This is a genomic window from Tengunoibacter tsumagoiensis (assembly GCF_003967535.1).
GTDB lineage: Bacteria > Chloroflexota > Ktedonobacteria > Ktedonobacterales > Ktedonobacteraceae > Tengunoibacter > Tengunoibacter tsumagoiensis.
Map to the genome: position 1 here is coordinate 1,845,487 of NZ_BIFR01000002.1, position 115,343 is coordinate 1,960,829.

General features: G+C 49.3%; 83 protein-coding genes and 1 pseudogene (2 of these 84 only partly in view). 33 read left to right on the forward strand and 51 right to left on the reverse strand.

The features are described 5' to 3' along the window. The 3 genes in view from EL628_RS27550 to EL628_RS27560 are tightly spaced (at most 41 nt apart) and all read right to left on the reverse strand, a layout consistent with a single transcriptional unit that may run on beyond the window. Positions 1-2,956 carry the start of a type I polyketide synthase gene (locus tag EL628_RS27550; RefSeq protein ID WP_126583187.1) on the reverse strand. The gene continues 6,440 nt to the left of window position 1, outside the view, so the window shows 2,956 of its 9,396 coding nt (coding positions 1-2,956); it begins with the start codon at positions 2,954-2,956; its stop codon lies off the left edge, out of view. Between the two features lie 41 nt (positions 2,957-2,997). Further along, positions 2,998-8,115, reverse strand: a complete 5,118-nt coding sequence (locus tag EL628_RS27555) for a type I polyketide synthase (RefSeq protein WP_126583188.1) — start codon at positions 8,113-8,115, stop codon at positions 2,998-3,000. Then, positions 8,108-9,880 (reverse strand): fatty acyl-AMP ligase, encoded by a 1,773-nt coding sequence (locus EL628_RS27560; RefSeq protein WP_218029011.1) that lies wholly within the window; start codon positions 9,878-9,880, stop codon positions 8,108-8,110. The genes EL628_RS27555 and EL628_RS27560 overlap by 8 nt, the downstream gene beginning before the upstream one ends. A gap of 284 nt (positions 9,881-10,164) precedes the next feature. Between EL628_RS27560 and EL628_RS27565 the strand changes: the two genes are divergently transcribed. Then, a complete protein-coding gene (locus EL628_RS27565) occupies positions 10,165-10,494 on the forward strand; it encodes a cyclic nucleotide-binding domain-containing protein (RefSeq protein WP_126583189.1) in 330 nt (109 codons plus the stop codon). Here the strand turns inward: EL628_RS27565 and EL628_RS27570 are convergent. Continuing rightward, complete coding sequence (locus tag EL628_RS27570) at positions 10,414-12,285, reverse strand: glycoside hydrolase family 15 protein (protein WP_126583190.1); 1,872 nt, start codon at positions 12,283-12,285, stop codon at positions 10,414-10,416. The two genes, EL628_RS27565 and EL628_RS27570, sit on opposite strands and share 81 nt — an antisense overlap. Positions 12,286-12,595: 310 nt before the next feature. Between EL628_RS27570 and EL628_RS27575 the strand changes: the two genes are divergently transcribed. Then, positions 12,596-13,180, forward strand: coding sequence for an HdeD family acid-resistance protein (locus EL628_RS27575; protein ID WP_161975823.1), 585 nt, complete (start codon positions 12,596-12,598; stop codon positions 13,178-13,180). Positions 13,181-13,276: 96 nt separating this feature from the next. Here EL628_RS27575 and EL628_RS27580 read toward each other — a convergent pair whose 3' ends face one another. The 7 genes from EL628_RS27580 to EL628_RS27610 form a co-directional block, all read right to left on the reverse strand. Next, positions 13,277-14,173 (reverse strand): helix-turn-helix domain-containing protein, encoded by an 897-nt coding sequence (locus EL628_RS27580; RefSeq protein WP_126583192.1) that lies wholly within the window; start codon positions 14,171-14,173, stop codon positions 13,277-13,279. 57 nt (positions 14,174-14,230) lie between these two features. After that, positions 14,231-15,106 (reverse strand): RnfABCDGE type electron transport complex subunit D, encoded by an 876-nt coding sequence (locus tag EL628_RS27585; protein WP_126583193.1) that lies wholly within the window; start codon positions 15,104-15,106, stop codon positions 14,231-14,233. Between the two features lie 28 nt (positions 15,107-15,134). Next, the gene (locus tag EL628_RS27590; RefSeq protein ID WP_126583194.1) at positions 15,135-16,148 is read right to left on the reverse strand and encodes a tetratricopeptide repeat protein; all 1,014 of its coding nucleotides are present in this window, start codon (positions 16,146-16,148) and stop codon (positions 15,135-15,137) included. Further along, on the reverse strand, positions 16,148-17,947 hold the full coding sequence (locus tag EL628_RS27595; protein WP_126583195.1) for a CRTAC1 family protein: 1,800 nt from the start codon (positions 17,945-17,947) through the stop codon (positions 16,148-16,150). The genes EL628_RS27590 and EL628_RS27595 overlap by 1 nt, the downstream gene beginning before the upstream one ends. 134 nt (positions 17,948-18,081) lie before the next feature. Next, on the reverse strand, positions 18,082-18,507 hold the full coding sequence (locus tag EL628_RS27600) for an acyl-CoA thioesterase (RefSeq protein WP_126583196.1): 426 nt from the start codon (positions 18,505-18,507) through the stop codon (positions 18,082-18,084). Positions 18,508-18,580: 73 nt separating this feature from the next. Further along, positions 18,581-24,361, reverse strand: coding sequence for a type I polyketide synthase (locus tag EL628_RS27605; protein WP_126583197.1), 5,781 nt, complete (start codon positions 24,359-24,361; stop codon positions 18,581-18,583). A 92-nt stretch (positions 24,362-24,453) separates the two neighbouring features. Beyond that, complete coding sequence (locus EL628_RS27610; protein ID WP_126583198.1) at positions 24,454-25,431, reverse strand: DUF1702 family protein; 978 nt, start codon at positions 25,429-25,431, stop codon at positions 24,454-24,456. 908 nt (positions 25,432-26,339) lie between these two features. Here EL628_RS27610 and EL628_RS27615 point away from each other — a divergent pair. After that, positions 26,340-27,305: a hypothetical protein gene (locus EL628_RS27615; RefSeq protein WP_126583199.1), complete on the forward strand. Its 966-nt coding sequence runs from the start codon at positions 26,340-26,342 to the stop codon at positions 27,303-27,305. 88 nt (positions 27,306-27,393) lie between these two features. Further along, positions 27,394-28,089 carry a hypothetical protein gene (locus EL628_RS27620; protein ID WP_126583200.1) on the forward strand — a complete coding sequence of 232 codons (696 nt, stop codon included), beginning with the start codon at positions 27,394-27,396 and terminating at the stop codon, positions 28,087-28,089. A gap of 220 nt (positions 28,090-28,309) precedes the next feature. Here EL628_RS27620 and EL628_RS27625 read toward each other — a convergent pair whose 3' ends face one another. From EL628_RS27625 to EL628_RS27640, 4 genes are all read right to left on the reverse strand, one after another. Further along, positions 28,310-29,167, reverse strand: a complete 858-nt coding sequence (locus EL628_RS27625) for a DinB family protein (protein ID WP_126583201.1) — start codon at positions 29,165-29,167, stop codon at positions 28,310-28,312. A 41-nt stretch (positions 29,168-29,208) separates the two neighbouring features. Beyond that, on the reverse strand, positions 29,209-30,378 hold the full coding sequence (locus EL628_RS27630; protein ID WP_126583202.1) for a cytochrome P450: 1,170 nt from the start codon (positions 30,376-30,378) through the stop codon (positions 29,209-29,211). 72 nt (positions 30,379-30,450) lie between these two features. Then, positions 30,451-30,963: a hypothetical protein gene (locus EL628_RS27635; protein ID WP_126583203.1), complete on the reverse strand. Its 513-nt coding sequence runs from the start codon at positions 30,961-30,963 to the stop codon at positions 30,451-30,453. Between the two features lie 117 nt (positions 30,964-31,080). Then, the gene (locus tag EL628_RS27640) at positions 31,081-31,788 is read right to left on the reverse strand and encodes a DUF6073 family protein (RefSeq protein WP_126583204.1); all 708 of its coding nucleotides are present in this window, start codon (positions 31,786-31,788) and stop codon (positions 31,081-31,083) included. A 233-nt stretch (positions 31,789-32,021) separates the two neighbouring features. Here EL628_RS27640 and EL628_RS27645 point away from each other — a divergent pair, with 233 nt between their 5' ends. The 4 genes from EL628_RS27645 to EL628_RS27660 all read left to right on the forward strand — a co-directional run bounded on the left by EL628_RS27645 (position 32,022) and on the right by EL628_RS27660 (position 36,407). Continuing rightward, positions 32,022-33,143: an aminopeptidase gene (locus EL628_RS27645; RefSeq protein ID WP_245994496.1), complete on the forward strand. Its 1,122-nt coding sequence runs from the start codon at positions 32,022-32,024 to the stop codon at positions 33,141-33,143. A 2-nt stretch (positions 33,144-33,145) separates the two neighbouring features. Next, a complete protein-coding gene (locus tag EL628_RS27650) occupies positions 33,146-34,357 on the forward strand; it encodes a cytochrome P450 family protein (protein ID WP_245994498.1) in 1,212 nt (403 codons plus the stop codon). A gap of 80 nt (positions 34,358-34,437) precedes the next feature. Then, the gene (locus EL628_RS30930; RefSeq protein WP_126583205.1) at positions 34,438-34,977 is read left to right on the forward strand and encodes a carboxymuconolactone decarboxylase family protein; all 540 of its coding nucleotides are present in this window, start codon (positions 34,438-34,440) and stop codon (positions 34,975-34,977) included. Between the two features lie 53 nt (positions 34,978-35,030). After that, the gene (locus EL628_RS27660) at positions 35,031-36,407 is read left to right on the forward strand and encodes an ABC1 kinase family protein (RefSeq protein ID WP_126583206.1); all 1,377 of its coding nucleotides are present in this window, start codon (positions 35,031-35,033) and stop codon (positions 36,405-36,407) included. Between the two features lie 130 nt (positions 36,408-36,537). Here EL628_RS27660 and EL628_RS27665 read toward each other — a convergent pair whose 3' ends face one another. Continuing rightward, on the reverse strand, positions 36,538-36,975 hold the full coding sequence (locus EL628_RS27665) for a hypothetical protein (protein WP_126583207.1): 438 nt from the start codon (positions 36,973-36,975) through the stop codon (positions 36,538-36,540). Between the two features lie 393 nt (positions 36,976-37,368). Between EL628_RS27665 and EL628_RS27670 the strand changes: the two genes are divergently transcribed. The 4 genes from EL628_RS27670 to EL628_RS27685 all read left to right on the forward strand — a co-directional run bounded on the left by EL628_RS27670 (position 37,369) and on the right by EL628_RS27685 (position 40,504). After that, positions 37,369-38,157: a thioesterase II family protein gene (locus EL628_RS27670; protein ID WP_126583208.1), complete on the forward strand. Its 789-nt coding sequence runs from the start codon at positions 37,369-37,371 to the stop codon at positions 38,155-38,157. A 116-nt stretch (positions 38,158-38,273) separates the two neighbouring features. Beyond that, positions 38,274-38,510, forward strand: a complete 237-nt coding sequence (locus EL628_RS27675; protein WP_126583209.1) for an acyl carrier protein — start codon at positions 38,274-38,276, stop codon at positions 38,508-38,510. A gap of 36 nt (positions 38,511-38,546) precedes the next feature. Continuing rightward, on the forward strand, positions 38,547-39,479 hold the full coding sequence (locus tag EL628_RS27680) for a thiamine pyrophosphate-dependent dehydrogenase E1 component subunit alpha (RefSeq protein ID WP_126583210.1): 933 nt from the start codon (positions 38,547-38,549) through the stop codon (positions 39,477-39,479). Further along, complete coding sequence (locus EL628_RS27685) at positions 39,476-40,504, forward strand: alpha-ketoacid dehydrogenase subunit beta (protein ID WP_126583211.1); 1,029 nt, start codon at positions 39,476-39,478, stop codon at positions 40,502-40,504. The genes EL628_RS27680 and EL628_RS27685 overlap by 4 nt, the downstream gene beginning before the upstream one ends. Before the next feature lie 499 nt (positions 40,505-41,003). On the opposite strand, the gene EL628_RS27690 is transcribed toward EL628_RS27685, so the two are convergent. Next, positions 41,004-42,845 (reverse strand): S9 family peptidase, encoded by a 1,842-nt coding sequence (locus tag EL628_RS27690; protein WP_161975824.1) that lies wholly within the window; start codon positions 42,843-42,845, stop codon positions 41,004-41,006. A gap of 14 nt (positions 42,846-42,859) precedes the next feature. After that, positions 42,860-43,089 (reverse strand): annotated as a pseudogene (locus EL628_RS31190) (MbtH family protein). Positions 43,090-43,524: 435 nt separating this feature from the next. On the opposite strand from EL628_RS31190, the gene EL628_RS27700 reads away from it, so the two are divergent. The 3 genes from EL628_RS27700 (at position 43,525) to EL628_RS27710 (ending at position 45,664) form a co-directional block, all read left to right on the forward strand. After that, entirely contained in the window at positions 43,525-43,911 is a 387-nt protein-coding gene (locus EL628_RS27700; RefSeq protein ID WP_126583213.1) for an ATP-binding protein, read from the forward strand. 38 nt (positions 43,912-43,949) lie between these two features. Next, complete coding sequence (locus EL628_RS27705) at positions 43,950-44,288, forward strand: hypothetical protein (RefSeq protein WP_126583214.1); 339 nt, start codon at positions 43,950-43,952, stop codon at positions 44,286-44,288. A gap of 299 nt (positions 44,289-44,587) precedes the next feature. After that, the gene (locus EL628_RS27710; RefSeq protein WP_126583215.1) at positions 44,588-45,664 is read left to right on the forward strand and encodes a PQQ-binding-like beta-propeller repeat protein; all 1,077 of its coding nucleotides are present in this window, start codon (positions 44,588-44,590) and stop codon (positions 45,662-45,664) included. Positions 45,665-45,917: 253 nt separating this feature from the next. On the opposite strand, the gene EL628_RS27715 is transcribed toward EL628_RS27710, so the two are convergent. Both EL628_RS27715 and EL628_RS27720 read right to left on the reverse strand, forming a co-directional pair. After that, on the reverse strand, positions 45,918-47,846 hold the full coding sequence (locus EL628_RS27715; RefSeq protein WP_126583216.1) for a WD40 domain-containing protein: 1,929 nt from the start codon (positions 47,844-47,846) through the stop codon (positions 45,918-45,920). Positions 47,847-48,272: 426 nt separating this feature from the next. Then, positions 48,273-48,977, reverse strand: coding sequence for a hypothetical protein (locus tag EL628_RS27720; RefSeq protein ID WP_126583217.1), 705 nt, complete (start codon positions 48,975-48,977; stop codon positions 48,273-48,275). A gap of 722 nt (positions 48,978-49,699) precedes the next feature. Here EL628_RS27720 and EL628_RS27725 point away from each other — a divergent pair. Next, positions 49,700-50,587, forward strand: a complete 888-nt coding sequence (locus tag EL628_RS27725) for a hypothetical protein (RefSeq protein WP_126583218.1) — start codon at positions 49,700-49,702, stop codon at positions 50,585-50,587. Between the two features lie 518 nt (positions 50,588-51,105). Here EL628_RS27725 and EL628_RS27730 read toward each other — a convergent pair. The 3 genes from EL628_RS27730 to EL628_RS27740 form a co-directional block, all read right to left on the reverse strand. Then, complete coding sequence (locus tag EL628_RS27730; RefSeq protein ID WP_126583219.1) at positions 51,106-51,930, reverse strand: class I SAM-dependent methyltransferase; 825 nt, start codon at positions 51,928-51,930, stop codon at positions 51,106-51,108. A gap of 20 nt (positions 51,931-51,950) precedes the next feature. Next, positions 51,951-53,123 (reverse strand): aminotransferase class V-fold PLP-dependent enzyme, encoded by a 1,173-nt coding sequence (locus EL628_RS27735; RefSeq protein WP_161975825.1) that lies wholly within the window; start codon positions 53,121-53,123, stop codon positions 51,951-51,953. A 125-nt stretch (positions 53,124-53,248) separates the two neighbouring features. Beyond that, a complete protein-coding gene (locus tag EL628_RS27740) occupies positions 53,249-54,367 on the reverse strand; it encodes an LLM class flavin-dependent oxidoreductase (protein ID WP_126583221.1) in 1,119 nt (372 codons plus the stop codon). 359 nt (positions 54,368-54,726) lie between these two features. Between EL628_RS27740 and EL628_RS27745 the strand changes: the two genes are divergently transcribed. The 4 genes from EL628_RS27745 (at position 54,727) to EL628_RS27760 (ending at position 59,173) form a co-directional block, all read left to right on the forward strand. Beyond that, entirely contained in the window at positions 54,727-55,938 is a 1,212-nt protein-coding gene (locus EL628_RS27745) for a cytochrome P450 family protein (protein WP_126583222.1), read from the forward strand. A gap of 84 nt (positions 55,939-56,022) precedes the next feature. Beyond that, positions 56,023-56,505 carry a winged helix DNA-binding protein gene (locus EL628_RS27750; RefSeq protein WP_126583223.1) on the forward strand — a complete coding sequence of 161 codons (483 nt, stop codon included), beginning with the start codon at positions 56,023-56,025 and terminating at the stop codon, positions 56,503-56,505. Between the two features lie 115 nt (positions 56,506-56,620). Further along, the gene (locus EL628_RS27755) at positions 56,621-57,661 is read left to right on the forward strand and encodes a methyltransferase (protein WP_126583224.1); all 1,041 of its coding nucleotides are present in this window, start codon (positions 56,621-56,623) and stop codon (positions 57,659-57,661) included. Positions 57,662-57,916: 255 nt separating this feature from the next. Next, positions 57,917-59,173 carry an RNA polymerase sigma factor gene (locus EL628_RS27760; protein WP_126583225.1) on the forward strand — a complete coding sequence of 419 codons (1,257 nt, stop codon included), beginning with the start codon at positions 57,917-57,919 and terminating at the stop codon, positions 59,171-59,173. A 79-nt stretch (positions 59,174-59,252) separates the two neighbouring features. Here the strand turns inward: EL628_RS27760 and EL628_RS27765 are convergent, their stop codons facing one another. Further along, complete coding sequence (locus EL628_RS27765; RefSeq protein ID WP_245994562.1) at positions 59,253-59,603, reverse strand: YciI family protein; 351 nt, start codon at positions 59,601-59,603, stop codon at positions 59,253-59,255. 290 nt (positions 59,604-59,893) lie between these two features. On the opposite strand from EL628_RS27765, the gene EL628_RS27770 reads away from it, so the two are divergent. From EL628_RS27770 to EL628_RS27785, 4 genes are all read left to right on the forward strand, one after another. Next, a complete protein-coding gene (locus EL628_RS27770) occupies positions 59,894-60,334 on the forward strand; it encodes an SRPBCC domain-containing protein (RefSeq protein ID WP_126583227.1) in 441 nt (146 codons plus the stop codon). A 194-nt stretch (positions 60,335-60,528) separates the two neighbouring features. After that, positions 60,529-61,650, forward strand: a complete 1,122-nt coding sequence (locus EL628_RS27775) for a 2-oxo acid dehydrogenase subunit E2 (RefSeq protein ID WP_126583228.1) — start codon at positions 60,529-60,531, stop codon at positions 61,648-61,650. After that, a complete protein-coding gene (locus EL628_RS27780; RefSeq protein ID WP_126583229.1) occupies positions 61,647-64,778 on the forward strand; it encodes a non-ribosomal peptide synthetase in 3,132 nt (1,043 codons plus the stop codon). Before EL628_RS27775 ends, EL628_RS27780 begins: the two co-directional genes overlap by 4 nt. Then, positions 64,775-67,498, forward strand: a complete 2,724-nt coding sequence (locus EL628_RS27785; protein ID WP_126583230.1) for a non-ribosomal peptide synthetase — start codon at positions 64,775-64,777, stop codon at positions 67,496-67,498. The genes EL628_RS27780 and EL628_RS27785 overlap by 4 nt, the downstream gene beginning before the upstream one ends. Before the next feature lie 47 nt (positions 67,499-67,545). On the opposite strand, the gene EL628_RS27790 is transcribed toward EL628_RS27785, so the two are convergent. Both EL628_RS27790 and EL628_RS27795 read right to left on the reverse strand, forming a co-directional pair. Then, a complete protein-coding gene (locus EL628_RS27790; protein WP_126583231.1) occupies positions 67,546-67,956 on the reverse strand; it encodes a hypothetical protein in 411 nt (136 codons plus the stop codon). Between the two features lie 234 nt (positions 67,957-68,190). Next, positions 68,191-68,799 (reverse strand): hypothetical protein, encoded by a 609-nt coding sequence (locus EL628_RS27795; protein WP_218029013.1) that lies wholly within the window; start codon positions 68,797-68,799, stop codon positions 68,191-68,193. 327 nt (positions 68,800-69,126) lie between these two features. Between EL628_RS27795 and EL628_RS27800 the strand changes: the two genes are divergently transcribed. Next, positions 69,127-71,334, forward strand: coding sequence for an ATP-binding protein (locus EL628_RS27800; protein ID WP_126583233.1), 2,208 nt, complete (start codon positions 69,127-69,129; stop codon positions 71,332-71,334). 424 nt (positions 71,335-71,758) lie between these two features. Next, complete coding sequence (gene rox, locus EL628_RS27805; RefSeq protein ID WP_126583234.1) at positions 71,759-73,183, forward strand: rifampin monooxygenase; 1,425 nt, start codon at positions 71,759-71,761, stop codon at positions 73,181-73,183. A gap of 133 nt (positions 73,184-73,316) precedes the next feature. On the opposite strand, the gene EL628_RS27810 is transcribed toward rox, so the two are convergent. Beyond that, positions 73,317-74,126: an alpha/beta fold hydrolase gene (locus EL628_RS27810; RefSeq protein ID WP_126583235.1), complete on the reverse strand. Its 810-nt coding sequence runs from the start codon at positions 74,124-74,126 to the stop codon at positions 73,317-73,319. 1,506 nt (positions 74,127-75,632) lie between these two features. Between EL628_RS27810 and EL628_RS27815 the strand changes: the two genes are divergently transcribed. Beyond that, positions 75,633-75,998, forward strand: coding sequence for a carboxymuconolactone decarboxylase family protein (locus EL628_RS27815; protein ID WP_126583236.1), 366 nt, complete (start codon positions 75,633-75,635; stop codon positions 75,996-75,998). Next, complete coding sequence (locus EL628_RS27820; RefSeq protein ID WP_126583237.1) at positions 75,979-76,518, forward strand: carboxymuconolactone decarboxylase family protein; 540 nt, start codon at positions 75,979-75,981, stop codon at positions 76,516-76,518. The genes EL628_RS27815 and EL628_RS27820 overlap by 20 nt, the downstream gene beginning before the upstream one ends. Before the next feature lie 22 nt (positions 76,519-76,540). Here EL628_RS27820 and EL628_RS27825 read toward each other — a convergent pair whose 3' ends face one another. Then, on the reverse strand, positions 76,541-77,356 hold the full coding sequence (locus tag EL628_RS27825) for a hypothetical protein (RefSeq protein WP_126583238.1): 816 nt from the start codon (positions 77,354-77,356) through the stop codon (positions 76,541-76,543). 445 nt (positions 77,357-77,801) lie between these two features. Here EL628_RS27825 and EL628_RS27830 point away from each other — a divergent pair, with 445 nt between their 5' ends. Both EL628_RS27830 and EL628_RS27835 read left to right on the forward strand, forming a co-directional pair. Beyond that, positions 77,802-80,984 (forward strand): WD40 domain-containing protein, encoded by a 3,183-nt coding sequence (locus EL628_RS27830; protein ID WP_126583239.1) that lies wholly within the window; start codon positions 77,802-77,804, stop codon positions 80,982-80,984. Continuing rightward, a complete protein-coding gene (locus EL628_RS27835; protein WP_161975826.1) occupies positions 80,960-81,286 on the forward strand; it encodes a WD40 repeat domain-containing protein in 327 nt (108 codons plus the stop codon). The genes EL628_RS27830 and EL628_RS27835 overlap by 25 nt, the downstream gene beginning before the upstream one ends. 10 nt (positions 81,287-81,296) lie before the next feature. Here the strand turns inward: EL628_RS27835 and EL628_RS27840 are convergent, their stop codons facing one another. From EL628_RS27840 to EL628_RS27865, 6 genes are all read right to left on the reverse strand, one after another. Beyond that, the gene (locus tag EL628_RS27840) at positions 81,297-82,226 is read right to left on the reverse strand and encodes a carbon-nitrogen hydrolase family protein (RefSeq protein ID WP_218029014.1); all 930 of its coding nucleotides are present in this window, start codon (positions 82,224-82,226) and stop codon (positions 81,297-81,299) included. Between the two features lie 21 nt (positions 82,227-82,247). After that, a complete protein-coding gene (locus EL628_RS27845) occupies positions 82,248-83,543 on the reverse strand; it encodes an ATP-grasp domain-containing protein (protein ID WP_126583241.1) in 1,296 nt (431 codons plus the stop codon). A 32-nt stretch (positions 83,544-83,575) separates the two neighbouring features. Further along, a complete protein-coding gene (locus tag EL628_RS27850; protein WP_126583242.1) occupies positions 83,576-85,096 on the reverse strand; it encodes a PqqD family protein in 1,521 nt (506 codons plus the stop codon). Positions 85,097-85,748: 652 nt separating this feature from the next. Then, positions 85,749-86,207: a GNAT family N-acetyltransferase gene (locus EL628_RS27855; protein ID WP_126583243.1), complete on the reverse strand. Its 459-nt coding sequence runs from the start codon at positions 86,205-86,207 to the stop codon at positions 85,749-85,751. Between the two features lie 198 nt (positions 86,208-86,405). Beyond that, positions 86,406-86,972 carry a hypothetical protein gene (locus EL628_RS27860; protein WP_126583244.1) on the reverse strand — a complete coding sequence of 189 codons (567 nt, stop codon included), beginning with the start codon at positions 86,970-86,972 and terminating at the stop codon, positions 86,406-86,408. A 231-nt stretch (positions 86,973-87,203) separates the two neighbouring features. Next, the gene (locus tag EL628_RS27865; protein WP_126583245.1) at positions 87,204-88,376 is read right to left on the reverse strand and encodes a CRISPR-associated protein Csx3; all 1,173 of its coding nucleotides are present in this window, start codon (positions 88,374-88,376) and stop codon (positions 87,204-87,206) included. Positions 88,377-88,432: 56 nt separating this feature from the next. Between EL628_RS27865 and EL628_RS27870 the strand changes: the two genes are divergently transcribed. Continuing rightward, on the forward strand, positions 88,433-89,305 hold the full coding sequence (locus EL628_RS27870) for a CRISPR-associated ring nuclease (protein WP_126583246.1): 873 nt from the start codon (positions 88,433-88,435) through the stop codon (positions 89,303-89,305). 165 nt (positions 89,306-89,470) lie between these two features. Here EL628_RS27870 and csx15 read toward each other — a convergent pair whose 3' ends face one another. The 10 genes from csx15 to EL628_RS27920 form a co-directional block, all read right to left on the reverse strand. Further along, positions 89,471-89,854: a CRISPR-associated protein Csx15 gene (gene csx15 / locus EL628_RS27875; RefSeq protein ID WP_245994504.1), complete on the reverse strand. Its 384-nt coding sequence runs from the start codon at positions 89,852-89,854 to the stop codon at positions 89,471-89,473. A 109-nt stretch (positions 89,855-89,963) separates the two neighbouring features. Next, on the reverse strand, positions 89,964-90,881 hold the full coding sequence (locus tag EL628_RS27880; protein ID WP_126583247.1) for a PDDEXK family nuclease: 918 nt from the start codon (positions 90,879-90,881) through the stop codon (positions 89,964-89,966). A 148-nt stretch (positions 90,882-91,029) separates the two neighbouring features. Next, a complete protein-coding gene (gene cmr6 / locus EL628_RS27885; RefSeq protein ID WP_126583248.1) occupies positions 91,030-92,190 on the reverse strand; it encodes a type III-B CRISPR module RAMP protein Cmr6 in 1,161 nt (386 codons plus the stop codon). Further along, positions 92,190-92,699: a type III-B CRISPR module-associated protein Cmr5 gene (gene cmr5 / locus EL628_RS27890; protein WP_161975827.1), complete on the reverse strand. Its 510-nt coding sequence runs from the start codon at positions 92,697-92,699 to the stop codon at positions 92,190-92,192. Before cmr5 ends, cmr6 begins: the two co-directional genes overlap by 1 nt. 16 nt (positions 92,700-92,715) lie before the next feature. Continuing rightward, positions 92,716-93,639 (reverse strand): type III-B CRISPR module RAMP protein Cmr4, encoded by a 924-nt coding sequence (cmr4, locus tag EL628_RS27895; protein ID WP_161975828.1) that lies wholly within the window; start codon positions 93,637-93,639, stop codon positions 92,716-92,718. After that, positions 93,639-94,826, reverse strand: coding sequence for a type III-B CRISPR module-associated protein Cmr3 (gene cmr3, locus EL628_RS27900; protein WP_126583251.1), 1,188 nt, complete (start codon positions 94,824-94,826; stop codon positions 93,639-93,641). The genes cmr4 and cmr3 overlap by 1 nt, the downstream gene beginning before the upstream one ends. Next, entirely contained in the window at positions 94,826-96,886 is a 2,061-nt protein-coding gene (gene cas10, locus EL628_RS27905) for a type III-B CRISPR-associated protein Cas10/Cmr2 (RefSeq protein WP_161975830.1), read from the reverse strand. Before cas10 ends, cmr3 begins: the two co-directional genes overlap by 1 nt. Continuing rightward, positions 96,886-97,977 (reverse strand): type III-B CRISPR module RAMP protein Cmr1, encoded by a 1,092-nt coding sequence (gene cmr1, locus EL628_RS27910; protein WP_161975832.1) that lies wholly within the window; start codon positions 97,975-97,977, stop codon positions 96,886-96,888. Before cmr1 ends, cas10 begins: the two co-directional genes overlap by 1 nt. Positions 97,978-98,505: 528 nt before the next feature. Next, on the reverse strand, positions 98,506-99,204 hold the full coding sequence (locus tag EL628_RS27915; protein ID WP_161975833.1) for a cysteine peptidase family C39 domain-containing protein: 699 nt from the start codon (positions 99,202-99,204) through the stop codon (positions 98,506-98,508). Positions 99,205-99,849: 645 nt separating this feature from the next. After that, entirely contained in the window at positions 99,850-100,425 is a 576-nt protein-coding gene (locus EL628_RS27920; RefSeq protein ID WP_126583255.1) for a hypothetical protein, read from the reverse strand. Between the two features lie 528 nt (positions 100,426-100,953). Here EL628_RS27920 and EL628_RS27925 point away from each other — a divergent pair. Beyond that, on the forward strand, positions 100,954-101,943 hold the full coding sequence (locus EL628_RS27925) for an LLM class flavin-dependent oxidoreductase (protein ID WP_126583256.1): 990 nt from the start codon (positions 100,954-100,956) through the stop codon (positions 101,941-101,943). Positions 101,944-102,132: 189 nt separating this feature from the next. Here EL628_RS27925 and EL628_RS27930 read toward each other — a convergent pair whose 3' ends face one another. From EL628_RS27930 to EL628_RS27960, 7 genes are all read right to left on the reverse strand, one after another. After that, positions 102,133-103,629 (reverse strand): gamma-aminobutyraldehyde dehydrogenase, encoded by a 1,497-nt coding sequence (locus EL628_RS27930; RefSeq protein ID WP_126583257.1) that lies wholly within the window; start codon positions 103,627-103,629, stop codon positions 102,133-102,135. A 95-nt stretch (positions 103,630-103,724) separates the two neighbouring features. Further along, positions 103,725-105,227: an amino acid permease gene (locus EL628_RS27935; protein ID WP_126583258.1), complete on the reverse strand. Its 1,503-nt coding sequence runs from the start codon at positions 105,225-105,227 to the stop codon at positions 103,725-103,727. Positions 105,228-105,383: 156 nt separating this feature from the next. Beyond that, complete coding sequence (locus tag EL628_RS27940) at positions 105,384-106,841, reverse strand: NAD-dependent succinate-semialdehyde dehydrogenase (protein WP_126583259.1); 1,458 nt, start codon at positions 106,839-106,841, stop codon at positions 105,384-105,386. A gap of 3 nt (positions 106,842-106,844) precedes the next feature. Continuing rightward, positions 106,845-108,140 (reverse strand): 4-aminobutyrate--2-oxoglutarate transaminase, encoded by a 1,296-nt coding sequence (gabT, locus tag EL628_RS27945; protein WP_126583260.1) that lies wholly within the window; start codon positions 108,138-108,140, stop codon positions 106,845-106,847. 124 nt (positions 108,141-108,264) lie between these two features. Then, positions 108,265-109,836, reverse strand: coding sequence for a PucR family transcriptional regulator (locus tag EL628_RS27950; RefSeq protein ID WP_126583261.1), 1,572 nt, complete (start codon positions 109,834-109,836; stop codon positions 108,265-108,267). A gap of 64 nt (positions 109,837-109,900) precedes the next feature. Then, positions 109,901-111,550, reverse strand: coding sequence for a flavin monoamine oxidase family protein (locus EL628_RS27955; protein ID WP_161975834.1), 1,650 nt, complete (start codon positions 111,548-111,550; stop codon positions 109,901-109,903). A gap of 174 nt (positions 111,551-111,724) precedes the next feature. After that, on the reverse strand, positions 111,725-113,689 hold the full coding sequence (locus EL628_RS27960; RefSeq protein WP_126583263.1) for a primary-amine oxidase: 1,965 nt from the start codon (positions 113,687-113,689) through the stop codon (positions 111,725-111,727). 809 nt (positions 113,690-114,498) lie between these two features. Between EL628_RS27960 and EL628_RS27965 the strand changes: the two genes are divergently transcribed. Beyond that, positions 114,499-115,343: the 5' portion of an APC family permease gene (locus tag EL628_RS27965; RefSeq protein WP_126583264.1), read on the forward strand. It continues 748 nt past the right edge of the window; only the first 845 of its 1,593 coding nucleotides appear in the window; it begins with the start codon at positions 114,499-114,501; its stop codon lies off the right edge, out of view.

Genomic DNA, 115,343 nt, shown 5'->3' on the forward strand with positions numbered 1-115,343 from the left:
GCTCGAGGCGTTGCGCTATCTGTTCCATCCGCCCGCCTGCATCCTGCAAGAGCAGCCAGGGATGATCTGTGGAGAGCGATGCTGGGGGGAGCACAGACTCCTTCCAGCCTGGCAGATAGAACCAGTCCGCTGGATCTGGAGACTTACCATTCTTCTGAGCAACGTTTGCTACCTGGACACTTGCCGAACGGACTGAGCGTGGAGCCTCAATCCAATGGCGTTGACGCTGGAAGGGATAGGTTGGCAGAGGGATGCGCCGTCGTCGCTCACCGCCCCAGAAATGGCCCCAATCGACCGCGACATCCGCCAGCCATAAACGCCCGATACTCTCAAGCAATACCGTCAGGTCAGAGCGCCGTTCCAGGCGGGCCCGTAAGGTTGGAATAATGGTTAGAGGAAGATCCTGCGTTGAGCTCGCTCTCAATTGCTGATGCGCAAAGGAGGCCAGGCTCTGTCCAGGTCCAATCTCTAAGAGAACTGGCTGACCTTGCTCCCAGAGTTGCTCTACCCCCTGGGCAAATTGAACGGTCTCACAGAGATGACGTCCCCAATAGTGTGGATCAAGTGCCTGCTGCTCGGTGATCCAGGTACCAGTAACATTTGAGAGATACGGGATCTGCGGAACCTGAAGAGAGAAGCTGGCAACCAGTTGTGTCAGCTCATGACGAATCGGCTCCATCTGAGCTGAATGGAAGGCATGGCTGGTCTGCAGGCGTCGGCTACTAATCTGAAGGTTCTGGAGATGCTCCTCCAGACGCGCAATGGCCTCTGTGGAACCTGCCAGGACGCATTGTTGAGCACTATTAATAATGGCGAGATCAATCTGATCGCTGAGATAGGGCTGAATCTGTTCGACGCTTAAGGCCACGGCCAGCATACTACTGGAGGGCAGGGATGCAATGAGTTGACCACGACGGCAGACTAATTGGAGCGCGGCTGGAAGGGTAAAGACGCCTGCAACGGCAGCAGCTACATACTCTCCCAGGCTATACCCCAACAAGGATTGAGGGCGAATCCCCTTTGAGATCAGGACCTGAGCCAGTGCGTACTCGAGGATAAAGATGGCTGGCTGCGCATATTGTGTCTGCTGCAACAACTGCTCCTGCTCATTCTGAGGAGCAACTGCGTCAGAGCGTCCCAACAGGGCGCGGAGATCGAGAGCCGCTGCTTTCTTTGAAGCAGCAGTTTCGGCTGGAAAGAGGAGAGTGCGCAGATCCAGACCAAGCCAGGGTCGGGCCAGATCACAGCATTGATCAACGATCTGTTGGAACTCGCTAACTTGCTCGTAGAGCTCACGTGCCAGACCAACATACTGCTCACCAACCCCTGCAAACAGAAACGAGACCGGACGATTTAGCTGCTGAGGCACACTATCGTACAGGCGTGAAGAAGTCTCAGCCGTTAGAGCTTGGATGGCATCAGCGCGATCTCGGCAGACCAGAAGGCGTCGATGCGAAAAAACACGACGTCCAACCTGCAATGTATAGGCGACATCGGCCATCTCAATCTCGGGCGTCTGGTCGAGATGATACAAAAGATTTGTAGTTGCTTGCTCGAGAGCATCCTGGCTTTTGGCCGAGAGGAGCAGGAGATGCTGCTTCTGCTTGCCAGGATTGGCTGGCTGAACGGGTGCTTCTTCGACAATGACATGGGCGTTGGTGCCACCCAGGCCAAAGGCGCTGACCCCTGCGCGGCGCGGCTTCCTGGCATCGCTTTTCCATTCACGGAGCTGTGTATTGACAAAGAATGGGCTCTCTACCAGATCCACCTGGGGATTGGGGGCAGTGTAGTTCAGGCTGGGTGGAATCTGCTTGTGCTTAAGCGCCTGCACCGTTTTAATCAATCCTGTGACGCCGGCGGCGCGATCGAGGTGCCCAACATTCGTTTTGGCCGAACCAAGGGCGCAAAACTGCGTTTTATCGGTATGCTCACGAAAAGCCTTGAGAATGGCCGTGAGCTCAACAGCATCGCCCAGAGGGGTCCCGGTGCCATGGGCCTCAAGATAGTCGATGGTCTCTGCGCTGACATCCGCGTTTGCCAGAGCCTCAAGGATCACACCGGCCTGACCACGCACACCTGGAGCGGTAAAACCAACCTTCAAAGCGCCGTCATTGTTGATGGCTGAACCTTTAATCACTGCATGGATCGTATCGCCATCCGCTCGTGCATCCTCCAATCGTTTCAACAGGACGGCTCCCACGCCACTTCCCAGAGGAGCTCCATTAGCATGTGCATCAAAGGCACGGCAGCGTGCATCCGGTGAGGAGATTCCACCCTCTTGATAGCTGTAACCAGCTTTCTGCGGAACTGAGACCGCCACGCCTCCAGCCAGAGCCATATCGCAGTCTCCACTCAAGAGACTGGAGCATGCGATGCTGACGGCAACCAGGGATGTTGAACAGTAGGTCTGTACAGCATAACTGGGTCCTGTCAGGTTGAGCAGATAGGCAACTCGTGTTGTGAGTGAGTCTTTGTCGTTTCCCAGGACGACCTGCACCTGACCGGCATCCTCTAAGACCTCTTGATTAGGATAGATGTTATTGAGCAGATAGGTACTCAGTCCCGAACCAGCATAGATCCCAATCGGACCACTGTAGCGCTCCGGATCATAGCCAGCGCTCTCGAGGACCTCCCACGCGGTCTCTAGAAAGAGCCGCTGCTGAGGGTCCATGATCTCTGCCTCTTTTGGAGTCAGTCCAAAAAAGCTGGCATCGAACTGATCAACTCCGTCCAGGACGGCTCCCGCTTTGACATACGAAGGGTCTTGCAGCAGTTCTGGATCAACGCCCGCTTCCAATAATTCATCGTCAGAAAAGTGCGTAATGCTCTCAACACCATCACGCAGATTCTGCCAGAAGGCATCGACGCTATTGGCACCGGGGAAACGTCCGGCCATGCCAATAATGGCGATATCTGCACTGTCATCCTGTGCATCAAATAGCTCTGAATTACTCATAGTGCTAACTTTCTTCTCTTTCTATATGATTGCTCTCTGCTTTAGCGCTGCCGTTTCATACGCTCGCGACGCAGCTTGCCACGGCTACTGTTCTGCACTAATGCTGGTTGCTCTTGCTGCTGAGGGAAGAGGATCTCCAATAACGCATGGATCGTTGGGCCTTCAAACAGGCTGGCAGCCGATACTTCGAGTGAAAACTCTTTTTTAATCTGCGAGATAATCACCATTCCTATCAGCGAGTTCCCGCCAAGTTCAAAGAAATGGTCGTCAAGCCCTACTTTTTCAATTCCCAATGCCGCTTGCCAGATCTCGGCCATTTTCTGCTCTTGCTCGGTACGAGGGGCAACGTAGGCTGTACGCAGATCTGGACGCTCATGGGTTGGTTGCTTCCCTTTCTCATCCTGGATGTCGTTCAGAAAGGCTAATGAAGAGAGGGCCTGCGCATGCTGAAAGGCTACATCCAGGCCTTGAGGCAAGACCAGAAGCTGCGGCTGACCGCTGCCCAGGAGCCGGGGGAGAATGGACTCCCCATCGCGGAAGGTGATGCCAAACTGTGTGCGAAGTTGCTTGATCTGGGCATAGACTTCAGGCATGCTCGCAAAGACGCGACTCTGCCAGGCATCCCATTCCCAGGGGCCCCAGTTGACGGCCAGAATTGGATAGGAAGAGGTTGTGGCTTTCGCTTGCGCAAAGGCATCGAGAAAGGCATTTGCTGCACAATAATCAATCTCGCCCAATCCGCCTGTAATGCTGTTACTGGAAGAATAGAGCAAGAGAAAATCCAGGGGGTCATGTTTAAAGAGCGTATCAAGCACAAGTGTTCCGGTGATTTTGGGGGCAAAAACCTTTTCAACCATCTCCGACGTTTTCAATTGGATGAGCCCTTCACCTGGTGCACCAGCCGTATGAATAATGCCATGCAGGACCCCAAATCGCTCCTGAATCTGCTGCTTGACTGATTTCATCTGCGTCAGATCCGCAACATCTGCCGAGAGCAGCAAGACGTCTGCTCCCAAAGCTTCGAGACGCTGAATAGCGGCCAGCTTGCGGCTTACGCTATCCTCTCGCTCGGAGTGTTCGGCCAACCAGGTGGACCATTGCTCACGTTCGGGCAAGGTGGAGCGTCCAACCAGAACGAGACGCGCCTGGACTGTTTTGGCCAGATACTCCGCCACAGCTAATCCCAGGCCTCCAAGTCCACCGGTGATCAGATAGACTCCCTGCTCTCGCAGAGCCGCACCTGACGATGCTCGTTCTGACAATGTAAGTGGCTCAAATGTCTGCACCCATCGATAGGCTGCACGATAGGCAATCACACGATCCGTTCCAATTGCTTCAAGTGGAGTGAGAAGATCATGCAGCAGGTATTTCTGCACCTGTTGATCAGGCTGACTCGCAAGATTGGTCTGAGGATCAAGCTCAATACTACGATAGCTTATCTGCGGATACTCTTGCATGATCACCCGACCCATGCCAAGTAGAGAAGCTTTCTCTACCTGGAGAGACTCATGGCCCAGTACGACATGGAGTGCATTGGAGACGACACTCAATTGAAGGGACTGCAACGCTGGCAGATTGCCAAGCGCCTGTACCAGAGAGAGCAGGCTATCAAAGCCTGTCTGCTGCAACGCTTTGAGTCTGGACGCGCTGAAAGCATCCGACCCCGCTATTGGCGCTGATGAGAGGCTCCAGAGATGGACGATCTGTTGAGGCGCTTTCTGGGTGACATGCAGATGCTTCAGAAGTGCCACATAGTCCTGAGGAACCTGTATCTGAATGGTGTACTCATCATCCTGAACGCGCCGGAAGGCCTCGCCTGCTCGTACGGTTGTGATACGATGTCCTTGCGCACGCCAGGCGTTGATCAGTCCGGCATCAAATGCGTTGTCGTTAGCCAGGACAAGCCATTCCTGTGGCTCGCTAACCTGCATCGGCGGGAGTGCTGAACGTTTCCAGGTTGGAAGATAAAACCAGTCTTCATAAGGAAGTTTCTTTGCCTCGGAAGGCTGTTGTCGGGTGCTTGCCTTGCGCTGGCCAATCCAGAATGTCTGATGCTCAAAGGGATACGACGGAAGAGAAATGCAGCGAACGGCTTCCTCCGAATGAAGCTGTTGCCAATCCGGGGACACGCCCGCTAACCAGAGCTGAGAGATCGTCTGGAGCTGAAACGCTCGGTCGCTCCGTTTCTCCTGACGCATGGGTAAGGATGTGAGCACGACCTTTGTCTCATGAGTTCGACCTGCTGGATGCTGTAAGAACAGGCTGCTCAACATCTGGCCTGGACCAACTTCCAGAAAGATCGGGTGAGGTTGCTGCCAGAGCTGTTCGATCCCCGCTGAAAAACGGACTGTCTCGCAGAGGTGCCGGGCCCAGTATCTGGGATCGGTCGCCTCTTCCGCTCGAATCCAGTTCCCGGTGACGTTGGAAAGGTACGGTATCTGCGGCGGCTGGAGATGACAGGTCTGCACAAGCTTTATCAGAGCCCCTTCAATTGGCTGCATCATCTGTGAATGAAAGGCATGCGTCGTTTGTAGGCGCTGACAGGCAATATCGTTCCCCTGAAGCTGTGCCTCCAACTGTGTAATTGCTTCTACGGGACCAGAGACGACACACATAGCGGGCCCATTGACCGCAGCCAGCGAGATCGTTTCGCTTAAGAAGGGAAGAACGCCCTCCTCAGGCAATGCTATTGCTAACATAGCGCCAGGGGCTAATTGTTGAATCAGCTCTGCTCGCGTTGCCACAAGCTTTAAAGCATCTTCAAGGCAGAATACACCTGCCAGGCAGGCGGCCACATATTCGCCCAGGCTATAGCCGATCAGGGCCTGAGGCACTATTCCCCAATGCTTCCAGAGCTGCGCCAGCGCATACTCAAACACAAAGAGGATTGGCTGAGCATAGCGCGTCTGATACAGCAGGTCCAGTTCGCCCTTTTCCACTGGCTCGCGATGCAGCAGCTTGCGGAGATCAAGGCGAGCTCCACTATTCGTCTGGTCTTCCACTGGTGCGGTTGATTGTTCTTCAATTGGATAGAGCAGATGGCGAATATCGAGACCAATGAACGAGCGAAGCAGCTCTGCACACTCGTCTACGGCTGCTTGAAAGACGGTCTCATGGTCATAAAGCTGACGCCCCATGCCCACATAGTGATCACCCAGGCCAGGCAACAGAAATGTGAGACGGTGAGTGTCATTAGTGGACGCCACCCCATCCAGCATCCGACGAGGATCGCGAGTTGTTAACAGTCCCAGGAGATCTTCGCGATCTTTCCCGACCAGAGCACGACGGTAGGGCAAAGCGCTTCTGGCTTGCTGATATGAATAGGCAATATCTGCAAGATAGTGTGAGGGCTGCTGCTCGAGGAATGCCCTCAATTGCTCGGTCATCGACTCCAACGCGGTCGCAGACCGGGCCGATAGCGTTATCGCTTGCCAGGGCTGCGCTGGCACACCCACAGGTGAAACAGCTGGAGCCTCTTCTATAATCACATGGGCGTTGGTTCCAGACCAGCCAAACGAGCTTACGCCAGCTCTACGAGGCTCGTCCTGACTATACCAGGGCAGCTTCGCGGTCGGCACTGTAATGCGGCCATCATAAGGAGCCAGGTGCGGATTTCTGGTCTGCAAATTCAAATGTACCGGAATGGCCTGCTGTTGCAGCGACAGAACGGTCTTGATCAGGCCAGCCATCCCAGCCGCTCCAGCCAGATGTCCAATATTGGTCTTAACGGCACCAACGATTAAGGGCTGAGCGGGATCGCGCTCTCCATTATAGACGGTATCCAGAGCCCCCATTTCGATTGGATCACCCAGGGCAGTGCCAGAGCCATGCGCCTCAACATAACTGATCTGCTGTGGCAGAAGCTGAGCCGCACGCAAAGCTTGTCGCAACACCTCTTCTTGAGAGAGCCGATTCGGGGCCGTTAAGCCATTGCTTCGTCCATCCTGATTGACTGCTGAGCCACGAATCACTGCCTGGATCGGATTGTTATCGGCCACCGCATCCGACAGCCGTTTTAAGATCACGACGCCACATCCCTCACCCAGAGCAAAGCCATCGGCTTTCTCATCGAAGGTTTTACAGCGTCCATCCAGGGCCAACATCCGCATCTTACAGGCATTGATCATACTCTCTGGCATCAGGATAGCATTCGTCCCACCAACAATGGCAAGCTCACATTCTCGATTCCGCAGACTTTGACTGGCAAGATGGACTCCCACGAGCGATGAAGAGCAGGCCGTATCAATGGTCATGGTCGGCCCTTGCAGATCAAAGAGATAGGAGAGACGGCCTGCCGCCACGCTTCCCGCACTCCCCATCCCAAAATAGGGATCGTTCACCGCTGCATCTTCATCGTGCAGCAATTGGAGCAAGGTATATTCGCTATTGCTCATCATCCCCACAAAGACGCCTGTCTTGCTGCCCGCCAGAGAGCCGACAGATATGCCCGCATTCTCAAGTGCCTCCCATGCCACTTCCGTCAGCAGGCGCTGCTGGGGGTCCATACGCGTCGCCTCGCGTGGCGAGATGCCAAAAAACTGAGCATCGAAATGGGTGAGGTTGGGGAGAAAGCCCCCATGACGTGTGTACATCTTACCGGGCGCATCTGGATCAGGATCATAAAAACGCTCGCTATTCCAGCGCTCGGGTGGAATCTCAATAATGCCGTCTCTACCTTCGGCCAGCAACTGCCAGAACTGCTCGGGAGAATTGGCATCGCCTGGAAAGCGACATCCAATGCCAATAATTGCAATTGGCTCGTTGCTTACCGCATCCGGGTTCGTTGGCAGGCGATCAACCGTGATGGCTTCATCGCCCGGCACATGCTCTTCACCAGCGAGAAAGCGAGCAAGAGCATCAATGGTTGGATAATCATAGAGCAGGGTTGGAGAGAGCTCATACCCAAGAAAATCTTCGAGATCGCCCGACAGACCAATGGCCTCGGCAGAGCCCACGCCATAGTGAGCAAAGGGGGCGTGAAAATCAATCGTGGTTGCCTCTAATGCAAGCGCCTCGGCCAGCTTTTCGCTGAGCCAGAGACTCAAGGTCTCCTTATCGTAAGACTGCTCAGATGGTGAAGAGGGCTGTAAGCCGCCTATCAACAATGGATCAACAACGGCTGGAGCAAGGTGCCCCATCTGTTTATGAAAATTATTCATCCCATTTACCAAGGCTTTCCGTTAAAAACAGCTCACGACAGGCACGCCGCTGCAACTTTCCGCTTGAGGTCTTGGGAACACCACCTGGCTTCACGAGCTGAATCTGATAGGCCTGTAGATCATGATTCTCCGAGATCGCCTGACGAATCGCATTGGTAACCTCTTCTGCGCTGAGTGGCTTGCGCGAAGAAGTATTCTGTTCCTCGCCCTGGCGAGCAGGTCGGAAATGCGGATCAACCTCAGCTACAATCACCAGTTGCTCTTTTCCCTGCACATCAACTGAAAAGGCCGCACTTCCACTTGCACGTAACGCAGAATGGCTCTCCTCAACGGTAAACTCGATATCTTGTGGATAATGATTATGCCCACGAATAATAATCACATCTTTAATGCGACCAGTCACAAAAAGCTCTCCATGCCAGAGAAAGCCAAGGTCTCCTGTACGGAGGAATGGCCCATCGCCATTGGAGAGATAGCCCCCAAAGGTCTGGGCAGTCTCTTCTGGCTTGGCCCAATAGCCCTGGGAAACGCTTTCGCCCTGAAGCCAGATCTCACCCACACGATCGCCTGGACATTGCTCGCGCGTAATTGGGTCAGCAATCACAATCCGAAGATCCAATAACGTGCGGCCACAGGAGACATGAGAAGCTGTATTGTAAAATTCGATCGGGCCCGGCACCACACGATTCTGTTCGAGATCCGTACTACGGAAGGTCCGGATGATTGGACGCTCATTCATGTGTCCACCTGACGCCATCAGACTCGTCTCAGCCAGGCCATAGGTAGGATAAAACGCTTCGGGCTTGAAACCACAGGAGGCAAAGGTCTCTGTAAACAGCTCAATAGTCTCGGCGCGAATAGGTTCAGCACCACAGAAAGCTACACGCCAGCTACTCAGGTCAAGCTGTGCACGCTGCTCTGGGGTGACCTTACGCACACAGAGATCATAGGCAAAATTCGGTGCTCCACTCACTGTCACTTGTTTGCGCGAAATGATCTGTAGCCAGCGCAATGGACGCTGAAGGAAGGCCACAGGAGACATCAGAGCCGCCGGAAAACCTGCATAGAAAGGCTGCAGGATTCCACCGATCAGACCCATATCATGATATGGTGGCAACCAGAAAAACCCCTGTGTATGATGCACTCCATCCATCCCATATTCAATTAATTTGAGATTATGCAGAAGATTCTTATGGGTCAGCATCACACCCTTTGGCAAAGAGGTCGAGCCAGAGGTATATTGCAGAAAAGCCAGCGTATCAGGGCCAATCGCAGGCTCTCTCCAGGTAGAGGCAAGGCTGGGAGACAGAGTATCAGTCGTTAACCAGTGGAGGCGCTTTAACGACGGCACGTTGGTAAACCAGCGCTGAATAGCCGTTAATTGCGAGCTACTCGCTAAAATAATCTCAGCCTCTGCATTTTCCACAATGGCAACGATACGCGGCAATAAGCGCTCAGAGTTGGGGGGATAGGATGGGATGGCGGTAACGCCAGCATAAAGGCAGCCAAAAAACGCTGCAATATATTCCAGTCCTGGAGGGTAGAGGAGTAAGGCGCGCTTCCCTTCCGCCTTGAGTTGCTGTAAACAACCAGCAATAATTCTGGCCCGCTGATCCAGTTCGGCATACGTAATCTCCTCTTCATCTTGATCACCACGCAAGAAAAAGGAGTAAGCAATCTGTGTGGGTTGAGAATATGCTCGGCCACGCAGAAGTTCAACCAGCGTAGAGGTCTTTACCATCTGTACAGGAAGGTCTGTCGTCATGTATCTTGCTCCTGGAACAAACTAGTGTGCACCGGACTGCGATCCTCTCGCTCTCCGTTTCCGGCCTCTTGACCCAATTTCGCACGCAAACATCTTTCAACACAAGCATACGTAATCCCCTGAGGTGTTGTCATGGCGCTCTTCCTGTATTTCTTCTACCCCTGCAACCGCACATAAAATAAAAATACGAGCGTACCCTTCGCGTGATACTATGAACACTAAGAGGGTCCGGAGAACGATTTAACCTGGAGAATCTACTCATTCTATAAAAGCAGAGGTTACAGATGATTACATTGGACACAGTGGCGCAGATCCCTTTGTGCTCTCACATGGCTGAAGAACTACAGATACAGATTGCCAATCGAGCAGCAGATGTGCGATTGCAGGCAGGTGAATGGCTTATTCAAGAGGGCGAGCTTCCATTGTTTTTTGTTTTAGTCGCCGGGTCTCTGGATGTTATCAAACATCTTGGTAATGTAGAACAGGTCAATTGCCTTCATCCATCAATATCTTGCCAGCTAACTGCTGATCCGCTATCGCTTCTGCTGAACGTTGCTTCGTTCGAGGATATAGAAGTGGACAAAGCCATTGTCTATCGCTTCATCCACACTTAAGCAGGCATGGATCAAGGCAAGGTGAGTAAAAGCCTGAGGAAAATTCCCCAGAGCTTCGCCGGTGATAGCCGTCTCTTCAGCATAGAGAGAGACATGATTGGCATAGGTCAGCATATGTTCGAGGGCGAGCCGCGCCTCCTCGACACGGTTTGCTCTCGCCAGTGCTTCTACGAGCCAGAAGCTACAGATATTAAAGGTCCCTTCATGGCCCTCCAGACCATCATCTGCCGCTGTTTCGATATCATAGCGATACACATGGGGGAACATGGTCAGTTCCTGTAGAATACATTCAATTGTAGCCAGCATACGTGGATCACGCGCATTGACGAACCCTGTAAGAGAGAGCAGAAGGGTGCTGGCATCAACCGCCTCTCCCCCATAATACTGGACAAAGCACCCTTTCTGGTTATTCCAACCTTTGTCCATAATCTCCTGATAAATCTGTGCGCTCGTCTGTCGCCACTGCTCAACTGGTGCGGGCAGGCCATATTCATGTGCAATGCGCAATGCCCTATCAAAAGCCACCCAGCTCATGAGACGTGAGTGGAGAAAATCCCTGGCTCCTCCGCGAACTTCCCAGATCCCTTCATCTGCCTCTTGCCAGTGATCAGTCAGCCATTCAAGCTGCTGACAGAGCTTCATCCACCCTTCATAGGAGATGCCATGAAAATGAGTATAGAGATAGATCACATCCATCAATTCGCCATAGATATCCAGTTGAAGTTGTTTGGCTGCCGCATTGCCAATGCGTACTGGCTGGCTGCGTTGATAGCCCTCCAGATGATCCAGATGCATCTCTGGCATCTCGGAACCGCCGTGAATGGTGTACATTGGCTGAAGTGATCCCCCCTCCTCCAATTCTTTCACTCGCTCATTCAGCCAGCCCATAAAGGCGTCTGCCTCTTCAACAAAGCCTAGAGTCATCAAGCTATCCAACGTAAAGGCCGCATCGCGAAACCAGGTAAAACGATAATCCCAGTTGCGCTCTCCACCAATTCCCTCGGGCAGGCTGGTCGTCGGTGCGGCCACAATCGCACCCGTTGGCGCATAGGTGAGGAGCTTTAACGCTAAAGCCGAACGATAGACATACTCGCGCCAACGCCCTTGATAACGACATTGGCTCAGCCAGTTACGCCAGTACCTCTGGGTCTCCGTATACTGCTCATCATACTGGGCTGATTGTGCTGGATGGGGAAGGATACGCTTATTCTGTGAGCTATCCAGGAAAAAATAGACCGTTTCACCTTCCGAAAGGGTGAAGGTCGCAGAGACCCCCCCTTCATGGTCATCGGTTAAGGGCACCGATGATGATAAGACCAGGGCTAATGCCTTACTACTAAAGACGGCACCATGATCAGACACCTTGAGCGTGTGGGGATCGCGTGCATAATTAAACGCGGGACGACACTCCAGCCGAAAGGTAAGTGATCCATAGACCATACGCACTGCTCGCACAAGATGATGCTCTTGATGATCGGTCCCCACATGCTTAACAGGCATAAAGTCTGTAATCTCACCAATACCCTTGCTGGTCATAAAACGTGTAATGAGAATGTTTGTATCTGGCGCATATAACTGTCGTGTGGAAAATGAAGGCGGAGAAATGGGAGCAAGGCGAAATGACCCACCTTTTTGCGCGTCAAGCAGAGCACCAAACACACTGGGTGAATCAAAATCAGGCAGACAACACCAATCTATCGATCCTTGCTTACTCACCAGTGCAACTGTATAAAGATCGCCAATCATGCCATAATCTTCAATTGGCAGATAGGGATATGTTGTATTCGCCATAGCCATCTCCTGACCACCCTCTCTCTAGTAGATTCTTCGTGAGCAGCTAGAAAGCTGTCCTGGCGCAGTGTAACATGAACCTATGCTGAAAACATCACCCAAAAAAATGAGCGCAGGGATCATCCTTTTGGGTGAAAGAGAAAATCATTCTTTCGAGGGTTGAGAAAAATTTGAGAAATAGACTATGGTTGTAGCGGCATGCTGCATCTCTGAGATGTCGTGGCCGATTAGCGAAATTTCAACGCAGAACAACCTATTGTGACCTTTCAAACTTCAGCAATAGTCAAAAACATCCAGACAGGAGATGAACATGCGTCTACATTACTCATCTATGCCCAGAAGAGGCATGGTGTCGACCAATCAATGGTGGCTTGCGATGATTGCAGGGATTGCGCTGTTTATCGTAGGTCTGTTGTTTCTTATCTCACCGAAAATGTCTCTAATCGTGCTCGTCCAATTGCTGGGAACCTACTGGCTTATTGTAGGGATACTGACCTTTGTCAGTCTGAGTATTGATCGAACGTTGTGGGGCTGGAAGATCGTTGAAGGGACATTAGGTGTGCTTGCAGGTCTGCTTGTGATACGCGATCCCTTATGGAGCGCACTGTTTGTGCCTGCCATCTTAGTGCTTTTTCTGGCGATAGAGGCATTGCTGATGGGTGGGGCGCAGATTGTGCATGGTGCCAGTGGAGGAGGGTTGGGGCTCATCATCCTGGGCGTTCTTAACGTCATATTTGGCGTTATCTTATTCTTCAATCCGCTTCTAGGAGCTGTAGCATTGCCCATTATGCTGGGCATCTTTGCCATCATTGGAGGCTCGACACTGGCGATTCGCGCCTTTCTCTCACGGCCTCAGGCCTCTTCAGTCAATCCGTTGGGCACACAACCTGCGTAATCCCCCTTTATAGAAAAATAGAAAAGATGAAAAAGAAGCTCCAGAGTGTATCGATCAATCGACACGTTCTGGAGCTTCTTTTTTTATCGAGACATTTTATGACAGCAGATAGCTTCTTGGTCTGAGAAAGCGCGATAAGACAAGCCAGGGCAGAGCAATAAGCATGGGAGGATCAGCCCAGCTGGCCAGATCCAACTCTATCTCCGTGAGCCCTGTCACCTGACCATTTTCTACTTTAAGTGGATATCTTCCCTGCCGACCATATAACTGCGTCCCATGAGTCAGAAAATCCAGAAAGGTCTGGTTCTCATCTAGCGCCGCAGCAAAGAGATAATAGTTGCCATCGGGAATATTCGTCATTGAATACATCCCACCATCAGTAAGAATGGCACAGCTCTCTGGCTGCCCCTGGGGCAGAGGATCTGAAAAGATGCCCACAAAAACAAAGCCTTTAAACGGTGGCAGGGACTTCACCTGGCCTGTGATGGTCATACCAGAGCCTCGAGAGATCTTATTCTCAATCAGATCATAATAGTGAAAAGCCTCACGCAGATCTTTTGGCCGCAGATGCATCTTTGGCTCTTGCTGCAATGCCCTGAAATGACTCGGAGGCAGACCTACCAGCAAAGAGAAACGCGACGTAAAGGTGCCAAGGCTTCGATACCCCACATCAAAACAGATCTCAGTGATGCTACTATTCGTAGAGAGGAGCAAATTCTTTGCATACTCCAGACGAATCGCCGCCAGAAAAACCATGGGCGAGATACTCGTCATAGCCCGAAACAGGCGGTTAAAATGGAACGGGCTCAGATGAGCCGAATCCGCAATATCCTGAAGCGTCAACTCATCATAAAAATTCTCGCGCATGGTTCGAATGGCACGCTCGATTGCAAGATAGTGCATGGCAACGGTATTATCTCTTCGGCAACCGCTATCGAATAAAACTGCTCGTCTCTGCGTATAATCGGTATCAAGCTGAGATTGAACCAGCATGCTCCTCTAACTCCTCTCGGCCGTTTATTCAACTGGCCCTGCTTCTTAACACAGATGTTATTGTGCTATTGAAGCTTTCTCCTCAATAGCGGTCGTAACCTCAGGCTCTTCTGCGCTCTTGAGTGAACGAGCCGTAACCCAGTCCGAGATCAAGCGAATCACGGGAACACAGGCTGAAACAATCAAGAGAGCAATAAAAGGAGAGTATTGATTATCCATCAGACGTAGAATCCCATCTATCACGGCCAATGAAAAGCCAAAGAGGATGCGCATTCTTCGTGTATCAGGGGTCGTTTTAGGATCGGTAATCATACTGAGAATAAAGAGTTGAAAGGCTGCACCCAGCAGTGGTCCAAAGGCAAAGACATAGCCTGAGTGACGGATCAGGTTTTCAAGCACAGCCATGAGACAGAAGCTGAGCACAAAGGAGATGACCAGATCCCACCGTGAGACGCGAAATGACGTGAAACCGCCGATGACAAGGATGACCATGACAATCAATAACGAGCCACTCCACTGAGCGGCCAGGGTCGTAACTGTCTGAGGAAAGAGCAGCAGCAGCATCGTCAGACCAAAGTTGGATGGGTTAAATATATGCCGCCCTCGTACGCGCAGGAGTGACTTGGAGCTGATCGCCAGAATGGGAGCGACAATAAAAGGCCAGAGCGGAATAGATTCGATCAGTAAGCCCAGTCCCAGACCACTGATCACCCCACTGATGGGGATGATGATCTGCTTCGTTCGCACATAGTTCAAGATGACATCAAGGGTACATGCAACCAGCAGAGAGGTTGCAATCTGTGTCCACTGATGATCAAAGGCCAGGATAGTCTCACCGATGGAGGTATAGAGAATAAGAACCCCAGTCATAAAGAGCCGTGGATCGGTTATTTTGGGAGCGACAATCGTCACGCCACGAATATTCCAGGTCATGAGCTGTTTCCTTTCTTACCTCGTAGGATTAACTCCAGAACAGAGCAATACCAGTATCAACATAAACACCCAGGCCTCGAATCGTTGTGTCTTCTTGATCCACCAGCTTATCCTGCGGAATCGCCAGCCGTTGATCAAGTATGGTTGCCTGAGGGTCTACATTCTTCCCATTCAGCCAGACATTACGCGCATCGGCGGTCTTGTTGCTTTTGGCAAAGACATCCCCCAATGCCGCATAGGCTGTAGGTGTAAACGTGTGTTTAATGCTGTTCAAGGTTTTCAGTAGGGAGACGGAGTACTGCAGATCGGTCTGGGCCTGGGGGAGATGCCCCATGAGCGTGGGCCAGTAGAGATTATTTAAGCCTCGTGCAAACCGCGCGACAATGTTGTAGGGATGCTGCTCCAATATAGGGTTCAATGTGCTAATGGAGCGCGAGGAGTCCTGGGCCTGACAGACCAATCCATCGGGTGGTTTGGGACAGGAGCGCATCTCGTCTACATAGACCAGCGCCATATTGAGAACGGTATTGGTGCTATTGTGCTGCGCTACAAGCTGCTCAAAAAAGGTGTGCTCCTCATCATAGCGCTTGAGATCGCGCAATGCGATGCGATAATCGTTGGTATAGCGCAGATTATCAGGTTCTGATTGCGCGGCAGCTTTTAAATAGTCCAGCGCGCGGGTTGCACTGCCTTGCTTGATCAAGGCCTCACCAAAGGCAGCTTCGAGAAAGATCTGATCCTTATCTTGTTGCACGACAGGCTGTATGCTCTGGTCCTCCAGGATATGCGCTGGGATCGGTTTTTGATACACCTGCCAATTGTTCAGCCCCAGATCATCCAGCGTCAGATTGGCCGGAACTTTGGGAAGCGATAACGGTTGCACCTGCGGGAGAAATAAGAAATAGGCGCCGACTGCAAGCAGAGCAATAATCAATACGCTCGAGCTAATGATCAGTGCAATTCGTGTTCTGCTCCTCTTACGAGCTCTGGGTGGCTGACCGGTGACCAATGGAGTTGGCGGATTGGTAACATTCTGAGCCATTAGATCTGTCCTCCTTGCTGGATCTGGTGATAACGATTGAGAGCTAGCGCGGCAGGTTGTTCAATCTGTCCATCGGGCCAACGAATCTCAACACTATCAATTCTGGTCTGGGAACCAAGGCCAAAGATGAGGCGGCGATCAGATTGGGAGGCATAACCACTACCTGGATCGACCCATTTGACCCAGGTCTTTTTGCCAGCTTTCACGGTGACACGAGCACCAATGGCATCACGATTGGATTTTCCGCTTCCAGTGAGATGAAAACCGATCCATTGATTTTTTTGTTGAGGATAATTTTTGTAGAGCTGGAAAGGGGCTCCCTGGTTCGCAATGAACATTTCGGGCAGGCCATCGTTATCAAAATCAGCGATACAGAGCCCTCGTCCATCGTAGAGATCATTCAATCCAGCCACCTCAGCGATCTCTACATAGCTTCCACCTTCTTTGACAAAGAGTCGCGAGCGTTCATAGCCAGAGATACTACGAGTCCCAATCGCAGGCCAATTTTTTGCATCTTCGACAATAATGCCTGGCGTGGTCGCCATTGTGCCAAGAAAATACCAGTAATCGCCCTGACCCGCCGAAACAAAGCCATTGAGTGCGACTATCTCCATCTCACCATCGTTATCGAGATCAATAAATTTTGCAGCCCAGCCCCAGCCGCCATTGTCCACTCCTAAGGCAGGGGCGTGATCCGTGAAGGTTCCATCGCGATTGTTCTTCCAGAGGAAGTTTCCTTCGACCAGATATCCTTGCTTCGTGATATTCACGACATAGATATCGGGATACCCATCACCATCCAGATCTGCAAAATCTACATTCATGCCTTTGCGCGTATCAATCGGGATAGCAGTATGGGTAATATTAGTAAAGGTTCCATCCCCATTGTTTTTATAGAGCACATCCTGGCCAAAATCATTTGCCAGATAGAGATCCATCCGTCCCGTATTAAAGAGATCACAGGCCCCTACATCTAGCGTCCAACCACGATCATCGACACCTAATTGTGGAGCAACATTGGTAAAGGTGCCATCCCCATTGTTATGATAGAGGACATTGGGACCCCCATTCCGCGCCTGCTCAAAGTCGTTATGCATGATCTTTGTGGTTGGAATATTCCATAGATCAACCTGGGGGAAATAGTTTCCAATGTAGAGATCCAGTCGCCCATCGCCATCATAATCAAACCAGATAGCAGAGTTGCCGTTCCCGGTATCACCTGTGCCCGAAGCTTCGGTAATATCGGTAAAGGTCCCGTTCCGATTATTGCGGAACAGGCGGTTGGCGGTGCTCCATTTCACGATATAGAGGTCGATCCAACCATCGTTGTCAAAATCACCCCATACCGCATCCATCACGGCTCCATCTAGATTCAGATCGACGAGCCCTGCCTCTTGCGCCACGTCGGTGAAGGTTCCATCCCCATTATTACGAAATAAATGGCAGGGGGCATTTCTTCCCGAAGAAGAGGCAAAAATATCAACATGCCCATCGTTATTGTAATCTGCTGCCGCTACACAGGCTCCCACCGAGCTCATCCAGGGCATAATATTATCAAGTTTATGATCGAGAACCGCCTTTTGATGCACAAAAGAGACGCCAACTTTCTTAGAGATCTCCTGGAGCTGAAATGCAGGGCGCTGTGGGCCTTTTCCCCCCTGAAGCAGGTTCTGCACCCAACCAGTACGACTGCTGATCCCCAACGCGCCTACAGTGACTAGCCCAACACTTGCAGTTGCAAGCGAACCAATCATTTGTCGTCTACTCATTGGTTCAGTAAGCTTTTTCTGAGTCTCCATTGCAATAGCTTTCCTTCTTTTCAATCAAGCAAACTTCTTTTTCACAAAATGACACAAAGATGGCTCTGTGTTCTATCTTCAAGGGCATATTCTGCCCTGTGAGCCCTCTACAGCAGGTAGAAAGATAGGAAAAATCAGGGTTCACTGAATTGTTTGAGTGCCTCATAAAGGACACCAGGGATCGGTGTGGGGCGCATGCTCTCTCCATCACGAAGCATACAACCGACCTGCTGCTCGCCACGTGCGATCAGTTCTTCGCCTGTGGGTGTTGTGCGCAGATAATCAAAGAGGAGGGTAATACGATTCTGCGCGATTGCGCCCAGACGCATGGAGATGGTGATATGATCAAAAGCGACAAGCTCAAGAAAGTAGTCACAGGCGCAACGAATAGTCACCAGCGCCAGACCCTGCTCCAATTGTGCCAGGATCGCTGGAGCATGATCGTGCAAAAACATCTCTCGACAACGGCCCTGCCACTTCAGATGGTTGACATAATAGACATTCCCTACAAGGTTGGTCTCTTCAAAACCGACAATATGATGATACGTATACGTACGCATAGATTCCCTCCCTGGTACGTGTTATGTATACCAATCTCCCTCTAGGAATCCTGGTGATCCCTGGATGCTACCCTCATTCAGCGGGCTCGCGTACACAGATCGCTACGATAATGGGAGCCGTCAGACCGCTGATCATGGTACGATAGGTGGCAATCTGAAAGGTTCCCGCAGTGAAGAGGTACCAGCCGCTATCATAGGTTGTTTGAAATAACACTGGTGTCTTAACCATCGCTCCTGCCTTTTTGAGGCTTTCATGAACGGTCCAGACCCGAGTGGCAAGGCTATCAAGCTCCTCATCCCCCTGGGTAGAGAGATGAGAGGCCAGTTGATAGCCTTCCTCACCCAGAAGATCATGCCAGATCGACGCTGATCGGGCACTGATACTTTCGATATCACAGCCCACTTCCGCGGCACACGTGACGGCTAAGGTGATGGCCTGACAATGGGCTGTAGAGATCGTAGGCGCCTCTCTGTCAATGAGTAGGGGCTTTCCATCCGCTCGATGATAGATGGGGGTCCGTAATAACGCCCCCAATGCCAGCTCGCTCTGTCTACGACGCTCTTCACTGTGTGCAGACTGTACTAAAATCCTGAGGGTCGTGTCTTTATGCAGCATCTCTTCCATTTTGCGCTCAAGATAAGGACCTAATAACGCTGGAGGCCAGGCCTCTGGATCAGGCAAGATATCAACCTGTCGCAATTGCAGGTCGCTCCATTGCTCGATGATCTCTCCGGCTATACTTCTGACTTCAACGTCATAATGGAAGATGTCGCCTTCTCGGAAACGTTCCTGCGCCAGTACAAAGTGTCGCTCCGACACAACATTGTTGACACGGATCGACTCAATTCCCACCGGAAGCAGGGTGGCATACGGAATACAGGCTTGAATACAATGAATGAGCGCATCACGGGCCGCAGCATCCCCCAGAATATGCTCGCCTGGAAGATATTGAACGTACCAGGGTTTTCCGGTCAATGGCGTGATCTCTGCCACGCACGCTCTCGCTTGCAGGAGATGATAGCGGCTGACCCTCTGAAAACGGCCCTGATGAAATAAGATTCGTCCGTACAGATCTTTCTCGGGACTGAGCTCTACTTCTTGCTCAGTAGACAGGGATAGGTGTCCAATCAGCGCTGTGTGCGGCGCGAAATGGCAGGAGGCTGAAAAATGATTGACCTGAAACGCCGTATCCTCGCTGCGGAGGGTAACATCAACACGACCTGATGCATGGACCAGCGCAGAGATGCGTATCACGACGGTTGCTCTCTCCTGCACCACAATCGGTCGCAACAGGAGGACGTTGGTAAAAGTGGGTAGCTCTTGTTTCCCTGTGACGGCTCTTGCCACCTGGGCCATGGCCTCCAGGCCCACGACGGCTGGCAACAAGCGTTCCCCACGATAGCGATGATCCTCAACATAGGGATCAGTGCTGGTTGAGAGGGTTGCATCAACAATAAGTTCAATGCCTGGATAAAAGACGCGGGGCTCTTCCAGAAAACGCAGCAGTGGCAGCTCTGTCTCAACCATCCGCAAGGTTGGCGTTTCGCCAAAGCGTCCTGAGACCACGACGCGGACTGGCGTCTGAGAGACAAGCAGGTTCTGAAATGCCGCGAGACCTTCATCGGTCGAGATCGGTTGAATCCCTTCTCGCAGAAGCGCCTCCACTTTGCCCAGACGTTCACCCATTCCAATTCCAGACCAGACGGACCATTCGATACAGAGACTGCGACAGTCTGGATACTGCCTCTGAAACTCTTCTGTTGCGAAGGCCAGCCAATCGTTGGCGAGAGCATAATCCGCCTCGCCTCGCATTCCTGTTCGCGCAATGACCGATCCAAATGTGACCAGCAGTTTCAATCTCTGTTTATCAAGCGCGTCCAGAACGTGTTGTAATCCCTGAATCTTTGGCTGGAGAGTTGCCTGTATGTTTGCTTCTTGTTGAGCGCTGATAAGCTGAGGGATATTTGCTCCTGCTCCATGTAAGACGGCTGTGATGGGCCCAAGCGTTTGTTCCGCACGCTGAATAGCTTCTTTCACCACTCTGGCGTCGGTAACATCGACACGCTGGTAGAGAAACTGAATCTCTAAGGCGACCAGCCGCCGCAAATTTTCGGCCAGAGCACTATCTTGTTCCGGATCTGAGCGGCCCAGTAAGAGCAAGCGGACTCCTGTCTGTTGAGCCAGGGCAAACGCTGCCTCAGCGGCGATTCCTTTGCCGCCACCTGTGACCAGGAGAACATCTGTATCGCAGAGTAGCTCCTCTGGCCGTTTCTCCGCCAGCAGCGAGAGCAATTGCAGGCGAGGAACGAAACGCGTGCCATCATCCTGGTAGATGGCTTCGCTATACCCACGGGCAGCCTGTAGCTCTCGGCGCAACCACTCGCTCGCTTGCGGATGCTGAATGGGAAGGTCAAGCACACAGGCTGTTTTCTTGGGAGCCTCGAGGTGGAGAGTGCGAACAAAACCAGCACAGCCTCGTCCTTGCTGCACAAGAACAAAAAACTGTATCTGCTCCTGTTGAAAAAACTCCTGCGCGGCCTGCAATACAAGCCCGATCTGTGCACTCTGTCTCTCAGGATTCAGACACAGCAAGAGGCCAGAGCCTGGGAGAGAAGAGACGAGCTGGCGCAGGGCTGCATCATGAGGAAAGCCAGCTTCCGTAACAACCTTCCAACTCCCAGCCTCCATCGAAAGCGTCGTTTCGGGCAGAGCTTCCTGCTGATAAATAACCTCAAACGGTCGCACCCAGGTATCCACGCCAGAGGGAAGCGACATCTTCTCAGCGAGAGCAACCGTTCCGCCTGTTTTCTGCGTCTCTTCCAGGGCCTGCGCCACTTCAGCAATGGTCGCGTTCGCATACTCGGTGGGAGCCACTGGTGGTAACAGATCAAAGGCTCGCCATGCTTCAGAGACGACCTGACCCACCGTGATGGAGTTGAGGTGCAGATCACTGAGGAGGCGGCTGTGATCCTGAATAGCCGAGAGCGGCAATTCGATGCGTTGTGCGATTAATTGCTTAATAAAATCGCTGGATGATACGTCCGACCGCTGGGCCTGAAGAGCAACTGGCGCGGCCTGTGGTTCACTTTCAGGCTGGTCCAGTCGAACTGTCAGGCTCTCGGTCTGAAACTGCGGTGCCAATTCGCAGGGGTTGACTAAAAATGCTGGCTCCCAGTTCAGATTAAAAGGGCGATGGAAGCGTTGAGTAAACAGCAGATCGTAGCTAAGAGGCTGGCCCAGAACAAATGTTGCGCCTATGACCTTCAGCAGTTCTTCCAGAGAAGGACTTCCTGCATTGATCGGAAGGACGGGCACCGTTGTTGATTGAGCAGCCAGCCCACTCAGGATCTTTCCCGGCCCAACCTCGATAAAAAGATCCACGTGAGAGGCGGCCTGAGTCACAGCAGAGACAAACTGGACAGGTTCAGTAATCTGACGATACAGAATTGCAGAAAGGTCATCGTTTTCGTTCAATAAAGCGCCGGTAACGGTCGAGAAGACTGACCGCTCAAGAGGATGAAGAGGATGCTTACGCAGATACGCTGCCAGAGGCTCAGCGGCGGCGGCGACATGTGGAGAATGAAAAGCATGTGAGACGGCCAGCGGAACACACGCAATCTTCTGCTGCTTCGCTCGCTCAACCACCCTGTTCACCTCAGACTCTTCGCCAGAGATCACAATCTGTCGAGGCGCATTAATACTTGCAATGACAACAGCCGCATCACCAATCAGAGCTGAGACCTGGTGTTGCGTTGCCTTCAGACTTACCATAACGCCTGTTGGCTTCCCAAGCGTGCCCATAGCCTCACCGCGTACACGCGCAAGCTCCACAAGCTGCTGCTCATCCATTGCACCAGCCCAATGGAAAGCCGTTAACTCACCAAGGCTATGGCCAGCGGCCACTGTCGCTGTAATCCCTACCTGTTGCAATATCTTGAGCGCCGCCAGAGAGGAGGTGACAATCGCAGGTTGGGCGATACGGGTATCAGTCTCATTATCACCAGATGGTAGGTTGACCTGTTGATAGAGGCGATCAACTTCAGCAAAGCGACGCCGAAGCAGTCCGCCACTCAGATAAGCAGGAGCCCCCTGACCCGGAAACAGCAGCCCAATCCGCGGCTTCTGGGAGCCTTCGCCCAGAAAGAGACCATCCTGCGGAGCAAAATATGCAGTGTCCCCCTCTTGCAGGATGACCCGCAGCTTCTCCAGGCGCTCAGTAAGCTCCGCTGGTCGTGAGGCCACAATAGCGGCGCGTACAGAACCTTGCGGAGACTGCTTTGCAAGTGTGATAGCTAAATCGGTCAATTCGGCGAGAGAGAGCCGGGCAGAAAATGTTAAGAGCTGCTCAACTTGTGTATGCAGATCCCCATGGTTGGCTCCAGCCAGAAGAAACAGCTCAGCATCTTGAACCGATGCATTCAATTGTCGCTCTTTGATGGTTAACGCCGTTCGTCGATGGTAGGCTACGCCTTCAAGAACGATATGAGCATTAATGCCCCCAAACCCCATCGAACTAACGCCCGCCCGCAATGGCTGATCAGCGGGCCAGACTTGCGCGGAGTGAAGCAGTTGGAGAGCAGCATCTGGTCCTCGTAATTCTGTATGGGGCGTAGAGATCCCTGTATGTGGTGGCAGTATTTGAGTCGAGACGGCCATCGTCGCTTTAATCAAGCCCGCCACTCCGGCGGCTGCTTTCGTATGTCCAATATTTGCCTTAATCGATCCAATCACGGCAGATGGAACATCCCGGCGGCTCTGTCTGCGCAAGCGCGTCAGCGTCTGCAATTCGGTGGTATCACCAACAGCGGTTCCTGTGCCATGCCCCTCAAAATAGGTCACCGTCTCACTGGGAATCTGAGCCTTCTGATAAGCACGTTGCAGGGCCAGGAGCTGCCCCTCAACATCGGGACGGGTGATGCCGCCTGCTCCATCCGAGGAGATGCCCCAGCCTCGAATCAATGCATAGACACGTCTCTGCTGAGCCAGAGCATCTTCATACCGCATCAGCGTCACAAAACCACAGCCCTCCCCAGGAAAAAAGCCAGCGGAATGCAGATCATAGACCCTCATCTCATCTTGCGCCAGAGCAGCCGTCTTGGCAAAACCAATAATCTCAAATGGGTCCAGGCTCAGATCCACGCCACCGGCCAGCGCCAGATCCAGCTCTCCCTGCGCAAGAGCGTTACAAGCAGTCGCCACAGCCAGCAGAGAAGAAGAACAGGCCCCATCGACGGTATAACCCCCACCTTTGAAATCAAAATAATTGCAGATACGGCCAGCAATGGTATTGGAGAGACCACCAGCCAGCGTCTCCTCACCGACCGGGGCGAAGGGTTCTTTATACGTCACTTCTAGCTGGGAAAGAAAAGCTTCTAAGTGCTCTGCTGACCAGCCTTCTGTCTGTAAAGCAGAGGCCAGCACGCGCCGCACATAGGGCCAGCGAAGGCGCAGACTATGCGCACGCGAAAATTCACCCGTTAGTGTATTGCCAACAATGACACCAGTCGTTGCTCGAGGAAATTGATCAGGAGACACAAAACCAGCATCGCTCAATGCTTGAGATGCCACATCTAGAGCCAGCCAATGCGCCAGGTCGCTTGAACGGTAAGCATTCCCTGAGATGCGGAATCTGACGCGATCAAATGTGTAATGATCAAGAAATGCACCTTGCGTCGCATAGGTACTATCAGGGGTTGATCGGTCAGAAGAAAAATAATCATCTAGCTGCAATCGCTCTGCCGGGATACGTCTAAAAGCTCTGCGTTGAGCCAGAATGTTCTCCCATAATTCAACTGGCGAATTTGCTTGTGGATAGCGGCACGCCATACCAACAATTGCAATCTCTGCTACCATAGTCCTTTTTCATCCCCATACTAGAAGAATTAGAACGTATTGAGAGGTACCTGTCTACAATCTACACTCTCCAAGAAAGACAATCTTCCAGCTCAAACAATCTTCTCTGAGAACATGGTTGCCTGAGTAGCCTTATCCATGATGGAAAATTGAGATCGAATGCGCGTCCGCCATGTTTCATAGGCAGTCTCATCATGTGGAAGATCTTTCAGACTGTTGTCCGCCAGATCAACCATCTCTTGCACATCCGCATGACAGATACGCTGGCAGGCCAGTCTAGTATAGTCCAATACATTGCCCGCCTTGTAACGCGCTGTGACTGCAAAAACGGTCCCCTGGGCAAGATGTGGATACCAGGGCCCAGACTGCTGAATGACAGCAGATAAGGCGTGTTCATCAATTCCCCCGGCATAAGCACAGGCCAGACCAATGCCACTCCATAAATCCGGTTGACGATCCAGCGGAAACGCCTGAATTGTCTGAGCAATTCGGGCAATATCTGCCCCTTTGACAAACCAGAGGCTTCTCCCTAAACCATGGTCAAAAGCACGCTGGGCATAGCCACGCAGGCGCAACGGGCGCTTCTGTTGCTGAAAAGAGCGCTTCCAGGCGAAAAAGCCTTGATGGAAGCCATAGCCATCAAGCGCTAACCAGCCCAATAAAGGGTCCATCTGCTTGAGAAAGCGAGAGGAGGGCTGTGGCAAAATTCCTAACGTCCATCCAGCACCGACATATAACATATACATATGAGCTGCCCCAGGCCCTTCCACAAATGAGCGAAGACGATGCTTCCAGGGAGTAAAATAGTCCAGAACCATCAAACCCATTGCCGCCCCTTCAAACGCAAATCCTCTCAGGTCCTCGGGGATCATCTGCAAACGGGGGACGAGCACAGCAAAACTCGCGTTATCAAGCGCTGCATTGTAGCCTTCGATAAACGTTCTCGCGCTCTTCTCCAGCTGCTCTTTGGCTTGAAGATCTCCCTTGATAAAACCTCGCCTGGAAAAATCTGCTTCCTGTGCAGAGATTCCAAAGCATAAACGTGGCAGAGATTTACTCAATAAGGGCATAGCGAAATCCTTTCACTCAAGAAAGAAGTTTATTTCCTTCTTTCAACGAATTCTGGATGCAATCATCCATGACCAACAAACGCTTCCATTCTATCTCTGACCCATTCATTGTCTGCGAAAGTTCCGTGTCACATAAACAGTGTGACATTCTATAAGACAAGAAGAAGATTTTTAATTAAAAAAACCATTTTAATTGCTATTACTATAACATTGCTTTTAAATATTTTCTTCTCATACATTGCTATATCTTAAAAACCTGCTACTGTCCACCAAGTATCTATCCACTAAGCTTCCAGACACAAAATCCGCTTGCAATACGAAAAAATCGAGAAAATAGACTCCAGGTCGGGAAATACTCTTCTTTTAAAACACCTGGAACCAGAACTAAAAAAAGGGAAGAAAAATAGGTCCGTTGAGAGTGTATACAATTCGGACAGAAAATTACTTCTTCTATCTTGCTATTTTTATCAGTCATTCTATCCAGATCTGCACCTTTTTTACAATTCAGAATGGTTGTTTCTATTTTTCAATTCCCGATGAAGGATGTTCCTTCCTTCATTGAAATACTCTTTGCTTCCTATTATCCAAGTAATCATGTTGTTATTAAGAATTTATTAAAATATTTATAGCTCATCTAAAACCTCCATTCATCTCAGGCAGGATACGAGGATACTAAACAAATTGTGCCCAAAAAAAGCAATCTAGAAGAAGCATTTTGACAAACATAACTTGTACACTTCAACTGTATGCTTTTTAGTGGTACTTATCATAAAAGGCATTATTACACATTTACCAAACAAAAATGTTTAGAATCATGAATTATTCTCTATTCTCACATGCATGTACCCGCGCTTGAACAGAGCTGAGCGCGGTGCTTGATGCCTGAGTCAGGGAAGAAAAGAGGAAAGATGAATACGAATGCATCTCAATCTCATCCAGTAGAGAAGGTATGGATTGAGGGCAACACACTACAGGAAACAACTGGTAGTGCTCGCTCTCTCACATCATGGTTGGCTGTCCTCGTGGCTGTGGTCATTGGTCTGGCTATTGCGGTTTTCTGGAGCCCGGTCATTGCGGACGATACGATTGGCTTAAATATTGCCAATACGCTTGTAGGGACGACAGCAACAAAGGTTGACCTGGGAAATATGTTGTTTAGTCTGGCGTTTGCGGTTGTGGCTGGTCTGGCAACAACGTTTACAGCGTGCAATTGTGTTGTTTTCAGTTGCATTGCTCCACTGACCAATGAGACTGAGAAAAATCGTCTGGGAAAAGGACGGCTGCTCCTCTGGATGAGCCTGGGAGTAGTTGGTATTACTGCTATCTATGGTCTACTTGGTGCCTTGCTTGGGAAGCAGATGCCCAGTCTCTCGACTGGTACCATTCATCTGGCGATAGGTGCAAACGTTCCCATACGGCTGCTTCAGTCGGCGACAGTCTTTGTGCTGCTTGGACTGGTCTTCCTGCTCTGGGGAATTTTTGCGCTTGGGATCGCTAAAAATCCTCTCCAACGCTGGACGCAGCAGAGGCCCTGGGCTGTGCCGCTCTTTCTAGGCATTATTGTTGGTTTCTTTACGGTTGGCCGACCATATGCGCTCTTTCATAAGCTCTTTCTGTATGCGTCCAGCACTGGCAACATCTTGCTGGCAGCATTACTGGTTGCCCTTCAGGGACTGGCAAATATTGCGCTCATGGCTCTTATCTTCGTGGTGCTGACATATGGCGGACATGTCGAGCGCTGGCTACAGGCCAATCCACTCCGCGCACGTGTTCTAACCGGTATTTCAATGATTGGTGGCGGCACATTTCTAATTATTTACTGGGGCGTGCGCTTACCAGCGAACTTTGGCATCGGTTGGTTTCCGCACTTTTAATCGACCTCAGAACAACACGTATGCACTTGTAACCATAGCTGTTGTGTATTCTTGTCTCTACTACTTGTCGCTACTAGAGGAGTAATGCATGAATCGCCTTTTGTCTTCCTTTCTCCCAGGCAATGGACAGGGCCAGACGCCAAAAACGCTTTATTTCGCCTTACTGGTGGCCGCGTGTGTAATTTCAGCACTGCTGATTTTTGCCTTCTGGGTTGATGGCTGGTCGATCTGGATTTTAGGATTGTTAATTATTGTAGCCTGGCTGCCATTGATCTTCTCAGTTATGAGTACTATTTATCAGCAGCACCCATGGCTCTCGCTGCTCTATCTGGTGGTGGTTGGTCAGGCTGCCCACATGATTGAACATCTTACCCAGGCGTTTGAAATTCATGTGCTGGGGTATGCAGGTCCAAAGGCCAATGGGATTATTGGCTTTCTGAACATTGAGTGGGTCCATCTGGTCTGGAATTCATGGGTACTGCTCCTGGTTGGGATACTCCTGATTGGCTATCGGAAAAATGGCTGGCTCTGGTTCCTCTTTGCTTTTGCCATCTACCATGAGCTCGAACATATCTATATGGTGTATATGTATATGAAGACGGGACATCCTGGTAACCCTGGCTTTCTCGCTCATGGTGGCCTCTTTGCAGGTGGGCTCCCCATCACCCGTCCCGACCTTCACGCGATCTATGCAGTGCTGGAAGAGGCAATGCTACTCATGATCTATGTCATGGAACAACGAAAAGTAAAGAAGGCAGCACAGTTCCAACTGGCTACGGCTTAAGATATTCCATGAGGCTGGAGAAGGTGATCTGGCACCTTACACATGAAGAGATAGAGGGTCATCAATTCTTGCACACGTGAAATGGAAGGATAGAGATCCTCAACGAAGAGGCCCACCACGGCCATCATGAATGATCGGCCCACACTTTATAAGCGATAAATCGCTTATAAAGTGTTATTTAGCGCCTGACGGTATCAGGAATTACCAGGGTAAGTCTGAATTACGTTGGATTAAATAATCGACCAAGTTGCAAAGCCAGTTGGAGATCGCCTGATGGCAGCATTCTCCCTTTGAGGATCGGCCAGGGCATACGGTCCTGCCCCATCAGGAATGAGCTGAAGGCATGCGGATGAGGGGACCAGAGCGTGACGGTTGGGTGGTGGAAGTTTCCCTCTTTGGCAAAGGTCCCCACGGGCTGAATAAAGAGAGACCAGCGACCACCGCCTGGCCCGGCAATATGAAACTTTATGTGCGCCTGCAGGGTGCCCCCCCGCTCTGGCCAGTAGACAAGGGACATCAATTGAAAGAAACGGGCAAGTTGACGATGCATAAACTCAGATGAATACTGTTTCCAGAGCGGAGGCAGGCCAACCAGACGAGTGAGTTGATCCGCATGCAACATACCTGGATGCACAATCTGCATGTCTAAGAGCTCAGCAATGGTCAGAGAACGATTAAAAATCGGAAGAGCTACAGGCAAGGAGAGCTCGCTCACATCCAGGTGCTGTGTAATCTGCGCAGTCTTTTGTAAGGCTTGCAGAAAGCTCCCACTCAACACAGAGAGTGGGAGCTGGCTCCGCTTTGCAATCTCTTGCTCATTCAAACGAGCAAGATCTGTCCGCGCCCGAAGGTTTGGCAAGCTAAACGTCTGCCCCTGAACGGTCTCTTCCAGAGCGTGCAGATAAATTTCTGCCGCAGCCGTAATATGGGCAACCGTCTGCATAAAAGTCCACTCTCCCGGTCGCACTGGCTTTGACTGCGGCAACTGTGCGACACAGACACGTTCAAAGAATGCCTCGAACAGATCATGCATCGAGCAGAGATCGCTGCTTCTGTCAGCAATTGCGTAGCCTGTCATATGCTCCCCCTGTTTGTCTGCATCATACCATCAATGTGACACTACACCGTAAATTTAATCGGCGCTTGCTTCACAGAGAAGAGGAGCGGGCTATCCAGACGGACCAGGGGCTCAGAGTAATCAATTTCAATATTCTTGAGATGCTGAAAGAGGAGGTTCAGCGCGATTTCACCCTCCAGACGTGCTAAAGGGGCGCCAATACAGAAGTGGATTCCAAAGCCAAAGGTCAGGTGGCGATTGGGTGAACGGCGAATATCAAACACATCTGGTTGCTCAAACTGCTCAGGATCACGATTGGCCGCAGAGATCCATGGGATGACAAGCGATCCTTTGGGAACGACCTGTCCGTCGAATTGCGTCTCCTGGAGTGTCACACGTGGAATCGATGAGACCACCGGGGAGAAGAAGCGCATCACTTCATCAAAGGCACCCTGGATCAGTTCTGGATGAGCTCGCAGGGTTGGCTGGAGATCAGGAAAGACTTCACATGCCAGAATCGTATTGATCAGAAGCGGTCCGGGAGCCTGCCCGGCCACAATCATAAACATACATGTGCCAATTAATTCCTGAATTGATAAGCGATCTTCCTTGCTCGTATCATGTAAAAGATCGCTGATCATATCCTCTTGTGGCCGACGCTGACGCTCTTCTACCAGAGCTTCAAAATACTTAATTAATGTCACGGTCGCGCGAGCCGATTCAGGCGTCATAAAATTCATGTACTCAAAACTGAGCGTCATAAATTGCCGATAATCCTGTTCAGGGACCCCCAGAATCTTCGCCACAATAATGGCCGGCCAGGGATTTGAAAAGTCCGCAATGAGATCCATCCGGCCCTGATCCTTCACCTTTAAGATCAGGCTCTCGACCGTTGCAGCGATGGTTGGCTCCAGGCCAGTTGTGCGCGCCGTAAAAGACGGAAAGCTCAATTTACGCAGGCGCGTGTGGTTGGGCGGATTTTGATTCCCCATGCTGACGTTAACCGGATCTGGCATGCCATCAACAGGTGGAAAGGCGATCTCACGTGCCGTTGAAAACGTTTTATAATCAGAAAATATGCGCTGCACATCTTTATAGCGAAATACATTCCAGACATTCATAGTTGTATCAAAATAGGCTGGTCGGATCGCCGTTGGCGAAAAGCCCGGATAGGGAGAAAAAAGCTGCTCAAAATATGCTGGATCCATCAGTGGTGTCTGTCGAGTGGCCATTCATCGCTCCTTTTACTCTTTACTTGCTCATTCATACATGTATCATCATCTTTTATCCTTCAAATGCCACGTTTACCCGATATGCTCACTTCTGATGAGCTTGTATGACCATGAAAGATGTTCCAGAGCCGTCTCTACAGCGGCTGAAAAGGTGCTTTCGACACCACTCGCATCAATGCACTTCCACACATATTCCCCATTGTCACGCCGCATAATCGCAATTGGCACCGGGAGAGTCCGTAAAAACGCGATAAGCGCCTCTTCTGAGAGAAGATTCCCTGTGGTAGGAGTGGGTGGAACGACCTCCGAAACGTCAGGAGCAGTCTCCCGCGTTCGTGGCAGAACCTCCCAGGAGACCACACCACGAATCTTGCCAATGATATTGAGTCCCAGGCGATCCAGAATAGTCGCGTCATTTTCATAATATTCGATATCAGTAAAAATCAGCAGATGGCCAACCTTCTCGCTCCCTTCTGCTTCAGCAATCTCTACGCGATGACCGACGGCCCAGGACAGCATGGTGGCAGTCGCTTCAAGCTGTTCAGATAAGCACCACACCTTGATTGTTGCAGATTGTGTTGTCATACGTCTCCAACCCTCTCATGAAAAGGTTGCCCTTAGATCAAATAGTCTGGACAAATGCAAAAGAGCATACCCTCCCACCTGAGAGCAGGAGGAAAGGTATGCCGCAGGATCAGATGCCTATTTGTCCAGCCAGGCACCGATGTGTGTTTTCACACGATGCAGGATAGCAATAGGAGCGCCATCAGGATCAATGGTGCTGTACAGAGGAATATTGACATAACCGGTGCCACCACCCTGTCCAATTGGGGGAACGTGCGTGATGGTGTGCTCGAGGACGATCTGCTCTTTGTTGAAAACAGTGACGCCCAGGTCCAGCAGGTCAAACTTCATGTACCCGTACATCTGGCACATTTTTGGAGAATTTGGAGCATCATAGGTGGTGCCAGTGCGAACCTGACCAGCAGAGATGCCCATCTCAGCATTGGTGCTTACATGAACGCGGCCAACGAGCTTGCTGGTGCCGTTCACGTTCAGATCGCGCATGGTGATGTCGATAGAAGCCTCAGCCCAGTCAGCGGAAGTAGGATTAGCGCGCTCGATGGTGTAAGAACCATGGAACTCGATCGTCTCTTCGCCTTTGCCGATAACTTCGATGGTGTCCCAGGTGATGAAGCTGAGAGCATCAACGCCACCTTCTGGCATCGTGAACAACTGTAAATCGGAGAGTGCCTTAGGATTTGGAACGAGTGTCTTGCTGACGTTCTGCTGCTCGATCATGAGTTTCCTCCAGATAGTTGCTAAACTCTTTAAAGCATTCGGTGAGCTTTGATAGCAGTAAAAACGCTCCGTGGTTCCTCCGCAGCATTTATCACTTGAGATTTGCAATCCCTGCTTCCTGCTCACAGTGATACTATACGTTATCTTTACCTTCGACGCTTCTTGTGACTTGCTTTGTTTTCATTTTAAACAATGTTTTCAACAATTCCTCTCACAAACAGCCAGTCTCGCTAAAAAAAGCAAGAGAGAAGAAGAAAAATGTGAAAGGAAGGCGGTACACTTGCAAGGTGTGAATGGAAGAATTCTCGTTCACAGGTACATCTCTATTGCCAAAGGAGATAATGGTGGCAGATCCACGTTTACGGCGGATGGCTCAAGTCTTACTCCAATACTCTTTGGGGCTCAAATCCGGCGAGAGGGTGGGCATTCGCGCTGAACCAGTTGCCTCTCCCCTCATTCGAGAACTTGTTCGTGAGGCGCTCCATATCGGAGCGTATCCCGAGCTGTATATCGAGATCCCTGGCGTCAAAGAGCTGTTGCTCAAAGAAGGCTCCGATGCTCAACTGCACTATATTCCCGATGGGTTCCGGCTCCGCTCAGAAGTCTATGAGACAGCGCTGGATATTCTCTCTCAGGAAAACACAAAAGAATTGATGGGGATTGATCCAGCACGTATAGCCCTTCACAATCAGGCCCAAAAAAATGTCTTCCAGACGATACGTTCGCGAAGCAGTGAGGGGGTGCTGCGCCGCTCGATCCTTCTCTATCCAACCAATGCCTATGCTCAGGATGCCGATATGTCGCTCAGCGATTTTGAAGATTTCCTGTATCATGCATGCTTTCTTGATGAGGAACAACCAATTCTCCATTGGCAAAAACTCTCACAACAACAGGATCGGCTGACGAGCTGGCTTCAGGGAAAACGCACAGTCCAGATCGTTGGGAAAGATATTGACCTGACATTCTCCGTTGAAGGTCGTAGCTTCATGAGCGATGATGGACGCTACAATTTCCCGGGTGGCGAGATCTTTACCAGTCCCGTGGAAAATTCGGTGAATGGCTCTATCCGCTTTAGCTTTCCTGCTTCTTACGCCGGTCGCTCAGTTGATGATGTACGGCTGCGTCTTGTCGATGGCGTCGTCGTGGAGGCACAGGCTGGTCAGGGGCAAGAGTATCTTGAAAAAATGCTGGCTCTGGATGAAGGTGCCCGCCGCTTCGGCGAATTTGCCTTTGGGAATAATCCTAATATTCAGCGCTGCATCAAAAATGTTCTGTTTGATGAGAAAATGGCTGGTACGATCCACTTTGCACTGGGAGCCAGTTTCTCGGTGACCGGCGGCAAAAATCAGTCCATCTTACACTGGGATATGGTCTATGATCTACGGCATGGCTGTGACATCTACTTTGACGGCGAACTATTCTGTAAAGATGGTCGCTTCACTACCAATATGATAGAAGGATAAGCATGATGAGCCAATCAACCGAGATTAATCTGACATCACCTCTCTTCAAAGCCAATCCTTATCCAACCTTTGCTCGCTTGCGCGTCAATGATCCTATCCATCAGCTCCCCTCCTCCAATGGGCAGAATGCATGGCTCTTTACCCGCTATCAGGATGTGGAGGCACTCTTACGAGACGAACGCTTTGTCAAAGATAAGCAGAATGTTTTTCCCCCACAAGAACGCGTCCGCCCTCCAGCATCAGCTGCTGATCTGATGACGATGGGCATGATCGATTTTGATCCACCCGATCATACACGTCTGCGCTCTCTGGTGAATATCTCTTTTACGCCACGACTGGTAGAGCAGTGGCGCGGGCGCGTCCAGGAACTGACCAATGAGCTCATTGATGCAGTTGAAGGGCATGGAAAGATGGATCTGATCGAAGAGTTCGCGTTTCCATTGCCGCTCCAGATTATTCTTGAGATGCTGGGAGTGCCAAAGGAAGATAGTCCATTGCTGCATACCTGGACCAAAACGTTGGCCAATGCCCTGGGCGACCCGGTCGCTTCCCAGAAGGCTTTTGAACAGCTCCAGCTCTTTTATGTCTATCTACTGGAACTAATTGAGCGGAAACGCAAGCAACCTGCTGACGATCTCGTTAGCCACCTGATCCAGGCCGAGAGCGAGGGGCAAAGACTATCGGAAAGAGAGCTCGTGGCGATGGTCTTTCTTTTGATTGTGGCCGGTCACGATACGACAGGCAATCTCATTGGCAATGGGATACTGGCGCTGCTGACACATCCTGAACAGATGCAGCTCCTGAAGCAGGACCCAACGCTGATCAAAACGGCGATTGAGGAATTCCTCCGCTACTATAGTCCCTTTACGTTAGCTACCCTTCGTTGGGCTCGCGAGGATGTTGAGTATAAGGAACACTTAATTCATCGTGGCGATAGTATCGTGATCTCGCTCTCATCAGCGAACCGCGACGAGCAGACCTTCATTGAACCAGAACAGCTCAATATTGCTCGCCAGGAGAATCGGCACCTGGCCTTTGGCAAAGGCATTCATTATTGTATTGGTGCGCCGCTCGCTCGCATGAAGGGGCAGATTGCTATTGCGACGTTGCTCCGTCGTCTTCCCCATCTCCAATTACAGGTGGCTCCTGAAGAGCTCATCTGGCGTCCCGGCTCACTTATTCTCGGCGTCAGTAGCCTTCCTGTGCTGTTCTAGCCCGTCTCTCGCTCACCTGCTGAAACGATAAAGCGTATACGCAAGAAATGCTTCATAGCAGTCCATCGAAAGGGAAAGACATGCGTCTGAAGGATGTTGAGCAGATTCACAAAGGCGCTCCTGGCTCGGATATTGGCCGCATCATGGCCTATCACCCTGAGCTTTTTGGAGCCTCATTCGGTGCATGTATTCAGCAATTTCTACGGGGACCATCGGATTGGACGGTGGGAGAGCGTGAATTATTCGCGTCTTTTACGGCCTCCCGGCTCCATTGCGTCTATTGAACCTATGCCCATGGCGCAGTTGCGTCAAAACAATTAGGCGACGAGATTGTGCAGGCTGTGACAGACGATTGGCGTACGGCACCCATTGATGAGAAATTACGAGCGATGCTTAGTTTTCTCGAGAAAGTTACCCTTACTCCAGACGAGGTCACATCTTCTGATGCTGAGGTGCTGTTCACGTCAGGCATAAGCCGACAGGCGATGCAGGATGCATTGCTCATTTGTGCCTGCTTTCATATCATCGCACGCATGGCTGATGCACTGGATGTCGCAATTCCTCCTGCGGAGGTGTTCTCACAGGCTGGTGCCTATCTGCTCATTCATGGATACATCTAGACATATCTGGATTGATCTACTCATTCCACTTTAAGAAGAAGGGGGAGAGTCCAATGGAAACGCATCAGGAGAAGAACGCGACGACGGATGCTTCGACTATCTCTATCCAGCAGGTCGCTACCCAGCCTACTCCTTTTCAGATCGGTGCACGCCTACTTGAGGTTGGCGTGCACCTGTTCGTTCATACCCTGCGCTTTGCAGGGAAATTACTCTGGAAACGGCTCAGCCGCAATAACATCTCCAGGAAAGCGTTGCTTGGTCAGGCTGCGGCTGATCTGTGTAACTCTTTAGGCGCAACCTTTATCAAAATTGGGCAGATTCTGAGTACCAGGCGCGATTTATTATCGCCCGAAGTTATCGCGCCCCTCATCAAATTACAAGATGATATCGCACCAATCCCATTTCGCTTCGTTCCTCCCATCGTTCTCACCCAATTCGGTCGCCCTCTGACAGCGATCTTTCAAGAATTTGAAGAGAGACCTATCTCCAGCGCCAGTATTGCTAGCGTCTATCGTGCACGCTTGCTTGATGGTCGGGTGGTGGCTGTAAAAGTTCGTCGACCTGAGATTGTGACCAGGGTTGCCTGTGATCTATTTATTATGCGTGTGATGGCTCGCCTGATGGGACGACTGAAAGTATTTACGCTGATTCCTATGCTTGAAATGATTAATGAGGTTGGTCAATATATTGAAAGGCAGGTCGATCTACGGATTGAAGCCAGCAATAATCGGCGCTTTCGAGCACAGTTTGCCCATGAGCCGCTCATTCAATTTCCGGTATTGATTGAAGAATACTGTACCGATGCAATCATTGTGATGGATTTCATTGAGGATCTGGTGCGTATTGACCAGCTTCAGTGGGCAGAGACGGAGTATCAACAATCGCTTATTATTGGACTGCGAGCTCTCTATCAAATGATTTTTGTGGATGGCTTTGTCCACTGCGATCTCCATCCCGGGAATATGTACTTCTGTCCAGGGGGCAGAGTGATTATGCTTGATACTGGCTTTGTCGCTGAGCTCAATCGTCAGAATCGGTTCCAATTTACCGATTTTTTTCTAGGAATTGCGACGAACGATGGCAAAAAATGCGCTCGCATTCTCTATGAAACCGCCTTCTCCCGCACTGAACCATTTGATCACGATAGATTTGAGCAAGCGACGGTTGAGATCATTGCCAAAAGTTCAGGCTCACAGGCGCGAACCTTTCAAGTTGCACCCTTTGTGGCTCAGATCTTCGATGTCCAGCGCCGCTTTGGCCTACGTGGTTCCACTAATTTCACGATGGCGATTCTATCGTTACTTGTCTTCGAAGGGATTGCCAAACAATTGTATCCCCATCTGGACTTCCAGAAGGAGGCCAAGCCCTTCCTCTATGAGGTTATTTTTGAGAAACAGGCCGAAATTATGGCAAGAAATCGTGAAGTATGAATGCCCTCGAGGGCAGGTTTGCCAGCAAGAACAGAGGGTTCAGCATAGCCCCGCAGCTGAAGAACTCACAGGCGCATTCTCAGCTGCGATCCAGACAACCCGAAGCGCTATTGATCAGCTAAACAAATAATCAGGCTGTGCAGACATAGGAGGAAACAGGGTTGGACGATTGAGGAACATAAGCGACAATAAGGCCACAAGCAGAGTAGTTGATGTCATAGACAACGTTGGAGTCAAGAAGATCAACATTTCCATTGACTGTTGTCTCTCCATCGTCCGATGGGGAGCTCGTGTTCTGTATCCTGGCAGTAAGGTTGATGACGGAAGTGACAGTATAGGTGTTGACCTGTACACGGGACCAGGTGTTGACTCCCTGGCAGAGCTTTGTCACAGTACCAAGTTGTACAGAGGAGTTGTTAACGGTAGCGATGACGGCGATAGAGTGACCACAGCTAAGGCCCTGAGCACTGGCTGTACCAGAGGTACCTATGAGTGTGGCGAACAATGCCACAACCATAGCTGCCAGGAGCGCATACCGTGAAAGATGTAGCTGGCGGAGAACGAACATAGAGGTCAGGCTCCTTCCAAAGACTTTCGTTAGAACGTGTACCTCTATTTCACATAGGTACACAAAGATTTCATTATCTTTCAATTAGTATAGCTAAAGGAAACGTCTTTTACAAGATCATCGTTCCTCTATGTGCATATACATACTATTAAGCAAGCAAGCAAAATAAAGCAGAAAAAGAGAATTCCGCAATTCAGAAGAAGATTTCTTCTTCATAAGGATCTATACTTTCGATAAGAGATTCATCGTATGTAACCTTCACGCTCCAGGGTCTCTAACACTGATCGCTCACTCTATTCCAGGTTTGAGGCAGCTCTTTATTTTCCAGCAACCAGGAAGTATTACTGTCTTGACGCTTGCTCGTTCAGAATTGCCTGTTTTCAGGAGGATACAATGGTCGAACATGCCGATTCAGCCCCACGCTCATGGTTTATTACATCGGATGAGCTCTTTATTTCAGAGGACGGGTATCTTCGTATTCCTCATCCCAATGCGCAGGCCCCGATCCGGCTCCTGTGTTTTCCACCTGCCGGTGCCGAAGGCTTTATGTACGATGGATGGGTTGCGCTGCTTCCCGAATCAATTGAGCTTTGCGCAGTCCAGCTCCCTGACTCGGATCAGTATCGTGAGAGTGCAACGGTGATCTCGCTGCTGGGGGAAACGATTCTGCATCATGCTCGTGAGGGGCAGCAACTTGTGTTCTGCGGGATCTGCCTTGGAGCATTCTGGGCCTACGAAGTTGCGCGATATCTCTTTGAAAAATATGGAATTGAGCTCGCTCATTTTGTTGTCACGACCTTTCCCGCACCTCATGTACGTGGAAAAATTACTGCGTATATGCGAACCTCTGCCTTCACTGATATGATGATCAGCTATATGCCTGAAGGCTCGCCTGAACAACAGTATGCGGTCTCTCGTGTCCCTGTCATGATGCATGATGCGGATCTGGCGGATCAGGAGACTGCTCCTCTGACAACACCCCTCCACTGCCCTATCACCGCCTTTGGCTCATCTCATGATCAGGTTGTTGACCCGGAAAGTATGTGGTCATGGCAGGGATACACCGACGCCAACTTCCGCGTCCATATCTGCGATGGAGACCATTTCTATGCCGACCATCATCTCGCCGACTATCTTGAAGCCCTCATTGGCTATCTAAAAGCCGATGGGTTACAGATCTAAGATCGCAGTTAGAGCCGATCAATTCGCCACTTGAAGGGGATAGTTTGTTCCTGCACCCTGGCAAGAACGATATCCTCTTCGTCTATGGCGGACAGTACACACAAAGATGGTGACAAATGAACACAAGTATTGAAGAGCTCGTGGCTGGTATTCTGGAGGTACCACTTTCAACTATTACTGATACAACAGGTCCAACAAATCTCAAGGCCTGGAGTAGCATGAAGCATATTCGTCTCATCGTAGCGCTCCAGGAGACGTATCATGTCACACTCGCCAAACGAGAGATCCAGCGTTTGACATCTGTCGGCGCAGTCAAAAAGGCGCTGAGTGAGAAAGGCGTTGCGTTCAACTAGCCTGACATGGCGGCTTCGTGAGAAGGAACTGAAGACATGCACGAGTGGCACCCAACACTCTCACAATTACAAGATGATGATCTCTTATCTTTGCTACGTATCAGGCAGTTTGAGTTAGCCCTATTGGAGCTGTTTTCCCAGGGAAAACTCCATGGCACGACACATACCTCTCTGGGCCAGGAATATATTCCTGTCGCACTCAATCCCTTATTTGAAGAGAACGATTTTCTGTTTAGCAATCATCGCGGCCATGGTCATTATCTGGCACGCTATGCCGATCTTACAGGCCTGCTAGCAGAAATAATGGGGCGCGAAGGTGCAATCTGCCAGGGACTGGGAGGGAGTCAACATCTCTACCGCGAACAACAGTATCTTTCAACAGGCGTGCAGGGCGAAGCGCTTCCCGTAGCCTGCGGCGTGGCGCTTCATCTGAAACGTGCCAAACAAGGGGCCATGGCGGTTGTGTATATTGGAGATGGCACCTGGGGCGAAGGCACGACCTATGAAGCCTTAAATATTGCGCGGCTCTGGCAGCTCCCACTCCTGGTCATTGTTGAAAATAATCAGATTGCGCAATCAACTCCTCGCCATCAGCAGATGGCTGGCACAATCGAGGGACGAACTCGGGCCTTCGATGTGAATTTTCTCAGAGTTGTCTCCGACGACATCAATCTGATCCGTTCTGCTATCGCACCGCACATACAGTCACTGCGGACCACCTGTTTACCGCTCGTCATCGAATTCGAGACCTACCGGCTAGGCCCTCATAGCAAAGGTGATGATACCAGAGATGAGGCAACCCTACAGCAACTTCAACAGAACGATTGGCAGATTCGCTATCAGCAACAGTTTCCTGACCAGTCTCTGCGCTGTACAGAGATAGCCAGGCAACAGGTAGAGGCGGTCATCGCCGATGTTGAGCAGCGACCATTGCTTCAAGTTGCGTCAGTAGTGGAGGGACGCCCATGACAACCAGCGAACGCGTTGTTGAACATATCAATCAGGCGCTTCATAGGCTCTTTGCGGACGATCCTCACCTCTTCTTGATCGGAGAGGATCTACTTGATCCCTATGGAGGAGCGTTCAAAGTCAGTCGAGGCCTCTCAACCCGTTTTCCTGAACAGATCCTTACCACACCTTTGAGCGAAGCCACGTTTATGGGGCTTGCCAGCGGGCTAGCTTTATGTGGTGAAAAAGTGATTGTAGAGATTATGTTTGGCGACTTTATCACGCTGGCCTACGATCAACTCTGCAACTTTGCCAGCAAATCCGTTGCTATGTATGGCCGCTCACTTGCCATCAACCTGGTTGTGCGCTGCCCGATTGGTGGAAACCGGGGCTATGGTCCAACCCATAGTCAGAGCATGCAAAAATATTTTATGGGTATTCCCCATCTCCATCTCTTTGAAGCCTCTCCCTTCCATGATTACCACCGCCTTCTGCAACGCCTGATCAATCGAGGGGGACCCAGTATCCTCTTTGAAGATAAAGTGCTCTACACCCAACGTATGTACAACCATGGTCTTGTCGACGATTACTTTATTTTTAATGAGGTCGATAGCGAACAGAATGTGATCCGGGTCTCGCTGGATGATGGTGGTGGCAACACCCCTGATTGCGTGTTCATCGCTCCTGGCGGCCTGGTCTCTCGCTGTCTGGGTGCAATGAGAGCGCTCTTTTTACGACATGAGATCTCTGTCGAATTGTTGGTCCCGGCCCAGCTCTATCCCTTTCAGGTGCAACACATAGCAACCTCTCTACAGCATGTTGAGCACATTTTTGTGATTGAGGAGAGCGTGGCCGGTGGCACCTGGGGCTGTGAGGTTGCCCATCAGATCTATACACAGCTCTGGGGACAGCTCAAACATCCCATCCAACTTATTCATTCAAAAGAGAGTATCATTCCAGCCGCCCCTCACCTGGAAAAGCAGGTCCTTGTCCAGATGGAGGATATCTACCAGGCAGTGATCGAAGCAATCTACACAAACAAATAAGACCTATCGTCATCTGTCGTCATGGCGTGTGCTTGATAAGCGAGCATCCCCCTACAATGCTCATAGAAGGATACATAGCGGAGGGGGTCACGGCGGCCATCATGAATGATGGGCCCGACATCCTTAGGCGATAAATCGCACTTTACGAGCAATTTTCCTGTGAAGGGTAAGGGCCTATCTTAATGGCGTGTGGTTCATTACCAGGGCACGTTTTTGTCCTCTCTCCACCGGCACCATACAAAAGAGAAGTACGATTGGACCATAGATCAAGTATGTCAGCAGTAGACAACCCATATGATAACGCGAAGGCCTGTGTTCTCGTTAGGAGTCACCCCGAACTGTTGAAAAAGTTCGCAAAACAGGGGTACGTCGCGATCAAGCAAATTGCAGGGTTCTCCCTGCACTCCCGCTGTTCTAGCAGGTTTGAGGAGCCAGAAAGGCTCCTCAAAAGTCCAGGATGACTTATAACTACACGCTTTTGACTCTTCCAAACAACGTTTTATCGAGAAACGCCATTGTAGGATGCCAGGATGCGCCGGGCAAAGAGCAGCATACGAGCCTGAAAATCGATCCGCTGCCCACTATCCAGCGAACCATGGCCTTCGTCAAACCAGTGAACTTCAATCTGTTTGCCCAGCGCCTTCATCTGCATCTCGTAGATCTCTATCTGCCGTGGAGTACTTCTAGAATCATTACGTCCCTGGATGATCAGCACTGGTGCGGCAACAGACTCAACATAAGCCACAGGCGAACTCGCCGCATATTGCTCTGGTTTTTCCTGAGGAGTACCTCCCATGAGTCCACGTAGAGCTCCTTTGATCGACGATCCATCAGCATCATTCATAGCGAGATCACTCATAGCGATACCCGCCATTCCAGCGCACCAGAGGTTGGGATACTTACCTAGAGCTTGCAATGTTAAATAACCGCCAAAGGACCAGCCAGTTAAGAAAACCTGCTCAGGAAGAGCAATATGCTGCTCAATCAGCCAGACGCGAGCGGCAACGATATCTTCAACTTCCCAATGCCCAAGGTCTCCAAGGATGCGATCCTGAAACTCTCTGCCAAACCCTGTTGAGCCACGATAATTGACGCTCAAGTAGGCAAAGCCCGCATCAATCCAGCTCTGGCCAGAAGGGGCATAGGTATCTGAAACAGTAATGCCTGGCCCTCCATGCATCTCAATAATAGTTGGAAAAGGGCCACTCCCCTCAGGAACACCCAACCAGCTCTGAACACGTTGTCCATCTGATGAGGAAAAGGTAATCGATTTCAAGGCTACTCCTGGAAGGGCGTTCTCCGCTGCCAGTACTGTACGCCTCAAAACTCCAGTCTGCCCATCCAATTCGATTAATTGACTCGGCTGAGAAGAACTCTGCCAGAGGGCCAGGAGATGACCATTCTCATTGAAGAGGATACTATATGGCTCCGCAGTCCCAAATGCCCCCGTCGGGTGCTGCAGCGGCTTCAACGTGTCATCCTGAAGGTCATACAGGTAAAGACGCTGCTCAGCCTGGTGCTCCTGACGAAGGAGCACCATCTTCCCATCCACTGACCAATCGATAGGAAGAATCTCCCCTTCAAGGTTTGCCAGATCAAAATCTCTTGATGCGCCTGTGACACAATTCCACACACAGGGTCGATAAAAACCTGAATGATTGGTTAAAAGAATGGCCCGTTTATCTTCTTGCAGTGGCGAAAAAAGATAGACTTCAGCGCTTCCATCTCCTGTGAAGTGGTTGATTTGTTGGCCTGTGTTGCTTTCAAATGCTACTACATCGAAATCATGGGTACCGGGGCGCATGACTTCAACCAGAGCAACTGCACCATCCGCAGAAAAAATGGGACCTCTGGCCATATATTTGTGCTGAAAAAGCACCTGTGGACTTCCTACATTATTTGTTTCTCCCACTTCCATGATATAGATGAAATAGGTGCCCTCAATAATGGCTGTAAAACCAGCACGTGCTCCATTACGGCTGAAGCCAAATAAAAAGCCAATATAGGCAGGAAGATCTGGCGTAATATCTTCTGGCGCTCCCCCATTAAAAGGAATGCGTCTAAAATGGCCACATTCATTGCCCTTAAAGTCATCAAGATAATACACAGTGCTACCATTTGGAGCAATGACTCCATGTTGGATACCATTGGGGTGATTGGTCAACTGCAACAGCTCATTCGTTACAGTATGCCAGGCGTAAACTTGAGCGATTCCCGACTTTGTACTCGTCACAATCCCAAATGTTGCATCTGCTTTCGCAAGCTGTACATCAAGGATCGCAGGTTGCTGATAACGCTGCTTCCATAACTCATTCTGCTCAAAAGTTACCTTCAATGTCACCTGGTATTCCTCCTTTACTCGACGTTGGCTTTTCTTGCCTGCTCTTCCATATGCTCGTGCAATCTTAAAGGATGCATATCTGTCAACACCTCTTTGATATACTCCAGGCATTCTTTTTTCAGACCCACCTTGCCCCCATCTTTCCAGCCGAGTGGGTTTTCTCGATCAGCAGGCCAGATAGAGTAGTGTTCCTCGTGATTGACCACACTTTGTACGTCGTAGTATCTTCCTGCTCTTCCCTCATGATACTATTTTGCCTCTCACATTATAATAGCACATAAAACCAAAAATACTATTCTTATGCTTATTATGTACTGTACATTTTACACAGTCCTATTTTTTTTAGCCACTTTCAGCGCGTTCTCTTCTTGCAAAGATACGAAGCAATAAATGCTCGATAACGCTCTTTCCAAAAAGAGGGTCGCTCCTGCTAAAACATTTCGCTTGGCACAATGCGCTGCTGCTATGCAATCTAGTCGATAAGGTCAAGGGAATTATCTTGGACCTTTTCCTTTTGGCTCATTCGGGGACCAGTTGAAGTCCTGTTCGAGCAATACACCAGAGAAACGCTGATTTTCTAAATGATTGACCTCTCTATGGTCTAGAGCGAAGTCTTCATACATCTAATAACCATTCATCTTTGTACGCGCAGTATACCTGAAAGGGGACATCTATCCTGATGGACCCATTACAAGAGTTGATAGATGGGGCAGAGGCTTTTCCGAACCACTCTATTGCAGATGGTGCTCGTATAGGTGGATGGAAGCGGATTGATATTCAAGAGTACTCAATCGAAGTGATGCGTGAAGCCATCGTCAATGCAGTTGTCCATCGCGATTATAGCCAACGTAGAGAGAGCATCAGTGTCTTTTATTATCCTGACCGCATCGAAGTCCATAGTCCTGGTCTTCTACTTCCAGCCATTACTATGAAACTGATGGAGCAAGGAGAGGTGCAATTGAAGCTGCGTAATCCCATTCTTGCCAATCTGCTCCGTGACATTCCTGGCTATATGGAGCGCATTGGGAGTGGCATCTACTTTATGTTGATGAAAGTAAACGCCTGAGACTTCCATCACCTCATTTTCAAGAAACCAGCGAATTCGTGGTTACATTTTCTCATACAACTGAGCTCTCCCCCGTTGCGACCAGGCCAGTGCAGAAGGAATTACAATGGACAGAAACACCAGCACAGCTATCTCCCCAATCTCAGGAGGACCGATTGATGAACGCAGTACAGTATGTACATGACCATGGCTCTATCACCAATCGCGAACACCGTACACTCACGGGCATTTCTGATCGAACTGCGACGCGCGACCTTGGACTTCTCGTTGAGCGTGGAAGATTACAGGGATTGGAAAAAGAGGCTACTTTTTTTATTGAAAGGAACCTGTCAATGTACCCTCGCCTCTCCTATACGGCGAGCGAAAAAAACCTATGACTAGATACTTGCCTCAAATGTCGTGCTTTCTCCTGCCAGTTTTTTCCATCAAAATAGTGGGATCCAGGATCAAGCATGTCTCATGTTCTCAACGTTGAGCTCCTGAAAGGAGCAGATTGCAGTGCCTTTATGGTCACGACGAATTGTTTCATGTGCGGAGTAGCAGCATAACCTGAAATATTGTAAAATTACACTGGTCTATTCTTTTTCTTTTGTTTCTGCTCTAGGAATCTCCTTTCCATGAAAAAAAGAGCGTTAAGAAGTCTTGCTGCGCTTATAATGGCAGCATCACAAAACCTATGTTTGAATTGGCGCAATCCGTCTGGCCTCGGTTTGGTGGCGATCAAGCCAATCGTTCCCGAGTCCCTGTCCCTGGCCCTCATACTACTCCACGTTGGCACACAATCTCGTTAGCCAACGCTCATGAGAACAGCAAACATCAGCAGAGTAGCGTCATTGTCATGCCCGACGAATCACTGCGTGTCTGCAGTATGGGGGTGTTGTCTGCTGTAAAGCTTGATGGAACGATCCTGTGGCAGCTTGATCTCAGCCCGTTTGTTCGGAAGGACGTTGTAATTACCTCTTTGTTTACAGCCCTGTCGTCAGGAGAGACACTTCATTTTCTTGTAAATGCCGTTTTAATCGTCGATGCGCGAGGAAATCCATCCAGGTATGCTGCTCTTCCTACCTATGATGATTCTTGTTCTCCCAATCTTACGTACAGTGGACTTCCATTGACCGTTTCTATGCGAGGCCAGGTTTCTGTCTTACAAGGCACTGTATGGCAGCCCGTTCGCACTGATTTTGGCCTGGATACTCCCACTCCTGCAGTGTACAACGATAACACACTGGCAATCGCAGGATACTATGGCACTGGTCTGTGCCGCGTTTCCCTGGATGGTCAGATATACTGGAGATCGTCACTCCTTCAGGCTGATCTTTTGCCAACCATTAACCATGCCCAAATCGTCGCAGGAGGTTCGCTCAATGATCATCTTTCAGCATTTTTTGCGCCGGATGGCAAGCAGATGGGGGAATATCCTCATGCCGCGATATTTGCAGAGTATGTTGATGGCGGATGGATTGCTCTCTCGGAACAACGGCTAGCACGCTTGACGGAAAACGGGAAAGAGAGATGGAGTATTGCAGTAAATACTCTACAATACTCGTCATTTGATGCAAAGCAACCAATCGTTGACCGTGATGGCTACATCTTTGTGCAACAAGGAGGAAGTCTCTTATGTTGTGATGAACAAGGACACAAAGCTTTTGAAGTGCCATTGCCCGAAGTTTCTAAACTCTGTCCTATCAGCATTGTTGCTCACGGTACTCTGGCTTATGTTGATCAGAATGAGCTATTTTTGGGATATGCTTGAGTATTACGGTATTATCCACTCATGCCGGTTCCTTCTCTCTCTAAACTAATACCATTTTTAAAAGCAACAGCAGTTACTTTTTCTTCCTTCATATTTGCGTTCACAATAACAATTCATCTCTATAGGTAAAAAACTATTTTCTGCAGTAGCCTAGCCTACCGTAATGATCTTCAAAAAGAAAAGGGTTATAGATAGATAAACTTCTAGCCCTTTTCTCTTGTTCGGACAATCTTCAGAGCTTTCTCTGCTAAGATTATCCTTGCTCCTGTACGGCAATGAAACTTTCTTTTGAAAAAAGAGCATTCCATACGAGAACTTCACCGAAGTTCGTAGATATCGCAATTTTTTGTCCATCTGGAGACCAGACCAAAGCTTTTATCGACCCTACCCCCTCTAGAACATAGGTTAGCAACGTTTGATTCGTCTCAAAAAACCATTGATCTACTTGTTGAGGATTCTCATTGGGTGTTAAAAGAAACACACCATCAGGCGACCAACAGATCGGCTCCCAGGCGTCAGAGTCCCTTACGATACGATCCTCGCCGGTTTGTGCATTCCAGACGCGACAGATCAAACGGAGTCCCGCCGAAGCAATCCACTTTCCATCAGGCGACCAGGAGAGACTATGCACGCTACTGGGGTCACGTGCCCACTCTTCATCCGAAGCACTAAGTACTCGGGGCATGATACGTTCCTTTTTGACATCTTTTGCATACTTGTCATAGGTCAAACGAAGCATGCCTGTCTGTGTGTTCCAAACATGGATCAAACAGTCTGGGAGACCTCCCCCTGAAGCAATCCATCTTCCATCAGGCGACCAGGTAAGACTACATACCACACTGTGATGACCTCGATAGACCAATAGGGTTTTTCCGCTGAAAGGCTCCCAAATCTGTACTGTATGATCCCAGGAGGCGGAAGCGATTTGACTCCCATCAGGCGACCATGCTAAGCCTTTATAAATCCAGGCGCTATGCCCCTGATAAACCGTTTTCACCTCTCCAGTATCGGCTTCCCAAACATAGACGAGGTTATCATTCCCAGCGGAAGCCAGATACTTTCCATCGGGTGACCAGTTCACGGCATTGACGCTAGCTAGATGCCTTCGAAACGTTACCTGCAGTTGACCACTAGCCACCTCCCAGACTTGAACTGTTCCATCGGCACTACTAGATGCAAGAAAACTCCCATCAGGCGACCAGGCCAATTGATGAACAGCGCCGGTGTGTCCGGTATAGCGTGTAAACACAACTGGGTAGACAGATGGGATACGCTCTTTTACCTCTTCTTGCTCATCGTTTTCCTCATTCTCCACATTCTTAGATGTCTGCTTTCTAACCTTTCTTGCAGGGAATTTATACCGCAGCCGTTCCTGAAAGTGGCGATAAAATCTACCGACACATTCGTCTCGCTCACCTTTAGAAAGTGTCGTATGCTCATGAAGAAACGTCAGTATCTGCTGCTCTTCAATCTGAACGACAGCAAAAATATCCTCATCAGAAGAAAGCATGACATGAAGAGCACCAAGAGCCATGTACACGAGAGCAACTTTATAATGAACAGGCGGAAGCTGCAACTGTTGCACGAAAGTATAATCGCCATAATCACCCAGCGCATATGCTAACGTATCATAAAATGATTGGCCGCCAATCCACGTCTCCGATAGACGTTCCGCATCCCACATCCGTTGGTATTCTCTACGAACCAATGCTGGAAGTTCCGCATCTTTGCGTGCTTCGAGCAGTCTCACAGCATCATCGCAACAACTTCTTAACCACTGAATATCATCAGCCGCTTCTTCTCCTCTATTCTCAGCTGCCCACAGATGCTCCTCGGTGGTAATTCCTTGTTGAAGCAGTTGCTTTAACAAAGGAAAAGCACGCTCATCATTCCTTTTTGCCAGGGCAATGCTACAGAGCGCACGATCGCGGCGACTGGCAGACGGTAACATCTTCCAAAGAAACTCACTCGTCTCAGCACTCTTCAATTCATCGAGTGCTAAAATTGCCACTAGCCGATCAGTACTTTCTCCTCTCAGCGCAGCCTCTTCAAAAGTGCGAATATCCAGTCCGCCCCAACGGCTAGCAAACTCTTCATAGGCTTCGTCAGCACCATAATGATGAACCAATTGAAAAGCTTTCGCTACATATGAAGGGGGGGTCACATTATATGATCCACTCATCGATTTTATTCCCCTTTGGATGAAACTCTATCTGTTTTGTATTGTACATTATTCGTTCTCTACAAGAATGAGCTTCCACCTTATTCTTTAGGCCATGGTTTCACATCGCTACCTCTCGAATTGCCATATGATGACCAAACGACAATAGTAGAGTCAGTCTTCCCACCAGTTTCTTTATCAATCTTTTTTTCCCATGGGCTTTTAGTAATACTTCCATCTTTGCTTTTGGGGCGCCTCAAATTAGCATTACAATCCGCATACCGATCGCTACATGGCTCCTTAAAAGTGTAAATGTTCAATGTCACAGACTTGATTGGACGATCCGGATGAGCCTCATTATATATTTTTATCTCATCAATCGCCCATTTGACGGTCTGATCCTCAACATGGCCCATCTTACTAGCTTGATATTCAGAGACGCGAGGATCAGGAGATAAAAAAATAGGCACCGGTGAGAAAGAGATATCCAACGACACCGATGGCGAGGATTGCGATAATCAGAAGCTTCACCCATGTGGGCAGCTTATTGAAAATGGTGAGGAGCCAGGGCGCCTTTTTGAGGATCACTTGCTCCATGGCCTGCTGAGTCAAAGCTTGCTGGCCCGACATCATCCGTACAGGGTTTACAAGCATATCAGCAAAATCAGCAAGGGCTGCCAGATCGTTACCCTTCTCTTCATCGGTGACGAAAGCCTGTGCGTCCTTGATGATCTCCTGGACAATCGCGCCCGCTCCGCCAAGGAAATTCTGGATATCATGGGCCGCAGTCGATGCAAATGAACCAATCGTCGAGAGGCAGTTAGTGACTGCATGATAAATATCTTCTGCCCATTGTCTGAGGATCTTCCAGGCCAGTTGGAGAGCATCCCAGAGAATTCGTAAGCCATCCCCTGCAATTCTCAGCTCATCTGTTCCAGCATGCCATGCATCTCCAATCAAGTGCCCTTCATCGCTTAAGCTATGAACTTGATCATTCCACCACCCACCAAAATTGAAGGTCAGGGCATCTTTAAATGAACGCATGGTGGTTTGAGCAATATCAGAAACGGTTCCCTCTTCATCACCCCATGTGGTAGTAAGATCAGAACAGGTATTCTGCAGATCATTCCAGGTCTTCTGGAGATCTTGCATAATGGGATCAATGGCATTCCCGCCCTGTTGAAGAAGGAGATCATGGCTTAAACTATAAGGAATGATATCGCATACACAGACTATCCATGCATAACTTTGGGGGGTCGCGCTATTGATGTTTCACAACTTCCTCAGAAGCAGAATGTTGAGCTAGCATTCGCTTCTAACATGATCGCTTCACAAAGACACACACAAACACAACTCGTGCCTGGAAAGCGAGAAGAGCGAAGGACGGGAGATCTTGTAGAGCAGTATCTGCATGAGGCTGGAATGATCGTTCGTTCGACGATAGCAACGAGGCTGGCAGATCATGGTCCTTGGAAGCGATCTGGTCGCCGTTGCTCTCAGCTACTCATAAGAGAGAAAGCGGTTTTATGAACATATTACACTGATATCAAGAGCATGAAAAGAAGCAAACTGGTTGATATGTCCATTTTCAATCCCCGGAGAAAATAGTTAATTTAAAGACTGGCTTAGAATACCTTTCCATCCCTATCCGTTATCATGAAGATTAGTACTGCCACATTCAGTACAAACATCATATCCAAATTTTTTACAGTGCTAAAAGTTTCAGTTTATTCATTACTTTTTTCTGATATAGCTGGATTGGAAAATCATCTGATGCTATAATTGTAAGTACAGAAAAGGTTATATTAAGAGCAAAATTTTCATCCAGTTAGCGAATATCCCTTTTGGAAAATTTTTGAAGGAATGAATAATCTATGATCACTGCAATCGAAAACTCTACTCCCAAACAGGTAAGACGGATCGGCATCTTATTAGGTGATTTAGGGATGCTAAATAGGAACAGAGCTGCACTTCAATTTCTAGTACTTCAAATGAATACACTTCAACAGACTTTTGAATATGAATTTTTACCAGTTGACGATAATGATGAATTTATTCAGAAGTTTTCAAATCAAAGATACGTTGAGATGAATGGATCCAAAAATGAGGTTCAGCCATTTCTCCAAAATTACCAAAAATATTTGTCTAGTGAAATACAAGATTACAGTATAAAAGAAAAAACGCTCTCTTCTCACTTCATACTTGTATCCATGGCCTGCTTTGATAATCATCATTACTCAATGATTGCACACAATCTGGCCATATTGGCCCTGGGAAACTGGAAGCGCTACATGGCACCTCCATCACTTATAGAATTCATTTTAATGCTTATCGTGAGAGAGTCAATTGCACTTGTATGTCAACCATTAGAAAGCTCGGTTCATCTCGGAACAAGAGGGTGTCTTTGTGATTTCACTCCCTTCCTTGACGAGGTAAGACTCAAAATACTCAATGGCTTCATCTGTCACTCCTGCTGTACTACTCTTAAATCAGAGGGATTTAGAGAACTTCCTCAAGAGCTTCAGCTCCTTCTGAAGAAGGATTGGCTTGGCAAGGCTAACGAGCCAGAGAAGCCTGCCGGTATTGTAGCTCATCTTGGTTACGATCTCTTTACCACGAAAGGCCTCAAAGCCACCTGGTGGGAAATTTCCAAAAGAACACTTCAGGAAGAGTGGTTAAAATCGCTTCTAACCTTACTTATAACCGTATTGGGAGCAATTCTAGTTGGATTTCTTGTGCTTCGACTTGGTTTATCTAAATAGCTCGATTGCGCTAAAAGTTTTTCAGACACTTGTATCTATGAAAATCATTTGGACCCTCGACTTTATTATTGCTAATAGCATTTCTCTTGTTCTCGGAGGTATTACAGTCGTAGACTTTCAATTCTCTGTTTCTACTAAACCGGGTCAATGACATCTCTCCTTCGGAGGCGACAAAGAATAAAGGGAGGCGTTTTACGCCCATCATTTATGATGGCCACCGCGACCCATTCCACCCTATTCCAAAATTTCCTACTCTCATGCATCTAATTGCATCTTACGATCGATTTATCGCATAAGGACGTACGGCCTATTATTCATAATGGCCATGGCGACCCACTCCTCCTGGTTCCCTCATGATGCCCACCATGACCATCTCCTCCATTTTCCCCATCTCATACATCTAATTGCATCTTACGATCGATTTATCGCATAAGGATATACGGCCCATCATTCATGATGGCCGTGGCGACCCCCACCATCATGAATGATGCCCGTTGAACCTCACCCTTCGCTCCATCTTATCGTCGAATTGCTATCACTTCGAGATACTCGTCTGGCGCAACTAATGTGCCATCGGTGGCTTGATTCACCTGCTCAAATGCGGCTATGATGGAATCCAACATTCCCTGACGATCCTCATAGATCACAGTTCGCAATGTGGTCATCAGTGGACCAAGCGACGTTAGCATTGTATTCAACAGATGCAGAGCCGAGATATCTCGATGAAAATACGTCCTTTTCGTAGCTGTCAGCTCAGTCACTTCATCACCAAAGAGATTGCGTACGTACGCTTCACTCCCCCATAAAACTGGCGGTTTCACTCCAGAGGGTGGAGGGGCGTATGCTGCGGTGATTCTCCCAATGCGACTAAATAAGCTATCGGGCGTCCAGCTTGCCAGCGCAATTTTTCCGTCGGGACGGCAGACCCGAAGGAGCTCACGAGCCGCCTGCTCTTGATCTGGCGCAAACATGACTCCCAACGTCGACATCACCACATCAAACGAGGCATCCGCAAATGGGAGATGTTCGGCATCACCTTCCACGAACGTGACAGGCAGACGTTCAGCCGCTGCCCGTTCACGCCCACGCTCCAGAAGAGCAGGGACATAATCAAGGCCGGTCGTCTCGCAGAGTCGACGGGCAGCTGCAATGGCCGTATTGCCACTGCCTGTCGCCACATCCAGAACCTTCTGACCACCATGCAGGTCAGCAGCCTCGCACAGATTCTCCGCCACGATCACTAAGCTGCTCCCAGTAATGGAGTAATCTCCTCTCGACCAGGCCTGACGCTGCGATGCTTTGATCCGCTCAAGGTCAACCTGAGATGACGATTCAGTCTGCATAACGCTTTTCCTTTCCACTATCAGGATTTTCTCCACTGATGAAGCGCATTGGATAAGGTGGCAACCTCTTCCTCAGTATTATAAAAGCCCGTTGAGATACGTAGAGCATTGTACTCATGGATGGCTCGAGCATAGATTGAATACTCTTGCTGGAGCCATTGTGCCAGTTCGCCCATCTCGCAGTCTTCGAGTGTGAACGTTAATAAGCCGCTGGCACCTGGCTGTGGCGTCAGCAGGCCCACGCCTGGAAGATCCTGTACCGCAGCATAGACCGCACTATTTAAGGCCGATGTGCGCTCAAAGATCCAGGGATATGTAGCCTTCTCTTCTAACCAGCGCAAGCAGGCAAGCTGTCCAGCGACAGCAGAGGAGTGGCGACCACCAAGCTCATAGCGCTGCGCCGATGGATGAAAATCCCATTTGCGCAGGGCTTCAAATTTGAGTGAAAACCAGCCTCCGACATAGGTGGGATGAATGCTCGACAGGAGCTCGCGTCTGACGTAGAGGGAGCCCGTCCCATCTGGTCCGCATAACCATTTCTGCATCGGAAAGGCATAGAAATCAGCCCCCAGCGCTTTGACGTCCACTGGTAGAACACCGACTGCTTGAGCCCCATCAACCAGCACAGGGACATTCGATTTTCGACCCAGCGCGGTAACAACTGGAATATCAATCACGGCACCGGTCATAAATGAGACGTGCGAGATGACAATCAGACGCGTACGAGGAGTAATCAAGGCCGCGATGGCTTCATCTGCTGGCTGGTCCCCCCGCGGGCCAAGGTCTGCAATCTGTAAGACCACGCCATAGCGATCTCGCAGATAATACATCAGAATGATGGCGCTGATATGCTCATGATTGGTCATGATGATTTCATCGCCTGGCTGCCAATCAAAACCATTACAGATGATATTCAGCCCTTCACCCGTGTTTCCAGTGAGCGCGATCTCATCCACATCGGCGTTAATGAGCCGGGCAATGGTGCTACGCGTCTCCGTATAGAGTTTTCCCATTGGCTCGTAAGTCGCCAGACCTAAACGCCCCTCGGTCGCCTCGGTCTCCAACCAGCTCGCCATGGCCTGTGGAGCACATCGCAGCAGAGGTCCAAATGCGGCGGTATTCATGTAAATATGCTTCTCGAGGCTTGGCAATTGCTGACGCACCTCGGCCATATCAACGTGGGTATTGATCATCACGAAAAATCCTTCTTCCTCGCACAAGTATGTTCGAGTCTGCCAACCTGCTCTCATATGGCCCGGGCAGTCGCCAGACAATGCTGTGAACAGGCTTGCATTCTCTCTTGCTTGAGGATATGGTATTAAACGTTACTTTTCTCAACTGTTGAAGCGGGAAGTGCTTCTTGCATATATTGAGCAACATAGCGCATGGTGGTAAAGCAATCTTCCTTCACGTGCCCTTCACGGCAGACGGGATAGAGGATGGGATAGATGTTTCGATCAAGCATCCAGCGCATTTTCTGCGCACGCTGAGTGGGCGATCCCACAACCGCAAACTGCTGCATCATATCGTCCGTGACGAGATTACTGGCAGCTAAAATTCCTTGTGTACGCCAGGTCTCGCGCAACTGCTGGACTGCTACTCCATAGCCTGACGCTTCCATAATGGGGGCAAAATGGGGGGCACCAAAGAAATAGGTCAGGCAGATGCGCAGTGCCGCTAAGGATTCAGCACTGTCGTCGGCAGTGGTCATGGTGAGAGTATACAACTGCACCTGATTGGGATCGCGTCCAACCAGAGGAGCCTCGCGCTCAAAGATCTCTCGATACCGATAATAGGATGCCTCAGAGAGTCCATTGGAGATCACACCATCCGCTTTTTTGGCGGCCAGGGCAATCATCTTGGGACCTAACGCCGACAGGTAGATCGCAGGTGGTACTGCTACAGGTCCTTCGCGCAGACGAAATGAATAAATAGGGTAGATTTTACCAGGATAGGTGAAGCGGCGATTCGCGCCGCCTCTGACGACGGCATCACTGGGCAGACCCACCAGCGATGCCGAGAGGTTCTCATCATTTTCTGGCGTCAGAATGCCGCGTAAAATATCAATCATCTCACTGGCGCGTTGGACGGGACGATCAAGCGCAATACCGTGTGCAGCCTCCATCCAGCTCCCTCCTCCAGTCCCAATCCCATAATGGAGGAAGCGTCCGTTACTGAGACGCGAGATCGTCGCAGCACCAATGGCCAGCAACGTAGGAGTACGAGAATAATAGTTGACATCTCCGGTTCCCAGGCTCAATGTCTTTGTTCCAGAAGCAACGGCTGCCAGTACCGCAAAGCTCTCTTTCCCATCACCTTCTCCAACCCAGAACCCCTCATATCCTAGCTCCTCAGCCTCTTGCGCATACTGAACAATTTCTTCCATCGAAAGATCACCCGTATTGACGAGAGAGACACCTACACGCTTTAACATCATACGCTCCTTTTGAAAATCGTTAACATACTCTTCGCTGGATGAGTGGCTCTAGTCCTTGTAAGCAACAAAATACGCACAAACAGCTAAGGGAAATGCATAACACGAGGAGAAAGACTTTTATTGCTCTAAAAAGAGTATAGATTGTCAATTGAGAGAATGCTTCTTCTAAATTGCGGTATCGAGGTTCGCTCATGCAGCAGAAAGAAGAAAAAAAGAAGCAGCTTCTCTACTAGAATTAAGGCGTAACAGATCATCAAGTCCAAAAAAAAAGCAATCGGGAAGAAGAAAAAACACCGATCAATCATCTAGAATACACACAGTAGCCAGTAATTATTTGATGTCTGTACAAGGAGATGGCGATGAGTCAATCAACAGACCTCGATCTCACATCCTCACGGTTTAAGGCCAATCCTTTTTCTGCCTTTGCACGCTTGCGAACAGAAAACCCTATTTATGAGCTAAGCTCTTCAAATGGTCAACGAACCTGGCTGGTTTCACGCTATCGGGATGTCGAGACAGTACTACGTGATGATCGCTTTATAAAAGAACAACAGACATTGTTGTCGCACGAAGAACGAGCCCATCCTACCACGGCATCAGCGGATGATCTTTTTAGCCTCGGCCTGGGGAAATTCGATCCGCCCAATCATACGCGGTTACGCACTCTGGTCAATCCTTTTTTTACTCCGCGTCAGATAGAGTTGTGGCGAGACCGTATCCAGGAGATTACCGATGCGCTGATAGACGGGCTTGTTGAGCGAGGGAGCATGGATCTGCTTGAGGATCTGGCCTTTCCGCTCCCGCTCACTGTCATTCTTGAGATGTTAGGGATGCCTGCTGAAGATAATGTTCAGCTTCATTCCTGGACAAAACAGATTGTGGATGCACTGGATGATCCAGCAGCCTTTGAACAGGTTGGGGCTCAACTTGAGGCATATCACGCCTATTTATGGGCGCTTGTCCAACGCAAACGCGAGAACCCCGCTCAGGATATGATCACGCAATTATTGCAGCCCGATGCCCAGGGTGATCGACTCTCGGATCGCGAGCTGGTGGCGATGATCTTCTTGCTGATTATGGCTGGCTATCAGACGACGGGATGTTTGATTGGCAATGGGATGCTCGCACTTTTAACACACCCTGAGCAGATGGCACTCCTTCAACAGGACCCAACCTTGATTAAATCTGCCATTGAAGAATTTCTCCGTTTTCGCAGCCCTTTGATGTTAGGTACCTATAGCTGGGCTCGCGAAGATATCGAATGGGGCGGGCAGCTCATCCGCCGGGGAGATCTCGTGCTCGTAGCACTTGCGGCTGCGAATCGTGATGAAACAGAGTTTGAAAATCCAGATACGCTCGATATTACCCGCACTGAGAATCGACACCTGGCCTTTAGCAAAGGCGTTCATTACTGTCTGGGCGCTCCACTGGCACGCCTGGAGGGGCAGATTGCAATCTCAACGCTCTTACGCCGGCTCCCACAGATGCGCTTACAGACGCCAGCGGAAGACCTAGTCTGGCGACCCGGCGCGATGATTCTGGGCGTCCATCATCTTCCCGTCGTATTCTAAACACCTTTTCATTGCAGATCTTCTATCAGGATCTGCCCTCTACAATCACGCCCTATAGACACTGATGCAGGAGGAAAACCTTTTATGGCTGATGAATATCTTTCCAAGCTCCAGCTTGCCACCTGGCGAGCATTTTTAGAGGCCTTCAGTAGCCAGAACGACCAGATCGATCGTGATCTTGCAGATGCTGGTTGTGTCTCTATCGCTTCTTACGATCTCCTCAATGCGCTCTTTGAGGCTCCAGGCACTCAGTTGACAGCTGATGAACTCCTTACACAGGTGCTCTGGAAGCGCAGAGGGATCAACCAGCAGGCAGATCGACAAGCATTCCTCAGGCTCATCGATAGCCTGGTTGCTGAAGCGCTCATCGACAGACCCCTTGAGGACAGTCTAGCATTGACACCGTCTGGCAAAGAGGCCGTTGAAAAAGCCTGGCCGATCTATGCTCAGGGAGTGGCCCGATACTTTTCGCAGGGGATGGATGAGATAGAGACTGAACATTTTGAGCACAGTCTCCACCTGATGGTCCAGGCAGTCGAAAAAAAAGCTGAGCCCGCTGAAGCATAATAATGCATCTCGGTTGCACCACTGAAAAGTGAAAAGACGAAAAGTTGCACCACTGGTTGAAATACTGTAGAACGTCTTCTTAATCACACGCAGAGAAACTGTAAGGGAAAACACAATGGTTACGAACGAAGTTGCGCCCATTCAACAAAAAAATCAGGCTGCTCTCTCCTTTTTTAGTATTCTCGGTGGAGAGTGGTCGGCTCGCATGGTGCAGGTGGCCGCTGAACTGAATATCGCCGATCTCCTCACCGATGGCCCCAAAACGCTGAGTGAGATTGCCCTGTCAACGCAGACACATACCCCAACTCTTAAACGGCTGTTACAAGCGCTGGTCGCCATCGGTATTTTTGCCGAACCAGAGCCTGATACGTTTGCCTTGACCGCTCTCTCACAGTATCTCTGTACACAAAATCCCGAGAGCCTGCGTTCGTTTACAGCCTTCTTCGGCCTGGACTGGACGTGGGCAATCTGGTACCAGCTTGGCTATGCAGTAAAAACCGGCGAGTCGGCCATGAGACATGTCCATGGAATGAATATGTGGCAATATCTGGAGACAGATCCTCATGCAGCAAGCCTCTTCAACAAAGGCATGGCCGAGTTCTCTACCATGGTCAACCCTTCGCTCCTGGAAGCCTACGACTTCTCCGCATTCCATAGCGTGGCCGATATTGGTGGTGGAACGGGCAATTTCCTTGCACTGCTCCATGAACATTATCCAGCCATACAGACAACACTCTTAGATCGCCCATCAGTCATCGAGGCAGCAACAGCTCAGTATGCCGGGACACCGTTCGGAGCCCATGGCACCTTCATCGGGGGCGATTTCTTCACCGAGATCCCAGAGAATCAGGATGCCTATCTCTTTAAATTCATCGCTAACGATTGGGACGATGAGCGTGTACGACAGATCTTAACGACCTGCCGCAAAGCGATTCCGGCCCATGGCAAGATTCTCTTTGCCGAGTTTATGTTGATCCCACAACAACCAGCCGTCACCGCTGCTCTCTTTGATGTGGCAAACTTCCTCTGTTTCGATGGCGGCCATGGACGTACCGCCGAGGAATTTCGTGCCCTCTTTGAAGAGGCTGGCTTTACCTTACAGCAAGTCATCCCCACTACCTCTGGTCTCTCCATTCTAGAAGGAACTCCTCGCTAACAAGGATTGGGAATGGGACCCCTTCAGAGCATAGAGCGACTGAAGGGGCCCACTTCTATTGAAGCATATCATCCATAAAAGAAATGAAATTGTTATCTAATCTAGAAAATGAGTTCTTTCTCAATCGAGCAATATCTATAAAATTTTCTATAAAACAAAAATAGAGCGCGATATTCGTCGAATTCGAATACGCTTATTCGTCATCTTAGTAGAGTAAGCTATGCAGGATTTCAGGCGATATGCTATGATAGGGGCATGGAGACAACGCATACGACTATCATCGCTATCTATCAACAGGAGTACAATCGTATTCTCGCCACCTTAATCAGAATGGTGAAAGATTTTGAGTTGGCGGAGGATGCTTTACAAGATGCTCTCATCGTAGCTCTCGAGCGCTGGCCTGTGGATGGTATACCTCATAATCCTGGTGGATGGCTTATGACCGCTGCGCGGCATAAGGCAATCGACTGTCTGCGCCGAGCCAGTAGTCTTTCTCGCAAACAGGCCGATATGCAGGCCTTACTGGAAGAGCAAGGAGATGAGATGCAAGAGGATGAGATTCCTGACGAGCGCCTGAAACTTATTTTTACCTGCTGTCACCCCGCGTTAGCACTTGATGCACAGGTCGCCCTGACTCTGCATACATTAGGTGGGCTCTCCACACAGGAGATTGCCAATGCGTTTCTGCTTCCTGTGCCCACCATGGCCCAGCGTTTAGTGCGAGCCAAACGGAAAATTAAAGATGCGGGCATTCCTTATCATGTTCCATCCACCGATGTGCTGGAAGAACGGGTCGATGCAGTGCTTTCCGTCCTTTACCTTATTTTTAATGAGGGCTATAGTGCTACCTTTGGAGAGGCGCTTATTCGCCAGGATCTCTGTGCTGAAGCGATCTGGCTCACCCGCATTCTCATTCAATTGCTCATCCGTGAATCCCTTGCAGCGGTATTGCCAGAAGCATTAGGGCTCCTGGCTCTTATGCTCCTGCATGATTCGCGCAATCCTGCACGTGTCAGCCAGAACGGTGAGCTGATTCTTCTGGAAGAGCAAGATCGCTCACTCTGGGACCAGCATAAAATTCAAGAGGGAAATACCCTGATTGAGCGGGCGCTTTTAATGAAAAAAATTGGACCCTATCAGATTCAGGCGGCTATCAGTGCCTTGCATGTGCAAGCGAAAACGGCTGAAGAGACCGATTGGGTGCAGATTGCCGTACTCTATGGCCTGCTTGCACAAATGATCCCCTCACCCGTGATCGAATTGAATCGCGCCGTTGCTTTAGCCATGGCCGACGGTCCACAGCAGGGCCTGGCACTCTTAAGTGAGCCAGCCATGGAGAAAGCCCTCGGCAAATATCATCTCTTTCACGCAGCTCGTGCTGACTTCCTCCGCCGCACTGGTCACCTTAAAGAGGCTCATGACACCTATCTTGAAGCGCTCAATCTCTGCCAGAACGAAACGGAGCGCTCATTCCTTCTGCGTCGCCTTGCAGAAGTCTCAAGCCTGCAATGAAACATAACGATAGTTCTATGGTCGAGAGAAAGAGCGGGAGAGAGCAGATTTCGTTGACTGGCTTTCTCCGCCGCTTCGCTTATAGTTTCGATGCCTCTTTCAGGGCCAGCGTCCGGCCATCAAAATAAACGCTGCTATGCACTTCGTAAACAAAGACTCCTGCCTTTACGCCAGGATCTTCGTCCATGACTTTTTTGACCTCCTCCACATCTGTATTAAAAATGCCAATCCCGGCGAGATTACTTTCATCAGAGATCGGGCAGGCCAACCAGAGCAGATTTTGCGTCGATAAGAGAAAATTCCTGCGTCCATGTTCCCACACGATCGCTTCTGCGCCTGGCTTCTGTCTATTCGGGCCAACCTTCAAAACCATCACTGAACACGGCTTTGTCGTCGCCAACGTCTGTTGCATAAATTCATCGGTGATCACTGTCAAGGTACATTCCCTCCATTTTCTACTATATACCTTGTTATATACCACTTGAGGTTTTTTTGTATATCCCCATATCTAAGAATTTTCCTTTTATACACATTTTTAAGAAGCCCTCAGCAGCTCTTCTTTCGCAACAGCTCATGAATATATGTCAATTCAGCAAGATTGAAGAAGATTTCTCTTTCAGAGGGCACTATACTTTTCTTAAGAGAAGAGATATGTTTACATTCTTCTCGTAGCACCAAACTGTCGACATAAAAGCTAGACAAAGAAAAGGATACGATGCTATGAGCGCAGCTGTTGCCGCACACGAGTATGAAGTGATTATCAATGCCGCTCCAGAGGTGGTCTGGCAGGCAATTACCAGTCCCGATTCTACTCAAAAATATTATTTCAAAACACGAGTGGAATCTACCTGGGAAAAGGACTCTGATTTCCGCTATTACAATCTGGATGGAAGCCTCTCCTCCGAGGGCAAAGTCATTGAGATCGAGCCCCAGAGCCATTTAAAGACTACCTTTACGCCTACCTGGATTCCTGATAGCCAGGCCTCAACAGTCACCTGGGACATTCAGCCACTAGGCACAACAGCTCTTGTAAAGCTTACCCATGACAGTATCAACGATACCGCCTTTGCTGAAGGTCAGTTCCATGCAGGCTGGATCTATGTGCTCTCCAGTCTTAAAAGCCTGATCGAGACGGGTGAGGCACTCCCAGACCTCTTCTAGCTCTCATATTTCAAAAATGTACCCAATGCTTGCACTATGCCCAACCGCTCTTCTCCTTCTCCTTACTCCTGGCTGAGCGGTGGGCATATTCATACTCATTATTCTTAACCCCATGCCCGGCGTCTCTTGCACTGGTTATCCAATTTTTCTGGCTTCACGGCACCTTTTATTTTATAGCAACCAGGAGGTAATATATGCAAATAATTACGATACCTCAGATTAATAGCAATGATGACACCTGCGTCCTGGTAGAATGGCTCTATGAGAATGGGCAAGAAGTAGATGAGGGGGCGCTTCTGGCAACGCTTGAAACTTCAAAAGCGACGATCGATCTCATGAGCCCTGGAATAGGCATCCTTCAGGTGCGTGGAAACGCTGGGGAAGAGTATGCTCCTGGCTCTGAAGTGGCCCTCCTCTTTGCAACTGCTGAGGAACGACAGGCCTTTCTCTCTCGAGAGACGGCAGATGCCCATGAGCTACCACAAAAGTATATTCTGACACAGGATGCTGAAGCGCTTGTGCGAGAACATCATATTTCTGACAACCAGCTTGCCTCTCTTGGCAAGAAATTTGTGAAAAAGGCCGATATTCTGTCATTGCTCGAAAATACAGATTCGAAACAACAGCCTGTACTAACGTCTCGTCAGCAGACTGTATTACAGTCAAAGCGTACTCAGTCTCTTGTTGCGCAAAGAGTTACGCTGGCCCATCAGACTATTCCAAGTGCCTTTGCTGCAATCAAAATCTTTTGTGATCCTGCCCTTCAGGCAATTACCCACTATATTGAGCGCGAAGGCGTGATCATCGGGCTGCTTGAGGTCTTCTTAAAAGAAGTGGGGGCGCTCTCCAGTCTCTATCCACAGTTTTACCAGAACCATGATCAGGGGGAAGCTGTCACAACTGGCATTGGCGTCACTATGGATGTGGGGACGGGGCTCTATATTCCTGTTCTAAAGGCCGTGGACACGAAATCGTTGGAGCAGATCGCCGATGAGCTGATGGAGGCTCGCCTTAAAGCACTCCAAAAAGCGTTTAAGGACGATGATCTTAGCGGTGGCGGACTTACTATTTCGGTGCATACAGAGCAAGATATTTTGCTCGCTCTGCCTATTATATTCCCTACTCAGACGGCTATGCTCTCGCTCTGTTCAGTACAGGATGAACTGTATTTTGATGACGAAGGACAGGTGCGCAGGCGGCAGTATATCACGCTTGGTGTGACGTACGATCATCGCTTCATCAATGGGGCAGAAGCAGTGCAGTTTCTTCAGGAGATCAAACGGAGACTTGAAAGCGTGAGCGAGAATAACGTATGATCCAGACCCTCTTTGAGGCACAGGTGCAACGAATGCCCGATGCAGTTGCTCTTTCACATCAACATGAACGGATGACCTATCAAGAACTCAATGAACGCTCCAACCAGCTTGCTCATTATCTGCAAACGCTGGGGGTAGGTCCTGAAGTTCTGGTTGCGCTCTACTTACCGCGTTCTATTGAACTCATTATCGCTTTTCTTGCTATTATCAAAGCTGGCGGTGCCTATGTGCCAGTGGATGCGACCTATCCACTGGACCGCCTGGCATTTATTCTCAATGATACTCAGGCCCCTATAGTAATTACGCATTCGTCTCTTCAACGGAATATGCCCAATATGGCTTCGCAGGTGCTGTGCCTCGATGCTCTCCAGCCTGTGTTAGCCTTCTACGAAAGGGGAAACCCTGCCTGTACTACTAACTATCAGAATCTTGCGTACGCTATCTATACTTCTGGTTCAACGGGAGAGCCGAAAGGGGTCCTTGTCGAACAGCAAAGTCTGCTCAATCTAATTGACTGGCATCTTACTGCATTTGCGGTTACGGCTGAGGATCGAGCCAGCCAGTTTGCCAGCATCAGTTTTGACGCCTCAGTCTGGGAGATCTGGCCTTATCTACTGATTGGAGCGAGCGTTCATCTCATTCCTGATCAGTTGCTCGGTGATCCTGAACAATTACAGCAGTGGCTTCTGGCTGAAAAGATTTCGATCAGTTTTCTGCCTACAATTATGGCAGAGGCCCTGTTGAGACGCTCATGGCACGAACAGAGCTCACTGCGTATTCTCCTTACAGGTGGTGATCGTTTACGCTTGTATCCACCTGCACAGCTTCCTTTTAAGGTTATCAATAATTATGGTCCAACGGAAGCAACGGTTGTGGCGACGTCTATTGAGCTCTCCGCAGATGCACAAGGTTCGTTCTTCCCTTCCATCGGCTGGCCTATTACCAATGTACAAGTGTATCTTCTGGATCAGGAGGGACACCCCGTCCCCATCGGCGAAACTGGTGAGCTCTGCATCGGTGGGCAAGGGCTTGCCCGTGGCTACCTCAAACGTCCGTTGTTAACACTTGAACGGTTTATTCCTGATCCCTTTGGCACTGGAGGAGAAGCACGCCTCTACAAAACTGGCGATTTCGCTCGTATGCGCTCAGATGGAGCACTGGAGTTTCTTGGCCGTCTTGATCAACAGGTAAAGTTGCGTGGCTTTCGCATTGAATTAGGAGAGATCGAGGCAACGCTCAATCGACATCCAGCGATTCAGGAGAGTCTGACGCTTTTACATGAAGATGGAGTTGGAGAGTCCCATCTTCTCGCCTATTTTATAGCACATGAACGTGCCTCCTGTGAGAGCGAAGAACTGAAACGTTTCCTTGCAAAATATTTGCCCGCTTATATGCTGCCGCGTGCATTAATACGCATAGAACGCTGGCCATTGACGCTTAATGGAAAACTTGATACAGCAGCCCTTCCATTGCCCTTTGGGATGAGGCCAGAGCTACACACAGTCTATGTTGAACCACAGACGCCGGTCGAAAAAGAGGTTGCAGCCATCTGGCGAACAGTTCTCCAGCTTGATCAGGTTGGCCGTAACGATCATTTTTTTGATCTGGGCGGCAACTCTTTACAGGCCACCCAGATTGTTGTTCGCCTGCGAGAACAGTTTGCTGTTACGATCGAACTTATGGACTTCTTTGATAATCCGACGATCGCTTTACAGTCTACCTATCTTGAAGAGAGCAGAGATCGGATCTTCTCTTCCGCTGAAGATGGGGTAAAAACGGCTCACCCGGCACAATTCCCACTGTCATTTGCCCAGGAAGCGCTCTGGATGATCGAACAGTTTCATACTGGTCTCCTGGCCTATACCGTTCCTTTGCTGTTTCATCTCCAGGGCAGACTCCATCTCTCGGCTCTGGAGCAGAGCCTTAGCCAACTCATTCTAGAGCATGAGAGTCTGCGTACTGTCTTTGTTGAGGAGGATGAAGAACCTGTACAAAAAATCATGCCTGCTTTTGCGCCGATCATCACCTGGTCTGATCTTTCACTTCTCAATACAACAGAACGCACACACCATATTCGTCAGGCAGTACAACATCGCTTCGATCTTGAACAGGGGCCGCTCTTTCTGGTGAAGCTTATCAAGCTCCAGACAGATGACCATTTATTGTTGCTCCTTTTTCATCATATTATTATCGATTGGTGGTCGGTACAGATTCTCTTTAAAGAGCTCTCTCTTCTCTACACGACCTTCTCGCAGCCCCAAATTATTGCGCAACCAGACCAGTTACGCGAGAGGAGTATATTTCATGCAGTAGATTATGCCATCTGGCAGAGGCAGTATCTGCAAGGGAGCGTCCTGACTCATCTTGTTGAATACTGGAAAAAACAGTTATCTGGAACACCATTTCCCTTACCACTGCCAACTGATCATCCTCGCCCTCTGCGTCCAACCTATTGTGGGGCTATCTATTATTTCACCTTGAACACCAGGTTAAGTTACGCACTACGCATGTTGAGTCGCAAAGAAAACTGTACGCTGTTTATGACACTACTGACAGCTGCACAGCTATTGCTAAAATCTCTTTGCAAGGTGAATGACATTGTTATTGGATCGCCTACCGCGAATCGGACACAGCGTGCGTTTGAGCCGCTGGTTGGCTACTTTGTAAATATCCTTCTTCTACGTACAAATTTAGCTGGAAACCCTGATCTTCGAGAGCTTCTGGCCCGTGTACGCGAGACAACCCTTGGAGCCTATCAACATCGGGAGCTTCCTTTTGAACTCCTGGTACAGCATCTGCAACCCTACCGAGATCACCGCTATCTTTCTCCACTCTTTCAGGTCGCCTTTCAATGCAAACCGCAATTTCCAGAGCTGACCCTACCGCACCTCCAGATACAATTGATCGAATTTGAGACAACGACGTCTAGATTTGATCTCAATATTGAATTTGAGGAAGCACAAGATCAATTGAAAGGAATGATAGAGTACAACACCGATATATTTATGGCTACGACTATTCAGCATTTTGCAAAGAGGCTTGAACAGATTCTCTGGTCGATGACTCTTGACCCCACCCAACAGATTGACGAGCTTTTAGCTCAAGTGGAAAGGAACGAAACCGTATGAGCGACTCACTTTTATCCGCCTCCTCACCCATGACCTTCACTAAGGACAACTGGAAGCAAACGGTTATAGCATGGAATCAGACTACCAGTCCCTATCCACGCGAAGCGTGCATCCATGAACTATTTGAACGGCAAGCAGCACAAACACCTGAAGCTATCGCTATTATCGCCGACAAACAAAAGATCAGCTACGCCCAACTGAATGAACAGGCCAACCACCTTGCCAGATCGTTGCGCCATCTGGGAGTCGGGCCAGAGATCTGCGTTGGGATCTGCATTGAACGATCCCTTGAAATGATCGTGGGGATACTGGGAATTCTCAAAGCTGGCGGAGCGTACGTCGCCTTTGCGCTTGATGAACCAAAAGAGCGGCTACGCTTTCTACTCGAAGACAGCGCGATTCAACTCCTCCTCACCCGTCAACGCTATAGCACCATCTTGCCAGGCTTCCAGGGAAAACTTTTTTATCTCGATGAAGACTATCCAACCTCGTCCACAATGGAGACTAATCCAGATGTCCTCCCCACTCCAACCGCGGAGAATCTGGCATATGTGATTGCAACCTCAGGCTCAACCGGAAAACCAAAAGGGGTCTGCATTACCCATCGCAATGTTGTACGCCTGGTAGCTTCACCCAATGTTGTAACCATTCAGCCACATGATATCTTTCTTCAATTCTCCCCTTTAACCTTTGATGCTTCAACGTTCGAGATCTGGGGGCCATTGCTCAATGGGGCATGCCTGGTCCTGTTTCCGCCACAACAACCAACGCTGGATGAGCTCGGCCTGTTCATCAAAGAACAGAACATCACTATTCTCTGGCTCACGGCTGGACTCTTTCATCAGATGATTGAGAGTCAGACGGAACACTTGCAACATGTGCAGCAACTGCTGGCAGGAGGAGATGTCCTCTCAACCTCGCATATGCGCAAGGCACTTGAAGAACTACCACACTGCCAACTCATCAATGGCTACGGGCCCACAGAGAACACCACCTTCACCTGCTATGGCCTGATTACAAAAACGACTGATCTGAGCCGATCTGTCCCAATCGGAAGGCCCGTCGCACAGACGCAGGTCTATGTACTGGATGAAAGACTCCAGCCTGTTCCCATGGGAGAGACTGGAGAACTTTATATTGGTGGAGATGGCGTAGCCCGTGGCTATCTGAATCGCCCCGAGCTTACAGCAGAGCTCTTCATCAATGATCCATTTCGTACAGACCAGGAGACCAGGCTCTATAAAACCGGCGATCTCGCCCGCTATCTTGCTGATGGCATGCTCGAATTTCTTGGGCGCAATGACCAGCAGGTGAAGATCCGCGGCTTTCGCGTTGAACTGGCCGAAGTGACTGCAGCACTCCAACGGCATTCAGACGTAAAGCAAGCCTTAATCATAGCCCGAGAAGATCCTCTGGGCGATAAAAGATTGCTGGCCTATGTGGTCCCTCAAAGCGGGTCCACCATGACCATCAAAGATCTCCGACGCTATCTCGTCACTCAATTACCCAATTACATGCTTCCTGCGGCCTACATTCTGCTTGATGCCCTGCCCTTAACGCTCCTGGGAAAGATTGATACAGCCTCCTTACCAGAACCAGCAGTGGATAGTGGAGCCTATTTTGTCGCCCCCCGTACCGTCGTTGAGGATCAGATCGCCCGTATCTTCGCAGATCTGCTTGGGATTTATCCAATCAGTGTGCAAGATAACTTTTTTGATCTGGGAGGCCATTCGCTGTTAGCACTCCGTCTGATCAGACGCTTGAAAAATCTCTTTGGAAAAGACATGCCCTTCACTATCTTTACTGATCTCACCGTTGAACGGCTGGCACAATTTCTCTATCAGCAGAGCGAGCTCCTACCAGCCTATTCACTTGTCTGTCTACAGGACAAAGGCACCAGGCCGCCACTGATCCTCATGCACCCTGCATCAGGCTTTATTTACCCTTATATGCAAATCAAATCGTTTATGCAGGAGGACCAGCCAGTTTATGCAATCGAGGAGTCGCACCTTTCCTCACAATGGCAGCCCTGCTCCAGTATCGATAAGCTAGCTGAGCGCTATCTGCCATTACTCAAAAACTTTCAGCCGGAAGGCCCATACTATCTGGGAGGGTGGTCCTTTGGAGGGCTGATTGCCTTTGAGATGGCTCGTCGCCTTCAGCAGAACGGAGAAAAGGTCGCATTGTTGGCAATGATTGACTCCAATCCTCCTCTGCCAGAATTCTTCCCACCCACTGAAGATGCAACATCTATCATTAGCTGGTCAGTAATGGGTCTGGCGGCCAGTTGGCCGAACCATCCCCAGGGCTACCTTCCGCAGTTCTTACCAGAAGCAGTATTGCGCAGCATGTCTCAGGAGCAGCAGTGGCAATACTATATGGAATTTGCGAGCAAAGTCAATTTCGCCGATACATTGGAACAGCTACAACGCTGGGTCGAGATCTTCCAGCACCACGTCCTTGCCAATCAGACGTATCAACCAGCAGGCGAACGGTATCCAGAAAAAGTGACCATGATAAAAATGATCATTCCAGGCGATAATGAACAAGAGGTCATTGACCACACAACATCCGTCTGGAGCGGATTTATCAGCGGACCAATTGAGGTCAGTACAGTTGAAGGTGATCATTTTGGGATCTTAGGCTCCGCCTGTCCTCTGATTGCCCAGCGCCTGGAGTATTATATCAACCAGCTTACCGATGGTGCTGAGAAGCAATAAACGGCCTGATTGGCTGGTCACGCCTTCTACGCTAGAGCAGCAACCGGCTAGAGAAGATCGGTATTCTTATGCGCAAAATGCCCTTGATGCCATAGCGACTGCTGAATACCATGTGGCAGTCGAACATACTGATGGTACGTCTTAAGAAGTTGAAAAAAGGAGTCATCTCGTATCTTTTTGCGGAGAATGACATATTGTCTTCTCCGCACATTTTCACTGGACATATGGAGCTCCTTACCCGTCTCTATCAGAGTGGAGCAATGGCCATCTACCAGACCAAGCCGTAAGAAGAGGAGTCGCATATCAAGTGCATCGATGCACTGAGAATCATAATAGCCCTGAATGAGGGTACTCAATTGCATGCGACAGGTGAGTACTTGCAGTTCTACATCGGGCGGCTGTCGTAGATCAGTGAACGTCTCAATAGCCTGCTCTTCATTCTCTTCATCGATCGGCATATCATCCCTCTATACTATTATCGGTTTCCATGGCCTTATTGCATTTAGATAAGGACATAAATTCTCCCAAATTAATAGCTTCAGTTGAAAGATAATACATGGTATACTGCTGCTATACTTCTTAATAATTGCTCATTTTCCACTTTACGATAAAATACCTTCTCAACACAGAGTAGAGAGAAGATCTATTTGAGGATCAGCCCGTGAGAGGCCTGGTTGAAAAAAATACTGGCGTTATCGTGTCTGGCTTTGCTTGCTTATGGGTGATGGTAAGAGCATATTGATGCTCATGAGTAGCACCCAGAGAGGAAATAATAAGAGGACATACTCCCATCTGGTGATGGTCACGAGCAAAATGAGCGCAATAGCATACCCTAGATACGCCAGCCAGCGTGGAAGAATACCTGTACGTACCAGAATAGTTGAGGTCGTAATCATAAATACAGCAGCCATTCTCAGAGCAAAGACATTCATCAGGACCGAGGTCGTATGGTGAGCAAAAGCAAGCACGAGAGATGAAGAAGGACCACGAACAGCCAGCGCCCCCCCAATAATCGCTGCCACGGCAAAGAGCATCGCCAGAAATAAGAGACCACTTCCCAGAAAGACCGTCGCAAAAAAACGATCTTCATACTCACCAATCCGATCTCGAACAACCCCAATAAACCATAAGAAGGCAATCCCGGCATAGGGTATTAAATTCAGGCCCCATATCCATAACTGGTCAGGCAGCCATGGCCCCTCTACGTCTGGCTTCGCAATCCCTGCAAGCAAGAGAAGAGAGGCCGAGAGAAGAAGAGCAAACAGAATGCCTGCAATCGCTGCTCCACGTGGTGTATGCAATCCCGTATGATGCTCTTTAGACAATCGTTGCGACCTTTTCTTTCTTGCATAGAATCTCGACAAGTTTCCGCTTTCAGTATAGCGGGAAGATCCAAAAAAATGGCAAAATACAAAGGTCCTGATATGCCAATCCTTTAGAAAGATGCCAGAGAAGGTGAAGTCAAGCGGGTGAAAGCTGTTCATTCCGTTGCTCATCTATAGGCCAATGGTCAGAAAAATACTTACCAGCCTCTTTCCAGGCGTCCCTCTAAAGAGCCTATTCTTGAGCTTGATCCGTATTCAAAGTAGTGAACTCATATATACTGTACGAAGGAAGGTTCCCACTGTATGACGACAAACCGAGGAGAGAAGCATTCAGGTCGCCCTACTTCAAGAAAAAGCTCTTATCAACGGTGGTGGCATGCCCTGCTCCACTGGTTGAAGCACAACACATTTGCGCCACAGTTTCTCAGGCCACAGCTACAGCATCCTCTCGCTGGATATCTCGTTGCGACATTTTTGCAAATTCTTATTATATTGATAAAGCTCTGGCTCGGTAACCTGTTCCCGGCGCTTCATTTCGTAGAAGTCTTTTTGATTCTCGTTGTCGTACTGGTCTCTTTAAATTGGGGCGCAGCTCCAGGGATGTTAGCAGCACTATTGGGAACGGTCCTTCTGCTCTGTTTTATTATCCCTCCCTATTTTCTTCCAACAATCAACCAGATAGAAGATATCCTTGAAATAAGTCTTTATACGCTTGCCAGTCTAGCTATTAGTCTGCTTGCTAGCCAGACACAAAGGGCTCGAACGGAAGCCGAGAGTGCTCAGAAGCGGGCCGATGCTCGAGCTCGTGAGTTAGAAGCAACGTTTAACGCGATAACCGATGGGGTTGTGCTCTATGATGCGGAAGGTCAGATGGTACAGATTAACGCAGCCTATCGAGAGCTCATTGCCTTAGACAAAGACCCTTCTCATTTACAACTGACACCAGCACAACGTGGCGCAATACTTGCACTACGCGATGAACAAGGGCAACCGCTTGACAGCGAGCAACAACCCGTTCAACGCATGCTGAATGGAGATCGTTTTTGGGGCGCGAAGGCTATGGATATTCAGATGCGCACATTAGATGGTCGCGAGATTCAACTCAACCTCGCAGGAACGCCTATGTACAATCAGGAGCAGGAATTGACGGGAGGAGTACTCATCTTCCGCGATGTGACTGAACGGCGCCGTCTTGAGCAGCGCACTCACGATGCCCTGGCCGCCCTCCTGACAATGACTGATGTACTGGTGCATACTCCTGTGCAAAGCAGAGATGACACAAGGCAACAGACAGCGCTCCGTCTTGTTGAGCTAACCTGCTCTTTGTTAGGCTGCCAGACCGCAAGTATCATTACTGTAGACCACGATACGCTCACATTCCAACCAATCGTTATGATAGGGATTCCAGCGGAGATAGAGCAACAAGTGCAGGCTCAGATAGCCCGGACAAATCTACGTGATTATTTTCGTCCAGAAGATATTCAGAAGCTCTATCGCGGCGAGTCGATTCTATCTGATCTCAGCCAATCTCGTACAGAGAAAGCTCCTGGCTACGGCCTTCGCTCTCTCTTAGGTGCTCCCATGCTCGTTGGTGAGAGACTTGTCGGTTTTATTTCTCTTGACTATGATACAACTGAGCATCGCTATCCACTCGAGGAGGAGCGGAGCCTCATTACGGCCATTGGCAAACTTGCAGCAGTGATCATCGAGCGAGAAAGATTAACACGGGAACGCACAGAAGCTCAAGCAGCAGAATTGGCGGCACGCGAGGCCAACGTGTTAAAAGATGAGTTTATTGGCATTGCTGGCCACGAACTGCGCACCCCACTTACGACCATTAAGGTCAGTGTGCAGCTCGCAAAACGTCAACTAGAACGTGTTCTTCAGCGAGATGATGCAGTCCCACCAGACTTGCTCAAAATCCTTACCAGTGTGGCAAGCTTCCTGGGTCGTACTGAGCGACAGGTGGGGGTGCAGGGCCGTCTCGTCAATGACCTTCTGGATGTCTCACGCATCGAGGCTGGCCGGCTAGAGCTGCATCCCGAACTGCATGATCTGGCTACTATCGTCCATGAAGTGGTGGAAGATCAGCAATTTCTGACTCCCGAACGCACGATTACGTTCACGAAACTATCACATGAGGAGCTATTAGTCACTGTCGATGCAGATCGTGTGCGCCAGGTAGTAAGCAACTATCTCTCGAATGCACTCAAATATTCTGAAGCGAGCAGGCCAGTCATTGTGGTTGTTGAACAAGTAGGCTCACGAGCACGTATGAGTGTCAGCGATCAGGGACCCGGGCTCTCTAACACCGAACAACTGCGCATCTGGGATCGCTTTTATCGCTCGCCTGATGTTGAGGTCAAGAGTGGATCTGGCGTGGGTCTGGGCCTGGGACTTCATATTAGCCGCACAATTATCGAACGTCAGGGAGGGAGTGTTGGCGTTCAGAGCCAGCCTGGCGCAGGCTCAACGTTCTGGTTTACCTTTCCACTGGCGGAACAGGAATAGTGGATCACTGCAAGCATTCTTTCTCATCTTTATTGTACCACCTTCTGTCTACCAGCACACTGCCTTTTTGGACGATTTTTTTTGAGGCTCCCTCCTCTATACTCAGGCGTAAGCGACTCTGCTCTGGCGCACCCGCAGCGATAGCTCTCCTTTGAGCCCGGATATCTCTCGTATTTACACTAAAAAAGCATCGGCTGTGGCAGATGTGCTCCAGACTCTTGTCGTGTGTGAAAGGATTCAACTGGATAGGAAAGAGAAAGAGATGGTATGACAGCAAACGAGCACGCTGTTCTGTTCCCAGGACGCTTCTCCTTGAGACGTTACACATATTTTAGACATACTGACATACGAACATACTGCCAATGCCAGGGCTGCTTCAGCTCCAGCTCGACTCTTTGGAATGAGTAACGAAGGAAGGTCTGTAATGATTGACGTAATTATTGTCGGTGGTGGACCGACCGGGTTAATGCTGGCCTGCGAGCTACGGCTGGCCGGAGTGCAAACGCTTGTGCTCGAGAAGTTGACGGAGCCAAGCCTGCAGTCCCGAGCCCTCGGCCTGCATGTACGCAGCGTCGAGGTAATGGACCAGCGTGGCCTGCTCGAACGGTTCCTCGCGGTCAGCGAGCGGTTCAAGATAGGTTTCTTTGCGGGCATCATGAAGCCATGGCCGGACCAGTTGGATACCGCACACCCATTCGGCCTTGCCATTCCACAAGCCGTCACTGAACGCTTGCTGAATGAGCGTGCGGTCGAACTTGGTACAGAGATCCGGCGGGGCTGCGAGCTGGTCGGGCTAAGCCAGGACGACTATGGAGTGACCGCTGAGCTGGCTGATGGCACACAACTACGTTCGCGCTACCTCGTTGGCTGCGACGGTGGCCGTAGTCTGGTACGCAGGCTACTCGGCGTTGGCTTCCCCGGTGAACCCACCAGGGTCGAGACGCTATTGGGGGCAATGGAGCTCACCGAGGACCCTGAAATAGTGGCGGCCAAAGTAGCCGAAGTCCGCAAGACCCAACTACGGTTTGGCCTGGGCCACATTGGGGACGGGGTCTATCGCGTCGTCGTTCCAGCCGAAGAGGTGGCCGAGGACCGTACAACTGCACCAACCCTCGAAGAGTTTAAGCAACAGTTAAAAGTATACGCTGGCACCGACTTTGGTGTACACTCACCACGCTGGCTATCGCGCTTCGGTGATGCTAGCCGACAGGTCGATCGCTATCGGGTCGGACGGGTATTGCTGGCCGGAGATGCGGCACATATCCACCCGCCGGTTGGTGGGCAGGGGCTCAACCTCGGCATCCAGGACGCGTTCAACCTCGGATGGAAACTGGCCGCAGAGGTCAACGGCTGGGCACCGGATGGGCTGCTAGACAGCTACCACGACGAACGCCTCCCGGTAGGAGCTCGGGTATTAGCCAACACTCGGGCTCAAGGTGTGCTGCTGGAAGACAATCCAGGCGCAAAGGCATTGCGGGCATTGTTCTCAGAACTATTGGAATTTGAGGATGTGAATCGATATCTGACCGAGATGATCACCGCCATCGAGGTCCGCTACAATCTTGGCGAGGGCCACAAACTGCTTGGCCGGCGACTGCGGGATATAGAGCTAAAGCGAGGTCGCCTCTACGAACTGATGCATAGCGGCCACGGGCTGCTGCTCGATCAGACTGGCCAGCTTTCGGTGGCCGGTTGGACAGGACGAGTCGATCATATCGTCGATGAAAGCCCGGAACTGGATGTACCAGCAGTGCTATTGCGGCCAGATGGCCACGTGGTATGGGTTGGCAAAGATCAGCAGGATCTCCTTGCCCATCTACCCAGGTGGTTCGGCACTGCCGTCAGCTAAGCACACAATTGTCACTGCCCATGAAGATCTGCCTCCAACGCAGCTTGATCAACAGTAACCCATGTGTGCTGTTGATCAAGGTAACCCCCGAGTATTTCCCTTTTAAAATCACAACAGGATTGGAGACCTGGTTTTATGCTTGCTTGCTGTTCAAAAAGGGAGTCATGATTGGTAGAAGGAAGTTCGTCTGATCGATAATATTATAGTGAGTGGCACCTGGCACAATGGCAAGTTGCGAAGCAATCAGGCCTTCTCCAGTCCAGCCCGCATCCTTCAGACCGCCTCCAAGAAGGGCAAAAAACTCTGCCGCATGCGAAGGAGGAAGAGCGTCAGAATCGCCTACAATAATTAAGACAGGATTTTTCAAAGCAGCCACCTGCTCCGTCCAATCATAATCCTGAATCATGCCCTCTCGCATGCTGACAATAAAGCGAGAAAAATCTTCTGGCCTGGGTGCTACAGCCACATAGGCATCATAAAGAGGCGTACCCGTCATATATTCAGGAGAGATAGCTCCCATGCCAACCTGGATATCGGGATACCAACCAGTCCGTTTAAAAGGCGTAGAGAGGACCACAAGTTTGTCTACCCGTTCTGGATGGCGAATAACGGTCTGAAGAGCCACGGCTCCACCAAGAGAGTAGCCAAAGATATCGGCTTTTTCAAAGCCCAGGTACTGAATAAGGCCAGCGATATCATCGCCTATCTGTCCTAGATCGAATGGGCGATCGGTCAGGGCTGTGCGCCCATGCCCATACAGGTCGACGCCAATCACCTGACGATCCTGGGCAAGTGTAGGCGCAAGTCCTGCAAGCATCGCAAAATTTCCCAGTCCTCCATGAAGCATCACCAGGGGCTTACCAGTACCATGGATCTCGTAATAAAGATTAATTCCATTGATAGAAGCGTATTGTCCGGAAGATGTATCTGTATTAGTAGTCATCTCTTCTCCATGTGTAAATATTTCTGCCCTTGGGTACAGGCAGGAAACAGCTACTGCCCGAAGGCAGAGTATGTTTGAATAGACCACACTGGTTATCTAACTTCTTTTGGCAGTACTTTGACGAAGCCTGTACATTCTGTGAGCAACATGTTGACCCACTGGTGAATGTTCTCTCCACAAGCATCTTTCCCAATCATTGCCCAACTATTACCTATTCTTTTAAGGGCATCAAAAAGCGGAAGAAAACAGGAGAGCTCGCCTCATTGTGAACCCACACTCTGCCAGACCCTTTCATGGCTTTCTTTCCACTTGAGATATGAAGGAGTGAACAGAGTGGAGTGGGAACACAGGAAAGAGACAAGCTACTTTCCCTACTTTACGGTGTTTTATATTTTAAATTGCGCAATACATGACAATACAAGTAGGGAAGGTCGCTTGTCTCCTTCCGCCATCGTGAAGCTCTACCATGTGAGCCCCTCCATAGCCTTGTTTCCCATGCCCCATTGAGCCATGGAGGGGTGACCAGAGTGGAGCAGGAACAGAGGAAAGAGACAAGCTACTTTCCCTACTTTACAGTGCGTGAGTTGTTTTTACGTGTTTGGGATGAGAAAAGCAGTAGAGAAGGTCGCTTGCCTCCTTCCTCAATTTCCCGTCCCACCATGCCAGCACCCCCATAACCTCCTTTCCCCATTGGGCCATGGAGGAGCTCACACAGTGGAAGGGGAACACAGGAAAGAGACAAGCGACTTTCCCTACTTTACAGTGCGTGAGTTTTTTTTACGTGTTTGGGATGAGAAAAGCAGTAGGGAAGGTCGCTTGTCTCCTTCCACAATTTCCCGTCCCACCATGCCAGCACCCCCATAACCTCCTTTCCCATTGAGCCATGGAGGGGCTCACACAGCGGAAGAGGAACACAGGAAAGAGACAAGCGACTTTCCCTACTTAAAAGTGTTTTTATATTTATAAAGGTACGTGATATAACAAGACAAGTAGGGCGTCTCCTTCTACATCTCGAAGCTCCACCATGCCAGCACCCCCATAACCTCCTTTCCCATTGAGCCATGGAGGAGCTCACACAGCGGAAGGGGAACATAGGAAAGAGACAAGCTACTTTCCCTACTTTACATCTTTTTATGTACAAAACAGCTTATAAAATAACAATACGAGTAGGAAAGGTTGCTTGCCTCCTTCCTAATCATGCCCCTCCACCATGTGAGCCCCTCCATCGTCTCTGTTCCACTTAAGCCCTGCAGGGCTCACAGAGTAGCATGGGAACAGAGAAAAGAGGTGATGCAAAAATATGAAGCGCACTTGAAAATAGAGCGCAGGTAGCAAAATCTGAGCCAAAATGGCATACTAATGAATAGTTATCTTTTTATCAATCTGATGAGAACAAAAAGAGCACAAAGAAGGTCATTTGGGATTGCCTGGGAGAGCAAGATAGAGCCAAAAAAGGTCAAGCGAGCACTTCAACGTCTCAATCAGTACACTGGGAGGAACGCTACAATGGATGATCAACAGAGTATTCTTTATCAAAAGCTCATACAGTCGATTCAGACCAGGCCTGGATCAACCCCTCCATCGTTGCGCAAAGCATTAACTGACCATGTGATCCAGACAGATCTTACCGAGAACTCACACTTTCCGCCAGAAGGCGAGATCTCACCTGATCTTCAGACCTATGTCACAAAGGTGCGGAAGCATGCCTATAAAGTAACGGATGAAGACGTCGAACAGCTTAAACAGGCAGGCTATAGTGAAGAGGCAATCTTTGAGATCACGCTAAGTACGGCATTGGGTGCAGGCACAAAATCTTTCTTACAAGGAATGGCAGCCATTGAAGGAGCGAGCAATGAGACTACACATTCTTAGCGAGATCTATCAAGATAGCCCCGTCTCCGATATTCGGCGCACATTAACATACCGAGCGGATATGTTTGGTGACCCCTTCTCAAACTGCCTGCAACAGGCGCTCCGCGGGCCTTCAGACTGGCGTATTGGAGAGCGAGAGCTGTTTGCTTCATTCACAGCCTCGCTGCTCCAATGTACCTATTGAACAGGAGCTCATGCCGCAGTTGCGGCTCAAGATATCAGTGAGCATCTCGTCCAGGCAGTACTCAATGATTGGCATACCGCCCCCATCACTGAGCAACTTCGCTCTGTGCTTGGGCTACTCGAGAAGGTTACACTCGGCCCTGACCACGTCACATCTGCCGACGTACAACCTGTGCTTGCCACAGGCGTGAGCAGACAGGCAATAGAAGAGGCGCTCTTCATTTGCACCTGCTTCAACATTATTGCGCGGCTCGCAGACGCCTTCGATGTCGCTATTCCAAGCGCCGCAGAGTTCACTCAGACAGGAATACGCCTGATCGAACATGGATATGTGTAGAGAGAAGAGGCCATGCAGAAGACTATTTCTTCAACAGAGCAATTTTTTGTCGATAGAGAGCCATCTTCTGATTCACTTCTGTTTGCAGATCTACTACATCAGGTTGAGGAATCCCTACCAGCAATGGAGAGACCGGTCCATTTGCAGGATAATCATTTAATAACTTCTGCCAGTAGCTCGCCCGTTCCCAATAATAAAGCACTTTCGTATTGGGTTGGCCAGGGCGAGCATGCCCGCGATCTTCTTCGCTCCCATCAATAGAATCAATAGAGAGCAGAAAACTGAGCACCATCTTCTGGGCAATCTCTGGTAAATGGAAATTCGTCATCGTTTTGAGCGCCCAGGCCTCAATATTTTGTGGAGGATTCAGCATCACGGCATCCAGGGTCAGTTCAACAAGATGTTGCATCGAACTGCGCACTTCACTCATGCCTTGCATCGAAGTACTGGCCTCCTTCTGAAAGGTATGAAACTGATTCTGAAAATCCACCAGGGTTAATTCAACTTTTTGAGCTTGCTCACTCAATACCTGATCAAATCGCTGGTTCAGATCATCTTTCCAGGTATTAAACAGAGAGTTCACCAGACTATTGACACGTTCATCCAGCAGTGTCCACCAACCAGCAACCGCCAGGGTACCAAAGATTGCCAGCACCGCCGCAGAAACGCCGAGGATCGTTCCGGCTAATCCAGCAATTGACCAGGAATCCGCAGTACAATTAGCGTTATTGGCACTACACGCTGGAATAAAGATCAATTTAATGATAATTACTACTGTGAGGGCGCTAAGAATCACGATCGAAAAGTAATAGGCGGCCAGAGCAATGCGCGTCTTCATGACAGGTCTCTCCCTTTTTCGTAGCTTGCTTACATGAACGGTGCACAAAAGGCACTACGAGAGACACAATGCAACACCTCTGTTTCCTACGACAGGTCTGCCCAACGAAAAAATCCAACAATTCCCTTTACAAACGATCCAGGCTAAAAAAACCATAGTGAACCATTCTACTTCACATACAATCTAACTTATCTCATCTCTCCCTGGCATTTCAAACCTTACACGTATTGCTATCTCATATAGGACATGTTAAGCTTATAACAAGATGTGCTATCTATACAAATAGACCCATCATCTTCATCGTTTTACCGAGACTTGTAGAAGCTTCTCTCTAGTTCAAGCATAACTTGCAATGCAGCAAAGTCCAACCCCTTCGAATACCTTTTCAGAGACATCGTGAGGACACCTGTAGAGCAATCTTTACGGAAGAGGAGATCTCTATATAATGCAAAGAGGGCCTATCTGGTCTCAAAAGATCAAACGAGAGCGGCTCCGCCACAATTGGTCTCAGAGTGATTTTGCACGCAGACTTGATACCAATACGAAAACGGTCGGTCGATGGGAACGCGGCCAGGCCTATCCCACCCCCTATTATCGTTTGAAGATCTGCACGCTGTTCAATATGACCGGCGATCAATTAGGATTTGTTGAGGATGATCCTGTCCTTACTGAGGTTTCTGGCACGTTAACAGAACAATTCGAAAACACATATTGGGATGAAAAGGTCGCATTAGAACAGCTCTATGGTCGCACTACTGAGTCTGCTCAATTGGAGCAATGGCTCCTCGACCCTAAAACACGCATTATTGCTGTACTGGGAAAAGGGGGCATTGGAAAAACGTTGCTCTCAGCTACTATTGTAGAAAAAGTAGAGTCTCAATTTGAGTATGTATTCTGGCATTCTTTGCGCAATGCTCCACCTCTAAAAGAGGTGCTTCAAAAACTGGTTCGCTTGCTTACAAAAAATCAGATCACTGAGCTCCCCAATGATACGGATGCGCAGATTGCGCTCTTGCTCGAACAACTCAAAAAAGTTCGCTGTCTGTTTATCTTCGATAATATGGAGTCGATTCTTCAAGAGGAGAATGAAGAGGGGCAATGGCTCAAAGGGCAGGAGGGCTATGGGAAATTACTTCGACGGACGGCTGAAGTTCCCCACCAGAGCTGCCTGCTTCTTACCAGCCGTGAACGGCCCAGAGAGATTGAAAATCCGACGCAAAAAGAGATTCATCTGCTAAAACTTGAAGGGCTTGCAGAGGCTGATGCGAAAGCAATCCTGAATATTCTCAATATTTCAGGGACGGCCAGCGAAGAGGCAGAACTTATTCATCTCTATACGGGAAATCCCTTTGCCATCAAGCTCGTTTCTGGCACGATCCAGGGGCTCTTTAATGGCAGCATTACGCGCTTTTTAAAAGAAGGGACGCTCGTCTTCGGCACTGTCAAAACACTGCTAGAATCTCAATTCTCCCGCCTCTCTGCTGCAGAACAAGAGATCCTGTACTGGTTGGCGATTGAACGGGAACCGGTGACGTTGGAGGTGCTCAAAAAAAATATTCCTCTGCGCACTAGCGCCGATATTATGAGAACGCTTGAATCACTGCTCAGGCATTTTATGATTGAAGTAAGCAATGAAAGCCTGGGCCTCCAGCCTGTGATTATGGAATATGTTACCAGCGTTATTATTCACTCGGCACTTCAAGAATTAGAGACAGAGAACCTCAACATTTTGTCGCAGTATGCCCTGATGAAAGTACAGGCCAAAAACTATATTCGCGAAAGTCAGACGCGCCTGCTGATTGATCCAATCGCTCAACGCTTGCTTGGTCAGTTGGAGAAGCAGGAGATCGCCGCCAGATTTCAACACCTTATTGAAACGATGCGCAATGCCAGACAGCGCAAAAATTATGCAGCCGGAAATCTTTTGAATATCCTCATTCATCTGGACTGTGATCTTCGGGGCTATGATTTCTCACGTCTCTATCTTCGTCAGGCCTATCTGATCGGGAAATTTCTGCCTGAGGTAAATTTTTCGTTCTCAACCTTTGAATCATCAGTCTTTACCGATACGTTTGGAAGCGTACTTTCGATCGCTTTTAATCCTTCTGGCAAGCTCATGGCAACGGGAGCAAACAATTGTGAGGTGAGGATCTGGAATGTGGCCGAGGGGGTCCCCATGCATATTTTGCAGGGACATGCTCACTGGATCTGGTCGGTCGCCATCAGCCCTGATGGAAAAACAGTTGTCAGTGGAAGCGAGGATCAATCTCTTCGTTTCTGGGATATGAATCAGGGGCGCTGCTATGCAACGTTAGAGGCTCACGTTGGCAGTATCTCATCGGTGGCCTTTAATCACAGCGGATCATTACTGGCCGTCGCTGGTGAGAACCCCATCATTCGTCTTCTGGATGTGCAGAACAGAAGCTTCTCTGCCTCATTTACAGGTCACACGGCCTGGATACGTGCGGCTACCTTCAGCCCCGATGGCACCCTGCTGGCCAGTTGTAGCGATGATCAGACCATTCGCATCTGGGACGTGAAGTCGGGAAGCTGCCAGGCAATCCTGAAAGAGCATTTTAAAGGAACAAAAACTGTTGCCTTTCACCCAAATGGAATCATGCTGGCCAGCGGCAGCGAGGATCAGACGATTCGTCTCTGGGATATTCAACAGAAGATCTGCCTGGCAGTCTTGTATGGGCATACGGGAATCGTTACGTCGATTGCCTTCAATACAGATGGATCACTGCTCGTCAGTGGGAGCGAAGACCAGACTGCTATCATCTGGGATACCAGACTGTACAGCCATCTCAATACATTGACAGGGTGCACAAATCCTATCCAGACAGTCATCTTTAGCCCCAATGGAGAGCATATTATCACTGGCAGTGAGGATCAGACGATTCGATGGTGGGATAGAAAGACCGGTCAATGCATCAATACTCTCCAGGGGTATACCAATGGGGCTTTATCCGTAGCATTTGACCGGCAGGGACAGCACCTGGCGAGTGGCAGTGAAGACAAAATCCTTCGTCTCTGGAAAACGCAGAAATTGCAGTATCCCTTTATGCTCAATGGGCATACCAATTGGATCTGGTCGGTCACGTTTAGTCCCGATGGGCAATTCATTGCAACCGGTAGTGAAGATCAGACCATTCGTTTGTGGGAGACGCAGACACATCATTGCCAGAGTATTCTCTATGGCCACACCGGACGGGTCGGCTCTGTCTGCTTTAGTCCTGATGGAAAATTGCTTGTCAGCGGCAGCAATGATCAGACGATTCGCATCTGGGATATTGCGACAACGAAATGTCTCTTTACCCTTACCGGCCACACCAATCGTATCGAGTCGATTGCGTTCAGTCCCGATGGGATGTATATTCTGAGCGGAAGTGAAGATAAAACCATGCGGCTCTGGCAAGCTGACAATGGAACATGTATCTCCACGTTTGCAGGGCATTCTGATCGTGTCCGCTCGGTAGCTTTTCATCCTACCAATAATTTGATCATAAGTGGTAGTTATGATCATGATTTACGCATCTGGGACAGATACACTCGTCAATGCCTTCAGGTTATCCAGGGCATACTGATAAAGTACGCTCGGTCTTGTATAGCCCTGATGGGACGCTGATTGCCAGTGGCAGCTATGATCGAACCGTTCGTATCTGGGATGCCACCTCTTATGCATGTATCTATACCTTATATGGACATGACGATTGGGTCAGGAGCGTAAGTTTTGATCACGATGGAAAGACCGTCGCCAGCGCAAGTCGTGATGGCACAGTTATCTGCTGGGAGGTCTCATCGGGTCGACAACTGCGGGCTTTGCGCAACGAAAGGCCCTATGAAGGCATGAAAATTCATGGAGTAATGGGAATAAGCCCTCTACAAGAAACAACCTTAAAATTGCTTGGGGCCGACCCTCACGCATAATGTGAATCAGCTATCTTTGTGGAGGATCATTGACGCGAAAGAGAAACACATCAGGTCGAGCATAGTGCCCCATGACGTCAAAGTCCAGATGGCCCTGATCGATCTGCTGGAGATCAAGCTCTGCATAGAGAAGTTGCTCCTGATCGTACAATGGGCCCGCCAGATATTCGCCAAATGGATTGACAATGGCGCTCCCTCCGCGACACATGATATCTGGCTGTTGCTCTAGCTCAGAGTAACAGGCCAGATCAGTTGGATAATCCTCCTTCCGTACAAATTGATTGGCCGCCAGTACAAAACAACGCCCCTCGCAGGCAATATGTTGAATCGTCGCTTGCCAGCTTGAACGCTGATCGGCAGTTGGAGCAACATAAAGATTGACGCCCTGACTATACATGGCCATCCTTGCCAGAGGCATATAGTTCTCCCAGCAGATCAGCCCGCCAAGACGCCCATAAGGGGTGGAGGTGGTAAAAAGCGTACTTCCATCTCCCTCGCCCCAGATCAGACGTTCAATAGCGGTTGGCTTGAGCTTGCGATGCTTTCCTAACAAGGTGCCATCAGGTCCATAATACAGAAGCGTGCAGTACAGCGTTCCACTCTCACTCGCCTGCTCGGTAACACCCATGACGACATAGGAGTTAGCCTCCTGAATTGCTGAGGCCAGAGGTTCCAGAGCGTCACTGGGCACAGCTACTGAACTTCGCCAGTAGCGTACCCAATCTTGCTTGCCTTTTGCTCCTCGACTACCAATGGCTGAATCAAACCGCAAACCACGGGGATAACCAGATAGAAAGGCCTCTGGAAAGACGATGATCTGCGCACCGTTCTTACCGGCCTCTTTAATCCAGGCGCAGGCTTTGGAGAGACAGGCCTCTCGATCCATAAAGACTGACCCGACCTGGGCAACGGCGACAGTGACCGTATCTGAACAGCGCATGGCCATCTCTCCTTCTGTTGGCTAATATTGCGTGACGAACACTGTTTTTTCCTTCAGGCGTGCCGGTGAACAGAATTGCAGAAGCTTTTCAACCTCCTCCAGGGTCTCAGCCGAGGCGATCACGCGACCAACTGCCCCGCCATGACGCGTAAGATCAGATTTCAAACGTGCTGAGTAGCTCGTTGGATCAGGGGTAGTCGTGGTAAAACGCTGAACCTCGACACAATATCCCTGAGCCGCAAGCTGCTCTGCCTTTTCTAGCTCAGTAGCTGAGATGGCTGTGAACTGACCAATATAAGGGCTCTCACTCAGTTGAGAGGGTTGGAGGGCGGGCTTGCCAAGGTGCGCCTCAAAGGCTTCTCTGGCCCAATCATAGCCGCTCACCCGTTGTACCAGGCGGGTTAAGCCAAAACCAGACAGACGAAAACCCATTTCGAGATAGGCATACCCCTCGCCAGACTTGACCATATCGATATGAAATGGACCCGTATAATAGCCGAACACATCCACGCATGTCTGCGCAAATTGCTTGACGACCGGCTCTACTCTATCGCCTCGTGTTGCAAGATGACCAACCTCGCGAAAAATATGGAGCGAGCCTATGGTGCTATCTTCCTCCAGAAGCACAAATTTCTTACAAAATGTGAGAACAGTCGCTTTCCCATGATGGACCAGACCCTGGACCGAATATTCTGTCCCTGAAACATACTCTTCAAGCGACAACCCCTCAAACTGGCCTCCATCATAATTGGTAATACTCTGAAGACGCTCCAGGGCCAGTTTCACCTCATCGGGCGTATGGACAAGAAAAACGCCCAATCCTCCCCCTCCATCCACTGGCTTAACCACTAATGGATAGGTAAAATCTCTTGTCTGAGCTGGTACAATCTGGACATCGCTCTGTACAACATAACGTGGCTGTAATATAGCGTCAGCAGAGGCGTATGAAGCCGTCGCATGAGCAAGGGCATCACGCTGCTGGGCCTTATTAGGCGGAACAAAGACATGCGCATTATCATAAGGGGGTATCTTTAATAGATTGGCAACCTTATACGCACTATAGATATAGCGCTCAAATCCAGCCAGAATAAGTGCAGGTACTTCCGATAATTGGGCAAGCGCTTTCGCTACCGCTTGTGGATCAGACGGCTCATCAACCGCTAGCGTATAATCAAATTCTAGCCTTCCTAATGTTTGACGTAATAGAATATAGTCAGAAGTCTCAACAAGTACAGCCTCCATACCCCGTCCACGAGCAACATGTAAATAGGGATCGGTTCCATCCCGTGTAGCACCAATCTGAACAAAAAGAGCCATAAAAAACCTCCTTGAATACCAGCATAGCAGAACTATCGTCCTGTAATTACGTCTGTGACAGAGGGCCCCCCTGGAAAATGGGTGGTCTGAATCTCTGCCTTATGTGGATCATCCGCCAAAATAATGGCGATGGGATCTTCTGAATGCAGGGTATGCTTTACTGATACATTTTTCCCATATAACACGCGGAGCTGCTCCAGTTCTAAATGAGAGAGTTGCTGAAGCCTTACGACCAGGCTGGACTGCCTGACAGTAGGGCACGTAGTATCGCGCAATAACAGATGAATATCTTCAAGCAATGGATACAATTCTGGTTGCTCGTGCTCTAGATAGCGCGCTAAATTCTTTCCTCTTTGCACAAATGGCGAATATATCATACAGACCAGTTGCTCTTCTGAGAGATCAAATACGTCCAGCGCATACTGATCCATCTTCTTCTTCATGACTTCGATGGCGGCGGGAGACGAATATCGCGCCTGTGCTTGCTGAATAAGTGCCGGGGGGAAATCTTTCTGCTCCATTAATCGAATGACGAAGTGAAGATATTCAGCAATTCCTTCTTCATAGGTACGACCATAGACATGAGCGATTTTCAGGCCACGTAAATGAGCCATCAAAGCAGGATTTCCACAATCGGATTCGGTGAAATTAAAGGCATCTTCTGTAAACTGAAAGGCGAGGAAATCAGTGAGAATCTTCCAGTGATCATCTACTTTGTAGGCAGTATCACGATATACTGAGAAGAAGAAGGGCTCACGTACAAATTTTAGGGGAGCTCGTCGGGGCAGTGGCTCTTTATGCTGCTCGTCCACATAGAGGTGTGTATAATACTTTTGCTCGATATCTTCGACTGTGTTGAGAAACGAACGAAAGCTGCCATCTTCTGGAGGATGGGCTAGCTTTAATTTTAACGCGATCTGTCGAATCCACAGTGTATAGGCATGGAGCTCTTGTTTTGAATCACCAGTAATCATGACATCAATGCCAGCTTTATAACCAAGCATTACTCTAAAGGAATGGACCATACTGAGATTACAGGCATTACAGAATGTAGGACGAGCCTCGCCCTCACAACGATGACCTGTCATCAAAATATCGAGCCGATTACGAACTTTGATACTCAGAGGAAGCGGAAGGTCAAGATCAAAAGGGCGCACCTCGTCACCATCAATGAGAAAGAGCTCAACATCCGGATCATGATAAAGACCCAGAGCACTATAGGCTCGATCAATATTTTCTAAGACCGAGTGAGGCATGCCAGAATGACGATTTGTCGCAATACGTAAACGAAACGTTTCGCGTTCCTCCTGCCATAAGATCAACTGCATCAACCGAACAAAACAGACAATATAAGAACTATCTTTTCCACCACCATACGCCACAAACACAGTATTATCAGAGAGCAATGGCTGGGGAAGCATCTTTTTTAAGCGCGTGGTACAACGAATCGCATCCTGCACAATATGAGAGCCAACGTGTTCGAGCAAGTCCGCATAGATTGCCTCTCGTTTCTCCACTTGATCACCACAAAATAGGTCCTGTTGTATCCCCATCTCACGTACCCTCCCTCTCTTTTTTATCAAAGATAGAGTCTATAAAAGATAGAGCGTCCTATAATCCTGGCCTCTACGCTCAAGTAGTAGATACAACATAGTACCTTTGCCACATTGTTACTCATCAGTGGTCATCCCAACCGTTCCATCCTGGAATAGTAGTACTTTATTATAGTATACACATCTCTTTAAATTTTTTCCATGAAATATTGTACCATTTTATCTTTTACCCGTTTGCTAACACAAAAATCTTAATACAATCCGAATTCACAGCAAGAAATGAGCATTGCCATTACAGCGGATCAAGCGCGTAGAGCAATTTTTGGAAGCAGAACCATTCTCCCCTATAAGGATACTCGTATAAAAAGAAATTAGACACCTTTTCTTACGTACATTTGCAGGACAAAAAAGGGACACGTAGAACAGAATCTGCACTATTCGCGGCTTATACGTAAAACACGCGTTCCAGACGCCTCAAAAAAAAGGCCGGCCCACTATCCTGGACCGGCCATCAATGATGAAAAGTTGCTACCTATCTTACAGTGGTCATCATAACACAGACCGCTGTGAGCTCTCTTCTCTCCCTGTACTAATCTCTGCTGAAAACGGAGTCTTCGTGCCGGGTGGTGAGCTCCCGTTCATAAAGGTCTCCTTAGAGGTAAAGATTATATGCGTAAAACTCGGTCTCGCGTTGCCAACCAGCCGACTCATAGACAGATTGCGCTCTTGTATTGGTTACTGCTGTATTTAATGTCAGACCTTTAGCCTGCGTCTCCAGCGCAAATTCCCTGGCTCGCTCCAACAAAGCTCTCCCAATGCCAGAACGCCGGGCATCAGCGGCTACAAATAGATCATTTAAGATCCACAACTGCCGCATCGAAACAGAACTATAAGAAGGATACAACTGCGTAAAGCCAAGTCCTTTCTGATCCTCACCCAATGCCAGAAAAACTACCGAGCTCTTACGCTTAAAATGATCGGCCAAAAAGCGCTCGGCACCCGCCAGATCTGACGCCTGCCCATAAAACTGACGATAGCCATCAAATAACGGTACCAGTACTGAAATATGCTCAAGACTCGCTTGTACAATCTTATACGTAGAGCTACTCATGTGTGTATCCTTTCCCATTTCACAAACAGCTATTCGTGTCGAATACGCTCCTCACCATTGTCCCCTGTCAATGGTCTTCTCACAAGAGCCAATTTCACATCGTACATCCAGACCATTTACGCACACACTGAACACTCTACAATAGCTGGTTTTCAATGCCAGCTATCTACATTCACTACTAACTATCTCACCAGCTATCTACAAATGAACATCCACGGATTCTTTGATACTATTCTGCCCCTGATTATCTTGCTCATACTTGATAATAGCAATAAATGTGACCATATCCCATGAATTGTGGATACCTACAAACAATAGCAAAAGCGTAACTGCAGCAATGATAAATAGCGCTACCACAGGAGTGTAGAGAAACACAATTGCCGCAATAAAAAGTGCAGTATAAGCGAGAAATGGCAGAATAATATGGCACATCCAGTCTTCTAGCACTGGTTTATAGTGGCTCGATCGAACAGTTAATCGCATCACATTTGCAATATAGAGCACTCCACCAGTACCAATACATCCGATGATAAGACTCACAGGCCAGAGTTCCTGCCATGGAGCACAGAGAAGAGCAGCAATAAAAAGCGTGACACTAAAATGCACCACTGTTGGCGTCCCATATGCTGCAATTGAGCTCCCTGACCTTCTCTGCGTAACATTGGCAATTAATGTAATGACAACAAACATTAATCCTGTCAAAGCAGCCGCTGCTGAACCAATAATCACATAAAAATTTTGCCAGGCTGTAAGGATGATATGCATACTATATACCTCTTTACTACAAAAGTGCACCAGATAAAATTCTCATTCGCCTCTCTGCTGAATAGATATGAGGGCCTTCAACCAGAACTCTTCTTCATAGTATCACATCCGTTCCTGAAGGCCACTGGATCAAAACCTCAGGGACGGATGGCGTGTACATGGTGTGTAGTATTCTGTAACATGCATTGGGAAGGGAATCTGCCTGGATATTGGTTCGCCTGAACCCATTGCCTATACGGTCGTCAGATCGAGCAGGGTGCCTGGCTGATAGATGTTAGTTCGAGAGGAAACGACGATGGCTTTGTTGAGCTGGGGGGAGTAGATGGCGAGCCAGGGTAGCCGTTGATCACGATAATGCCGGACAATGGCGGTAATGAGCCAGTATGGGATACGGCCACTGATGATGAGTCCCTGAGTGGCATCAACCGGCGGTAACGGAAAAGGGTCCGGCTGGAAATATTCCAGGCGCGTCGGGATCTGGATGGAGAGGATGGTTGCTGTAGCTGTGCTCTGTAGCTCCATCCTGGTATCGGGATGCTGTTCTAAGCTCGTCTCGACAGCCAGGGGCCGCACCCAGCCAAAGGGTAGCTTGGGATCAAACTGGGACAACGCCTGCTGACCCGCCGCAGCCGCCGCAGCATAGACCCACGTGGGAGCCACACCATAAAGCGCGAATGCTGCGCCAGCTGGTATATGAGCCAGCAAACATGGCAGCATCTCTGGTTTCCACTCCATTTCAGGCGCAATAAATGTTTTAAGGTTGATCACCTCACCGAGTTCAGGCTGGAAATAGGCATCATCTAATTCTTCTGCTGTGTCTAATTCCTTCGGTGTATAGGAACGGAACAGTTGAGCAACCAGATCTACCAGATGCTCAAATGTTTGACCATGCTGCCGTGTCAGTTCATGGCGTTCCAGCCTGTTGATCGTCCCCTCCAGTATCGGGGTAAGACTGGTAAGCTGTGTCTCTCTTTGTTGAATCGAGACAAGCTGAGCCAGTGGGACGACGCTGTTCTCCTGAATAAAGCGTTGCCACATGATCGTATCTTCCGGCTTATCAGCTCGCAGAAGAAGAATTGCATGCGTGGCCAGACGGAATAGCTCGAGCTGCTTCCCACGCGGACGACCTCCCATATCGATTAAGAAAGGCAGGCAGCGATGCTCAATATCCTGTGAGATCCGGTCGATAAAGCTGGCCGGCCACTCTGTCTTGACGCTCAGCCGAATCTGGCTGACTATCTCGGCGGGTGCCTCTTGCGACCAGTTGCCCTCACCATCGAGGCAGGCACGAATCGCATGATGAGGGATCTGACGCTCACGAAGCGCATGTGTTAAACTGTAGAACAGGACCGATTTACCCGCATGGGGAGGTCCACCGATCACAACGGCAGGTAAGAGATTCATCTGTATGATCACTCCTTTTACATCATGACTGTATACGGAAAGGGAGGCAATGCTTCGTGTCAAAGCGTCCGCATATTCTTCTGGCAACACTGGGTGGGCAGCCCCAGATAGTCACGTTCACCCTCGATCTTCTACTCAAGGATTTCCCCATCAGTCACGTCATCGTTATGCATCCTGGTGCAAATAGCGAGAAGATGCAACGCTCTCTACGCCAATTGCAGGCCGAGTTTGTTGGCGATATCTATCAGGCAACAGGGCAGACGATCCACTATCGTCCGCACGTTATCAAGATGGACGATGAGCCCATTGGCGATATCATCGATGATGAGCATGCCGATGCCACACTAGAGACTATCCATCAACTGATCGCCGATCTGAAACGGCAACGGTATCATATCCATATCTCGATCACTGGTGGTCGCCGTATGATGGGAATGCTGGCCGCCTGTGTTGCTGCCATCAACTTCGATCGCCATGATCATATCTGGCATATTTATACGCCCGACGAGACTGTCGCTCAGGTCAAAGATGGCGCTCGTATGCATGTCTCACCAGAAGCTGGTGTCAGGCTGATTCGTGGGCCTTTTATCGCCCTTGGTGCCTATATCGCTCCTGGTCAAACATCCTTTAAGACTGCAGAGCAGGAACAGCAGGAGCAGATCGACCAGCAGGAGCGAAGGCGCTGCCAGAGCGTCGTCGACCTGATTACACCAGGGCAACTGAAAGTCCTCAAAGCCTTCGCCCGTGGCCTCCGCACATCACAGATAGCCAGACAACTTTCTATCAGCGAAGCAACCGTACACAGCCATAAACATACGTTGTTCCAGCACTGTCGCACCATCTGGGATCTTCCAGCCAGCGATTCCATCGATTACCACTTTTTTTATCAAAAATTTGGCACCTATTTTGAGGACAACTATAAAAGCTAACGACCGTCTGGCAATTATGCCGACCAGACAGATCTGTATAGTGTTGATGCTACTGATCAGACGAATAAACCATGGTAAAACGAGCAACAAGATCAAAAAAAGAGGACCGGCTGGTATGAGATGATCGCTTCCCCGTCCTATTGCTCGCTGACAATACAATAAGAACTAGTGACGTTTGAGCCGCGCTCGCTCACGAATGCTCTGTAGATTAAGAATCTCAGCGACCTCAAACGTCGTCACTGCCCCCTCCTTTGGCCGCATACGGATCAAAGCCGGGAAGTGGCCAATACGTCCATGCAGCATCGCCAGCAGGACAAAGGCCGCCGGTGCATAGCCTGGTGGATTGATCAGCAATGGGATCGTCTGCCACTCCTCGGGGCTCATCTGGACCGCATCCAGAATGGCCGCTATCTGAAGTTCCAGTGCCTCTCGCTGGTCAATCTGCACCGGGATGCTTTTTACATCTATATCCGAGATACCCGTCAACTGCTGTATCTGTACCTTCTGCGACTCAGTCAAAGGGTGAGAAAAATTTAATACATACACCATTATTACATCCTCGAAAAATCTGGTTCAATGGCCTTCACCAAAAATGCTGGAGACGTTGAGATCCTATTCGGATCTTCCAACTCCATCCTGAGAGATCAGGGCTCTTTACTTACTCCTTAAAACTTTGGGCAACCTTAGCAGTTAAGATCGCCGCATCTCCATCGGTAAGTGATGTAGCGCCACGTTTATACTCTAACAAAGGGATGATAATAATGCGCGATACCTCTCGAACAATTTTCTGGGATCCTTCTGAATCATTATTGTTGATGGCAAAAAATTGTTTCGTATAGGTCCCAAGAGGACGAACAGCTGTCCCGAGTTGGTGTATACCTTCCAATTTCCCAGCTTTTTTATCGATTTTGGCTTCGAGAATCCCTAACTGATTCTGATAACGAATCACCACATCAATCTCTATATTATCGTAAAATTTCACACCACACATGACTTCATAGTCGGGATCGCGATAGAGCACATCAGCAATCGCACGTTCAAAGAGGCCCCCTTCTTCTGGACTTGGACCATTTTCTTTCCACACGACCCCCTCTTTACCAAGAGTAAGATTAAGCATTTCTCGTAAGTTAAGATATGATGGCAGGGTCTCTCTTTCTTTTTGTCTGAGTCGATTCATATTCCATTCGTAGGAGTAAATGACGCTTTGTATACCTTCGCTTTGCAAGTAACAGATTGGTGCCTGATAATGAGAGGCTAACTGCTGAGCACCCAGGATCATAGCTTTTGTGCCGCCAGTCAGGTTAAAAAGCAACGTTGTTTTGCCTGTCTGGTCCTTCCATCGCTCCTGGTATGTTTGTAGGGCCTGTTCTATTTGTTCGGTAATAATTGCAATATTAAAGGCATCGGTCTCGACACCCATAACATTCGTTTCGGACTGCAAAAAGTGCTGTAGACGCTCAAAATGAGATCTGGTTCTTTTAGAATAGACAAGCAGGACATAGTCTGGATGATAGTGACGAACAGGTAATACATTTGGTAGATACTGTTCGCCAACAAGTTGAACGATAAACGTCATAGATCATAGCTCCTTTTCCTCTTTTAACTACCTACTTTACAATAGAGCTCTCTTAGAAGCTGTGAAGATTCCTTTATTTGAGCTCATTTTGAGCATTTGCTTGAACTCTTCACCGGCTTCATGGGAGCTCTATCTGCTTTATGTGGCTCTATTTTTTCTTTTTGTTCTTGTTCTTTTTGTTCAGGTTCGTTTTACACACAACGATGGTGACACCATCGCGCTCCTCAGTACGCTCGCAGAGGCAAGATCGGGTATCTTTAACTTTCCAGTCTAAGGCCTCCGGTGAGTCCGTTCCAACAACAAGCAAGAGTTGTGTGATGGGAAAATCTCGATAGCTAAGATACTGGGTGGCATCTGGATAGAGTGCCTTCAAATCCGCCGTCGGGGCAAGGACTACGCCTTGATATACAATTCCTTTTAAGAAGGTGGGCGTAGGTATGAGATGAGTGACTGCCGGGCTGGCAACCACACTATCTTCGATGGTCTCGAACCGCTGAAAGAGGCCATAGCCAGCGCTGGTCTTGCCGCCCACTCCATATTTTGTCAGAGCCGTTTGGAGCCAGGCGGCAACCTTTTCTGCATCTTCAACATGCCTGCTATCCTGGGGATCTCGAGGTGCCACGGCAAAGGCAAATTTCATGGTGTCTACGGTCAGAAAGGCAATTGGAATAGGATTCTGGTCGTTGCCGGGTGGAGTTCCTCGATCGTTCTTCAAGGTTTTATAATAGTCTGGATAGTGTGGGTTCATGATATCCACGGCAAAAGCACAGGTTCCGTCGTAAGGGATGGCATCATAAAAGGTGACCGTACCAGCTGAATTCTGGGTACCAAAAATGCGTTTCACCTCTTCATGATCCTCATCTGAAGAAGAGGAGGGTACCTTGCGCTCGTTCTTCGCGATAAAAAATTGCTCTTCTTCCCCGGCAACATACGCACGTGTGAGACCTTTGAGGGCGCTACCTGGAATGAAGGGGATGCCATAGTGATGGTGCAGCGTGAGATCCGTTTCTAAGGCGTTCCCACCACCCAGGCCAATAACCATACGCCAGGAGAGCTTTGCCTGGAAACGCGTAGCATGTAGCTTTTCCGTCATGACAGCCCAGCGCTTGTAAGAGGCCTCGATCAGTCCTTTATCAATGTGTGCATCCTTCTTTGCTAACTGTTGGAGCCATTCACTCTTCTTCTCAGTATCCTCGATAGCGATACGCTCGGGATACTTGTCGAGAATCAGGGCCAGGTTTTGACACTGGCCGATCCTCTTTTTGACAAGGCTCTCAGTACGTAGAGGCAGATAATACTGGCTCGCCATTAGCTCTCCTCCTCCAATTCGGCTTCTGCAAAACGGCGTAGCCAGTTACCAAAGGCGAGGACCTCGGTAGTAGCTCGGCGATAATCAGCGCTACTCGTGCCCGGATCGGTGATCCAGTTGAGGAGCCCACCCTCCGCATTTAAAGCCTCACGATTCGAGGTCGCAAAATGATAGTGCTCTTTCTGATTGCTCTCTTGAGATGGCCCACTCATCCAGAGATTGATATGATTGAGCAATCTTGAATGTGCCTTGTTCGGGTCCTTTCTTCCCTTCACTGTCCCTTTTGCCTTCAAAAAACCTAGCGTTGGGCCAAGGCCGTTAATCTGAATCATTGAGTTCAAGCCGCGAGCAATTGAGCGGTATTCTTTCTTTGTTGTAGCATCGCTTGTGGCAACAATCTCGCGTACATGCTCCCACGCGATACGGGCACGCTCTTGTTCAATATTTTGACGGCGTGTCTGTCGCTCATCGATATTTTGACGGCGTGTCTGTTGTCTCTCATCCATCATCTTAGCGTGCTCCATCCTAATTCCAATGCATACGTACAATGCCACGGCCAACAGTCTCATCACCACCCAGTTGTAGATAGCCCTGTTGACTCTCTACGAGCGTACGAGCTTTATCCAGGATATGCCGGGCTGATTGCAACTGGCTTTGATATTTTTTGTTTTCCGTATTGTGGCGCGCATTTGTAGCATACATAGGCACATAGAGCAGCGTATCGGCTGGCAGGTGTTCTTCTGTCCATAACGCTCCACTCTTGACCGTTTTCGTGTCGCGATCGATGCGAATACGAGTGATGATCTCGGTGGCATTGACGACGAAGTCGCGGAAATCATTCTCCGGTAGGATCACCAGCGATTCTTTGAGTTTGGTACGCCAGTAGGCATATTCAGGGGTCCTGGGAAGCACGTTGTCAGCCAACCAGGTAGCAATATCTGTGACTACATCGTTCTCTTCCGCATCAAAGCTAAATTCCTCTAAGACGAGGCTCTGCTCAGCGGTGATCCGGCTGCGCTTTGGAACGAGGGCGAGATGCTCAACTTGCTCAGGGAGCTCTTTCCATGGCAAAGGCTGACGTCCACGGCTCCTATCGCGCAAGAAACGGTAGAGAACATCACGTGAGGTAGTATAGGCAAAGACGCCATTGAGTGAGCGCACCGGAAAGAGCAGAAGACGGGCATCGCCCGCAATCAAGGCACCAGCATGATCTGCACCGCTTTGCTCAGGGCCAAAGACAATAGCCACATCATCTTTTTCTTCGTCTTTTTTCCAGGCGCTACCGGCAGCCGCACGCAGCTTCCCTTTAATACCGCTCCCTTGAATCGTCGGATACTGGGTGGTGCGCTCACGCTGAATAGGCAGGTCGATGCTACTTAAGCCCGATCCAACACCTGCATGTAATGGGGTCTCAACATAAAGATATAACATTGCAGTATCAGTAATCATTATCTCCATACTCCTGTATATGTTAGGCCATAACCAATTTGCCAGCCATGTTCCGTTAAAGGCTGTGACACTTGAATTGAGGTATCAAAAAAGTAGATGCTGCCCGCAGGCACACAGCGATGAGTGGTCTTGGGACTCCCTCCGGCATGACCAGGTTCAAGCGCCCAGCCACCAATGGTCTGATATTTATTGATTGCCGCTGTGACAATGGGGGCGCGCAACTGTTCCGTTGGTGGGAGCCAGCCCCGTTGAAAAAATGCTGGTGTCGCAAAGTAGAGAAACTGTTTCTCGCCACTTGCGTGCAATTCTGGTTCCTGTCCCCGTTGAAGCGCCGCTCCATCCTTGCGATCAAGGACAAACAGGCGTGCGGAACGTTGCTCTCCCCCAATGGTCAACCAGCCATCCTGCAAGAATGAGAGCTCCTCCTCTGTCTGCAATTCATTAGCACGAGAGAGATCGGTATTGCTACTCTCAGTTGATCCAAGAGCGATATCAATTACAAAGCCATAGCCCTCGCTCATACGGACAAAGTGTGCCTGGTAAAGATGGCCCTCTTTTGTGGTTTTAGAGCTATTCTCTATCCCAATCCCAAGCCGAGGTTCAGATGTATAGATGTTCTCTCGAGAGACCAGATCTTCTTTCGAGGGCAGATCGTCATGGAGGACCGCATGTAAGCCCCGTGGAGTCATCCAGTCAGAGAGTACGGCTGCTTTCTGGCTCATCTTTACTTCTTCCTTTGGATAAAGCAGATGAGCAATCCCTTCAGGAGTATTTGTCAAAACATTCTTATCTGAAGCAGCCAGTGGATGCATTGAGAGGAAACGTTCTTCTCTCTGCTTGCCCTCACCAACAGAAACCTTAATAATGTGAGCAGGGACAGGAAAGAGACGCTCAATCGTTCCATCTCGTCGCCGTCCCAGGGTCAGACCTGTAATACGAAAGCGTCCATACGAATGACGATCTCCAATCAATGAGAGGAGTTCTCGCTGCCTGAAGATCTGGCTGACATTGTGCAGGGGTGGCCGCTGATGTAAGCCCCATTGTGTGGCAATAGCAGCCCGTAGCGCCCCCTGGATCGTCTCAGGAGTGGGAGGAAAAAGACTTTCTGCAAAACCATCCTCGCCAGCTTGAAAAGGGCGCCCGGTACGAAACATCAGCGACTCACCCGGTTCAATATAGATACGCATTACTCTCGATCCTTTCGGGCAAAGAAAAGCATCACCAGGAGCCAGCCAAGGACCTCGATAAGGCCATAGCGGGCAGTATCAGCATGCAGCTCAGTCGCCAGCAAAGTGCCCTCTGGTTGCTGAGCATCCATCTGTAGCGCAAGCTTGATAAGGCAACACGCTTCCTGCTGGATATATGCCTTGAGCTTCTGCCTGGCTTCGTCTTTTGCGAGGTTGTGTTCTTTCGCGTAGAGATCAAGATCAGACTGCCTGCTGAGAACGCGCCTCACCTCGCTCACCTGAGCAGTTTGTTCCAATTTAACCAGGATGGGAGCCTCCTCCAGCAAGTTATACACACACTTCGGCGACAGAATATCTGCTTTGAAGAGGTGGTAGAAACGCAGAAACACAGAGAGAGGCTGGCTATCTATTTCCAGTTTGAGATCGGGGCACGGCTGGCCATCCGTTTCCGGCTCAGGATAGCGCCAATGACACCCAACCGAGGTCTGCTCACCAGAGTTGCGTAGCACCGTCACAACCAGTGCGTTTTTGCCGTATCGGGTCTTAGCCAATCGCTCAGCATCACGAGCAGTGCGCATCACAAAAGAGAGGGGCATGTGATGATGTGCAATGACAATGCCTGTGCTGGCCGTTACCTTCTCTTGATCTTTCTCTGGTATGATCGCTCTGACCTTTTCACAATAGGTCTGTTGCAACGCATTCGCCAGGTCCAGGACGGTCTCTAACTGTTGCTCCCTCTCAGCTGATTGAATATCACGGGCACATGGTGCAAAGGCTAACACATCATCGCCGCCAGCATAGACCAGTCGAGCAGGGTACTGAGACTCGACAATGCTCTCAGCGGTTGCCTGCCCTTGACTGTTCCGATCGCTCCCAGAGAATTGAGAGAGGGTTCGGCTAATGGTGGTGTGATGTTCTCGCGTCTTAACGTTGCTGAGCAACATGCCAAGGTTATCACCGTCCATTTGTACAACAGCATAATAGGGCGTGGGACGTGTAATCTTTAGCTCATCAGTTGCGAGCAACAAGCGCTTGAGTGCCTCCCTACCCTGCTTCGCCCGCTCATCCCGGTCGGCCTCCTTTAAGGCAGGATAGCTCTTTTTCAGGCGCTCTCTGGTAAAGGTGGCAGCAAAATAGAGATCACCATCCCGTTGTAACAACCAATCCTTCTTCTTGTCTTGCGCCAGAGCGTGCAAAAAAGGCATGTTATCCACTACACTCTTCGGCTGCGAGAGGAGAGGGCCGCTGGTGGCTTGTTTCCATTCCTCAAGCACCGTGCTCGCAAGTGGATGGTGGAAGAGCTGCTCAAGATAAGGGGCCACTGCAATCGAACTGGTCGAAGGAAAGGGCTGTTCATAATCCAGAGCCCCGATATTCATGGCAAAACGCTTGATGATATCGATGGCATCCAGGCGCTCAAGCCCATCTAGATTGAGATCGCTTTCTGATTGTAAGCTTTGAGCCGCGCGTTTCCAGAAGACACGAATATCCTCATGGGCGGTACGCAAGACCTCGCGCTCGCCGGAGATCGTACTCTTCTCACCCGGCTCATCACTCATCTGAAAATCGCGCAAACGCTTACGAGCCGCAAAGGCTGCCTCGGCATGTTCTAGCAACGTTGCGTAGTGATCCTTATCCTTAGAACCTGGCACAATCACCCAATAGATTTCGAAGAGCGATGCAAATTTTGTTTGCCGATCCCAGATAGCTTTCGTTGTAGCATCCGCATAAGGCGCAAGAATCTTACTCCAGACATCAGTACAGAGCGACTGCCAATAGTCCTCAACTCGTTTTATACTAAGCTCAACAGCTTTATGGGCTTCAGCTTGCGTATCATAGAGCGCAATATATTTATTGGGGATATCAGGAATCTTCAAAACTTTTGGATTGGCTGGGAACACTCGTACCCTGTCATCAATACTGCGCAATGCCTGCTCCATCAATCTGGCCACCAGGTAACTTCCCACCCAGAGATCCCGTGTTTTACGCGCCTGCGCAATAAAGGTCTGAACCGGGCCTAGCGAAAAGATGAGCATATATCTTTGAGTTTGATTTTGCATTATAGTTGCACCTTTAATGCCCCTGGGAAATAAAGCTCTACCCATTTCTCAATCAATGCATAGTCAGCAACATTCACATTCTTGTGATGCGTTTTAAAGAGTACAGCGACTCCAACATACTTACCGTTCTGTAGCTTCGTCAGACGCAACTGAAGTGGTGAAGCAATACGGCTACGGTTATCCACATTCATGAGAGGAAGACCAAAGATTTTTCGCCTTGCCAGCGGTGAAATGGTGCTACGATAGCACTGTAAACTGGTCCCGATGTCATTAAAAGCGTGATCAATGGAGGCATAAGGCTGACCTGTATCAGACAGGACCCAGATATGGGCATTGTCCTTTGAGAGCACATCAAAAGATGGCTGACGGATAGATTGAGAAGTCAAACCAAAAATTTTGCGCGCTTCACGAATACCATCGGAGAGTTGTATAGATAGTTCTTCAGGTGTTTTAGGGATAGTAAAGGGAAAAGGGGAGAAGTTACCGGTCATCTGCAAGCTCCCTGCACAGCGGCGAGAGCGTGAGCCAATCCCACCAAGATGGGTCAATAACCAGAGCGCAGCCACACTCTGCGCAAGTGCTTGCTCTTTCCCGGCACGAGTAGCCAGCGTTAATTGAAAAGACGTCCCTACTGGTATAAATTGTTTTGATTGTTTATAATCGCCATTTGCTAAATTACCACCTTTATGCATACCTATAGACCAGAACAGGTAATCATATCCAGAGCTTCTTCCTCCGCAGACATCTTGCTTACAAACATCTCGCCCACGAGGCTCACGTCTACAGACTTCTCGTCCATGAGACTCACTTGTAAAGGACCTACGTCGAAACGCCTCGGGAAAAAAGGGTTGGGGCGAGAGGCGAACTATTACACCAGAGCCTCTCTCGGTCGAGCCAAAGACCTGCTCCTCTATTGCTGCCACTTGCTCCAGTCCTTTAGTATCAGTACCCAGCATGCCGCCTAACAGAGTGCGCAACCAGTAACGCATCTCACCTCGAAATGAGGGTGGGCGAAGTTCCACATCGGTTGGATAGGCACCAGATAAAAAAAGTGGAGTAAGAGTTTGCAGGTCAAACGTCACTTCCTGCATAAAACTGAATCCTTTCATCACAAGCATAACCAGTAGAAGTTATACATGTATGGTATGTCACCAATCATAGCATCACTCTCATGAGCATGACATCCACAATGTATTGGAAAAACCTCAACATCTCCTTTGATTTTGCCTTCAGCAACCATTTCTATTGTTGTTTACAAGTTCTTCAATAAACAGGTTCTATCCTACCATAAGATCAGGCTTTTTTCTATTACATACATAAATATGGCAGGGCATTCCAGTTCTCGCAGAAGAGGCAATGTATTCGGTAGCAAGAGAGAGGTGAGTAAGCGAGTTCAGCAGGCAGGGCGGTTGGTTGGGAGACATGGCCGTCAACAGGGGATCGACCTGGAACACCGTGACAAATATCGAGTAGCACTGTAATCTCTGATAAAAAAGTCTGAAGGAAAGAACACTATTAGTGTTTCACTGGTCTGTACATGGAGGATTCGCAATGACAGTCCTGAGCAGGAGAGGCCGGTATATCAGGATTTTCATACCATATCTCCATCCCAGCAAGGGCTAACCGTTGTTGCTTTGTGGAGTAACAACAACGGCAAAGCCACGCCAGTAGTGCAAAAATGTTGTCCGCGTCATCTCAACCATATCCGCTTTTGAGGAATCTGCGAGGTAAATTGTATCGTCATGCCCACCTCGCAAAATGAGAATATGTCCACCAGCAGACCAGGTTCCCGGAGGAAAACTGATAATCACTGGCTGGCCTTGATTTGCGATCTTCAATACATCATCGAGAGGAGGATTATCAAGATGAGCAGCATCAAACCCGAAGGCGTTGACCGTCCGATCAATACCGCTCGGCTGGAGAAGGCCAGCCTCAGGAGTAATTTGTTGAAGATCTGCCTCAACCTTTAAGATATCCGTAATTTTATAATGATTGCCATAGGCATTGATGACTTCAGTCATCGCAGCAGCAGAACAGGCTGAAGGAGACCAGGTAGTAAATTCATCATCAGAGGCGTATTGTTGGCGATCAAGTTGACCAACACGAACCAGCGTTCTGGAGACACCCGTCACCCCAACAAACTGTATCTGTGATGTTTTGGCTTGCGTGTTCTGTGCTCGGGTCAAGGAAGTCTGAAGCGGTGACGCATGAGTGAATAATGGCTGCATAATTACAATACATAAGATCACAAGAATGCAGATAAGACCACCACCCAATAACGGTCTTCCTCCGAATATCTGCAAGAGAGGATGGCTCATTACTCTTTCCCATCGATTAAGGTGGGATGGCTTCTGGCTGCGCCGGGGCTGATAGTGCGTGCTTCGAGCACGATAATCCGTATGCGAAGTATAACGAGGCTTCCTATGCGGTGGAACAGGTGCGGATATTCTTGTCGTGCCCCGATTTGTTGAACTCCGATTTGTTGAACTCCGATTTGTCGTACTCTGCGTCGATCGAGAAAGATCCTGTGTTCGCAGAGATGAAGAAGACCCAGGAGACTTGAACGTGAGAAAAATCCCAATGATAGTGATAAGAAGAGCCGCAATAAAAAACAGAACTTGAATCTGAAACATGAAACACACCTATTAACTCGTTTTCTTCCCTGTCGAGTTACAGTCCATGAGCAATAATGGTTGCATCAAGCAAAAAGCTGCTGAAGAAAGAGGCAAAGTTCACCGCTCAGCTTCTGATTAGTGTTGATTGTATCATCATCATAAGGCTTAGTGGAATAGATAACAATAGAAAAGGCTTTATTTGTTCCTATTGGGTCATCTTCCATGAGAGCAGGCAAGCTCTCCCAGACAATAAATGGCTTAACAGAGCCAATGTTGATGGCTGCACCTGCTAAGATTCCAGCATGAGCGGCCTCCCTGTTCTTCAGAGGGCTTTCAAAGCGAGTATTATCAATGAGTAGTAGCGGATTCTTCGATACGAGCCTGATCACTCTGCTCTTGCTTGTAACTCTCCAAAGTTATAAATGTTACCGTATCCCATGAGTTATGAATACCAACAAACAAGAAGATCAGCGTCACAGCACCAACGATAAACAATGCATTCACTGGATAATAAAGAAACACAATTGCCGCGACAAATAATGCAAGATACGCAATAAATGGAAGAACCGTATGGCACAGCCAGTCTTCAAATACTGGTCGATAGTGCTCCTGCTTCATCGCTATTCGTGTCACATTCGCGATATAGAGTACTCCACCCAGACCAATAAGGCCAAGCATCAGACTGACCAGCCAGAGTTCCTGCCAGGGGGCACAGAGAAGTGCCGCAATAAGCAGCGTCACACAGAAATGCACAACGGTTGGCGTCCCAAAGGCTGCAATTGAACTATTCGATCTGCGTATCGAAAGGCTGACAATCAGCGTAACGACGACAAACATTAACCCTGTTAAAGCCGCTGCCGCAGAGCCCACAATCACATAAAAATTTTGCCATGCCGTCAGCGGCGACACTACAACCCCATGCACAATAGATTCTCCCGTTCACTAACAATTGCCAATAATAACAGACTCATCCATTCTATACGCTATAAAGCAAGAGTGGAGCAATTTCATCCCAATACAATACTCGTGAAGAGCCACGCTGATGAGGAATACAAATCTCTTCTTCAAGGGTATCACATTCTTTATCAAGAAGGCGAGAATCGTGGGGAACAGGAATTTCATAAACTATCATGTTGGAGAGACATTGACATATCACATTATATTTGCAATTACGCATACAAATAAGTATACTAAGAGGATTGTCTTTAGCATCTGCTATTTCTCTAAAAGAAGGAAGAAGGTAGCGTAGCCTACCACCCAGAGCTCCGAAGGATTTTCGTAGGACATCAATTCATAAGCGGTGCAACAAAGTATATTCTCTGGTATAATTGTATTTGAAGAGCTTAAAAATAACACTGGTCTATTGGAAGGCATCAGCACCTTTTCTCTTTTTATTGTTCTGTTGGAAGCAATCAGCTTTGACTGCTGGATGGTAACAAGAAGGAGACTGTTTTGACGAACGAAAAAGCAGGACAGACATGGGAAACGCCCGACTGGATCGCTGAGGGAAAACAAACAATACGCTATGGTATTCTTGCGAACATTTTTATGGATTGGGAATTTCTCCTGAAAGAGATTCTGTTCATTGAAGAACTGGGGTATGATGCAGCCTGTATCTTCGATCATCCTACCAATTCAGGGGCTGCTGATTGCTGGACAACGCTGGCTATGTTGGCAGTGGCGACCAAACGTATTCGTTTAATGTCCGCAGTGAGTTGTACTTCTTATCGCCATCCAGCCGTATTGGCACGCATGGCAGCAGATGTAGACCGCGTCAGTAAGGGTCGCCTGATCCTTGGGTTAGGCATGGGCGACGATGAGATTGAGTTTAAACAGTTAGGTTTGCCTTTTCCGAATATACGCGAACGCCAGGAAAGGCTGGAAGAGACTATTCAGATTATCCAGGGCCTCTGGCGAGGAGAGCCTTTTCACTATCAGGGTACCCATTTTCAGCTTGAAGGAGCCAACGGCCATCCACTCCCTGTTCAACACCCTCATGTCCCTCTTCTCATTGGTGGTGGTGGTGAGCGTGTGACGCTGCGCCAGGTTGCTCAATATGCCGATATGAGTAATTTTGGCCCTCATATCTGGACTGGCAGTACGTTTCGTCTTGAAGATGTGCAACGTAAATTCGAGACGCTCAATGTTCATTGCGAAACATTTGGCCGTCCTCCTGAGACTATTTTGCGCAGTTACTTTGTTCCAACTCTCCTGGTTGCCCGAACGCCGGAGGAGGTAGTAGCGAAACAAAGCCAGTTCCCCCTCCACAAAGATTCGGTCAAAGGTGCTATTGTTGGAACAGCAGAAGAGGTAAAGGTACAGATCCAAACGCTGGTGAATATGGGCATCCAATACTTCATCATATATGCCTTTCCAACAGATACTGAAACGCTTGAGATCTTTGCAAAGGAAATAATGCCAGCTATCCAACATCCCGGCTAGGTGTGCATGGTGCAGCCATTACTATGGCTCATAGAGAGCAGAAGGCTTATGAGTAGACGTTCATGAATGGTATTCACCACTCGGCATGAAAACTCCGTTTTCAGAGAAGTTATCCATTGTTCCAGGGTCTCCATAAGCTTGATCATGGTAGCTATGGAGGCCCTGGAACAATGGATAACCGCATAGAATCTATTCCGGATCACCAAAGACGGTATAGTGCCAGCCTTTGCGAGCCTCTCCGGTCAATTCAACCAGAACGTGCTTGATCTGAGTGTATTCGTCAAAGGAATACATCGACATATCTTTTCCAATGCCGCTCTCTTTGTATCCTCCATGAGGCATCTCGGAGGCAATCGGCAGATGATCATTGATCCAGACGGTTCCAAACTGAAGACGCTGGCTCGCATGCATGGCTTTGTAGATATCTCTGGTCCAGACTGAAGCCGCCAGGCCATAGACGACGCCATTGGCCTTCTGTAGCACTTCTTCTTCTGTGCTAAAACGAGAGATAACCACCACTGGACCAAAGACTTCAGATTGAACGATCTCAGCATCCTGCCGATCTTCAACGATGATGGTCGGCTCAAAGAAATAGCCCTTCTCAAAACCTGGTATGATAGCCCGTTTCCCACCCGTAACGATATTGGCTCCAGCATGCAAGGCGCGCTCAACAAAACCTTCTACCGAATGACGCTGCCTCTCAGAGATCAATGGGCCCATGTCGGTACTCTCTAGCCTGGGATCACCAACACGAATCTGCTTTACTTTCTGCACAAATGCTTGTACAAACTGATCATAAATGCCATCCTGCACATAGATCCGCGTGGCCGCTGTACAGTCCTGACCACAGTTAACATAACCACCAACGACGGCTCCCTGCACAGCCGCATCAAGATCCGCATCCCCATACACGATAAAGGGAGCCTTACCACCAAGCTCAAGATGAACGCGTTTGATGGTCTCCGCTCCGGTGCGCATGACATACTTTCCACTGCGCGTACTTCCAGTAATGGAGACCATATTGACCGCTTTATGCCCCACCAGCCGAGGAGCAACTTCGGGCCCATCAGTGATAATGTTCAGGACGCCCGCAGGAATGCCTGCCTCTAATGCAAGTTCACCAAGCTTTAGCGCGGTTAAAGGTGTCTCGGGCGAGGGTTTGAAAACTACCGTATTGCCTGCCGCCAGGGCTGGACCAATCTTCCAGGCAAGCATCATAAAAGGATAGTTCCAGGGAGCGACCGAGGCCACAACACCGATTGGTTCGCGCCGAATAATGCTGGTATGCCCACCCGTGTATTCACTGGAGGCCGAGCCTGTAAGGTGGCGAGCAGCACCAGCAAAGAAATGGAGATTATCAGTGGCAAAGGGGATATCGCTATCGCGCGCCAGCTTAATGGGTTTTCCTGTATCCTGTGACTCTAAGGCCGCCAGTTCCCCACTATGCTGTTCTATGAGGATCGCCAGTTTTTCCAATGTAGCGGCGCGGGCACCATGTGGCAGTCTGGACCAGCGACCATCATCAAAGGCCGCCCGAGCTGCGGCCACCGCCCGCTCCATATCCTCTAGTGAGGCTTCAGGTACCTGGGCGATAACTTCACCTGTAGCTGGGTTGATATCATCTACAAGCTTCCCACTACTACTCCCAACCAGTTCACCATCAATAAGCATTTTGTACTCAGTCATTGTCAGAGATCCCTTTCTCGTCTACGATGCCAAAACCAAAACCTAAAAAAGGTGTCCAGATAAAAAATCTTATCTGGACAGAGACGCTCTACCTCTTAAGCCTGGACATCTGGCTGTATAAGATCCACCTGGGGCTCATCACTCACACTTGCAACGCTCAGGACAGCGGGGTTTGCAAACAGGAGATAGACAAAGTAGATCAGGCCAATCGCAAACATAATGACAGTATAAAGCCAGGGCTTCGCAAAAGATGCATCACGGAAGATTGAAAGCTCAAACACCAGCCAGACCAGGGCAAGGATGATGACGGGCCATTCAAAGGCGCCCAGATGAAACCCTTTAGAAGCTGGAAGCTTCTTCTTCGCTACAATATACATAATTACAGTAGCAAGGTAGATGATTGCAGGGAGCAGAGAAGAGGCACTAAACAGATTGAGCAAGGCATCCGATTGAAAAGCGAAGACGGCCAGGACAATCTCCATCAACAGGCCACATAGCAAGGTTGCTGTCAGGGGAGTATTGGTGTGAACATCAACACGGCGCAAGATAGTGTGGGCAGGGAAACGCTGATCTCGCGACATAGCCCAGACCAGTCGGGTAGCGGTGATAAAGGCAACCATGCCACAAGCAAAAATAGAAAATGTCACGATGACCAGGAAGATATCACCAACAACAGTCCCCAGGGTCTGTGTCACAATATCAGCCACAGGTGTGCCTGATGCAGCCAGATCTTTCAGATTGCCAGAGGCCAGATTGAGCGCGATCAGGAAGACCATTCCAACGATACCACTCAATAAGACGGCCAGCCAGATCGAGAAAGGAACGACATGATGCGCTTCTTCTGTCTCTTCAGCCAGATTTGCAGCAGCCTCAAAACCAACAATGGTATAAGCCCCTAACAAGAAAGAGAGAAAAAATGGTCCAACTGCGGTAAGCGTTCCCAGGTTAAAATACCCGCTGGCAGAGATCGCTCCATAACTAAACAGATGGTCAGGATGGAGTCCGCCACTTATCAGACCAACCACAAGCAATAGAATGGTCAACACCACAATCCCAATCACTTCAGTCCCCACGGCCACATTGTTGAGGCGAGCCGTCCATCTTGTGGAAAACACGATCAGCAGGAGCTGAATAATTAGAATACCTGCTGTAATCAACCATTCATTTAGAGCTGTCGCCGTGTAGCTCAAAAGAGCTGGTAGCGCGACGGATGCGATGGCATAGTCAACCGAGACAGTGACCACAATCAAAAAGGTAAAGGCAATCCACCCAATGAGCCAGCCAATCTTTGGGTTCGTCAGACGAGACATCCATTGATAGGAGTAGCCAGCAATAGGCATACGTGCTGCCAGAGCAGCAAAGACCAGCGCCACAAGAAGCTGTCCAATCACGGAGACAGGCCAGGTCCAGATGCCGAGAGGGCCGCCAGTATTTAAAATAGTGCCATAGGTTGAGAAGATACCTGTTGTAATCGAAATAAATGAAAAACAGACTGCAAAAGAGGCAAAACGCTTAATATCTCGACGAAGTTCCTGTTTGTATCCATATTGACCCAGAGATTCATCGCCAGACTGAGGAGGGGTGCTTACAGAAGACATCTTTACGGCTCCTTTCAAAAGAAGAAAACGAAATGAGACCCGCGGAAACATGTAGCACTCGCGAAAAACGTATAGATCCTCCCAACAATACTACTGCAATAGGGACAACGAAGGTCAAAAAGTAGAGGAGTCAAAGACGTCAGAATAAAAGACCACTCAAGGTAATGACAGGGAGATATATTTCACTGCAAGGTACTCATCAAGCCCCCAGCTACCGCCTTCACGTCCATACCCGGACTCTTTGATCCCTCCAAATGGAGCCTGAGCGGTTGAAGGAAGACCATCATTTACCCCTATAATGCCGTATTCCAATGCTTCTGCAACGCGGAAGGTTCGTCCAATATCACGCGTCCAGAAGTAGGCCGCCAGGCCATAAGGAGTATCATTTGCCAGCTTAATAGCTTCCTCCTCTGTTTCGAAGGTCAGAATAGGAGCGACCGGACCAAAGGTCTCCTCAGTCAGCAGGCGCATCCCAGGCTGAACATCGGTCAGGACTGTTGGTTGATAGAAGAGGCCTTCACGAAGCTGACCACCTGTCACAAGGTGTGCCCCTTTGTCCAATGCATCTGCAACATGTTCCTGCACCTTTGTTAATCCCTGCTGATCGACCAGTGGACCAATATCGGTCTCTTCCAGCAGAGGATCGCCCTGCCGTAGCTGCGCAACTGCCTCGACAAAGGCAGCCACAAACCGATCTTTGATCGTCTCCTGGACATAGATTCGATTGGTACAGACACAGGTCTGGCCCGCGTTACGGAACTTACAGGCAATGGTCTCTTTCACAGCGGCTGCAATATCCGCGTCTTCAAAGACCAGAAAAGGTGCATGCCCGCCTAATTCTAAAGAGACACGCTTGAGGGTTGGTACAGCCTGGGCCGCTAAGATCTTTCCAACCTCAGTCGATCCCGTAAAGCTGAGCTTACGAATCTGGGGACTCTCCAGGAATACGGTTGCAACTGGAACTGGCTCAAAGGTTGGAAGCACCTGAAAGGTTCCAGGAGGTCCTCCTGCCTGCTCCCACAGCCGCCCAAGATACAACGCGGTCAGTGGAGCCTGTTCTGCGGGCTTGACAGTGATTGTACAACCAGCAGCTAAAGCTGGCGCAACTTTACGGGTAATCATGGCCGCTGGGAAGTTCCAGGGTGTAATCACAAACACAGGGCCAACGGGCTGCTTCTGGACGAGCAAACGCTTCTGCGCAAATTGGCTCGGCAAGATGCTCCCATTGATACGCGTTGCCTCCTCCGCATACCAGGAGACAAAAGAGGCTGCATATTTAACCTCGCCCCTGGCTTCCCGAACCGGTTTGCCCATCTCCTGAGCCATAAGAGAGGCAAGTTCGCTCTCCTGTTCCAGCATCAGCTCATACCAGCGCCTCAACAGACGAGCTCGCTCAAAGTTTGTCACCTGCCTCCACTGAGCAAAACTTGCTACTGATGCGTGAACAGCCTGCTCAGCCTCAGACGTTCCACAATCGGCAACCTGAGCAATCTGCTCGCCAGTGGCTGGATTGTAGATCGGAAATGTATGCTCAGTTGTGTGCCAGTTACCAGCAATAAAAGCCTGTTGGATGCCCTGTGTCAGACCATTTGCTGAACCATTCAGCTCATTCATGACTTATCCTTTGACAACATCTCTAATCAGAGTCGACAAGGTCTGCAACGCTTGCTCAGCGCTCTCATTTGAGATCACGAGTGGAACCAGAATACGGAGAACATTCCCATGAAGCCCTGCCTTCAAAAGCAAGATGCCCTGATCACGTGCTCTTGTAATAATTGCATCTACTAATTGAGGAGCAGGCTCCTTCGTCTGAGGATCATGCACAAACTCCAGAGCCTGCATCATCCCCAAACCACGAACATCACCAATGGCTGGTACCTCACTTTGCAGGTGTAAGAAAGCCGTACGAAAGAGAATGGCAAGCTCTTCAGCTCGGGCTAACAGATGCTCCTCTTCAAAAACATCCAGTACTGCCAGACCTGCCGCGCAGGCCAACGGATTTCCTGCATACGTCCCTCCCAGACCCCCTGGGGCAGGTGCATCCATGACATCGGCCCGTCCAATGACTCCCGAGAGTGGCAAACCACCAGCCATACTCTTCGCAATGGTAATCATGTCCGGCACAACGCCACTATGCTCAATTGCAAACATCTTTGCCGTTCGCCCAAAGCCTGATTGAATCTCATCGGCAATCAACAGAATGCCATGTTGCGACGTTAGCTTACGAAGCTCACGCAGGAACTCAGGTGGAGCCACCACAAAACCACCTTCGCCCAGGACTGGCTCAATAATCATCGCCGCAACCTGATCGGGAGTCACCTGGGTCTGCAATAGCTCGCGTAGCGCCTCCAGAGCTCGCTCACTACTCCAACCACGGTACTCATAGGGGTAAGGCACATGATAGACTTCTGGTGCAAACGGACCAAAGCTCTGTTTGTAGGCGGTCGCCTTCCCTGTCAAACTCATACCCATCAGCGTCCGTCCATGAAAGCTATGTGTAAACGAGATAATTGCAGGTCGCTTCGTCGCAACACGTGCAATCTTGACAGCATTTTCGACCGCTTCTACTCCCGTTGTCAAAAAGATTGTCTTCCTGGCTTCATCTCCTGGTGCTAGCCTGTTAAGGCGTTCCGCCAGACGGATATAAGGCTCATACATAACCACCTGGAAGCATGTATGCGTAAAGTGCTCCAATTGCGCCTGGACCGCTTGCATGACCCTGGGATGATTATGTCCAACATTGAGTACTCCGATGCCTCCAACAAAATCGAGATACTCTTTGCCGTCAATATCTTGCAGGAATGCTCCACGGGCAGAAGCTGCAAAAATTGGATGCGCGTTGGATACCCCTCGAGGCACCTGACTTGCACGCAAATCTTGCAGGGCCTCCGTTCGAGACTGGTTGCTAAGCATACAGCCTTCCTCACTCTTCTCTACCAATGTTTGAACCATACACTTGCATATGTACTAACTGTATAGCTCAAATATACTTAGAAAAAAAAGAAAAAACTAGTGTCATAGTGGATAAAAAAAATGGTTACCTTTTATCTTTTAAGGATAAAAGATGACACGCAAGCTGCAATTTAAAGCGAATATCTGGATCATTGAGATCCAATGCTGCTATTTCAGCAGCTTTAACCAGGCGGTACTGGAGGGTCTTTGGATGGATACTGAGCTGTTCTGAGGCAATTGAGGCACGAAAACCAGTCTGAGCCCAGGTTAATAAGGTCGTAACCAGAATATCTCCATTGCGCTGCTGCTTTAAACGCCCCAGCAAAGCATCGATAAAGGTTTCTTGCGCCTCTTGGTCGCCAACAAGTACTCGTGGTAAGAGTAACGTCTCGTAGTAGTAGAGACTCTTGCTTGGAATCGATGACAGTAAAGAGAGGACTTCTCGATAACTCTGCTGTACCCCTACTACGCCTTGATGAGGAAGTCCAAAGGCCAATGTGACATTGTCTTGCTTTAAAACGCTCCAGATACGTTCACCTGGACAACTTTCTGGCAAGAGAAACGGGATCTGATTGATAGAGACAGAGAGCAACGGGGCCTGATTTAAAAAACGCAAGCGCTGGCGCAATTTCTCGATCAACCGCTCGCGGCGCAAGAAGCCATCTCGCGTCAATGGAACAGGCTCATTTAAAATGACCAGGCCCACGCGATAACTCTCATCAGGATTAAATCCCAGCAGACGGGCCCTCTCCAGGGTATAGGGGGTCGCTTCAAAGCGTCCTTCAAGCAATGAGTCAAGAAAGGTATAGCCAAAACGCGACTCGATGGAGGTTAATTCACGTTGATGCGCAATATGAAGAGCCGCGACGATAGCCGCATGTTCAGCTGCACGTACGTCCAGTTCGCTCAAGGCATCGTTCCCTTCAAGCACCCAGACCAGGCCCACCTGCTCTTCCTGCAATCGAATGGGGCAGAGAATACACTCGGAAAAACCTTGCTCGGGAAAGGCTGGAATATGAAGCGGCTCGCTACTGGTGGCGATGTTTTTCAGATACCCCGATGCAGTCAGATGGTCAAAGAAGAGGGGAAAGCTCTTTCCTCCCTCTGTCCCAACCACTTGAGCAGCCAGAACATGTCCCTCTGTATCGGCAAAAGTTACTGAACGCTGCGTTAAATTGCTAAGGGTCATGGCCAGATCTTGTAGCCCTCCCTCTCCCAGAGCAGCCTTTGTCAGGGCACGATGAATGGCTTCTGAACGTTCAATAACCCGATATTGCTCAGCAAGCAGCATTCTATGAGATGCCTCTGTAATACGAGCAAAGGGAACATCCCAGGGTATCTCTAACAGAGGCAGTTGCACAGCATTAGCCTCTTCGCGAGCAACCTCCGAAAAATGCTCAAAGAAATGAGGGACGGCCAGACCAACCCCGGCCAGGTTGCGCTCTGCCAGAGCTCGCACGAGGATGCGTTGCCGTTCCTCCTCCCGAGGCCACGCATAGCCCGCAGTGAGCACAAATTGACCTGCCTGTACCCAGGGTAACATATCTGGAAGATCGCTAATATGCACCCAGCGTACATCGCGCTCCAGACCTGCTTCTCCCGCCACCACATGAGTCCCCTCCAGAACTGGAAGTGAGAGCAAATCAAGCAGTTTCATCCGTTATTCCTCCCCCAGGATACAGGCACACTCAACATGTGTTTACTCAATTATCATCAGCTGGTCAAGGTACCAATCCATTGGCATAATCGGTCAAAATTTCTTGCGCAGCTCGAGCACCCTCTTCCGCTGCCCCCTCCATGTAGCCCTGGTAATTGAGAGAACAATGCTCGCCAGCGAAATGAATATGCCCCTGCCGAACCCTTTCATAGCCACTAAACTGTGTATATTGACCCACAAGCCAGCAAGCATAACTCCCCAGCAGGTTTGGATCTCCTGTGGGATAGCTAAGAGACGCTGTTCCCGTATAATGAGCACTGATACCAGGCCAGACCATTTCTAGCTGCTTCAAAAAGGTATGGGCGGCATCCTGAGTTTTGCTTACAGCGCTGGTCGAATAAGGTGATACTGGCTGAAATGAGGCTCCATAAGCCCCACCCGAATAATTGACAATAATCCCCGATGCACCGGGCTGAGCACGCGTCACATCCCATGTATTCTGATATCCGAGATCGGTATAGCTATTGCCATTACTAACACCCGGCCATGCTCCTGTTCCATTCCAATACCGTGTATCAAATTGGAGCTGAAGCTTGGAATTAGTTCCATAACCCAGTTTTGTAATTGCGGTCTTTTTAAGCGTATCAAAGCCTGCCTGACTATAATCCAATGTACGCAAAACACTAAACGGAAGGGTAAGGATGACGCGATCAAAGGTGGCCTGTTGTGAGCCAGCAGGTGTAGAGAACGTCAACGTAACACTGCTATCAGCATTAGCAACCAATCTGGTCATTTTCCAATTCAGTTTAATCGAGCCAGCTGGCAAACTATTGGCAATGGCGATCGGAAGGCCCTGATTGCCCCCAACAATATGGTAACGCTCATCCGATGCCCCAAAGATCTTGAAATTTCCAGGGGACACTTGATACGAGAGCAGATAGACCAGATTCAGCGCACTCTGCTCTTTTGTCTCGCGGCCATATTCGATATTATAGGCCACATCAAGCAACTGCCCCATATTTGACTGATGTCCGCCAGCTACATATTGTTCGATCCAATCATACAGACTCAGATGGTCTAACTGATAGCCCGTTGAAGTATAGCTATTGTAGAGCGTTGGAAATGGAGCAGCCTGGGTCTGATCCTTCAAAACCTTGTAGACCTGCTGAAAATCACCATCAGCATCACTTTGTAAATAGTATTTGCCAAAGAAATAATAGGTATCCTGAGAACTGTTGGGTTCGGCTGCTGGAAGATCAACAAGTGACAGATTGAACCGTCTGGCGAGCTGCTGAATCGTTTTGTGCGAGGTGTCAATCAGCTCAGCACACCATTCACTGGTCTGACCATTGGCCCATGTGGTCGTGTCAGAGTGCATACGCCCGCCCACACGGGATGAGGATTCATAAATAGTTGTGCTATACCCTTTATCCTGCAATGTTAGTGCAGCATTGAGCCCGCTAATGCCAGCACCAATAATTGCAATCCTGGGTGGTGAGCTAGCCTCTGCTTTTTGTCCATGACCCGTGAAGCCAAGAGGATCGGTGAGTGTAACGCCCGCAGCAACCGCTCCGAGTCCTTTCAGAACATCTCGACGACTGGGCAACGTGCGATGGTGTTCTCGTACCTCTGCAACGGTGATCTGCTGCTCATCTGCCTGTGCATGCTCATAAGCTAATCGCTGGAGTGCACGCATAAGTGGTGTTCTGGCCATCTTGTAAAAGGTCCTTCCTGTGTGTACATAATCCGTTATTAGTAGCATTGGGAAACCCAGACAAAGCGTAATGACTTCCGTATGACCGATCATGGTCACAAGTTGAGAATGAAAAGAGAGAGACTGGCATGCTGAACAATCAGGATAAATTGCACAGCATGCCAGGGGTTTTAGCTAGTGATGCTCATGATGCTCATGGTCACAACAATGGTCCTGTTGTGGCGTACTGGGGGGCACGTCTAAAGCGGGGCTACGATCAAAAAAGCCGGTTGGCTTCAGCATAAAATTGAGATAGTGAACGGGCATGACAGGCCAGTCTTCAGGGCAGGGAATATGGTGTGCAGTCATGTTGTACCAGACAACAACATCCGTATTCTCGATCGAGCGATTCGCTTGCGTCCAGCGTGGCAGCCCATCTCCACCTCGATGTTGATTCGGATAATCTCCGGCTGGATACTTTTCATCTGGATGATAGGGTGTCACCCAGAGCGACTTCTGCGTAAAGCCTGCACGCTGCATAATACTGGATTCTGCATGGGCAAAAGGAAGCGTGTTGCCACCAGGCATCAACTTATAGGCAACAGGATCTCCCAGTGCGTTAAAGCTTGTCGGATTCACGATCTTCCAATAACGGCTACGCAATGGATCAACCACTTGCTGCGCCTCGGATTCAGTTGCAAGCAACGTTGCTTTAGCAAAGAAAGCATTGCCATGCGGATTCTCAGGACCGGGCTGCTCAGCCTCTGTATGAACTTCATAGACAGAGTTCTGTAGACCATCGACCATCATATCAAGGCGCACATTAAAGATATGTTGATGATTCGGAGCCATCAGTTGGGGAGCAACCAGGGCACCATACTTTGGCTTTACGCCTGGAGCGACGGCTCCGGTGCTCATAATGCCTGTCAACTTTGACTCAAACTCAATTGTTCCATCGAGATAAAGATACCAGAAGAACCCGTATTCATAGTTGTCAATAGTACAGATAAAGGAGATCACCAGACGGCGCGAGCGGCGAACTTCCGTATTGTTTGTGCGCCAGTCATAGTGTTTCCATAAGATGCCATAATCTTCCTCATGCATACAGACAACATTGGGCAGGGTGATCACCTCTCCACGCCCATCAGTCATAAGGGCATCAAAATAATGAATATGTCCAAGACAATCACAGCCCAGTTGAAGCGCATTGGCAAGCGTTCCTAACCCATACTCGCCTGCATCAAATGCATTCTTACGATAGTGGCTGACTCCCGGGTCACCATAGGGTACAACCATCTCTGCCAGTGATGCACGATACAAAATAGGCCGTTCACGCCCCTTGTCCTCATAGGTGAGCGTATGCAGCACCAGACCTTCACGCGTATTAAAACTGATGCGAAAACGCCATTTCTGCCAGCTAATCTCATGTCCATTGACAGAAAAACTTGGCCCTTCAGGCTGAGTAATCTCAATGGGCTTTAAATCCGTGCGAAGTTGACCAACAGCCTCTGGAGTATAGTTACCCGATTCCGGCGGAATAGGAAGTGCACCATAATCATCAATGCGCACAACCTCGCCTCGATTCAGGTCGATTAAAGCTACAATCCCCTCAATCGGATGCGCATAGGCATTATCTCCAGGGTTTTTACGCATATACGGTAGAGAGCGCAGAAGTCGGCGGCGCTGTACATCTTCCGTCTCATAATATCCAACGGACCAGCTATCAACCATCACCAGATCCAGATCAGTGATACCACGCTTTCGTAAAGCCTCTTGAAACGCAGGGTGTGCCTTCAATAAGGTTTCCGTATCAGCCAGCTCATCAGGAATAATCGATGGCTGTGCACCATCCAATTCCCGCCAACTGACAACCCGTTGATCCGTAATCGAAACGACAGCCTCATATGCCTGCTCAGCGAGATAGTCAAGCAACACGATAAAAGCCTCACGTACAACGGCATCGCCTGATGTAAAAGTCAGCACTACATCTTTGGCAGGTTCTTGCAGGTTCACTGACACAAAACGTGTGCTCTCTGGCAATTTCTTCTCGGCGCGCACAATCTGTACAGCAGATCTGATCTCATCTGCCGTCAATGGCTCTAAAGGATGCTGAACCGTTGCGGTCGAACTGTGCGCAATAGCATGAGGAATCTCGGTCATAAGGATTGTACCTTCTTGTAGTAGCTGCATATTTCCAGATTTGGAAATAGAAATTGTCAGGTAGATTTGCTACCATCATTTCATTTTTACCTATACCAGGAAACACTCTGGTATCAAGTAAAAATCAATGCTGATAGAAATAATGTGGAGGCATTTGAACAGGTTTTTTTGAGCACTGAATTACCTAAATTGTAAATGGACAACTGCGACCTGTCAATGCTCGATAGCAATGTGCAGTTTTTATAGTCAGAACATCCACAAATTAGAGGTGAAACAATCTATATGTTCCCTGAAAAGAACAGGCTACCTTCTGGCAGAAGTGCCCTCCATTCAACCTATACTAGCGAATTGATCCCTTTTCGCCTGACTTCAAGGCACGTCTATCGTTGCTTAGCCTCCTCTCTTATCCTCAAACGTACCATCATATGACTATGGCTAAATGATACACCATAAAGAATATCTGGCCATGATGACTCCAACTATAAAGCAAAATAAGCTCAATAATGTATTGACAGAAGCTGTTCCATTCTTCATAATTAAAGAAACCACTTGCATACATGGACTCCTTACTCTTCAAAACCACCACCTTGAAAGAGAAGAAGAGAGTGTGAAAATGGCCTCTCTATGCTTCCAACAACACTACTGTGATTGGTCGTGCTGCCTATCAATGCCGCATAGGATCACATGGCGATGCATCAGTTGATGGATCTCCACCACCCGATCTCATCTCTTTATTAGTATGCCCATTTTTATCGTTCATAATCATCCTTGTTATCCATTTCACATATGCTGTGAAGGAGGCAATCAGTATGGGCGCGATTATTCGTGAAGTTACCACAGAAGCGACTCTCTCAGAAAAGAAGAAATTGCGGAAAGAGTTCCGACTTTTTGACATGATTTTCTATACGGTCGCGGCTATTGTTGGTATCGATACTCTGGGTGTTATCTCAACAAATGGTGCACAGGCTCTTACATGGCTGTTGATCTCAGCCGTTACGTTCCTCTTCCCCTATGGGTTGCTGACTGCTGAGTTAGGAAGCACATTTACACAAGAGGGCGGAGTATATGAGTGGTGTAAAATGGCTGGCGGACGCTTTTTTGCAGCACTGGCCGCAACGCTCTATTGGATCTCGAATCCATTGTGGGTTGGTGGTACGCTTTCAGTGACAGCCATCACTGCTATTAAAACCTTCTGGTTTGGCAATCCAAATATAGTGTGGGGCGGGAATCCAATCGTTGATGCTTGTTTTGAAATGCTGGTTGCACTCATCTTTATCTGGGGAACGACCTGGTGTGCCATCACTTCTTTACACTTTGGAAAGTGGCTCACGCTCATCGGTTCTTATGTCAAAATTGCTCTTTTTGCCGTTTTTGTCTTACTCGCCAGCACTTATTTCTTTGGAGGCCATGCCACAGGCGCTCACTTCACCCTGAAAGAGCTTATTCCCTCGACCGATATTGGTCTGATTTTCAGCGCTATCCTCCCTGCGCTCATCTTTAACTGGGTTGGTTTTGAGCTCCAGAATGGAGCCAGTGAAGAGATGATTAATCCTCAAAAGGATGTTCCGAAATCAATCATTAGAGCTGGTTTGAGTACTGTTCTGATTTACGCTATTCCCATCGCAGTGATTACCTTTGCTCTGCCTAAAGACCA

Coding starts and splice junctions, on each gene's coding strand:
- EL628_RS27670 (WP_126583208.1), top strand. CDS start 37,369: ATGGTCGAACATGCCGATTCAGCCCCACGCTCATGGTTTATTACATCG.
- cas10 (WP_161975830.1), bottom strand. CDS start 96,886: ATGCAAAATCAAACTCAAAGATATATGCTCATCTTTTCGCTAGGCCCG.
- gabT (WP_126583260.1), bottom strand. CDS start 108,140: ATGCTTAGCAACCAGTCTCGAACGGAGGCCCTGCAAGATTTGCGTGCA.
- EL628_RS27565 (WP_126583189.1), top strand. CDS start 10,165: ATGATTACATTGGACACAGTGGCGCAGATCCCTTTGTGCTCTCACATG.
- EL628_RS27745 (WP_126583222.1), top strand. CDS start 54,727: ATGAGTCAATCAACAGACCTCGATCTCACATCCTCACGGTTTAAGGCC.
- EL628_RS27600 (WP_126583196.1), bottom strand. CDS start 18,507: ATGCGTACGTATACGTATCATCATATTGTCGGTTTTGAAGAGACCAAC.
- EL628_RS27615 (WP_126583199.1), top strand. CDS start 26,340: ATGAATACGAATGCATCTCAATCTCATCCAGTAGAGAAGGTATGGATT.
- EL628_RS27845 (WP_126583241.1), bottom strand. CDS start 83,543: ATGGCTCTTTTTGTTCAGATTGGTGCTACACGGGATGGAACCGATCCC.
- EL628_RS27850 (WP_126583242.1), bottom strand. CDS start 85,096: ATGGGGATACAACAGGACCTATTTTGTGGTGATCAAGTGGAGAAACGA.
- EL628_RS27595 (WP_126583195.1), bottom strand. CDS start 17,947: ATGGAGACTCAGAAAAAGCTTACTGAACCAATGAGTAGACGACAAATG.
- cmr1 (WP_161975832.1), bottom strand. CDS start 97,977: ATGCAGGAAGTGACGTTTGACCTGCAAACTCTTACTCCACTTTTTTTA.
- cmr4 (WP_161975828.1), bottom strand. CDS start 93,639: ATGATTACTGATACTGCAATGTTATATCTTTATGTTGAGACCCCATTA.
- EL628_RS27810 (WP_126583235.1), bottom strand. CDS start 74,126: ATGACTACTAATACAGATACATCTTCCGGACAATACGCTTCTATCAAT.
- EL628_RS27660 (WP_126583206.1), top strand. CDS start 35,031: ATGGAAACGCATCAGGAGAAGAACGCGACGACGGATGCTTCGACTATC.
- EL628_RS27785 (WP_126583230.1), top strand. CDS start 64,775: ATGAGCGACTCACTTTTATCCGCCTCCTCACCCATGACCTTCACTAAG.
- EL628_RS27930 (WP_126583257.1), bottom strand. CDS start 103,629: ATGACTGAGTACAAAATGCTTATTGATGGTGAACTGGTTGGGAGTAGT.
- EL628_RS27575 (WP_161975823.1), top strand. CDS start 12,596: ATGCGTCTACATTACTCATCTATGCCCAGAAGAGGCATGGTGTCGACC.
- EL628_RS27735 (WP_161975825.1), bottom strand. CDS start 53,123: ATGATCAATACCCACGTTGATATGGCCGAGGTGCGTCAGCAATTGCCA.
- EL628_RS27940 (WP_126583259.1), bottom strand. CDS start 106,841: ATGAATGAGCTGAATGGTTCAGCAAATGGTCTGACACAGGGCATCCAA.
- EL628_RS27590 (WP_126583194.1), bottom strand. CDS start 16,148: ATGGCTCAGAATGTTACCAATCCGCCAACTCCATTGGTCACCGGTCAG.
- csx15 (WP_245994504.1), bottom strand. CDS start 89,854: ATGGTGTATGTATTAAATTTTTCTCACCCTTTGACTGAGTCGCAGAAG.
- rox (WP_126583234.1), top strand. CDS start 71,759: ATGATTGACGTAATTATTGTCGGTGGTGGACCGACCGGGTTAATGCTG.
- EL628_RS27880 (WP_126583247.1), bottom strand. CDS start 90,881: ATGACGTTTATCGTTCAACTTGTTGGCGAACAGTATCTACCAAATGTA.
- EL628_RS27635 (WP_126583203.1), bottom strand. CDS start 30,963: ATGACAACACAATCTGCAACAATCAAGGTGTGGTGCTTATCTGAACAG.
- EL628_RS27780 (WP_126583229.1), top strand. CDS start 61,647: ATGATCCAGACCCTCTTTGAGGCACAGGTGCAACGAATGCCCGATGCA.
- cmr5 (WP_161975827.1), bottom strand. CDS start 92,699: ATGATGGATGAGAGACAACAGACACGCCGTCAAAATATCGATGAGCGA.
- EL628_RS27610 (WP_126583198.1), bottom strand. CDS start 25,431: ATGCCCTTATTGAGTAAATCTCTGCCACGTTTATGCTTTGGAATCTCT.
- EL628_RS27790 (WP_126583231.1), bottom strand. CDS start 67,956: ATGCCGATCGATGAAGAGAATGAAGAGCAGGCTATTGAGACGTTCACT.
- EL628_RS27710 (WP_126583215.1), top strand. CDS start 44,588: ATGTTTGAATTGGCGCAATCCGTCTGGCCTCGGTTTGGTGGCGATCAA.
- EL628_RS27720 (WP_126583217.1), bottom strand. CDS start 48,977: ATGCAAGATCTCCAGAAGACCTGGAATGATCTGCAGAATACCTGTTCT.
- EL628_RS27950 (WP_126583261.1), bottom strand. CDS start 109,836: ATGAAACTGCTTGATTTGCTCTCACTTCCAGTTCTGGAGGGGACTCAT.
- EL628_RS27740 (WP_126583221.1), bottom strand. CDS start 54,367: ATGATGTTAAAGCGTGTAGGTGTCTCTCTCGTCAATACGGGTGATCTT.
- EL628_RS27840 (WP_218029014.1), bottom strand. CDS start 82,226: ATGCGCTGTTCAGATACGGTCACTGTCGCCGTTGCCCAGGTCGGGTCA.
- EL628_RS27680 (WP_126583210.1), top strand. CDS start 38,547: ATGCACGAGTGGCACCCAACACTCTCACAATTACAAGATGATGATCTC.
- EL628_RS27715 (WP_126583216.1), bottom strand. CDS start 47,846: ATGAGTGGATCATATAATGTGACCCCCCCTTCATATGTAGCGAAAGCT.
- EL628_RS27560 (WP_218029011.1), bottom strand. CDS start 9,880: ATGACGACAGACCTTCCTGTACAGATGGTAAAGACCTCTACGCTGGTT.
- EL628_RS27665 (WP_126583207.1), bottom strand. CDS start 36,975: ATGTTCGTTCTCCGCCAGCTACATCTTTCACGGTATGCGCTCCTGGCA.
- cmr3 (WP_126583251.1), bottom strand. CDS start 94,826: ATGCGTATCTATATTGAACCGGGTGAGTCGCTGATGTTTCGTACCGGG.
- EL628_RS27605 (WP_126583197.1), bottom strand. CDS start 24,361: ATGGTAGCAGAGATTGCAATTGTTGGTATGGCGTGCCGCTATCCACAA.
- EL628_RS27915 (WP_161975833.1), bottom strand. CDS start 99,204: ATGAGCCATCCTCTCTTGCAGATATTCGGAGGAAGACCGTTATTGGGT.
- EL628_RS27770 (WP_126583227.1), top strand. CDS start 59,894: ATGAGCGCAGCTGTTGCCGCACACGAGTATGAAGTGATTATCAATGCC.
- EL628_RS27650 (WP_245994498.1), top strand. CDS start 33,146: ATGATGAGCCAATCAACCGAGATTAATCTGACATCACCTCTCTTCAAA.
- EL628_RS27700 (WP_126583213.1), top strand. CDS start 43,525: ATGGACCCATTACAAGAGTTGATAGATGGGGCAGAGGCTTTTCCGAAC.
- EL628_RS27625 (WP_126583201.1), bottom strand. CDS start 29,167: ATGACAGGCTACGCAATTGCTGACAGAAGCAGCGATCTCTGCTCGATG.
- EL628_RS27825 (WP_126583238.1), bottom strand. CDS start 77,356: ATGAAGACGCGCATTGCTCTGGCCGCCTATTACTTTTCGATCGTGATT.
- EL628_RS27645 (WP_245994496.1), top strand. CDS start 32,022: ATGGTGGCAGATCCACGTTTACGGCGGATGGCTCAAGTCTTACTCCAA.
- EL628_RS27585 (WP_126583193.1), bottom strand. CDS start 15,106: ATGACCTGGAATATTCGTGGCGTGACGATTGTCGCTCCCAAAATAACC.
- EL628_RS27630 (WP_126583202.1), bottom strand. CDS start 30,378: ATGGCCACTCGACAGACACCACTGATGGATCCAGCATATTTTGAGCAG.
- EL628_RS27960 (WP_126583263.1), bottom strand. CDS start 113,689: ATGACCGAGATTCCTCATGCTATTGCGCACAGTTCGACCGCAACGGTT.
- EL628_RS27755 (WP_126583224.1), top strand. CDS start 56,621: ATGGTTACGAACGAAGTTGCGCCCATTCAACAAAAAAATCAGGCTGCT.
- EL628_RS27570 (WP_126583190.1), bottom strand. CDS start 12,285: ATGGCGAATACAACATATCCCTATCTGCCAATTGAAGATTATGGCATG.
- EL628_RS27725 (WP_126583218.1), top strand. CDS start 49,700: ATGATCACTGCAATCGAAAACTCTACTCCCAAACAGGTAAGACGGATC.
- EL628_RS27955 (WP_161975834.1), bottom strand. CDS start 111,550: ATGGCCAGAACACCACTTATGCGTGCACTCCAGCGATTAGCTTATGAG.
- EL628_RS27865 (WP_126583245.1), bottom strand. CDS start 88,376: ATGAATCTCTTACCTGCCGTTGTGATCGGTGGACCTCCCCATGCGGGT.
- EL628_RS27620 (WP_126583200.1), top strand. CDS start 27,394: ATGAATCGCCTTTTGTCTTCCTTTCTCCCAGGCAATGGACAGGGCCAG.
- EL628_RS27675 (WP_126583209.1), top strand. CDS start 38,274: ATGAACACAAGTATTGAAGAGCTCGTGGCTGGTATTCTGGAGGTACCA.
- EL628_RS27855 (WP_126583243.1), bottom strand. CDS start 86,207: ATGAGTAGCTCTACGTATAAGATTGTACAAGCGAGTCTTGAGCATATT.
- EL628_RS27815 (WP_126583236.1), top strand. CDS start 75,633: ATGGATGATCAACAGAGTATTCTTTATCAAAAGCTCATACAGTCGATT.
- EL628_RS27935 (WP_126583258.1), bottom strand. CDS start 105,227: ATGTCTTCTGTAAGCACCCCTCCTCAGTCTGGCGATGAATCTCTGGGT.
- EL628_RS27760 (WP_126583225.1), top strand. CDS start 57,917: ATGGAGACAACGCATACGACTATCATCGCTATCTATCAACAGGAGTAC.
- EL628_RS27685 (WP_126583211.1), top strand. CDS start 39,476: ATGACAACCAGCGAACGCGTTGTTGAACATATCAATCAGGCGCTTCAT.
- EL628_RS27580 (WP_126583192.1), bottom strand. CDS start 14,173: ATGCTGGTTCAATCTCAGCTTGATACCGATTATACGCAGAGACGAGCA.
- EL628_RS27555 (WP_126583188.1), bottom strand. CDS start 8,115: ATGAATAATTTTCATAAACAGATGGGGCACCTTGCTCCAGCCGTTGTT.
- EL628_RS27750 (WP_126583223.1), top strand. CDS start 56,023: ATGGCTGATGAATATCTTTCCAAGCTCCAGCTTGCCACCTGGCGAGCA.
- EL628_RS27860 (WP_126583244.1), bottom strand. CDS start 86,972: ATGCATATCATCCTTACAGCCTGGCAAAATTTTTATGTGATTATTGGT.
- EL628_RS27775 (WP_126583228.1), top strand. CDS start 60,529: ATGCAAATAATTACGATACCTCAGATTAATAGCAATGATGACACCTGC.
- EL628_RS27730 (WP_126583219.1), bottom strand. CDS start 51,930: ATGCAGACTGAATCGTCATCTCAGGTTGACCTTGAGCGGATCAAAGCA.
- cmr6 (WP_126583248.1), bottom strand. CDS start 92,190: ATGGCGAGCCAGTATTATCTGCCTCTACGTACTGAGAGCCTTGTCAAA.
- EL628_RS27800 (WP_126583233.1), top strand. CDS start 69,127: ATGACGACAAACCGAGGAGAGAAGCATTCAGGTCGCCCTACTTCAAGA.
- EL628_RS27830 (WP_126583239.1), top strand. CDS start 77,802: ATGCAAAGAGGGCCTATCTGGTCTCAAAAGATCAAACGAGAGCGGCTC.